The sequence below is a fragment of the Jiangella endophytica genome (assembly GCF_003427025.1).
GTDB lineage: Bacteria > Actinomycetota > Actinomycetes > Jiangellales > Jiangellaceae > Jiangella > Jiangella endophytica.
In genome coordinates, this window is sequence record NZ_QVAI01000012.1 from 57,043 (window position 1) to 172,385 (window position 115,343).

Consider the following 115,343-nt stretch of genomic DNA (forward strand, 5'->3'; position numbering starts at 1 on the left):
ACACGGCCGTCACCGTGCCGTTCGCGGCGCTGGTCATGCGCAACTTCCTCGGCGGCATCGCGCATCAGGTGTTCGAGGCGGCGGTCGTCGACGGCGCCAGCACCTGGCGGATCTTCTGGCGCATCTACCTGCCGATGTCCACCAGCGCGCTGGTGGCGGTGTTCATCCTGCAGGCCACGTTCGTCTGGAACGACCTGCTGCTGGGGCTGGCGCTGAGCCAGTCCAACGACGTCCGGCCGCTCATGACGGCAGCGGCCGCGCTGCAGGACACCTACGGCGGGCTGCAACTGACGGCGGTGCTGGCCGGCGGTCTGCTGGTGTCGCTGCCGACGGTGGTCCTCTTCCTGTCCACCCAGCGGATCTTCAGCCGGGGTCTCAACCTCGGTCAGTTCTAGGAGGCGTGCGATGAGAGTGGCCGTGGTCACCGGCGGCGGCGCGGGCATCGGCCGGGCGGTCGTGGAGCGGCTGGCCGGCGACGGCGAGCTGGTGGTGGCGCTCGACCGCGACGCCGCCGCGCTCGACCGGCTGGCCACCGACGCCGCGGTCCGCGGGTGGCAGCTGCGGACCTCGCCGCTCGACGTGGCCGACGCCGCCGCCGTCGAGGCGTGCGCCGCCGAGCTCACCGACCGGTACGGCAGCATCGACACGCTGGTCTGTGCCGCCGGCATCCAGCGCTACGGCACCGTCGAAGAGACCAGCATGGAGCTGTTCGACGAGGTCATCGACGTGAACTTGCGTGGCGTCTTCGCGGTCTGCCACTTCCTGATGCCGCTGCTGCGGGCCGACGGCGGCGGCGCCGTCGTGGTCGTCGCGTCGGTGCAGTCGTACCAGTCGCAGACTCGGGTCGCGGCATACGCGGCGTCGAAGGGCGCGCTCGTCGCGCTGGTCCGGTCGATGGCGCTCGACCACGCGCCCGACGGCGTCCGCGTCAACGCCGTCCTGCCCGGCTCGGTCGACACCCCGATGCTGCGCTGGGCCGCCGATCTGCACGCCGAGGGCCGTCCCGCCGACGACGTCGTCGCCGAGTGGGGCCGTTCGCACCCGCTGGGCCGGGTCGCGCTGCCGTCCGAGGTGGCCGACGCCGTCGCCTACCTGGCCGGGCCGCAGGCCGGCTTCGTCACCGGCACCGACCTCGTGGTCGACGGCGGCCTGCGGGCCGGCCTGCCCGTGGCGCTACCCGAGCACGTGAAGGAGAACTGAGTTCGTGAAGATCGTCGACGTGCGCGCCACCACCGTGACGGTGCCGCTGCAGGCGCCGCTGCGACACAGCAACGGGGCGCACTGGGGCCGCTTCGTCCGCACCATCGTCGAGGTCGAGGCCGACAACGGCCTGGTCGGCCTCGGCGAGATGGGCGGTGGCGGGCAGAGCGCCGAGGACGCCGTCCGCGGTCTGCGCGACTACCTCGTCGGCCACGACCCCGCCCGCACCGAGGCGCTGCGGTTCATGCTGGCCAACCCGACGGCCAGCCTCTACAACAACCGCACCCAGCTGCTCGCGGCCGTCGAGTTCGCCTGCCTCGACCTGCAGGGCAGGCAGCTGGGCGTGCCGGTGCACGAGCTGCTCGGCGGCAAGGTCCGCGACCACGTCGAGTTCGCGAGCTACCTGTTCTTCCGTTACCCGGCCGCCGACGGCAGCGGCGAGGTGCGCACGCCGGAGCAGCTGGTCGCGCACGCCCGTGAGCTGAAGGACGCGCACGGCTTCACCGTGCACAAGCTCAAGGGGGGCGTCTTCCCGCCCGACTACGAGCTGGAGTGCTACCGCGCCCTGGCCGACGCGTTCCCCGGCGATCAGCTGCGCCACGACCCCAACGGCGCGTGGTCGCCGGAGGAGTCGGTCCGGTTCGCCGCCGCCATCGACGACCTGCGCAACGACTACCTCGAGGACCCGACCTGGGGCATGAACGGCCTGCGCCGGGTCCGCGAGCGCACCGCCATCCCGATCGCCACCAACACCGTCGTGGTGAACTTCGAACAGCTGGCGGCGAACGTCCGTGACCCTGCCGTCGACGTCGTCCTGCTCGACACCACGTTCTGGGGCGGCATCCGCCCGTGCGTCAAGGCGGCCGGCGTGTGCGAGACGTTCCAGCTGGGCGTCGCGGTGCACTCGTCCGGCGAGCTGGGCATCCAGTTGGCCACCATGCTGCACCTCGGCGCCGTCCTGCCGAACCTGTCGTTCGCGGCCGACGCGCATTACCACCACCTGACCGGCGACGTCATCGCCGGCGGGCCGTTCCGGTACCGCGACGGCGGCATCGACGTGCCCGACGCGCCCGGGCTCGGCGTCGAGCTGGATCGCGACAAGGTCGCCGAGTACGCCGAGCTCTACCGCGAGCTGGGCGGGTACCCGTACGACCGCGATCCCGGCCGGCCGGGCTGGTACCCGTTGCTGCCCAACTCCGACTGGGCCGACCCGGCGATGGCCGGCCCCGTCGATCTCGGAGGACGCTGACCGATGCGGCTCATCCCCACCGTCGACGACTTCACCTCCGACCCGGTGGTGCAGCGCTACGACGACATGGTCAACCCGCCCGGCCTGACCAACTTCCTCGGCGCGGTGCAGGTCGACCACGACGTCACCGCGGTGCGCAGCGTGAACTTCGCGCCGGTCTCGCACGGCGACACCGTCACCGGTGCGCTCTGGGTCGACGGCCGGCTGTTCCGGTCCTACGGCGAGCCGGTCACGATCCAGTGGCGGCCGGACCGCGTCGTCCGGTCCGCCCGGCTGGGCGACCTCGCCGTCGAGTCGACGACGGTGACCCCGCCGGGTGTCGACGGCGTCGTCGTCGACATCGCCGTGACCAACACGTCCGACGCCGAGCGGATGGTCCGGCTGGGCCTGTCGGTCGCGTCGACGGCGACCCAGGCCGCGCCGTGGCGGGTGCCGGAGCCGCCGTCGGAGCCGAACGCGCTGGCCCCGCTGCCGGGCCGTGCCGCGCTGCTGGGCCGGGCCGAGACCACCGCCGCCGTGAGCGTGCAGGGCTTGGACGCCGACGGCGCCCGGGCCGGCGACCGCACGCTGGAGGTCGACGTCTCCCTGGCGCCCGGCGAGCGGTACCGCTTCGGCTACGTGCACGTGGTCGGCGCCGACGCCGACGGCGCCCTGGCCGCGTACGACACCGTCGTGGCCGACGTGCCCGGGCAGGTCGCCGCCGCGCGCACGCTGTGGGACGACACTCTGCGGGCCGCCTTCACACCCGGGAACGACCAGTTCAGCGGGCACGTGCCGACGCTGGAGACGTCGAACGACGCGCTGCGCCGGCTGTATTGGTGGGGCGTGCTGGGCGTCATCTGGTTCCGCCGCGACAGCCCGGCCAGCCACCTGGGCCGCGTCTACGACACGCTGATGCCGCGGTACTGGCAGACCACCACGTTCATCTGGGACTTCAGTCTCAGCTCGATGATCCACGCGCTGCTGGACCCGGTGCCGATGCGCCGCCAGATCGAGCACTGGATCGCGCTGGACATCCACCGGCACTTCGGCACCGAGTGGCAGACCGGCGGACCGGCCGGCTACTGGTACTCCGTCAACGACTACGCGATGATCCGGCTGGTCCGTGACTACGTGCGGTGGAACGGCGAGCCGGGCTTCCTGGACGTCGAGCTGGCCGCCCACGACGGGCCGGCGAAGCCGGTGGCCGGGCACGTCGCCGACTGGGCGACGGCCTGGGAGGGCCTGCGCAGGAAGCACGCGCTGGCCGACTACGGCGGCATCGACAACCTGCTCGAGTGCGTCAGCTCCTACGTGCACGAGGTGGCCAGCCTCAACGCCGCCAACGTGTGGAACCTGCGGGCCGCGGCCGACATCGCGGCGCTGCGCGGCGACGACGGCCTCGCCGGCGACCTGCGGACGAAGGCCGACGCGCTGGTCCCGCACGTCGGCGAGCTGTACGTCGAGGGCCAGGGGTTCTGGCACGCGCGCCAGCCCGACGGCCGCATGCTGCCGGTGCGGCACTGCTACGACTTCACGACCGTCGGCATGACCATCGCCGCCGATCTGCCGGAGCGGCGGCGCGAGGAGATGGTGGCGTTCTTCGTCCGCGAGCTGCGCACGCCGTCGTGGATGCGGGCGCTGTCGCCGTACGACGACGACGCCGCGTTCAGCGTCCGCCCGGACCACCAGTGGAACGGCGCCTACCCGGCCTGGCCGGCCGACGCCGCGCGGTCGCTGATCGAGCTGGGCCGGCCCGACGTCGCCGCCGACTGGCTGACCGGCCTGGCCCGGACCGCCAACCAGGGGCCGCCCGGCCAGGCGCACTTCGTCGAGGAGGCCGCCGAGCCGCTGAACGGCGGCGCGGTGAAGTCGCCGCCGCAGTTCCCGTACCTCATCGACTGGTCGTGCTCGTCGGCCGGTTCGTGGTCGGCGCTGGTGGTCGAGGGGTTCTTCGGCGTCCGCCCGGACGTCGACGGGTCGGTGACGGTGCGGTCGCGGCTGGCCGCGGTCGACCCGGACGCGCGGCTGCGCGGCCTGCGGGCCGGCGGCCGGCTGGTCGACGTCGACGCGAACGGCGTCACGGATTCACAGGGCACGCACAGCTCCGCCGTGGGCTGAGCACAGGATCGCCGCCGAAGGTCGGGAGGACGTGCACCAGCCGGTGCGCGTTCACCACCTACGGGGAGGTTCGATGTCCGACAGTACGACTGACACTCCTGACCGCCTGCGGCGCTGGCGCACGCCGATCGTGTCCGCCGCCATCGCCGGCGGGCTGCTGCTCGGCGGTTACGGGATCGCCGCGGCCGCCGACTCCGGCTCGTCCACGCCGGACACCAGCGAGAGCGAGCCGGCCGCGCCGGACACCGAGTCCGGCCGGCCCGACGCGCCGGAGTCCACTGCGCCGGACCAGGCCCGGCCCGGCCAGCCGAGTGACGGCGAGGGCCGTGGCGGTCCCGGCGGGGCCGGTTGCGACGAGGCCCCGGACGACGGCCAGGCGCCGGAGGACGGTCAGGCGCCGGACCAGGCGCCGGAGGGCGAGCAGGGCCGGACGGAGTCGTCCGCGACGACCTGATCGCCGAGGCGGAGCCGCCTCGGCGGCTCCGCCTCTCACAGGAACTTCACGGGAACCTCTCAGCGGATCCTCAACCTGCCTGGATAGACCGGAGCCATGATGGACGCGACGCTCGATCAGGCACCGCTGACCCGCCCGGACGGCACTCCGCCGCGGATCCTCGTGGTCGACGACGAACCGAACCTGGCCGAACTGCTGACCGCCGCCCTGCGCTACGAGGGCTGGGCGACGTCGACGGCGCTGACCGGCCAGGACGCGATCCGCACCGCGATCGACGAGGCGCCGGACGCCGTCGTGCTGGACGTGATGCTGCCCGACGTCGACGGCCTCGGCGTGATGCGCCGGATCCGGGCGCATCATCCGGGCGTGCCGGTGCTGTTCCTCACCGCTCGCGACGCCGTCGAGGACCGCGTGGCCGGGCTCACCGCCGGTGGCGACGACTACGTGACCAAGCCGTTCAGCCTGGAGGAACTCGTGGCCCGGCTGCGCGGGCTGCTGCGCCGGGCCGGTACGGCGCGTCCCGCGGAGGTCTCCGTCCTCGCCGTCGGCGACCTCGTCATGGACGAGGACGCGCACGAGGTCGAGCGGGCCGGACAGCCGATCCGGCTCACCGCGACCGAGTTCGAGCTGCTCCGCTTCCTGATGCGCAACCCGCGCCGGGTGCTGTCCAAGGCGCAGATCCTGGACCGCGTCTGGCAGTACGACTTCGGCGGCCAGGAGAACATCGTCGAGCTGTACGTCTCGTACCTGCGGCGCAAGATCGACAAGGGTCGCGAGCCGATGATCCACACCGTCCGCGGCGTCGGCTACCTGATCAAACCCGCCGCCGAGGCGGGGCCGTGACCAGGCACCCGCTGCGCCGGCGGCTGGTCTGGACCGTCGTCGCGCTGGTGTTCGCCGTCACCGCGGCGCTGGCCGTCGTGTCGGCGGTCGCGCTGCGTTCGACGCTCTCCGACCAGCTCGACGAGCAGGTCCGGCTGGCCTCGGAGCGGGCCGCGGCAACTCCGCAGCCGGGGCCGCCGGGATCCATCGGCTCCGGCGGGCCGCCCGGCGGCTCGCACCTCCCGCTCGGCCAGGCCGCCGGCACCGTCAGTGTCTACTACGACGACGGCGAGGTGGTGGACGCCGGGTACATCGACGACGCCGGCACGTTCCAGCCGCTGGACACCGGGCAGCTCGACGCGCTCGAGGAGCTGCCGCTGGACGGCCGTCTCCACACGGTCGAGCTGCCCGGACTGGGCAGCTACCGGGCCGTCGCGACGCAGACCCCGCGTGGCGACGCCGTCGTGACCGCGCTGAGCTCCGACGGCGTCTCCGGCACCGTCGGCTCGTACGTGACGGTCGAGGTCGCGCTGGCCGGGGCCGGCGTCGTGCTGGCCGGGGTCGCGGCGACGGCGCTGGTGCGGCGGGCGCTGCGACCGCTGGACCGGGTCGCCGTCACCGCGCGCCAGGTGTCCGAGCTGCCGCTGGACAGCGGCGCCGTCGGGCACATCCCGCGGGTACCGCCGGCGCTGGCCGAGGAGCGCGGCGAGGTGGGCGCGGTCGGCGCCGCGTTCAACCGGATGATCGCCCACGTCGAGACCGCGCTGTCGGCCAGGCACGAGTCGGAGCAGCAGGTCCGCCGGTTCGTCGCCGACGCCAGCCACGAGCTGCGCACACCGCTGGCCTCCATCCGCGGCTACGCCGAGCTGGTGCGCCGCTCGCCGGACGAGGTCCCGGCCGCGGCGACGCACGCGATCGGCCGGGTCGAGTCGGAGGCGCGCCGCATGACCGGGCTGGTCGACGATCTCCTGCTGCTCGCCCGGCTGGACGCGGGCCGGCCGCTGGAGCGGGCGCCGGTGGACCTGGCCGGGCTCGCCGTCGACGCGATCGCCGACGCGCATGCCGCCGGCCCGGACCACGTCTGGCGGCTCGACCTCGGCACCCGGCCCCGGCCGCTGCTGGTCGACGGCGACGACCCCCGGCTGCGGCAGGTGCTGGCCAACCTGCTGGGCAACGCCCGCGTGCACACGCCGCCCGGGACGACGGTGACGGTGTCCGGGCGCCGCCGCGGTCACCACGTCGTGCTCGGCGTGGCCGACGACGGCCCCGGCATCCCGGCGGACCAGCGGCCCGGACTGTTCCAGCGGTTCAGCCGCGGCGACACCGCCCGCAACCGCACCGGCGGCTCGACCGGGCTGGGCCTGGCCATCGCCGAGGCGATCGTGCACGCACACGGCGGGACGATCGCCGTCGCGAGCCGGACCGACGGCGAACCGGGCGCGTCCGGGCCCACCGGTACGACGATCACCGTGCGGTTGCCGGCACTCACAGCCGGCGCACAGGCGCAGCACAGCCCGGCCCGAGCGGAGTCGCCGACCGTGGCGGCATGACCACACTCCACACCAGCCCGGCGCCGGTCGCACCCGCGGTCCCGGCCGCCGGACCGCCGGTCCTGGACCTGGTGATCCCGGTCCACAACGAGGCGGCGACGCTCGACGAGGCGGTTCGCCGCACCCACGACCACGTCCGCCGGCGGCTGCCGTTCACCGCGCGGATCACCATCGCCGACAACGCCAGCACCGACGACACGCTCGCCGTCGCGCACCGGGTCGCGGCCGAGCTGGACGGTGTCCGGGTGCTGCACCTGGACCGCAAGGGCCGCGGCCGCGCGCTGCGCGAGGCCTGGAGCACGTCCGACGCCGCCGTGCTGGCGTACATGGACGTCGACCTGTCCACCGACCTGTCGGCGCTGCTGCCGCTGGTCGCGCCGCTGGTGTCGGGGCACTCCGAGGTCGCGGTCGGCACCCGGCTGGCGCGCGGCGCCCGGGTGGTCCGCGGCCCGAAGCGGGAGCTGATCTCGCGCGGCTACAACCTGCTGCTGCACGGCGTGCTCGCGGCCCGGTTCTCCGACGCCCAGTGCGGGTTCAAGGCGATCCGGGCCGACGCGGCCACGCAACTGCTGCCGCTGGTCGCCGACGGCGCCTGGTTCTTCGACACCGAGCTGCTGGTGCTGGCCGAGCGGGCCGGGCTGCGCATCCACGAGGTCCCGGTCGATTGGGTCGACGACCCGGACAGCCGGGTCGACATCGTCGCGACGGCCGTCGCCGACCTGCGCGGGGTGGCGCGGCTCGGCCGGGACCTGGTGACCGGCCGGGTGCCGCTGGATCGGGTGCGGGCGGCGCTACCGGCACCGCTGCTGGACCGCAACGGCGCGCTGCCGCCGTCGGCCGCCGGCGCACGGGCGCCGCTGGCCGCCCAGGTGCAGCGGTTCGCCGTCGTCGGCGTGGTGTGCACGGTGCTCTACGCCGTGCTGTTCCTCGCGGCCCGCCCGTCGCTGGGCGCGCAGGCGGCCAACCTCGCCGCGCTGCTGGTGGCCACGCTGGTGAACACCGCGCTCAACCGGCGGCTCACGTTCGGTGTGCGCGGCCGGTCCGGGCTCGCCCGCCACCACGGTCAGGGCCTGGTGGTGTTCGGGCTGTGCTGGGCGCTGACCGCCGGTGCGCTGGCGCTGCTGGAGCTCGGCGGCGCGGCCGTCTCGCACACCGCGGAGCTGGCCGCCGTCACCGTCGCGAACCTGATGGCGACCGCGCTGCGGTTCGTCCTGCTGAGGGGGTGGGTGTTCCGATGACCACGACGACCTGGACCACGTCGGCACCGGTCGCGGCCGCCACCGACGCCGTGCGGCGGGTGGGCCGGGACCGCGTCGTGCTCGGCGCGCTGCTGGCCGGAACCGCGGTGCTGTACTTCTGGGACCTGACCGCGTCGGGATACGCCAACGAGTTCTACGCGGCGGCCGCGCAGGCCGGCTCGCAGAGCTGGTCGGCGTTCCTGTGGGGCGCCTCCGACGCGGCCGGCTCGATCACCGTCGACAAGCCGCCGGCCGCGATCTGGCCGATGGCGCTGTCGGTGCGGCTGTTCGGGCTCTCGTCCTTCGCGATCCTGCTGCCGCAGGTGCTGATGGGGATCGGCTCGGTCTGGCTGGTGTTCGCCGGGGTGCGGCGCCGGCTCGGGACCGGCCCTGCCGTGCTGGCCGGCGTCGTCCTGGCGCTGACCCCCGTCGCGGCGCTGATGTTCCGGTTCGACAACCCCGACGCGCTGCTCGTGCTGCTGATGACGGCGGCCGCGTACGCGGTGCAGCGGGCGATCGAGTCGCCGTCGGACCGCCGCCGGCTGGGCTGGATGGCGCTCATGGGCGCCCTGATCGGGCTGGGCTTCCTCACCAAGCAACTGCAGGCGTTCCTCGTGCTGCCCGGCTTCGCCGCCGCCTACCTGCTGGCCGCGCCGGTCCCGATCGCGCGGCGGCTGCGCGACGGGTTCGTGGCGTTGGGTGCACTGGTGGTCGCGGCCGGTTGGTGGGTGGCGCTGGCCGAGCTGGTCCCGGCGTCGGCGCGACCGTACATCGGCGGCTCACAGACGAACTCGTTCCTGGAACTGACCTTCGGCTACAACGGCTTCGGTCGGCTCACCGGCGACGAGGCCGGCTCGGTCGGCGGCGGTGGCGGCTGGGGTCAGACCGGGCTGACCCGGCTGCTCGAGGGGCAGTTCGGCGGCCAGATCGCCTGGCTCGCCCCGGCTGCCGTGGTGCTGGGCGCCGCCGGGCTCTGGCTGCGCCGCGGCCGGCCGCGCACCGACCCCACCCGGGCGATGCTGCTGCTCTGGATCGGCTGGCTGGTCGTCACCTGGCTGACCTTCAGCCTGATGGCCGGGATCTTCCACGAGTACTACACGGTCGCGCTGGCGCCGGCGATCGCCGTCCTGGCCGGGCTGGGCGGCGGGCTGGTGTGGCGTGCCCGGGCCGAACGGACGTGGGCGCTGCCGCTGCTCGCCGGAATCGTCCTGCTGACGACGGTGTGGGCGTACGCGCTGCTCGGCCGCAGCGCCGACTGGCAGCCGTGGCTGCGGCCGGTCGTGGTCGTGGCCGGCGTGGCCGCGGCGGTGCTCCTGCTGGCCGCGCAGTGGCGCGGGGCCGCGCTCGCCCGGGCCGGGATCGCGCTCGCGGTGGTCGCCGGGCTGCTCGGACCGGCCGCCTACACCTTGCAGACCGTCGCGACCCCGCATGCCGGCTCGATCGTCACGGCCGGACCCGCGGTGACGGCGGCCGGGCCGGGCGGCATGGTGCGTGGCGGACCCGGGGGCGCTGCTGGTGGCGGCGCCGGCGGCGGACCTGGCGGCGGGCCGCCCGGGGGTGTCGCGCCCGGCGGCGGGACGCAGTTCGGCGGACCACCCGCCGGCCAGGGCGGCGGCGGCGCGGTTCCGGGCGGCGGCGCGATGGGCGGGCTGCTCGGCGGCGGCACCGCGAGCGCCGACGTCACCGCGCTGCTGCTGGAGAACGCCGACGACTACACCTGGGTCGCGGCCACGGTCGGCGCGCAGAACGCGGCGAGCTACCAGCTCGCCACCGAACACTCCGTCATGCCGATCGGCGGCTTCAACGGCAGCGACCCGTCGCCGACGCTGGAGCAGTTCCAGCAGGACGTGGCCGACGGGAAGATCCACTACTTCATCGGCGGCGGCGTGGGCGGCGGTTCGGAGATCGCCGACTGGGTGGCCGAGAACTTCACGGCCGTCACCGTCGACGGCGTCACGCTCTACGACCTCGGCGCGACCAGCGGAGGGGAGTCGATCGATGCATGACGAGGTACGCGCCAGCCGCCGCCTGATCGCGCGGCGCCGGGCGCTGGGACTGGGCGGGACGGTCGGGCTCGGAGCCGTGCTGGCGGCCTGCGGCGTGGGCGCCGCGAACGGCACCGGCAGCCCGGCGGCGACCGCGACGCCGTCGGCCACCGGGACCGATCTGGTGGCCCTGCTGGACGCGGTCGACATGGCCGGGACGTCGCCGGAGACGACCGAGGGCCCGTACTGGTTCGACGTCGACTCGATCCGCTCGGACCTCCGCGAGGACCGGCCCGGCGCGACGTTGACGCTGGCGCTGCGGGTGCAGGACGCGCAGAACACGCCGCTCCCGGACAGCGTCGTCGAGATCTGGCACTGCGACGCCGGCGGCGAGTACTCCGGGTTCGAGGTCGCCTCCGGCGGGCCGCCCGGCAGCGACGGCGGGCAGTCGACGTCGGACGGCTCGTACAGTCAGGGCGACACCGAGTCCGAGCCCACCGACGACGGCACCTACCTGCGCGGTGCCCAGGTCGCCGACGCCGACGGCATCGTCCGCTTCACCAGCATCTATCCGGGCTGGTACCGCGGCCGGACCGTGCACATCCACGTCCGTGTGCACGTCGACCAGCAGACCGTGCTGACCACCCAGCTGTTCTTCGACGACGAGCTCAGCGACCAGGTGTACGCCGCGGCGCCGTACAGCGACCACACCGGCCGCGACACCGGCAACGACGCCGACTCCATCTACGCCGACACCGGCCTGCTCACCGTCGTCGCCGACGGCGACGGCTGGCTCGGCTACACCAACCTCGGCGTGTGAGCGGGTCAGTCGTTGCAGCGGTCCAGCAGGACGTGGTCGCCGGCGCCGGTGACGGTGACCGTCCCGCCGCCGGCGCCGCTGAGCACCACCCGCCGCGTGTCGACGCCGTCGATCGTCGCGGCGACGTCGGAGTCCACGGCCGGGACCTCCGCGAACGACGCCGTGCCCAGGTGCTCGACCCACGCGCTCACGGCGTCGCCGGTGCGCTGGACGTCGCTGCCGCGGACAACGGCGACGAAGCCGCCGGTGGCGCACGTCGGCATGATCGGCGGCGCGAGCAGTTCGTAGCCGTCGAGCAGCCGGTGGTCCTCGCCGGACGGGGCGAACGGCGCGCCGATCGGGTCGCCGGGCCCCGGCCGGTCGTCGGGGAGCGGCTGCGGCATGACGGGCGAGTCACCCGCCGGTGTGGGCGCCTGCGCCTCCAGTTCCGGCAGCGGCGACGACGGGCTGTCCTGGACCTCGGTGACGCGGACGAACGACAGGTACGGGTCGGTCCGCTCGCTGACCACGAGCTTCAGGTCGAGCCGGTAGCCGTCCGGCCCGAACGCGTGAGTCTCGCACTCCAGCGCCAGCGGGTCGTCGCCGTCCGGGACGTCGTCGCTGCCCAGCGGCCAGCGTTCGCCGGTCGCATCGGGGTAGGTGACGTCGGCGACCTGGCAGGCCGCCGGTTCGGCGTCGTCGTCCGGGTGGTACGTCAGCGGCTCCAGCCCGGCGGCGCGCACCTGGTCGACGAGGTCCGCGAAGGCCGCGACCGGGTCGCCGTCGACCAGCAGCAGCGCCTCGGTGCCGGCGGGCGGGCCGTCGCTCGCGGCGGCGTACGGGAACGGCCCGCCGAGCAGCACGGTGCCCGGCGGGACGCTCAGGTCCGCGCTGATCGGGCTGCCCGGCGGCTCGCCGGTGGGTGCCGCCGAGCCGCCGTCGTCGTCGTTACCGCAGGAGACGACGAGCAGGGCACTGAGCAGGACGGCGACGTGACGCATGCCGCCGACCCTGCCACAACCGGCGGGAGAGAGAGGCACAACGCCATGCCGGCCAGGACGTGCCTGCCATCAGCCGGCGGGGGAGAGGCTCAGCGACATGCCGGCCAGGCCGCGCTGGCGGTGCGAGAGTCGCTTGGCCACTTGACGCAGCGTGGCCGACGCCGGAGCGTCCGGCTCGCTCAGCACCAGCGGCGTGCCGGCGTCGCCGCCCTCGCGCAGCCGGGTGTCGAGCGGGATCTCGCCCAGCAGCGGCACCGTGGCGCCGAGGCGCCGCGACAGGCCGTCGGAGACCCGCTGCCCGCCGCCGCTGCCGAACAGCTCGAGGCGGTGCTCCGGGCCGCAGTGCGGGCACGGCAGGAACGACATGTTCTCGATGACGCCGGCCACCTGCTGGTGCGTCTGCATGGCGATCGAGCCGGCCCGCTCGGCCACCTCGGCAGCGGCCAGCTGCGGCGTCGTGACGACCACGATCTCGGCGTTGGGCAGCAGCTGCGCCAGCGAGATGGCGACGTCGCCCGTGCCGGGCGGGAGGTCGAGCAGCAGGACGTCGAGGTCGCCCCAGTAGACGTCGGTGAGGAACTGCTGCAGCGCGCGGTGCAGCATGGGGCCGCGCCAGGCGACCGGGATGTCGCGGTCGGGCTTGAACATCTCGGTCGAGATGAGCTTCACGCCGTGCGCCGGCACCGGCATGATCATGCGCTCGACGACGGTGGGCTGCGAGCCCGCGACGCCGAACATGCGCGGCATCGAGTGCCCGTAGATGTCGGCGTCGACCAGCCCGACGTTGACGCCGTCGGCGGCCATGGCGGCGGCCAGGTTGGCCGTCACCGACGACTTGCCCACGCCGCCCTTGCCGGACGCGACCGCATAGACGCGGGTGAGCGAGCCCGCCTGGGTGAACGGGATCTCCCGCTCGGGCGCGCCGCCACGCAGCTGCTGCGACAGCTCCTTGCGCTGCTCGGCCGACATGACGTCGAGCACCACCTCGGCCGACGTGCTGCCCTGCAGCGCCATGACCGCCGCGGTGACGTCGCGGGTGATGGTGTCGCGCAGTGGACAGCCGGCGACCGTCAGGTAGACCTCGACCGTGACGCGGCCGTCAGCCGCGACGTCGACCGACTTCACCATGTTCAGCTCGGTGATCGGCCGCTTGATCTCCGGGTCCTTGACCCCGGCCAGGGCCGCGGTGACGTCGTCGACGGTGGGGAGCGCACTCATATGGTCGATGCTACGTCCGCCGCGCTTCTGCGCCGTGCCGTGGTCGGCGGCGTCTAGGATCTGGACGACATGACGGCCAGCAAGGACATCGACCAGTGGGTCACACCTGAGCAGCTCGAGGTGTGGCGGCTGTTCATCCGTGCCCAGTCCAGGGTCATGCGGCGCCTCGAGGCCGACCTGCTCGCCCACCACGACCTCCCGCTCGCCTGGTACGACGTCCTCGTCCGGCTGCTCGAGGCCGACGGCCGCCGGCTGCGGATGAGCGAGCTGGCCGACCGCGTCATGCTCTCGCCCAGCGGCCTCACCCGGCTGGTCGACCGGATGGTCGACGAGCGTCTGCTCGAACGCACCCAGGCCGAACGCGACGGGCGCGGCTTCTACGCGGTCCTGACCGACGCCGGGTTCGAGCGGCTGCGCGAGGCCAGCGGAACCCACCTGCGCAGCGTCCACGACTACGTCGTCGGCCGCTTCGACGACGCCGAACTGGCCACGCTGGCCGAGCTGCTCCGCCGCATCGAGCCCTGAGGTTCGCCGGGCCGCGGGTTGGCCCGTGGGGCGCTGGTTGGCCGTGGGGCGCTGGTTGGCCGTGGGGCGCTGGTTGGCTGAGGGGCGCTGGTTGGCCCGTGGGGCGCTGGTTGGCTGAGGGGCGCTGGTTGGCCGTGGGGCGCGGGTTTCGCCGTCCCCCTGCGGCCCATTCTCTTGGCCGCGGGCACGCGCCTCAAGTCCGCGGCCTCTGCTGGGTGCGCTGGTGCCCGGTGGGGGCCTTGGACTTGACCCGCGCACCCGCGGCCCAAGGACGGGCAGCTATCAGGGGGACGGGGGAAGAGCGGGCACGGCCGGCCTGGGCGCACCGTTGCCGGGGAGGGCGGCCGGTTGCCGTGCTGCGACGAGTGTCCTCGTCACCGTCGTCCGGGGTGGCGGCCGTTCGCCGTGGTGCGCCGGTTGCCGTGGTGCGACGAGTGTCCTCGCAACCGTCGCGGCGGGGTGGTCGCCGTCCCTGTCGCCGCTGGGTCGTGATCGGGCCGCCGTCGCCTGTGTGGTGTCCACGGGGTGAGATTTCCCGGCGATCCGGGAGCCATGCCCAGGCGTCTGTTCGCATTGCGAGGCATGCATGCCTCGCAGAGCGGGAGAACGCCTGGTGAGGTAGCGGATCGTTGATGATCACCGCTGTCCACAGGTGAGGAAACCGCAGGGGGCCGGCGAACTATTGACACCGGGCGGCGAAAGTCCCTAGCGTACGCCGGAAAGCCCTTACCACCTCATCCACCTGCCGCTCTCCGGCTAGTGGGAAGGCGCTTTCCCGGTCAAGGAGGCCCGATGTCCCGGAGCACCCGCCGCCTCACGTCGATCGTCGCCGCGCTGGCCCTGCTGCTGACCGCCCTGGTCGGCGCGGCCACCGCTGCCGCGCAGGAGGAACCGGACGCACCACGGTTCCGCGCGCTCGTGTTCTCCAAGGTCACGAATTTCTACCATCAGTCGATCCCCGCAGGTCAGGCGCTCATCGAGCAGCTCGGCGCCGACCACGACTTCGAGGTCGTCACGACCGACGACGCGGCGATCTTCAACGACGCGGACCTCGCGACGTTCGACGTCGTGATCTTCAACAACACGAACTCGACCCCGCAGAGCGGCGACCTGCTCAACGCCGGTCAGCGGGCCGCGTTCCAGCGCTACATCCAGGCCGGCGGCGGCTTCACCGGCCTGCATGCGGCGACGGCGGCCGAGCGCGACTGGGAGTGGTACGAGGGTCTGGTGGGCTCGATCTTCACCAACCATCCGCCGGGCACGAACCCGGACGGCACGATCAACGGCCGGGTGAAGGTGACCGACCGCGTGCACCCGTCGACGGCGAACCTGCCGGAGCTCTGGGAGTTCGAGGAGGAGTGGTACAACTGGAACCAGCGCGTCGTCGGTGACGTACACGTCCTGACCTGGGTCGACACCAAGGTCGGCATCGCCGGGCTCACTGAGGGCCCGAACCACCCGTTCTCGTGGTGCCAGGTCTACGACGGCGGCCGGTCCTGGTTCACCGCGGGCGGCCACAGCCCGGCGGCGTTCGAGGACGCCGAGTTCGTCGAGCACCTGCGCGGCGGCATCGAGTGGGCGGCGGGCGTCGCGGACGGCGACTGCGGCGGCACCGTCGAGGACAGTTTCGACAAGGTGCAGATCGCCTCCAACCCGGCCGACCCGATGGCGCTGGGCTTCCTGGACGAGAACGAGGTCGTGTTCGTCGAGCGCGGCGGCGCGGTGAAGATCATCGACCAGTCGACGCTCGGGGTGACGACGGCCGGCACGATCCCCGTCTACACCCCGGACTCCGACGGCCTGCTGGGCATCGCCGTCGACCCGGACTTCGCGACGAACCGGTGGATCTACCTGACCTACTCGCACGCGACCGCGGCCCGGATCCAGATCTCCCGCTTCACCCTGACGGCGCAGAACCAGCTGGACCCGGCGTCGGAGCAGGTGCTGCTGGAGATCCCGACGTACCGCGCCATGAACCGCTCCGGCGTGCACATGGGCGGCGCGATGGACTTCGACGCGGCCGGCCACCTGTACGTCGCGCTCGGCGACAACATCGACCCGTTCGAGTCCGGCGGCTACACGCCGATCGACGAGCGCGGCGGGCGGGCGCACTTCGATGCGCAGTCGACGTCGGCGAACACCAACGACCTGCGCGGCAAGCTGATCCGGATCACGCCGACCGACGACGGCGGCTACACCGTCCCGGAAGGCAACCTGTTCGCGCCGGGCACGGAGGGCGCGCGCCCGGAGATCTACGCGATGGGCTTCCGCAACCCGTTCCGGTTCCGCGTCGACGACGCCACCGGCGACGTCCTGCTCGGCGAGCACTCGCCGGACGCTCGCAGCGACAGCGCGACCCGCGGACCGCAGGCGCACGGCGAGTGGAACCTCATCACCGAGGCCGGCAACTACGGCTGGCCGTACTGCATCGGGCCGAACCGGCCGTTCCACGACTACGACTTCGCGACCGCCACCGCTGGCGCTGCGTTCGACTGCCAGGCGCCGGTGAACGACTCGCCGAACAACACCGGCCTGCGCGAGCTGCCGCCCGTCGTCGGAGCGACGATGTACGAGAACTACGGCGCCACGCCGGCCTGGGCGGAGTTCGGCACCGGCGGCGTCGCACCGCACGGCGGCCCCGTCTACGACTACGACCCGGAGCTGGACTCCGACACCAAGTTCCCGGCCTCCTACGACGGCAAGTGGTTCATCGCCGAGTGGGACCGGCGCTGGATCAAGACGGTGTCCGTCCTGTCCGAGGACCACGTGGGCGAGCGGTACCCGTCCGCGTCGGCGGGCGACGTCTACTCCGTCGACCCGTGGGGCATCGACCAGACGTGGATCCGGCCGATGGACATGGACTTCGGCCCGGACGGCTCGCTCTACGTCATCGAGTGGGGCAGCAACTTCGGCGGGGCGCTGCGCGGCGAGCCGAACGACGACTCCGGCATCTACCGCATCGACTACGTGGCCGGCGACCGTCCGCCGACGGCGCGCGCGGCGGCCACCCCGTCCGACGGCCAGGCGCCGCTGACCGTGCGGTTCTCCAGCGCCGGCAGCGGCCACCCGCAGGGCCTCGCGGTGACGTACGCGTGGGACTTCGGCGACGGCGCCGGCTCCACCGAGCCGAACCCCAGCCACGTCTACTCGGCCAACGGCACGTACCAGGCCCGGCTCACCGTCACCGACGAGGAGGGCCGCGAGGCGCTCGCCGCGGTGCAGGTGGTGGTCGGCAACACCCGGCCGGTCGTGACCGTCGAGCTGCCGCCGGACGGCGGGTTCTTCGAGTTCGGCGACCAGGTCCCGTACCGCGTGTCGGTCGAGGACGCCGAGGACGGGTCGATCGCCGACGGCGGCATCGCCTGCGAGGACGTGCTGGTGCAGACGCTGCTCGGCCACGACGAGCACGCGCATCCGCTGGACACCGTCGAGGGCTGCGAGGGTGTCGTCCCGACCATGACCGACGGCGGCCACGGCGGCGACGTCAACCTCTACTACGTGCTCGAGGGCGTGTACGTCGACCGCGGCGGCGAGGGCGTCGGCACCTTGACCGGCGCGTCCGGGGTCCAGCTGCGCACCAAGCGCACCGAGGCCGAGTACTTCGACGGCAACAACGGGGTCACGCCGCTCGCCCGGGCCGGCGCCAGCGCCGGCGTCCGGCTGGGCGAGATCCGGCCCGGCGACTGGGTGTCGTACGAGCCGGTGAGCTTCCACGGCATCGACTCGGTGACCGTCGGAGCGTCGTCGGGCGGTCAGGGCGGCGTCATCGAGTTCCGCAAGGACGCGCCCGGCGGCGAGCTGCTCGGCAGCGTCGAGGTGCTGAGCAACGGCAGCTGGGAGGTCGTCCAGGAGCTGGACGCCGACCTGGCCGACCCGGGCGGCTCGTTCGAGCTGTTCATGGTCTTCCAGGCTCGCGGCGGCTACACGCCCGGCGGCCCGGACCTGCTCTCCGTCGACTGGCTGCGGTTCAACGGCCCGGGCGTCGCCGAGCCGCCCGGCCCGCAGTGCCCGCCCGGAGACGACGAGTTCGACGGCACGGAGCTGGACACCTGCCTGTGGTCGCGGATCGTCCGCGAGACGGCCGCCGACTACCGCGTCGCCGACGGCCGGCTCTGGGTGAGGACGACCTCGGGCGGCAACTTCGGCGCCAACAACAACCCGCCGGTGCAGAACCAGTTCCTGCAGCCGATCGGCCCGGGCGAGGACTGGCTGATCCAGACCAAGGTCGACGCGCCGCTGGAGCAGCGGTTCCAGCAGGTCGGGCTGCAGTACTACGAGGACGACGGCGACTACGTGAAGCTCGACCTCGTCGCCGACAACCTTCCCGGCCAGCCGCGGACGCTGCGGGTGGAGCTGCGGTCGGAGACGAACGACGTGCCGTCGGCGACCCAGCCGAACCTGCAGCCGGCGCCGGCCAACCCCGGCGACGAGTGGTGGTTCCGGCTGCGGAAGTCCGGCACGACGTTCACGGGCTGGATCAGCGTCGACGGCGTCACGTGGATCGAGCTGCCCGGCACGGTGGAGAACGCCGGCATCACCGACGGCGGGATCGGCCCGCTGCACCAGGGGCGGACCCAGACGGCGCCGGTGGAGGTCGGCTTCGACCACTTCCGCGTCGACCCGCCGGACGAGCCGGCCGCCTGCCCGACGCCGGACGCGCGCACCACGGTGGTGGTCGGCGAGGTCGACAGCGGGGTGCCGAACCGGGCGCTGCCGGACGGCTGCACCGTCGGCGACCTCATCCTCGACGACCAGGCCTGGGCCGACCACGGCGAGTTCGTCCGCCACGTCGGCGAGGTGCTCGACCAGCCCGCCGTCGCGGCGCTGATCACGTCGCGGGAGCGAGGCGCCATCGTCCGCGCGGCCGCGCAGAGCAGGGTCGGCACCACCCCGGAATGATCACGTTGAGTATGGCTCCTCCCGCTCCACCAGGCATGCTTGCCTGGTGGAGCGGGAGCAGTCCTAGGCCCGACTGACCAAGGCGAGTACTCGCGTCACTAGGCATGGATGCCTGGTAGAGCGTGAAGACCCCTACTCAACGTGATCATTCAGGAGAGGACGGGGGACCAAGCGCCGGTCGCCAGGGCGGCGGCGACGGCGAGGGCGGTCAGCAGGGCGGACGCGGCGAGCAGGGCCGCGTCCGCCCGGCCGAACGCCGGCCGCCGGGCACACGTGCGACGCGCCGAGGCCGCGAAGCCACGGGCGTCCATCGCCACCGCGAGATGCGTCCCCCGCCGCACGGCGCCGACGAGCAGCGCGAACAGCCGGCCGCCCAGCACCGTCAACGCCCGCAGCGGGTTCCGGTCGCCGCCGAGTCCACGGGCCCGCCGGGCGCGGCCGAGCACCTCCCACTCGGCGGCCAGCAGCGGAGCCAGCCGGAACGCCGCCAGCGAGCCGTAGGCGAACCGGGCGGGGACACGCAGGTGCCGCACCAGCGAGTCGGCGAGGTCCACCGGGTCGATCGTCAGCACCGCCAGCACGCCGGGCAGCGCGATGGCCGCCACCCGCAGGCCGGCCGTCGCGCCGGTGGCCAGGCTCTCGGTCGTGATCAGCAGCGGACCGGCCTCGAGCAGGGTCGCGCCGCCCTTGCGAGCGGTGAAGACCGCGTTCCCGAGCGCCACCATGACGACGGCCAGCCCCAGCGGCCACAGCCGGCGCAGCAGCCCCGGCCAGCCCACGCCCCACGCCGGCACCGAGAGCAGCCAGGCGGTCAGGAGCAGAGCGGACGACACCGGGTCGACGCTGACCAGCAGCACCAGCGACGGGATCAGCGCGGCCGCCAGCTTCGCGACGGGGTTCCGGCGGGCCAGCGGCGCGGCCGGATCGGTGGACAGATGGGTCTGCACCAGCGTCACGACCGCACCTCCGCGTCGGCTGCGAGCACGCCGCCGGCCACCGTCACCCTCGAGTCCGCCAACGCGCCGGCGAACGCCTCGTCGTGCGTCACCGCCACGATCGCCGTCCCGCCCTCCCGCAACCCGACACACAGCTCGAGCAGCTCCGCCCACGTCCGCGCGTCCTGCCCGAACGTCGGCTCGTCCATGACCAGCAGGTCGGGCGCGGTCGCCAGCACCGCCGCCACCGACAGCCGCCGCTTCTCGCCACCGGACAGGGTGAACGGGTTCGCGCCGGCCAGCCGGGTCAGGCGCAGCCGCTCCAGCAGCTCGTCGGCCCGCCGTGCGGCCGCGTCCGCCGCGACACCTGCCCGCCGCGGCCCGACCAGCAGCTCGTCGCGGGCCGTGCGGGTGACGAACTGATGCTCCGGGTCCTGGAACACCGTCCCGACCCGCCGGCACAGGTCACGCGGCCGCCACCGGTGCAGGGGCCGCTCCGACCCGCCCAGCCGGACCGAACCCTCGTCCGGCGGCAGCAGACCGGCCAGCAGCATCGCCAGCGTCGACTTGCCACTGCCGTTCGGCCCGGTGACGGCGACCGCGGTGCCGCGCCGCACGGACAGCGACGCCGCCGACAGCGCGGGCCGGCGGGTGTGCGGGTAGGTGAGACTCAGGCCGCGCGCCGTCAGCAGGACGTCGCCGCCGGGGCCGGGGCGGAACAGGGGAGCGGCGGGCCCCCACGGCGCCGGCACCCACACCCCTGCCGCGGCCAGTGCGGCGCCGCGGCGGCCGAACACCTCGGCCGGGGGACCGTCGTCGGCCACGCCGCCGCCCGGCTCCAGCACGACGACGCGGTCGACCAGCCCCGCCGCGGCGTCGACGCGGTGCTCGACCAGCAGCAGCGTCGTCGCCGCGCCGGTCAGGGCGGACCCGACGGCGGACAGCACGGTCGTGGTCCCGGCCGGGTCGAGGTTCGCCGTCGGCTCGTCCAGCACCAGCACCGACGGCCGCCGGACCAGCGCGCCGGCCAGGGCCAGCCGTTGCTGCTCGCCGCCTGACAGCGCGGAGGTCGGCCGTTCGCGGCCGTGCCGGAACCCGACCCGCGCGAGCGCCTCGTCGACCCGCGGCCAGATCTCCTCGGCCGGCACCGCGGCGTTCTCCAGCCCGAACGCGACGTCGTCGCCGGAGCGCGACATCACCAGCGACGCCTCCGGATCCTGCAGCAACATGCCGACGCGGTCTCGCGCAGCCGCCGCGGGGACCCCGTCCACGAGGACGGAGCCCTCGTGCTCCGCCGCCGTCTCCGGGTCGAGCAGCCCGGCGACCGCGCGCAGCAGCGTCGACTTGCCCGCACCCGACGGCCCGACCAGCAGCACGCGCTCACCGGCGGCGATGTCCAGGTCGACGCCGCGGCAGGCCCACGCCTTCCGGCCGGCGTAGCGCCAGCCGAACCCGCGGACCCGGATCGCGGCGCCGCCGTCTGACACCGTCATCAGATCTCGCTCTGCACGCGACCGGCCGCGAACGGCGCCAGGGCGCCCGTCCGCGCCAGCGCCCGCACCAGCAGCCAGCCCAGCCCGCCGGCGAGGACCAGCCCGGTCGCCACCGAGGACAGCACGTAGACCAGCTTCCAGTCGGCCGCGTACGGGGAGACGTAGGCGACGATCTCGTAGAGGCCCATCGCCAGCCCGGCCCCGCCGCCGGCCAGCACCGCCGGCAGCAGGCCCCATCGCCGGTAGAGCAGCAGCGCGAACACGAGCTCCGCGCCCAGCCCCTGCCAGACGCCGGACATGAACACCGACAGCCCCCACACCGAGCCGAAGAACATCGACACGGTCGCGGCGACCACCTCGGTGTAGAGCGCGGCGCCGGCCTTGCGGATCACCAGCCCGCCCACGACGGCCGGGATCAGCCAGACGCCCGCGATCAGCGGGGCCGCCGGCGAGCCCGTCAGGGGCCCGCTGATGGCTGTGTAGACCACGTTGTTCCAGATGGCGAAGACCACCCCGAACACGACGCCGATGACGGACGCCACGACGATGTCGACGGTGCGCCAGCGGTGCCGTCGCAGTTGGACGGTTCCTGGCTCGCTCATCGGACTGCTCCTCTCGTACGGTGTACGACGAGGGGCCTCGAAGACATGACACAGCGCGCCGCCACGGGAGAGCCCGTGGGACGCGCTGCTGCGGTCGAGGTGTCGACTTCCTGCGCCGGCATTACCCGGATCAGGTTCGAGGGTCTGCGGGCCTGTCCCGCACTCTCAGCGCTGCAGCGCTCCCCTGTCGTGGGTATTCAGTTGTCTCGTGAAAGAGATTACACCCTTTGGCCACACCCGCGTTGATCAGCAGTAACGTCCGGAAACTGGTATCCGTGGGGCCCGGGCCAGGTCACGTTTCGGTGACGACGCCGCTGGAGCGTGGGTATGCTCCATCAGGCGCTCCAGCCGGAGCCGCCTCGTGCTCGACACCGAGCCGACCCTGAAGCGAAGAGGTCTGCCGCACATGCAACTGGTCGTTCGCCGACTGGCTGCAGCCGGTTCCGCCGCGCTCGTGACCATCGCCTTGACGGCGTGTTCCTCCGGGCCGGAGCACCCGGCGGTCTCGCCGTTGGCTCAGATCAGCGTCGACGAGGGCCTCACCGAGGCGCCCAACGGCATCGACGAGATGGCGCCCGCCGACGTGCTGCAGCAGTCGCTGGCGGCCATGCGGGCCACCGGCTCCTACCGCGTCACCGGCACCACGGTGAGCGGCAACACCATCGACATCGCCTTCAAGGACGGCGTCGGCTCGGTCGGCACCGTCGGCTCCGAGACCACCGTCCAGCTGGTCTCCACGCCTGGCGCGGTGTACGTCACCGGCGACGAGTCGCTGGCCGCCTCGGTCGGCGCCGACGTCGGCACCACGCTGGCCGGCAAGTGGCTGCTGATCTCGCCCGAGGCGGCAGCCAGCTTCGCCATCTTCTCCGACGGGTCGACGTTCGCGACGGCGGTGCTCGGCGCCGACGATCCCGAAGGGCTCACCGCGGTCCGCGAGGTCGACGGCCAGCCCGCGGTCGGCCTGCTGTTCCCCGAGACCGGCGGCACGCTCTGGGTGGCCGCCGCAGGCGAGCCGCTGCCGCTGCGGCTGGAGGAGACGGGCGCGTCCGCCGGTGCGGGCGTCATCACCTTCTCCGACTACGGCACCGAGGTCGCGGTCACGCCGCCCGCCGAGGACGCCGTCGTCGACATCACCAAGATCCCCGCCGCCACCCCGGCGCCCACGCCGTGACGCGACGCTGTCGCGTGCGTGACGGGCGCATGGGTTAATCTTCCCTCGTGGAGCTGGTGGGGACGGTCGCCGTTGGCCTGACCAGACTGTTCGGCAGCGTCGAGCCCGACGGCCTGTCGTCGTTGCCGCTGCGCGGGCCCGCCATCGTCGCCGTCAACCACACCACCATCGCCGACGTTCCTCCAGTGCTGGCCACGCTCTACCGCGCCGGCCTGCGGCCCAGCGTCCCGTGTCACCGCGACGGCTGCGGCGTCACCCATGGTCACGTCCGCTTCATGGCCTCGTCGCTGGTGTTCGCCAACCCTTTCATCGGCCCGCTGGCCCGCCAGGCCGGCATGATCGAGGTCGGCGGACGGCAGGCGGGCGCGGCCGCGCTGAGGGCCGCCTTCGACGCGCTCGACCGCGGCGAGGTCGTCGGCATCTACCCCGAGGGCGACGTCTCGGCCACCCCTGACGGCTCGCCACGGCGGTTCCGCTTCGGCGTCGGCCGGCTGGCCGCCGAGTCGAAGGCGCCGGTCGTGCCCGTCGCGCACCACGACGCACGGCGCATCGGGTCCGGGTCCACCGCGCGCAGCCTGGGCGGCGCGCTGACGTCCATCGTCCGGCGGCCGACCATCAAGCTGCGGGTCGGCAAGCCCATCGTGCCCGACGAGTTCACCGGCCTGCCGCTGCGCGACGTCGTCGAGCTCATCCAGGACCGCGTCACCGACGTGTGGCGCTCCGTGTCGGGCGAGTCGCTGCCGCGGCTCGACCTGGACCAGAAGGAAAAACCGTTGTGATCCCGGCGGCGTCGATGCACTGTAGAGGCGGGTCCGCGAGCGCGGACCTCGCTTGCGATTGGTCCAGATTTTGCCGTTACGTTCCCTACCGAGCGAATAGGTCACACTAGAGTCAGAGCGGCGAGCCCTGACGCGGGCTCGGGAAGGAGGCGTGTGCGCTGTGAACACACTCGTTCTGAACGCCTCCTACGAACCGCTGGCCGTCGTGTCGGTGCGCCGGGCCGTCATCCTCATCCTCACCGAGAAGGCCGTCGTCGAGCACGCCGACACCGAGAAGCTCATCCGGTCGGCCACCCGCGAGCTGCCGACCCCGCTGGTCGTCCGGCTGCTCCGGTTCGTCCGCGTGCCGTACCGCCGCAAGGTGCCCTGGTCACGCGGCGGGGTACTCGAACGCGACGGCCGGCGCTGCGCCTACTGCGCCGGCCGGGCCAACTCCATCGACCACATCGTGCCCACGTCCCGCGGCGGTGCCCAGCGCAGCTGGCTGAACACCGTCGCGGCGTGCGTGTCGTGCAACCAGCACAAGGCCGATCGCACGCCGGTCGAGGCGGGCATGACGCTGCTCATCGACCCGTTCGAGCCCAAGGCGCACCGCGCCCTGGTGCTGGCGCTCGGCATCACCGCGGCCGAGGCGCTGCCCGAGTGGCTGATCGCCTCCACCGCGTAGCTCTGCCTCGTCCCGATTCGCCCCGCTCAGCAGCGACGTTCCGGTGATGTCGCGGCCGAATGAGCCGTCCGGTGATCGTCCGCGCGAGTACTGTCGGCCTCTAGGAGGTGTGTCATGGTGAGTCCCGTTCCCGGTCTTCCGACCGGCATCGTCGTCGGCACGTACGACGACTACCCCGCGGCGCAGAAGGCAGTGGACTATCTGGCCGACCAGAAGTTCCCGGTCGAGAACCTGGCCATCGTCGGCAGCGACCTCCGTCAGGTCGAGCGGGTCACCGGGCGGCTGACCTGGGGCAAGGCGGCTCTCGGCGGCCTGGCCACCGGTGCCTGGCTGGGCCTGTTCGTCGGGCTGTTGCTCGGCCTGTTCACCGACGAGGGCTGGCTGGCGATCATCCTGCTCAGCGTGTTGTGGGGCGCCATCTTCATGATGATCTTCGGGCTGGTGGGCTACGCGCTGACCGGCGGACGCCGCGACTTCACGTCGCAGAGCGTCACCGTGGCCGGCCGCTACGAGGTCTACTGCCAGCACCAGCACGCCGACGAGGCTCGCAACCTGCTGGCCCGGCTGTCGCTGCAGACGGGCACCGGCACCCCGCAGGGTCCCTAGAGCCAGCCGCGCCGCTTGAAGTTGACGTACAGCATCCAGCACAGGCCCGCCATCAGCAGCAACACCCCCGGGTAGCCGTAGGTCCAGTGCAGTTCGGGCATGTGCCGGAAGTTCATGCCGTAGATGCCGGCGATCGCCGTCGGGACCGCGACGATCGCCGCCCACGACGTGATCTTGCGCATGTCGTTGTTCTGCGCCACCGACAGCTGTGCCAGGTTCGCCTGCAGCATCGAGCTGATGATCTCGTCGTAGCCGTTCAGCTGGGCGTGCAGCCGGTCGACGTGGTCGGCGATGCCGCGGAAGTACGTCTGCACCTTCGGCGCGATGAGGTCCGGCACGCGTTGCGTCAGGAGCCGGACCGGCAGCCCGAGCGGCGCGATGGCCTTCTGCAGCGTCAGCTGCTCCCGCTTGGCGCGGTAGATCCGGCCGGCCTGGTTGCCGCTGACGTCGTCGAACACGGCCGCCTCGATCTCGGTGAGGTCGGCCTCGAAGGCCTCCGCCGTCGCGGTGTACTCGTCGACGGTGGTGTCGGCGACCAGGTAGAGCACGGACGCCGGCCCGTGGCCCAGCAGCTTCGGCTGACCCTCCAGCCGCTCGGCGATCGCCGGGACGGGGTCCGGGTCACCCTCGCTGACCGTCACGACGACGTCCGGCCCGGCCAGCACCGTCAGCCGGCCCGCGTCGTGCACGCCGCCGTCGTAGCGCACCCGGCGCAACACCAGGTAGACCAGTCCGTCGTAGTGGCCGATCTTGGTGCCCTGCCGCTGGTCCAGCGCGTCCCGGACGGCCAGCGGGTGCAGGCCGAAGTCGGCCGCGATGCGATGCAGATCGTCCTCGCCCGGCTCGTGCAGCCGGAGCCACACGAACCCCTGCCGCTCTCGCGCCGCGGCGACGGCGTCGTCGTAGTCCTCGCCGGTCTGCCGCCGGCCGTCGCGGTAGAACGCCCAATCCGTCACCGTCACGGTTCCTCCCCACTGAGCCGATCCCCAGCGCTAGCGTTACCAGCATGGCGACGTTCCGGCAGCCGGACGGGGAGACTCTCCGTCCCGAGATCTGGCTGGTCCGTCACGGCCAGACCGAGTGGAGCCGCGACGGCAAGCACACCAGCAGCACCGACCTGCCTCTGACGCCGGAGGGCGAGCGGGCCGCCCGGTCGCTGGCCGCCCGGCTCGACGGCGCCGCGTTCGACCTGGTGCTGTCCAGTCCGCGGCGGCGCGCTCGGACGACGGCGGAACTGGCCGGCTTTCCGAGCGCGGAGATCGACGACGACCTGCGCGAATGGGACTACGGCGAGTACGAGGGCGTCACCACGGCGCAGATCCGCGAGACCGATCCGGACTGGTCGCTCTGGACCGACGGCGCGCCAGGCGGCGAGCAGCCCGCCGACGTCGAGGCGCGGGTCGACCGCCTGATCGCCCGCCTGCGGTCGGTGACCGGGGAACGGGTCCTGGTGTTCGCCCACGGGCACGTCCTGCGGGTGGTCGGCGCGCGGTGGACGGGCTGGCCGGTCGCGGCCGGGGCGCACCTGCGCCTGGACACCGCGACGGTGTCCGTCCTGGGCTGGGAGCGCGAGACGCCGGCGATCGGCCGCTGGAACGCGCCGTGACCGTTGGCCGGGGGTTGTTGCACGTTGGCCGGGGTGTGCGACAGTTGGGTGTCCCCCTGCTGCCGATTGTCTGAGCCGCGGGGGTGCGCCTCAAGTCCGCGGCCTCTGCTGGGTGCTGTTCGCTGGTGTTGGGGGCCTTGGCCTTGACCGGCGCCCTCGCGGTTTCAGTGCGGGCAGCTATCAGGGGGACGGGGGGAGTGCGGGCACGGCCCGCTTCTGGTGCGCCGTCGAACCGGGGCGACGGGCGTTTCGCCGTTGTGCGCCGTTGGTCGTGGCGTGATGGTGGCGCTTGCCGCCCGGTGACGCTCCCTTGGGGGCGTCTGGTTGGTGATCGGGATCGTCGCGGGAGCTGTGGTGTCCAGTGGGTGAGATTTCTCGGCGATTCGGGGGCCTTGCCTAGGAGTGTGTTCGCTCTGCGAGGCATGCATGCCTGGTGGAGGGGGAGAACGCCTGGTGAGGTAGGCGATCGTTGATGATCATGGCTGTCCACAAGCCACCACGGGTACCAGCAGCCCCAACGGCACCGGTGGCGTCGAGGCGACGGCCGCCGATGAGCCGGTCCACGTCCGCGAACGACCGTGATGTCGGCTGCGAAGCACGAGGCGTGCCCAGACTCGCCCCGTCCCCCTGATAGCTGCCAGTTCTGAGACCGTGCGGCCGTGGGTCAAGCGGTCTCGTCGGCGCGGAGCGCCCGTTGGTCCGCTTGAGGCGCGGGTGCGCGGCTCAGAGAATGGGCAGCAGGGGGACGGCGAACGCGGCAGGCCCAACCCACGGCCGCCCGGCCCACCGGAACCCGGCCCACCGGAACCCGGCCCACCGGAACCCGGCCCACCGGAACCCGGCCCACCGGAACCCGGCCCACCGGAACCCGGCCCACCGGAACCCGGCCCACCGGAACCCGGCCCACCGGAACCTGGCCCACCGGAACCCGGCCCACCGGAACCCGGCCCACCGGAACCCGGCCCACCGGAACCCGGCCCACCGGAACCTGGCCCACCGGAACCCCGGCGACCCGTCGCCGACGAGGCGCACGAAACGTGCCGAGCGACCTCATTTCCGGCGACGGCGGCACGCGTTGGAGCCGAGGCGCTTGACGCGACAGGAGGGGACCCGTCAGCGTCGGTGATGTGAGAGGCGAACAAACCTGTCCGCGGTGCGGCGCGCCCGCACGTCCGCCGGGCGCCTGGTCCAGCCGGTGGCTCTGCGATCTGCACGGCGAGGTGTACCCCCTGGCGCCGGTGACGACGCCGAACGCGCCGCTGGTGCACCAGCTGGCCCGCGACTCCCACGTGCCACTGTGGCTGCCGTGGCCACTGCCGCGCGGCTGGGTCGTCGGCGCCGTCATCCACGCGGGCGACGACGCCAGTGGCGTTCGGGCCAGTGGCGTCGGCATCACCGGGCCCAACCCGATGGGCGGCCCGGGCGACTTCGTGCTGGTCGCCGAGGAGCAGGGCGTCGGACTCGGCGCCGGGCTGGCCGGGCTGGAGGGTGTCGACCCGGGCAAGGCGGTCGAGGGTGAGCCGCAGGCCAAGGTGCTGGTGCAGGGCCGCACGGTGCCGCTGTGGTTCGTCGAAGGGCCCGCCGACCGCGCTGTCTACGCAGGTCACTGGGGTGGCAGCTGGCTGTGGGCGATCCTGTACCCGCAGTCGGCCGGTGTGCTGCTCCTCGAGGACGTCGAGGTGGTCGATCTGCGTGATCTCGGCCACGAGGCGGACCTGTTGCCGTACGGAACGCCTCCGCCGTGGCTGGCGCCGGGCTACGATCATTGAGGTCATCGGACGTCCAGCGATCACATCGAGGGTGCCCCGGTTGCGCATCGATCTGCACACGCACAGCAGCGTCTCCGACGGCACCGACCGCCCGGAGGACGTCGTCCGGCGGGCGAAGGAGGTCGGCCTCGACGTCGTCGCGCTGACCGACCACGACACCTTCGACGGCTGGGAGGCGGCGCTCGCGGCGGGCGCCGAGACGGGCGTCGACGTCGTGCCGGGCGCGGAGATCTCGACCGACCTGCGCGGCCACGGCGTGCACCTGCTGGCGTACCTGGTCGACCCCGGGAACGAGCCGCTCTCCGCCGAGCTGGGCCGGGTCCGGCACGACCGCCGTACCCGACTGGCGCGCATCGCCGCCGCGCTGACCGCGGCCGGCCTGGAGCTGGACGTCGCCGACATCCTGGCCCACTCGCCCGACGCCGCCACCGTCGGCCGCCCGCACGTCGCCGACGCGATGATCGCCAAGGGGTACGTGCGCGACCGCGAGGAGGCGTTCGCCTGGTGGCTCGGGCACGGCCGGCCGGGGTGGGCGGCGAAGTACGCGCCGGACGTCGAGGAGGCCATCCACCTGGTGCACGCGGCCGGCGGGGTGTGCGTCCTGGCGCATCCGTGGGGCCGCGAGGGCGCCCGCCGCGCGCTGACGCCGTCGGGCATCGAGGCGCTGCGCGACGCCGGGCTCGACGGCATCGAGGTCGACCACCAGGACCACGACGACGCCAGCCGGCGGACGCTGCGCCGCATCGCGCAGGACCTCGGCCTGGTCGTCACCGGCTCCAGCGACTACCACGGCACCGGGAAGCTCGATCACGAGCTGGGCGTCAACACCACCGCTCCGCAGGAGTGGGAGCGGCTACGATCGCTGGCCGGCGGGCACTGACCCCGTCCACCAGCGATCACCCGAGTCACCGCGGAGACACCCCAGATGAACTGGCAGCTGTTCGGCGAGGTCGTCGTGACGCTGTTCGTGATCATGGACCCGCCGGGCACGGTGCCGGTGTTCCTCGCCCTGACCGGCAACCGGCGGCCGGCCGAGCGGACCCGGGCCGCCTGGCAGGCGGTGGCCGTGGCGGGCGGCGTCATCACGATCTTCGCGCTGTTCGGACGCACGATCCTCGACTACATGCACATCAGCCTGCCCGCGCTGCAGGGTGCCGGCGGGCTGCTGTTGCTGCTGGTCGCGCTGGAGCTGCTGACCGGGAAGGCGGACCAGCCCGAGACCGCGGCCGCCGGGAACGTCGCGATGGTGCCGCTCGGGACGCCGCTGCTGGCCGGACCGGGCGCGATCGTGGCGACGATGGTGTTCGTGCAGGACTCCGACGGCGGCTGGGACTTCCTCGCGCTGGCGCTCGGCATCGTGGTGGTGCTGGTGTCGATCTGGGCCTCGATGCGGTTCAGCGTGCTGCTGCTGCGGGTGCTGAAGGAGTCCGGCATCCTCCTGGTCACCCGCATCGCGGGTCTGCTGCTGTCGGCCATCGCCGTGCAGCTGGTCGCCGATTCCGTTCGAGCCTTCGTCGAGGGCGCGGGGTGACGACGCTGTCGGTGCCAGGCGGGAGAATGACGACATGAGCCAGCCCATCCTCGACGGCATGCCGCGGCGCCTCTACAGCGCCACGCCCACGCGGCTGAACAACTGGCTCGACTGCCCCCGTCGCTACCGGTTCACCTACCTCGACCGCCCGCCGCCGCCGAAAGGGCCGCCGTGGGCGCACAACACGCTGGGCGCGGTCGTGCACAACGCGCTGGCCGGCTGGTGGCGGCTGCCTCGCGACGCTCGCACGCCGCACCGCGCCGGCGCCATGGTCGACGAGTACTGGACGTCCGAGGGCTTCCGCGACGCCGAGCAGGCCGACCTCTGGCGGGTCCGGGCACGCGACATGGTCACGGGCTACGTCGCTCGGCTCGACCCCGACGACGAACCCCGCGGGGTGGAGCGCACGGCCGGGGTCGTCCACGGCGGCACGTCGCTGACCGGCCGCATCGACCGCGTGGACCAGCGCGGCGACGAACTGGTCATCGTCGACTACAAGACCGGCCGCCACGTGCTCACCACCGACGACGCTCGCAGCTCGCTGGCGCTGGCCGTCTACGCCGCCGCGGCCGCGCGCACGCTGCGCACGCCCTGCCACCGGGTCGAGCTGCACCACCTGCCGTCCGGCACCGTCGCGGTGTGGGAGCACGACGACCGCACGCTCACCCGCCACCTCGACCGCGCCGACGGCATCGCCGCCGAGTGCGCCGAGGCCGACGCCGCCTTCAAGGCCGGCGACACCAGCGACGCCCGGTTCCCGGCGCGGCCGTCGTCGCTGTGCGGGTGGTGCGACTACCTGCAGCACTGCCCCGAGGGCCGGGCGTCGACGTCCACCCGCGCGTCGTGGGCCGGTCTGGAGCCGTCCTGACACCGGCGGCCGTGACACCGTCCTGACCACGTTTCGTCCGATCGGTCACGTTTATCCGGGCGCGCCCGAGAGCATGATCATGCCGGCGCGGACACCGTGAGGGCCCGGTGACGTACGCTGAGTGACGGTTGTCCCCGACCTGAAGGAGCGCGGATGGCAGGGCGCTACGGCGTCTCGTCCCGAACGGCCACGCGGCACTCGTCCGGTCGCCGTTCCCGCGTTCGCCGACGGTTCCGCGTCCACGGCGTGCGGGTCACCGTGCTCAGCTGTTCGCTCGCCGTCACCGCCGGTCTGTTCGCGCTGGCCGGCACCGCCACCGGCCCGGACGTCCCGGCCAGCGCCGGCGTCCTGCCGCCGCTGTCCGAACGCGACGGCGACGACGCCTCGCGCGGCGAGGCCAGGGTCCCGTCCGCGAAGGCCGCACGGCCGGTCATGGTCAAGGTCGTCGTCCAGCCGCCGGCCGACCCGAACGTCAAGCCGGTCGCCACCGCGCCGCTCCCAGCCGGCAGCGGCTCCGGTCACCGCGTGGTGTTCGACATCACCCAGCAGCAGGTCTGGCTGGTCGACGCCGCCGACGCCGTCGTGCGCACCTACTTCGTCTCCGGCAGCCGTTACGACCAACTGCCCACCGGCACCTTCGAGGTCTTCTCCAAGTCGCGCGACGCCGTCAGCTGGCACGGCACCGAGACCATGGAGTACATGGTGCGGTTCTTCCGCGGCCAGAACTCCAACATCGGCTTCCACGACCTCCCGGTCGCCACCGCCACCGGCACCGAGGTGCAGACACTCTCGCAGCTCGGCACGCCGCTCTCCGACGGCTGCATCCGCCAGGACCTCGACGACGCCGTCGCGCTCTGGGAGCACACCGAGGTCGGCACCCCCGTGGTCGTCGTCCGTAGCTGAGCCCGGTCCCACCATCACCTGACGAAGCCGCCCGTGACCGCGGGCGGCTTCGACCCGCGCCCAGAATTGAACGTCCGTTCTGAACGTTCGTTCAAATCTGGGGTACGCTGCCGCCCATGGGACATCGCGAACAGCTCATGACCGCCGCCAAGCGGTGCCTGGAGGAGCGCGGTTACGCGCGCACGACCTCGCGCGACATCGCCGCGGCGGCCGGGGCGCCGCTCGGCACCATCAACTACCACTACGGTTCCAAGGAGGCACTGCTCAACCAGGCGCTGCTCGAGTCGCTGCGCCAGTGGGGCGACCGCGCGCTGGACTCGTCGGACGAGCCGGACGCGACCACCACGCCGGGGGAGCGGATCGTCGCGATGTGGGCCCGCATGATCGACTCGCAGCTCACCGAACGGCAGCTCATGGTGGCCAGCGTCGAGGCGATGGCGCAGGCCGAGCGGTCGCCGGAGATCCGCCGCCAGCTGGCCGACGCGCTGGAGTGGTCGCGGTCGAGCCTCGCCGCCGACCTGCACGGTCTCGACGACATCGAGCCGTCCGAGGAGACCCGAGCCGTCGGCTCGGTGCACTCGGCGCTGGTCGCGGGCCTCACCCAGCAGTGGCTGGTCGACCCGGAACGGGCGCCGTCGGCCCGGGAGGTGGCCATCGGGTTGCGGGCCATCGCCCGCGATCTCGAGGGCGACGCCTGACCGGGGGCGGGAGTGCCAGAGCCGTTCACGCACCTGCACGTCCACACGCAGTACTCGCTCCTCGACGGCGCCGCCCGGGTGAAGGACCTGTTGACCGCCGCCCGTGACCACGGCATGACGCACCTCGCGATGACCGACCACGGCAACCTGCACGGCGCCTACGACTTCCACCAGCAGGCGGCCGCGGCCGGCGTCACCCCGATCATCGGCATGGAGGCCTACGTCGCGCCGGAGTCGCGGCGGCACAAGGCCCGGGTCCAGTGGGGCCAGCCGCACCAGAAGCGCGACGACGTCTCCGGCTCCGGCGCGTACACCCACCTGACGGTCTGGGCGGCCGACCGTACCGGGCTGCACCACCTGTTCCGGCTCTCGTCCGACGCCTACCAGGAGGGCTGGCTGCAGAAGTGGCCGCGGACCGACAAGGAGGCCCTGGCCGCCCACGCCGAGGGGCTGATCGGCTCGACCGGCTGCCCGTCCGGTGAGGTGCAGACGCGGCTGCGGCTCGGCCAGGACGACGACGCGCTGCGTGCGGCCGCGGACTACCGCGACATCTTCGGCGCGGACCGGTTCTTCCTGGAGCTGATGGACCACGGCGTCGAGATCGAGCGGCGGGTCCGCGACGGCCTGCTCGACATCGGCCGCCGGCTCGGCATCCCGCCGCTGGTCACCAACGACTCGCATTACACGTACGAGCACGAGGCGGCCGCGCACGATGCGCTGCTGTGCATCCAGACCGGCACCACGCTGTCCGATCCGAACCGGTTCCGCTTCGACGGCACCGGCTATCACCTGAAGTCCGCCGTGGAGATGTACGCCGTCGACTCCTCCGACGCCTGGCAGCAGGGCTGCGCGAACACCCGGCTGGTGGCCGAGCAGGTCGACCCCACGGGCTGGTTCCAGAAGCGCGACCTGATGCCCCGCTTCCCCGTCCCCGACGGCTCCACCGAGGTGACCTGGTTCCGCGAGCAGGTGGAGGCCGGGATGCGCCGGCGCTACCCGGACGGGGTCACCGACGAGTACCGGCGGCAGGCCGAGTACGAGATGGACGTCATCGTCCAGATGGGCTTCCCCGGCTACTTCCTCGTCGTCGCGGACTTCGTGATGTGGGCGAAGGAGCACGGCATCGCGGTCGGGCCGGGCCGCGGGTCCGCGGCCGGCTCGCTGGTCTCGTACGCGATGGGCATCACCGACCTCGACCCGCTGGTGCACGGGCTGATCTTCGAGCGCTTCCTCAACCCCGAACGGGTCTCGATGCCCGACGTCGACATCGACTTCGACGAGCGCCGGCGCGCCGAGGTGATCCGCTACGTGACGCGCAAGTACGGCGCGGACAAGGTCGCGCTGATCGGCACCTACGGCACCATCAAGGCGAAGAACGCCATCAAGGACTCCGCCCGGGTGCTCGGCTTCCCGTACGCGGTGGGCGACCGCATCACCAAAGCGATGCCGGCCGACGCCGGCGGCAAGGGCATCCCGCTGTCCGGCATCACCGACCCGCGGCACCCGCGCCACGCCGAGGCGGCCGAGGTGCGCGGCATGTACGAGAACGAGACCGACGTGCGCAGCGTCGTCGACGCGGCCAAGGGCGTCGAGGGCCTGGTGCGCCAGATGGGCGTGCACGCCGCGGGCGTGATCATGTCCAGCGAGCCGATCGTCGACCACGTCCCGGTCTGGGTGCGGCACTCCGACGGCGTCACCATCACGCAGTGGGACTATCCCACCTGCGAGTCGCTCGGCCTGCTCAAGATGGACTTCCTCGGGCTGCGCAACCTCACCATCCTCGACGACGCGGTCGCGCTGGTGCGGCGCGGCACCGGCGCCGGCCTGGACCTGCTGACGCTGCCGCTGGACGACCGCGCGACGTTCGAACTGCTCGGCCGTGGCGACACGCTCGGCGTCTTCCAGTTCGACGGCAGCGCGATGCGGGCCCTGCTGCGGCTGATGCGGCCGGACCAGTTCGAGGACATCACCGCGGTGACCGCGCTCTACCGTCCTGGGCCGATGGGGATGAACTCGCACGTCAACTACGCGCTGCGCAAGAACGGGCAGCAGGACATCACCCCGATCCACCCGGAGCTGGAGGCGCCGCTGAAGGAGGTGCTCGACCTCACCTACGGCCTGGTCGTCTACCAGGAGCAGGTGCAGAAGGCGGCGCAGGTGCTGGCCGGGTACACGCTCGGCCAGGCCGACCTGCTGCGCCGGGCCATGGGCAAGAAGAAGCAGGAGGTGCTGGACCAGGAGTTCGGCTCGTTCCGCGACGGCTGCCGGGAACGCGGCTACTCCGACGCGGCGATCCGCGCGGTGTGGGACGTGCTGGTGCCGTTCGCCGGCTACGCGTACAACAAGGCGCACGCCGCCGCGTACGCGCTGGTCTCGTACTGGACCGCCTACGTCAAGGCCAACCACCCGGCCGAGTACATGGCCGCGCTGCTGACGTCGGTGCGCGACGACAAGGACAAGTCGGCCGTGTACCTCAACGAGTGCCGCCGGATGGGCATCAGGGTGCTGACGCCGGACGTCAACGACTCGGTGGCCGACTTCACCCCTCGCGGCGACGACACCATCGTCTTCGGGCTCAGCGCCGTCCGCAACGTCGGCGCGTCGGTCGTCGACGCGATCGTCCGCGCGCGGGAGGAACAGGGCCGGTACGCGTCGTTCCCGGACTACCTGGCCAAGGTCGACGCGGCCGCCTGCGGCAAGCGGACGGTGGAGTCGTTGATCAGGGCCGGCGCGTTCGACGCGCTCGGCCACACCCGCAAGGGCCTGGCCGCCCGGTTCGAGCCGCTGGTCGACACCGCCGTCGCGGTGAAGCGCAAGGAGGCCGAGGGACAGTTCGACCTGTTCGGCGACCACGGCTCCGGCGGCGCCGAACAGGTGCCCGGCACCGATGCGGACTTCCCGGCCGACGAGTGGGACAAGACGTTCCTGCTCGCCCAGGAACGCGAGATGCTCGGTCTCTACGTCTCCGGCCACCCGCTGTTCGGCCTCGAGCACGTCCTCGCCGAACGGGTCGACGCGGCGATCTCGGCGCTGACCAGCGGCGATCACCCGGACGGCGCCGTCGTCACGATCGGCGGCATCATCTCCGGGCTGCAGCGCAAGGTGACCAAGCAGGGCAGCGCCTGGGCCATCGCCACCGTCGAGGACCTGGCCGGCTCGATCGACTGCATGATCTTCCCCGCGACGTACCAGCTGGTCGCCGCCGGTCTCGCCGAGGACGCGATCGTCCTGGTCAAGGGCCGTCTGGACAAGCGCGAGGACGTGCCCCGGCTGGTGGTCTCCGACCTGACGATCCCGGACCTGAGCAGTGCCGACGCGCCCGTGCGGCTCGACGCGCTGGCGGCGCACGTGACACCGGAGTGGGCGCGGCGGCTGGGGGAGGTGCTGGCGGCGCACCGCGGGCCCACCGAGGTGCACCTGTGGGTGCGCCGGCAGGCGAGGAGCACCGTCTACCGGCTGGGTCCGCGGGTCACCGTCCGGCCGGAGCTGTGGGCCGACCTCAAGGCGGCGGTGGTGCTCACGCCGCCGTCCTGACGCCGCGTCAGCGGCCGCTCAGCGCGGCCGGGAGCTCGGCGCGGCTGGTGATGCCGAGCTTGGCGTAGATGCGGGCCAGGTGGCTCTCGACCGTGCGGGTGGAGATGGTCAGCCGGCGGGCGATGTCGCGCGACGAGATGCCGGCGGCGGCCAGCGGGGCGATCTCCTGCTCGCGCCGGGTCAGCGCGATCGTCTGCTGCCGCGGCGGATTGGCCCAGATGCCGAAGCCGGCCAGCGTCGCCTCGAAGGCCGAGGCCAGCTCGGCGTCGCCGTCGGCCAGCGCGCGGGCGTAGCCGGCCATCGCGTCGGCCCGCAGGAGGCCGTCGCACTGCTTGGCGGCGGCGGCCATCCGCTCGGAGACGTCGGAGAGCGTCAGTTCGCGCGCCGTCGGCAGCCCGTCGGCGAGCCCGAGCAGCGCGACGTGCAGCGAGTCCAGCTCGGCGGGCGGCAGGTGCGCCGCCGCGGCGGCGTCGGCGGCGTCGACGGCCTGGTCGACGGCGTCGCCCTCGCTGCGGGCCAGACCCACCCACAGCAGCGTGCGCCGGCGCCGGCCGAACATCGTCGACGACTCGTGCACCGGCTGCCGCAGCGCCTCCTCGCGGAACCGGGCCGCCTCGTCGACGTCGCCGAGCCAGACCGCGGACTCCGCGGCCAGCGCCAGGACGGCGGGCAGCAGGCCGCGCGGGTCGGCGTCGCGCAGTGCGGCGATGGCCCCGCCGATGTGCCCGGACGCCTCGGACCAGCGGCCGCGGGCCATCGCGATCTGGCCCTCGACCAGCCCCGGCACGTTGCGGTGATGGTGCACGTGCCCGATGTCGAGGTCGGACTCGTCGGCGTGCATCCGCTCCGCGCCGTCGACGTCGCCGGCGAACAGCCGGATCACCACCATGGCGGCGCGCAGCGGCATGAGGAACGCCGTCGCCTCGGACAGCGACTCGCGGGCGGCGTCCAAGTACCGCTCGCCCAGGCGGAGCGCCTCGGCCACGCGGCCCGCGCGCGCCAATGAGAGCTGCACCGGCGCGGCCAGCTGGATCCTGGCCAGCAGCGGCAGCGACCCGTCGCCGAGGAAGTCGACCGCCTCGTCCAGCGCTTCGTCGGTGCGCCCGACGTTCATCAGGACGGCCAGCCGGTGCCCGCGCACGACGGCGGACGACTGCGGGCAGACAGCGACCCGCGGCAGCGCCTCGTCCAGCAGCCGGACCGCGGCCGCGGGGTCGGCCTGCCCGTGGAACAGCACGTCGGCGCCGGTGATGGCCGCGTGCGCCTCCAGCGCCGGCGTCAGCACCTCGGCGGGCAGCGCGTGCAGCTGGGCGAGGTCGGCCTGCGCGCGGTCGACGGCGCCGAGAACACGGTGCGCCCGGGCCCGCTCGGCCAGCGCGCCGGCCACCACGCCGTCGTCGGGGTCGGCCAGCAACGCGAGATCGGCGAACCGGCGCGCGTCGGCGGCCTGCTGCAGCCGGTTGGCCAGCGCGGCGGCCTCGACCAGCAGCTCCGGCTCGGGTACCGACCCGGCCTCCAGCGCCCACGACACCCACCGCAGCAGGTCCGGCAGCGACGCGTCGTGTGGGCCCGGGATGTGCCGCACCACGCGCTCGCGCAGCACCCGGCGCCGGCCGGGCGGCACCAGGCTGCGGATCGCCTCGCCGTACACCGGGTGCGACAGCCGGGCGGTCGGCGGCACGGCCGCGTTGTCGACGACCAGCATGCCGGCCTCGACCAGCGAGTCGACCGCGTCGGTGTCGGCCAGTTCGAACAGCAGCGGCAGCGGGAGCGACTCGGCCAGCGACACGATCTCCAGCACCTCGCGCTCGCCGTCCGGGCGGCGCCGCAGTTCCGCGGTGACCAGTTCGATCAGCCGGCCCGGCACGACCGGCCCGGTCCACGTCCACACGCCGTGGCTGTTCAGCAGCTCGTCGCGGCTCAGCGCGGACCGGACGAGCTCGCGCAGGTAGAGCGGGTTGCCGAGGCTCGCCTCCCACATGCGGCGATCGGTGTCGCGGCCGATCACGCCACCGAGCGCCTCGCGCAGCAGCAGCGTCGTCTCGGCCCGGTCCAGCGGCGCGACGTCGATCCAGCGCAGCCAGCCGTCCTTCCACAGCGCCACGAGGTCGTCCGGGATGCCCGGGTTCGGCCGGCTGGTCACCAGCAGCCGGGCCCGCTTGGACATCGCCAGCATGCGCAGCACGCCCGCGCTGGCGCCGTCCAGCAGATGGCCGTCCTCGACCCGCAGCACCACCGGCCGCCCGCCTGAGTCGCGCGCCAGCCGCGCCGCGGCCGCCTGGAACACCGAGATCGGGCTGGCGTCGGCATGTGCGGCGACATCGGTCAGCAGCGGGGCCAGTGCACCGAGCATGACCGGCTGCGCCCGGCTCGGAGATGTGACGGTCACCACATAGGCGCTGTCGCCGATGGCCTCCTCGAGCCTGCTCGCCAGCGTCGACTTGCCCACGCCCGACTCGCCGACCAGCAGTGCGCCATACCCTGTCGCGGAGTATTCGCCGGTCAGGACCTGCAGCGCGGCCGCGTACTCGTCATACCGGCCGACGAGGGGCCAGTGACTCAGCGCGTGAGTGGCGTGCATGCACGCCAACGGTAGAGGCAGATGAGCATGATCGCGGTGATCGGCGCGGAAGAATTTACGTAATCACTACGGATGCCGCCGACGTGTGCCTCTTCGTAGCGTTGAGCACAGCTTGTCACCCGGTGAACCGGGTGCGACAGGTTCGGGACGACGGCGGGCTGGTACCACGTCTGACTCCCGTGCTCGGCCGGAGAGCAGGGGGCGCCTGCAACGCCGGTCGTGCGGCCTTCCGATGACCGGCGGCACCCTCCACCCCGAGGTCACACCACCCCTGCGCCGGCGGTCATCGGAAGGCGTACCAGACCGAAGGGCTCCGACGACCCCCTCCCCCGTGGGGTCGCCGGAGCCCTTCGCCGTCTCCGCTGTTCGCGTGGGTCAGGACGTGGCGGTGGGGTCCGCCTCGGGCGCGTGGCCGGTGCTGCCGCCGTCGTCGACGGACTTGCCGCCGCGGGTGCGGCGGCGCGAGCGCTGCCGGCGTGGCCGCGCCTCCTCGTCGGAACGGTGCTCGGCGCGGCCCTGGGCGCCGACCGCCGCGGGCTCGCCGCCACGGGTGCGGCGTCGCCCGCCGCGGCGCGCGGGACGGCTGCGGGTCTTGCCGGTCTCGCCGAGGTCCTCGAGCTTCTCGGCCTCCAGACCGGCGCGGGTGCGCTCGGACCGGGGCAGCGTGCCCTTGGTGCCCGGGGGGATGCCGAGGTCGTGGAAGAAGTGCTCGCTGCTGGAGTACGTCTCGACCGGCTCCGGGTAGGGGAGGTCGAGCGCGTCGTTGATCAGCTTCCAGCGGGTGAGGTCGTCCCAGTCGACGAACGTGACGGCCACGCCCGACGCGCCGGCCCGGCCGGTGCGGCCGATGCGGTGCAGGTACGTCTTCTCGTCCTCGGGGCAGGTGAGGTTGACGACGTGCGTGACGCCCTCGACGTCGATGCCGCGGGCAGCGACGTCAGTGGCCACGAGGACGTCGACCTTGCCGCTGCGGAACGCCCGCAGCGCCTGCTCGCGGGCGCCCTGGCCGAGGTCGCCGTGCACGGCGGCGACGGCGAAACCACGGTCGCGCAGCTCGTCGGCGAGCCGCTGGGCCGCTCGCTTCGTCTGGCTGAAGATCATGGCGAGGCCCCGGCCCTCGGCCTGCAGCAGCCGCGCCACCATCTCGTCCTTGTCGAGCTGGTGCGCCCGGTAGACGAACTGCGCCGTCGTGGGCACGGTCTGGGTCTCGTCGGGAGACTCGGCCCGGATGTTCACCGGGTGCCGCAGGTACCGGCGGGCCAGCCCGATGACGGCTGCCGGCATGGTGGCCGAGAACAGCATGGTCTGCCGCAGCTCAGGCGTCAGCGCGATGAGCTTCTCGACATCGGGCAGGAAGCCGAGGTCGAGCATCTCGTCGGCCTCGTCGAGCACGAGGACCTTGACGTGGCCGAGGTCGAGGTGGCCCTGGGCGGCGAGGTCGAGCAGCCGTCCCGGGGTGCCGACGACGACGTCGACGCCCTTGGTGAGGGCGTTGACCTGCGGCTCGTAGGCGCGGCCGCCGTAGAGGGTGGTGACGCGGACCTTGCGCACCGTCGAGGCGGTGGCGAGGTCGCCGTTCACCTGGACGGCCAGCTCACGGGTGGGTGTGACGACCAGCGCCTGCGGCTTGCCCGGCTCGGTGGCCAGGCCGTAGTCGCGGTCGCCGGGTGCGACGATGCGCTGCAGCAGCGGAATGCCGAACGCGAACGTCTTGCCGGTGCCCGTCCGGGCCTGACCGATGAGGTCGCTGCCGGTCAGGGCCACCGGGATGGCCATCTCCTGGATGGGAAACGCCTCGGTGATGCCGACGCGCTCGAGCGCCTCGGCGATGGGTGGGAACACACCCAAGTCGGTGAAGGTTGTCAGGGCGTCTCGCCTCATTCGTCGCTGGGACCCCGAGGCCGCGAGACGGCGTGTACGCGACGCGCCACCGGGCCGCGCGCCGGCGGTCATCGCCGGCGGGCCCAGAGGCCGCGTGGTACGCGTACGGACGTCCGGTTCGTCCCCAGGGGGCGCCCGTTTCGCCCGGACGCCATCTATACCATCGCCCAGTGTAACGGCAAGTGGAATGGAGTGCTGTTCACCGTCATCCGCGCCACGCCGTTATCGTTGCCAGCGTGAGCGCCAGCGACGCCTTCGACGACCCCGCCTACCGCGCCGGAGTCGTGGATCTGCTCGGCCTTCTGGGGCTGGGCGAGCTGACCGGTTTCGAGCGCATGGCCGCCGACGCGGGCCTGGCACCGACCCTGGCCGACAAGGCCGCACTGGCCGGCATGGCGGTCACCGAGTTCCATCACTTCGAACGCATCCGCGACCGCCTCGACGAGCTGGGCGCGCCGGTCGACGAGGCGATGGCGCCGTTCCGGGTGCCGCTGGAGCAGTTCCACGCCAACACCGCGCCGGCAGACTGGCTGGAAGGCCTGGTCAAGGCCTACGTGGGCGACGGCATCGCGGCCGACTTCTACCGCGAGGTCGCTGAGACCGTCGACCCCGCGACACGGCAGCTGGTCATCGACGTGCTGGCCGACGCGGGCCACGCGGACTTCGCCGTCGGCCGGGTGCGCGACGCCGTCGACGCCGACTCCCGGCTGGCCGGACGGCTCGCGCTGTGGGCCCGGCGCCTGGTCGGCGAGGCGCTCGCCCAGGCCCAGCGGGTCGCCGTCGACCGCGACGCGCTGGCGGCGTTGCTGGTGGGCGGCGTCGACCGCCCGGGAATGGACCTCGCCGAGCTCGGCCAGCTGTTCGCGCGCATCACGAAGAAGCACACCGACCGGATGACCAAGCTCGGCCTGTCCGCCTGACCGGGCGGCTCCGCAAGGCGTTCTTCGCAGGTCGCGCAACGCGGCGGCGCCTCGTGGCCCTGCTTGGGAACGAAGAAGGTGCCGCATGGAGCTCGTACGCCGCGCTCGCCGTCGAGGTTCACGGCCCACATCACGAGGCGTTCTCCCGCTCCGCTGGGCATGAATGCCTGGTCAAGCGCGAGAACGCCTGGTGAGGTACGCGATCATTGATGATCATCGCCGTCCACAAGCGCCGATGCCACCCCGGAAACGACCACGCGGGCCGGAGCGGCCGGAGCGCCCGATTCATCCCGGCGCGTGAAACACGCCAGTTCGCCACGAACCGGCTCTGCGAGGCGCATGCGGCGCTGTGCGGAGCGAGCGCCGCTGCTGACCTGGATGCCGCCGGTCAGGGCGCCGTCGACGACGAGGTCGGTGCCGCTGATACGTGCCGACCGCCACGAAGTCCCGGAGGACTGCGGGTGGTCCGCAGGCCTCCGGGGCGACGCTCAGACGGTGCCGAAGCCGACCCGTCGCTCGACCGGCTCGCCGATCTCGACGTACGTCAGGTGCTCGGTGCGCACCAGCAGCCGCCGGCCGCGCTCGTCGGTGAGGTCGAGCAGTCCGTTGGGGTCGCTGAGCGCCGAACGGACCGTGTTCTCGAGCTCCTTCGGCGACTGGCCGCTCTCGAGTACCAGCTCCCGCGTGGCGTTGTGCACGCCGATCTTGACCTCCACGGCCACCCTCTTTCTCCCCTCGACCAGGACCTGCTTGTCGGTGTGGTGAAACCTCAGGCTAGTCGAGCCGATTCCGCCGCCGACGCCCTGTGCGCCGCGAGCGTAATCGGGCCGCCGCCGATCAGCCGTCGCGCTTGGGGAAACCGCGGATGCCGCGCCAGCCGAGCGTGGCGACGAGCTCGGCGGCGGCCTGGCGCGGGATGCTGCCGCCGGACGACAGCCAGTACCGGGCGGTGACCTGCGCGATGCCGACCAGACCGACCGCGAGCAGGTTCGACTCCTCCGGCGGCAGGCCGGTGTCGTCGGCGATGATCTGGCTGACCTCCTGAGCGCACAGCTCGGTCAGGCGGTCCAGCCGTTCGCGGACGGCCGGCTCGTTCGGCAGATCGGACTCGAACAGCAGCCGGTAGCCGCCGGAGTCGTTGTCGACGAACTCGAAGTAGGCGTTGACGGTGGCGATGACCCGCTGCTTGTTGTCGTCGGTGGAGGCCATGGCGCGGTGCAGGATCGCCAGCAGCTCGTTCTTGCTGGCGTCGAGCAACGCGATGTACAGCTCCATCTTGCCGGGGAAGTGCTGGTAGAGGACCGGCTTGCTGACCCCGGCGCGGTCGGCGATGTCGTCCATGGCCGCCGCGTGGTAGCCCTGTGCGACGAACACCTCACGGGCGGCGCCGAGCAGCTGGGTGCGGCGCTGGTCCCGGGGCATGCGGATGCCGCGGGCCGGGATGGCGGGCACGGTCGTCACGGCACTCCTCGGATTGGATATATGTCGGGATCGTATCGTTCCCGGCGCCGGACACTCAGCGGTAGTCGTCGTCGTCGAAGCCGACCGGCTGGCGTTGTTCCTGCGCATCGGCGGGGTCGACATCGTCGGGGACGGCGGCCGCGGTGTCGTCCGGGCCGTTCGGATCGTCCAGCAGGTCGCGGTGCTGTTCGCTCAGATCGCCCTCGGCGACCTCGGGATCGTCGCCGTTCCAACGCTCGGTCACAGTGCACCTCCTGGACCCCGTACCTCTCATCGACGGTACCCGCTCACCGTTCCCACAGTCCGGGGTGTGCCAACATCTCAGTGTGGAACGGATCGAGGCCTGGCCGGGGGAGCTGCGGACGCTCTCGACCGGGCGGCGCGTCAACGTCCGCCACACGACGCCGCCCGGAGCCGGCGACGACGACCGCACGCCGCTGGTGTACGTGCACGGCCTGGGCGGCTCGGCCACGAACTGGACGGCGCTCATGCGCGAGCTGCGCGACGACGCCGAGCAGTGGGCCATCGACCTCCCCGGGTTCGGTGAGTCCCCACGCGGCGACCACCACACCGTCGCCGAGTACGTCGCCGACGTCATCGCGTTCCTCGAGACGTTCGACCGGCCGGTGCACCTGGTCGCCAACTCCCTCGGTGGGATGATCTGCGTCTACGTGGCGTCGCGGCGGCCCGACCTCGTGCTGACGCTGAGCCTGGTGTCCCCGGCCATGCCGCAGTACCGGCTGCCGTGGGCGGCGCAGGCGACCGCCGTCATGGCCGTGCCGTGGCTGGGCGAGCGGATCCTGCGCACGGCGACCATGATCCCGGCGGAGAAGCAGGCCGAGCGCCTGACCGCCATGCTGTTCGCCAACGCGGCGGTGATCCCGGTGGCGGAGTTGACGTTCGCCGCGGAGCAGCGCGACCGCTGGATCGAGAAGCCCTACGCCGACGCCGTCCTGCTGGCGGCGCTGCGCTCGATCGTGCGCCACTACACGCAGGCGGGGCGGCGCTCGGCCTGGCGCGCGGCGAGCCACATCCTGCGGCCCACGCTGGTCGTCATGGGCGCCCGCGACGCGCTGGTCGGCGCATGGGGCCGTACGCGGTGGCGGCGGGCGCTGCGCTACGCCCGGCTCGTGTACATGCCGAACACCGGACACGTCGCGATGATGGAGCACCCGCGCGCCGTCGCCGAGATCATCCGCGAGTTCATCAGCGACACGTCCAGGATCCGGACACCGGCGTCCACCAGGCGAACACTCGACCGGGGAATGCGGCAGGCCGTGGCACCGTTGGCAGAGGAAAGAACACACGCCTCGAACTGACGGAGCCGATCGTGTCCCTGCCTCCTCTGGTGGAGCCCGCCCCGGAGCTCACTGTGGACGAGGTGCGCCGCTACTCCCGGCACCTCATCATCCCTGACGTCGGTATGGACGGCCAGAAGCGGCTGAAGAACGCGAAGGTGCTGGTGGTCGGCGCGGGCGGACTCGGTTCGCCGGCGCTGCTGTACCTCGCCGCCGCCGGAGTGGGCACGCTGGGCATCGTCGAGTTCGACGAGGTCGACGAGTCCAACCTGCAGCGCCAGATCATCCACGGCCAGTCCGACGTCGGCCGCTCGAAGGCGCAGTCGGCGCGCGACTCCGTCAAGGAGGTCAACCCGTACGTCGACGTCGTGCTGCACGAGACGCGCCTCGACAACGACAACGTGCTCGAGATCTTCGCCGGCTACGACCTCATCCTCGACGGCACCGACAACTTCGCCACTCGCTACCTGGTGAACGACGCCGCCGTGCTGCTCGGCAAGCCGTACGTGTGGGGCTCGATCTACCGGTTCGAGGGTCAGGTCAGCGTGTTCTGGGCCGAGCAGGGGCCGAACTACCGCGACCTCTACCCCGAGCCCCCGCCGCCCGGCATGGTGCCGTCGTGCGCCGAGGGTGGCGTGCTGGGCGTGCTGTGCGCGTCCATCGGTTCGATCATGGTCACCGAGGCGATCAAGCTGATCACCGGCATCGGCGACCCTCTGCTGGGCCGGCTGATGATCTACGACGCGCTCGAGATGAACTACACGACGCTCAAGATCCGCAAGGACCCGACCGCCGAGCCGATCACCGAGCTGATCGACTACGAGGCGTTCTGCGGCACGCTCAGCGACGAGGCGGCCGAGGCCGCCGCCGACGCCACCATCTCGGTGGTCAAGCTGAAGAGCTGGCTCGACGAGCGCGGCCGCGGCGAGCGCGACTTCCTCCTCGTCGACGTGCGCGAGCCGAACGAGTACGAGATCAACCGCATCCCCGGCGCGGTGCTCATCCCGAAGGGCGAGTTCCTCACCGGCGAGGCGCTGGGCAAGCTGCCGCAGGACAAGCAGGTCGTGCTGCACTGCAAGTCGGGCATGCGCTCGGCCGAGGCACTCGCCGTCGTCAAGGGCGCCGGCCTGGCCGACGCCGTCCACGTCGGTGGCGGGGTCGCCGCGTGGGTCAACCAGATCGACCCGTCCCAGCCCTCGTACTGATCCTCGGTTCCGTCCGGCCGGGGTGACACCCTGGCTCCATGCGACGCCTGCTGGCCGCCACGACACTCGTCGTGGCGGCCGGTTGCGGTTCTGACCCCGACGACGGCGAGCGCGAGCCGGTGGTCTACGGCATGCGGGTCGAGGTGGGGGAGCGCTACCTCGCCGTCCTGATGCTGGCACCGGCGGCTGATGGAACGGGGCCCGCGTGGCACCCCTTGGCCGCCGACGCCCTCTTCACCGTGGACGACGAAGGCGTCCCCGAGGCGACCGGCCCCGACACCCCGGCGCGCGGTGCGCTGTCCGGCGAGTCGGTGGAGGACGTCACCGCCCGGCTTGCCGCGACGGCGGCGGACCCAGTCGCCGCCCGGTTCTTCGACCTCGACCCGGTCGCCCGCTACGAGGCGGTCGTCCGGGCGACCGAGCGCTGAGCCGTCAGAGCAGGTCGCGGCGCTGCATCTGGGTCCAGAGCACCCAGCCGGGCAGGATCGGCAGCCAGAACGAGACCAGCCGGAACACCAGCACCGCCGTCACGGCCGTCGTCGCGCCGACGCCCAGGGTGCTGACGCCGGCCGTCAGCGCGGCCTCGACGGCACCGAGGCCACCAGGGGTCGGGACGGCCATGCCGAGCGTGTTGCCGACGAGCTGGACGACGGCCATGGCGGCGAGGTTCGCGGCGCCGCCGACCGCCTTCAGGCACACGTAGAAGCAGAAGATCAGGCTGGCCGACTGCAGCACGATGCCGGCCAGCGCCATCAGCAGCTTGCGCGGATTGCTGAGCACGTCGAGCAGCCGCGGCAGACCGCGCTGGGCGAAGTCGCTCCACAGCGCCCGCAGCCGCAACCGCACCGGCGGGATCAGCGCCAGCACGGCCGCGGCCGCCAGCACGATCAGCACGATGATCAGCGTGTTCAGCGACGGGTCGATGTCCGGCGCGGCCGACGACCCCGACACGACGCCGAGGATGCCGATGACCGGGAAGGTGATGGAGACGTTGGCGACCTGGTTGGCGGCGACGCTCGCCGCGGCCAGCGGGGCCGCGACGCCGGCCTTCGTCAGGACCCGGATGTTGATCGCGACGACGCCGACCGTGGCCGGCGCGAACAGCCGCAGGAAGCCCAGTGACACCTGCGCGCCGACCACCCGCCAGAACGGCACCTTCTCCGGCACGAACCCGAGCAGCGCGAACGTCGCCCCGATGTAGCTGGTGAAGATCAGCACGATCGCGAGGAACAGCCAGCGCCAGTCGGTCTGCGACCACAACTGGGTGAGCGACACGTCGGACAGCTGGGTGCCGACGAGGTAGACGGCGAACACCACGCCCACGCCGGTGAGCAGCGACAACGGCCGCAGCCGCTGCAGGCGCACCGGCTCGTCGGGTTCCTGCCCGGTGCTGCTGACCAGTCCGTCGCGCAGCTTCGTCAGCACGTCGCGGCGGCCCTTGAGGTCGAGCCGGGTCGAGCGGGCCAGCGCCACCGGCTGCAGCAGCGGGATCGCCGCGCTGACGACGTCGCGGCCGAGCACCCGGATGGCGGTGTCGATGGTGCGGTCGACGCCGACGACGAGCGCGCAGCCGACCAGCGCCTGGGCGAGGTCGGCTCGGATGGCCAGCTCCGGCGCCGCCACCTCGCCGCCGGACGGGTCGAGCAGCCAGATCTTGCCGGCCTCGGAGATGAGGATGGTGCGCCCGGAGATGCGCCGGTGCGCCACCTCGTTGCGGCGCAGCCGGCCCAGCTGCCGCCACAGGTCCTCGAGCATCGCGTCGGTGACCTGGTCGGCCGGCATGTTGGCGAGGATCGTGCCGGGCACGTGGTCGTAGACGATGGCGGCGGCGTCGGACCCGATGCGAAGGACGTTGCGCAGCTTGGGCGTGCGTGCGCCGGCCCGCGAGACGGCGAGGGCCTGCAGCGTGATCTGGTTCACGGCGTTGCGCATCGTCACCATCTGCCGCGGCAGCACCTCCTCGCGGGTGCGGATCTGGTCGGCGGCGCGGACGACGATGCCGGCGCCGTCGTCGTCGCGGTCCAGCACGAGGACGCCGAGCGCGCCCTGTGAGCTCTCGGCGATGTAACGGCGGTACTTGTCGACCGGGTCGGCACGCAGCGAGGTGACGTCGTAGCCGTTGTCGCGGAGCACGGCGGCCACCTTGTGCCCGTTCGGCGCCAGCGACGGCTGACCGCTGATCAGCCGCACGAGCAGGCCCATCGCCCGGCCGAGGGCCAGCGAGACCAGCAGCCCGCCGACGGTGACCTCGCCCTGGAACAGCCAGACGGCGAAACTGCCGGCGATGGCGAACGTCGCGACCTGCCGGATGCGGGGCAGCTGCAGCCGCGAGATGACGGTCATCATCGCCACCAGCAGCGTCGGCATGGCGGGCACTGCCGTGCCGTCGAACCCGTTCACGACCGGCACGAAGGTGTCGTGCAGGCGCTCCGGGGCCGCTCCGGCCAGCCAGTTCGACAGCAGCGCCGCGGCGACCGAGGCCACCGCGCCGGCGGCCAGCAGCTCGACCGTCGTCCGCATGCGGCCGCGGACCATCAGCAGGAACACCAGCACGGGCGGCAACAGCAGGCTGGCCAGCTCGGACGCCAGCGCGATGAAGTCGACCGGGCCGCTCGGGACGACGCGGTTGAGGGCGGCGAGGTCGGCGGTCAGGCTGGTGAGCGTCCGTTCGGCCACGACGGCCAGCGCCGCCAGCGCCGTCATGAGGACGAGGACGAAGACAAGCCGCAGACCGTCGATCGGGCGGCGGGTACGACGGGGTAGCGGCGGCTCCTCGACCACGATCTTCCCGGCCGGGACTCGCCGGGTGCGTGTCACCTCGGTCGTCTCCGTCATCGCAGACCGATCGTCGCATGCGCGCGGTTCGGTCATGGTGACGACCCGCAACTCAGAGCAGGCCGCGCCGCCGCATCTGCGTCCACAACACCCAGCCGGGCAGGATCGGCAACCAGAACGACACGATGCGGAAGACGAGCACGGCGGTGACCGCCGCCGAGGTCGTGACGCCCAGGGTGCTGACCCCGGCGGTCAGCGCCGCCTCGACCGCGCCCAGGCCGCCGGGGGTCGGCACGGCGGTGCCCAGCGTGTTGCCGACCAGCTGGACGACGGCGAGCCCGGCCAGGTTGACGGTCTCGCCGACGGCCAGCAGACAGGCGTAGAAGCAGAGGATCAGGCTGGCGGACTGGCCCAGGATGCCGCCCACCGCCATGGCCAGCTTGCGCGGGTCGCTCAGCACGTCCAGCAGCCGGGGCAGACCGCGCTCGGCGAAGTCGCTCCACAGCGTGCGCAGCCGCGACCGCACCGGCGGGGTGATCGCGACGACCGAGGCCGCCAGCAGCAGCCCGAGCACCACGATCAGGGTGCTCGACGACGGCAGCCCCGGCAGCGTGTTGTATCCGGAGACCACCGCCAGCACGGCGAGCAGCGGGAACGTGACGGCGACCTGCGCGACCTGGTTGGCCGCGACGCTGGCCGCCGCCAGCGGCGCCGCGACGCCGGACTTCGTCAGCAGCCGGATGTTCATCGCGACGTTGCCCACCGTCGTGGGCGCCATCAGCCGCAGGAACCCGATCGCCACCTGCGCGCCCACGACCCGCCAGAACGGCACCCGTTCCGGCACGAAGCCGAGCAGGCCCAGCGCCATGGTGAGGTAGTTGGCGAACATCAGGCCGACCGCCAGGATGAGCCACCGCCAGTCGGTGCGGTCCCACAACTCGGTGAACGACACATCGGACAGCTGGGTGCCGACGAGGTACACCGCCACGACCGTGCCGACGCCGGTGAGCAGCGACAGCGGCCGGATCCGCTGCAGCCGCAGCGGCTCGGCCGGCGCGCCGAGGCGGTCGACCAGCCGGTCGCGCAGCCGGATGAGCACCTCGCGGTGGCCCTTGACCTGTTGCCGAGTGCCCGGCGTCAGCGCGATCGGCTGCAGCAGCGGGATGGCCGAGCGCACGACGTCGGGGCCGAGCACCTCCAGCGCGGTGTCGACGACGCGGTCCGCGCCGGCCACGATGCTGGTGGCGGTGAGCGCCTGGGCGAGGTCGGTGCGCATCGCGACGTCGGTGGCGGCCAGCTCGCCGCCGGACGGGCTGAGCAGCCAGATGCGGCCGTCGTCGTCGGCCAGGATGGTGCGGCCGGACAGCCGGCGGTGCGCGACGTGGCCGCGGCGCAGGTCGCCGAGCTGCTGCCAGAGATCGACCAGCATGTCGTCGGTGACCTGGTCGGCGGTGAGGTCGCTGAGCGCGGTGCCGTGGACGTAGTCGTACACGAGCGCGGCGGAGTCGCCGTCGATGCGCAGGATGGTGCGCAGCCCCGGGGTGCGCGCGCCGGCGCGGGCGACCGCGAACGACTGCAGCGCGATGCGGTCGATCGCGTCGCGCAGCGTCACCGTCTGGCGCGGCAGCACCTCCTCGCGGGTGCGCAGCCGGTCGACCGCCCGGGCGATGGTGCCGGCGCCCTCGTGGTTGCGGTCCAGCACCAGCACGCTGTACCGCGCGTCGGGAGTCTCGGCGGTGAGCCGGCGGTACTCGCCGGACGGGTCCGCGCGCAGCGCCTTCAACTGGTAGCCGGCCGCCTCGAGCGTCGCGGCGATCTTCTGCCCGCTCGGTGCCAGCGACGGCTGCCCGCCGACGATGCGCACCAGCAGCCCGGCCGCGATGCCGATGCTGGTGGCGATCAGCAGGCCGCCGACGGTCGCGTCGCCCTGCAGCAGCTCGACGGCGTACGTGCCCGCGATGGCGAACAGCGCGACCTGCCGCAGCCGCTTGACGTCCAGCTGCGACACGACGGTGACGACGGCGACCAGCAGCGCCGAGTAGGCGGGCACCGGCGTGCCCTCGACGCCGTCGACGAAGGGGACCAGGCTGTCGTGCAGCCGCTGCGGCGCCGGCCCGGTCAGCCACTCCGACACCAGCGCCGCGGCGACGGACGCGGCGACACCGGCGATCAGCAGCTCGACGGTGGTCCGTACCCGGCCGCGGATCATCAGCACCGCGACCAGCACGATCGGGATGACGACGCCGGCCAGGTTCGCGGCGAAGTCGACGATGCCGACGATGCTGCCCGGCACCCGGGTGTTGAGATCGGCGAGATCCTCCGTGATCGCCGTCATGGTCCGTTCGGCGATGATGGACATCGCGACCAGGCCCGTCAGCACGCCGCTCACGATGAGCAGCGACAACATGTCGGCCGGTCGCCGCGTGCGCGGAGGCAGCGGCGGCTCGTCGACCACGATCTCGTCGGCCGACGTGTTGGCTGCATCCTGGGGTTCTGTCATCGAAGGAGCATCGTCGCACGCCGGGCCGCTCGTGATGGTCAGGCACCATGGGCCGATGGACGACGAGTACGCCGAGGCGGTGCTGAACGTGGTCGAGCGGATCCCCCCGGGCCGGGCCATGTCCTACGGCGCGATCGCCGACGTGGTCGGGTCGTCGCTCGGGCGCGGCGGACCTCGGCAGGTCGGGACGGTGATGTCGACGATCGGCGGGACGGTGCCGTGGTGGCGGGTGGTGACGGCCGCCGGCCGGCCGCCGCGCGGGCACGAGGTGCGGGCGCTGACCGAGTTCGCCGCCGAGGGCACCCCGCTGACGCGCGACGGTGAGCGGGTCGATCTGCGGCGGGCGGCTTGGTATCCGGAGTGAGCCTGCCGGGTTCGCCGGTTCGCCGGTTGGCCGGGGTTCGCCGGTTGGCCGGGGTTCGCGGGTTCGCCGGGGTTGGTTCCGTTGGCGGGGTGACCCCGTCCCCCTGCTGTTCATTGTTTGGGCCGCGGGTGCGTGCCTCAAGTCCGCGGCCTCTGCTGGGTGCTGTGTGTGGTGGTGGGGGGCCTTGGACGTGACCCGCGTACCCGCGGCCCGAGTGCTGGCAGCTGTCCGGGGGGACGGGGGAGTCTGGCGACGGGTGGGGCGTCGGGGTGGACGCTTTGGGTGTGTTGGTCGGGGCGTCGGGCGTGCCGGTGGGGCGTCGGCGGTGCGTTCGTGAGTCGTTGATGGGGCGTCTGCCGGGTTGGTGGGATCGGTGGGGTTGCCGGCCGGGCGGGGTTGGTGGGGCCTGTGAGGCTGGCAGGGTCTGTGAGGTTAGTGGGTTCAGTGGGGTGGTGTGGGTGTCCACGGGGTGAGATTTTCCGGCGATCTGGGGGCCATGCCCAGGCGTGTGTTCGCTCTGCGAGGCGTGCATGCCTCGCAGAGCGGGATGACGCCTGGTGAGGTAGCGGATCGTTGATGATCATCGTCGCCCACCCTCCGGCACACGGGGCACAACGGGAGCGAGGTGGGTGTGGCGGGGAGTGAAGCGTGCCCAGATCCTCCCCGTCCCCCTGATAACTGCCCGTTCTTGGCCGCGGGCGTGCGGGTCAAGCGGTCGTCGTCGGCGCGAAGCGCCCGTCAGTCCGCTTGAGGCGCACGGTCGCGGCAAGAGAATGGGCGGCAGGGGGACGGGGAGCCCCAGCCAACTCAGCGCATCCGGGCCAACCCGCGACCCGGTGCACCCCAGCCCCGCTCCAGCCAACTCGGCGAGCCCGGCCACTCGGCGGCCCCGGCGTCCCGGCGGCACCGGAGACCCGGCGACCCGGCGGCCCCGGCGACCCGGCGACCCGGCGGCCCCGGCGACCCGGCGACCCGGCGACCCGGCGCACTCCAGCCGACTCGGCGAACTCGGCGGACCCCGGCGTGCCGCGGGGACCCGGCGCACCCCAGCCAACCGGAGCGACCCGGCGCACTCCAGCCGACTCGGCGAACTCGGCGGACCCCGGCGTGCCGCGGGGACCCGGCGTGCCGCGGGGACCCGGCGCACTCCAGCCAACCGGAGCGACCCGGCGCACTCCAGCCAACCGGAGCGACCCGGCGCGGGAGAACGACCCTGTCGGACCCGCGTGGTGGGATGGGACCAGTCGTCGGGAGCAGAGGAAAGGAGCGGCACTCGGTGAGGCGTCCCGCAGCCGTGCGTCTGGTGCGCACCGTCCGGTCCGCGCCGCCGCCGGTCCTTCTCGACGATGCCCAGCGAGCGGCCGTCGAGCACCGGGGCGGACCGTTATTGCTGCTCGCCGGTCCGGGCACCGGCAAGACCACCACGTTGGTCGAGGCGGTCGCGCACCGGGTCGAGCAGGACGGCCTCGACCCCGGCCGGGTGCTGGTGCTGACGTTCAGCCGGCGGGCCGCCGGTGAGCTGCGCGAACGCATCGCCCGCCGGCTGGGTCGCACCATCCGCGAGCCGCTGGCACGCACCTTTCATTCCTACGCGTTCGGCTTGTTGCGGCGCGAGGCGGTCGCCCAGGGCGAGCCGTCGCCGCGGCTGCTGGGCGGGGCCGAGCAGGACGTCCTCATCCGCGAGTTGCTGCGCGGCGACGTCGAGCAGCTGGGGGCCGGCTACTGGCCCGACCACCTGCGGCCGGCCCTGCTGACCCGCGGGTTCGCCGCCGAACTGCGCGACTTCCTCATGCGCGCGGTCGAGCGCGGCATCGGGCCCGACGAGCTGGCCGGTCTGGCCCGCATGCACCGCCGCGACGACTGGCTGGCCGCGGCCCGTTTCGCCCAGCAGTACGCCGGCGTCACGGCGTTCCGCTACCCACCCACCTTCGACCAGGCCGAGCTGGTGCGGGCCGCCACCGGGCTGCTGCGCGACGATCCGGCGCTGCTGGCCCGCGAGCGCCAGGCGCGCGCCTTCGTCGTCGTCGACGAGTACCAGGACAGCGACCCGGCGCAGGAGGATCTGCTGCGGCTGCTGGCCGGCGGCGGCAGCGAGCTGCTGGTCGTCGGCGACCCCGACCAGTCCATCTACGGCTTCCGCGGCGCCGAGCCCGAGGCGATCCGTCGCTTCGACGACCGCTTCCCGGCCGCCGACGGCTCGCCCGGCACGGTCCTGGCGCTCACGGCATCACGCCGCTGCGGGCCGCGGCTGCTGGCTGCGTCGCGACGGGTCGCGTTGCGGCTGGGCGGGCTGAGCCGGCACCGCGAACTGCGCGCCGCCGGCTCGGCGTACGACCACGGCGCCGATCGCGCGTCCGTCCACCTGCTCGCCAGCGCCAGCCAGGAGGCCGCGTTCGTCGCCGGGCGGCTGCGGTCGGCGCACCTGCTCGACGACGTGCCGTGGGACCGCATGGCGGTGCTGGTGCGCAGCGCGTCCGCCATCCCGGTGCTGCGGCGCGCGCTGGCCGGCGCCGGGGTGCCGGTCACCGTGCGCATCGAGGACGTCCCGCTGGTCGACCAGCCGCCGGTCCGGGCGCTGCTGACGGTGCTCGAACTCGCCACCGGGCTGCGCGAGCTCGACGTCGAGACCGCGCTCGACCTCATCACCGGCCCGCTGGGCGGCGCCGACGCGCTGGCGGTGCGGCGGCTGCGCCAGGAACTGCGTGCGCACGAGCTGACCGCGGGCGGCGGCCGCGCCTCCGGCGAGCTGCTGGTCGAGGCGCTGACCAGCCCCGACGAGCTGAGGTTCCTCGACGACCACGCGGTCGCGCCGGCCACCCGCGTCGCGGGGCTGATCACCGCCGCGCGAGAGGCGGCCGAGGCCGACGGCGCCACCGCCGAAGAGGTGCTCTGGGCGGTGTGGACGAGGTCCGGGCTGGAGGCCCGCTGGACCCGCGCCGCCCTCTCCCGGGGACGGGCCGCGCCGGCCGCCGACGCTGACCTCGACGCCGTCGTCGCGCTGTTCGACACGGTCGCGAGGTTCGTCGACCGCATGCCCGGTGCCCGGCCCGAGGGGTTCGCCGAGCACCTGCGCGACCAGCAACTGCCCGCCGACACCTACCGCCCCGGCGGCCCGGCCACCGCCAGCGCGAGCATCCTCACCGCCCACGCCGCCAAGGGTCTGGAATGGGACGTCGTCGTGGTCGCCGGCGTGCAGGAGGGCGTCTGGCCCGACGTTCGCGAGCGCGGCAGCCTGCTGGGCACCGAGTCGCTGGTCGACCTCGTCGCTCAGCGCGACGACTCCGCCGTCACGCGGGCCAGCGCCCGGCTGGCCGAGGAGCGCCGGCTGTTCTACGTCGCCGTCACCCGGGCCCGCCAGTGCCTCTACGTCACCGCGGTGTCCAACGAGGAGTCGCAGCCGTCGCGGTTCCTCGACGACATCGACCCGCTGCCCGCCGACGGCGCCGTCGAGCGGCTCGTGCAGCCGCCGGGGCGTGGGCTGGACCTCCCCGCCGTCGTCGCCGAGCTGCGCGGCGTCGTCTGCGACCCCGCCGAGCCCGAGCAGCGGCGGCACGGCGCCGCGCACCAGTTGGCCCGGCTGGCCGCCGCCGGCGTGCCGCAGGCCGACCCCGACGAGTGGTACGGCCTGCGCCCGGTCTCCGTCACCGACCCGCTCGGCCACCCCGACCGGCCGGTGCGCGTGTCGCCGTCGAAGGTCGAGGAGTTCAACCGCTGCGAGCTGCGCTGGCTGCTCAAGGCCTGCGGCGCCACCGACTCCGACCTGCGCCGGGCCGGCATCGGCTCGCTGCTGCACGACCTCGCCGAGCGGGCCGCGGTCGAGAGCTGGTCCGACGACAAGCTGCTCACCGAGCTCGACAACGCCTGGCCGGGCATCGACGCCGGTGAAGGCTGGGTGGCCGCGCGCGAGTACGGCCGGGTCCGCGACATGGTGCAGCGCCTGGGCCGCTGGCTGCGCGACAACCCGCGCACCATGGTCGGCGCCGAGCTCGACTTCGACGTCCGCGTGGGCGACGCCCGGCTGGTCGGCCGGGTCGACCGCCTCGACGCCGACTCCGGCGGCCGGCTGGTGGTCGTCGACTACAAGACCGGCGTCTCGGCGCCCACCACCGCCGAAGTGGCCGAGCACGCCCAGCTCGCGGCCTACCAGCTGGCCATCCTGCACGGCGGCTTCGACGTCCACACCGACGGCGAGCGGCGCAGCGGGGGAGCGAGCCTGGTCCAGCTCGGCAAGGACGCCAAGGGCCAGGCGAAGGAGCAGCTGCAGGGTGCGCTGCCCGACGAAGGCGAGCCGACCTGGGCGCACGAGCTGATGGAACGCACCGCCGAGGGCATGCGGCAGCCGGCGTTCCGCGCCGAGAAGGGCGGATGGTGCGGGTTCTGCCCGGCCCGGCCGTCCTGCCCGGTCTGGCCCGAGGGCGAGCAGGTGACGCCGTGACACAAGCCATCAGCGGGACGCTCATCTCGCCGGCCGACCTGGCCCGCCGTCTCGGTCAGCCCGACCCCACCCCGGAGCAGGCGGCGGCCATCGCCGCGCCGCTCGCGCCGGGTGTCGTCGTCGCGGGCGCCGGGTCCGGCAAGACCGAGACCATGGCCGCCCGGGTGGTCTGGCTGGTCGCGTCCGGCCTGGTCCGGCCCGAGGACGTGCTCGGCCTGACGTTCACCCGCAAGGCCGCGCGCGAGCTGGCCGCCCGCATCCGCCGTCGGCTGTCCCAGCTGGCCGCCCGTGGGCTGGTGCCGCCCGACCTCCTCGACGGCGAGCCGACCGTCCTCACTTACGACGCCTATGCCGGGCGCATCGTCGCCGAGCACGCGCTGCGGCTGGGCCGCGAACCCGGCGCCAGGCTCATCACCGAGGCGGTCGCCTGGCAGTACTCCCAGCGCGTCGTCGGGTCCTACGACGGCGACATGGAGGCCGTCGGCTACGCCCCCTCCACCGTCGTGCAGAAGGTGCTCGACCTCCACAGCGAGCTGGCCGGGCATCTGGTCACGCCCGAACAGGTCCAGGACTACGCGGCCGAGCTGCGCGGACGCATCGAGGCGCTGCCGAAGGCGAAGGGCCAGCGCACCAAGGACCTCCTCTACGCCGACGTCGCGAAGGGCCTGGCCGTCCAGGACGCCCGGGTGGCGCTGCTGCCCGTCGTCGCGGAGTTCCGGGCCCGCAAGCAGGCCGACGAGGTGCTCGACTTCGCCGACCAGGCCGAGCTGGCCGCCACGCTGGCGGCCCGATTCCCGGAGGTCGGCGAGGCCGAGCGCGCGACGTACGGCGTCGTGCTGCTCGACGAGTACCAGGACACCAGCCACGCCCAGCTGGTGCTGCTGCGGTCGCTGTTCGGCGGCGGCCACCCGGTCACCGCGGTCGGCGATCCCTGCCAGTCCATCTACGGGTGGCGCGGCGCCAGCGCGGGCACGCTGACGTCGTTCCGCCGCGAGTTCCAGCCGGCTGGCGACGACGGCGCGCTGGCCCGGCTCGACTCCCTGACCACCAGCTTCCGCAACGGCGCCGAGATCCTGCAGGTCGCGAACCGGCTGTCGCAGCCGCTGCGGGCGCAGGGCCTCGACGTCCCGGAGCTGACGGCGTTCCCCGGGCTGGCGCCGTCCACCGTCGTCGCGTCGCTGCACCTCACGGCCGACGACGAAGCCGCCGACGTCGCCCGCCGGGCACGTGCGTTCTGGGACGCCTCCGACGAAGGCCGCACGGTTGCCGTGCTGGTCCGCAACCGCAGCCAGATCCCGCGGCTGGAGTCCGCGCTGCGCGCGGTCGACCTCCCGGTCGAGGTCGTCGGCGTCGGCGGGCTGCTGGCCACGGCCGAGGTCGGTGACGTGGTGGCCACGCTGCGGGTGGTCAACGACCCGTCCCGCGGCGACGCGCTGATGCGGCTGCTCACCGGGTCGCGGTGGCGCATCGGGCCGCGCGACCTCGACGCGCTGGCCCGCTGGGCACGCCGGCTGGGCCGGCCCGACGACGACGCCGGCGGCGCGCGCCTGCCGACCATGCGCGAGGCCGCCGCCGAGGGCATCGCGCTCGACGAGGTCGACGAGCTGAGCATCGTCGACGCGCTCGATGCGCTGCCGAAGGCCGGCGACTGGTTCTCCGCCGAGGGCGACCGCCGGTTGCGGGCGCTCTCGGCCGAACTGCGCGAGCTGCGCACCCGCACCGGTCAGTCGCTCACCGAACTGGTGCACGACGTCCAGCGCACCCTCGGCCTCGACATCGAGCTGGCCGCCCGGCGCGGACCCGGCGGCCGGGCCAACCTCGACCGCTTCCTCGACGTCGCGGCCGAGTTCGAGAACACCGACCACGCTGCCAGCCTCTCCGGGTTCCTGGCCTACCTCGACGCCGCCGAGACCGCCGAGCGAGGCCTGGCGCCCGGCGAGGTCGAGGTCTCCGGCGACCGCGTCCAGGTGCTGACGGTGCACGGCGCGAAGGGCCTCGAGTGGGACGCCGTCTTCGTTACCGGCCTGGTCGACAAGGTGTTCCCGTCCGGTGGCGAGCGGCAGCGGGCCTGGCTGGGCGACCCCGGCGAGCTGCCGTACGCGCTGCGCGGCGACTCCGGATCACTGCCGCCGCTGGAGCTCGCCGGCGTGGCCGACCAGGTCGGTGTGCGCGATGCTGTCGACGCGTTCTACGGCGACGCCGCGGCGGCGGCCCGGCTGGAGGAACGCCGGCTGGCCTACGTCGCGGTCACCCGGGCTCGGGGGCTGCTGGTCTGTTCCGGCTACTGCTGGGACGACGCCGTCCGGCCACGCGAGCTGTCCATGTTCCTGCACGAGATCAAGGTGGCCTGCGACGATGGCGCCGGCGAGATCGGCGTCTGGGTGCAGGCTCCCGAGGGCGACGACACCAACCCGCTGGCGCTGGAGGTCCGCGAGCTGCGCTGGCCGTACGACCCTCTCGGCCAGCGGCGCGCCCTGCTCGAGGACGGCGCCGCGCTGGTGCGGGCCACGCAGGGCGCCGTCGACGGCGTGCTCTTCGACCTCGCACAGCCGGTGACCGAGTGGGACGCCGAGGTCGAGCGGCTGCTGGCCGAGCGCGAACGCAACTCCTCCCTGCGGCCCATCGACGTCGCGTTGCCCGAGCACCTGTCGGTGTCTCAGCTGGTGGCGCTGCGCGAGAGTCCTGAGGGCCTCGCCCGGGCGCTGCGCCGGCCGGTGCCGCGGCCGCCGGCGCCGCTGGCCCGCCGGGGCACGCTCTTCCATGCCTGGCTGGAGTCGCGGTGGGGCGCGCCGCGGCTGCTCGACGTCGACGAGCTGCCCGGCTTCGCCGACGACGGCGCCGCTCCCGACCGCGAGCTCGCCTCGCTGCAGGAGGCGTTCCTGCGCAGCGAGTGGGCCGGGCGCACACCGGTCGAGGTCGAGGCGCCGTTCGAGCTGCTGGTCGCCGGCGTACTGCTGCGCGGCCGCGTCGACGCGGTCTTCACCACCGGCGACGGCGGCATCGACGTCGTCGACTGGAAGACCGGTCGGCCGCCGGCCACCGACGAGGAGGCCGCGACCCGCACCGTGCAGCTGGCCGCGTACCGGCTGGCCTTCTCCCGGCTCTACGACCTGCCGCTCGACCACGTCGGCGCCGCGTTCCACCACGTGCGCCAAGACGTCACCGTCCGGCCGGCCGACCTGATGGACGAGGCGGAGCTGACGGCGCTGGTGACGGCTGTGCCGGAGGCGGAGGGCTGAATCCCACGATGGCCGCCGGACCGCGCTGCCCTGCAAGGCGTCGGTCCGGCAACCATCGCACTCTCGCTGCTCGGTCCCCGTCGAGCTGCTGCGAGAGGCGCGTCCCCGGCCGCGGCGCGAGAGACGCGGCCACAGGACCTATGGCCACCACTGTGGTCAATTCGGGGGTAATCATCCAGGTCACGCGGCGAAGTGTGACGATCGGCGAGATTCTGTGACGACTCGGCCGCCGGAGGCCGCGGAACGCCCGATCGTCGCACGTCGGCGGGGCGCGTCGAGTGAGAAGGGCCGGCCGGGCCGCAAAGGCGCCCGGTGAGCGTCGAAGTGCGCATCATACCTGTTCGCGAGCCGTTTGGCAGTAGAAATGACTCATTGTCTCGGTCTCGGAGACAGCCCTTGATCGGTATGGCTCGCCGGGTGAGACTCCTGTCTCGTGACCCCCGCGCTGAAACCGCTGCGCCGCATCGCCGCGTACGCCGTCTGCCTCGACGCGTCCAAGCGCGTGCTGCTGATCCGCGAGTCCGTGCGGTCGGGTACGCCGGGTGTGTGGACCCTGCCGGGCGGCAGCGTGCTGCACGGCGAGCACCCGCGCGACGCCGTCGTCCGTGAGGCGGCCGCGGAGTCCGGGCTGCTGCTGCGCGCCGTCGCCCCCATCGACGTGCTCGCCGACACCCGCGCGCGGCCGCACCGCGAGGTCACGCTGCACACCGACCGCATCCTGTTCGAGGCCGAGGTGATCAGCGGCGAGCCGGAACCGCTGTCGCCGATGGTCGACGAGGTCCGCTGGGTCAGCCTCGACGAGGCCGCCACCCTGCAGCTGCGCCCGTTCGTCGCGCAGGTCCTCAAGCTGCCGCTGTCGACGGTCGACCTGCCGCCCGAGCGGATGCCCGAGCTGCCCGGGTTCCACATCCAGCAGGCGCCCGACGGCCGGCACACCGTGCAGCGGTTCGCCGCGTACGGCCTGGTCCGCGACCCGCGGGGACGCGTCCTGCTCACGCAGGTGGCCGACGGCTACCCCGACGCCGGGTGCTGGCACCTGCCCGGCGGCGGCACCGACTTCGGTGAGCAGCCCGGCCAGGCGCTGCTGCGTGAGCTGCACGAGGAGACCGGCCAGGTCGGCCGACTGCGCCGGCTGCTCGGTGTCGCCAGTCACCGTGAGCCCGAGCAGGTCGGCCCCGAAGGCTTCGCCATCGACTGGCACGGCGTGCGGCCCTACTACGACGTGGTGGTCGACGAGCCGGCCGAGCTCGTGCTGGCCGACGTCGGCGGCTCGACCGTCGGCGCCCGCTGGTTCGACCCCGCCGACGTCGCCACCCTGGCGCTCACCGCCGTCACGGCCGAGGCGCTGCGCGCGGTCGCCTGACGCGCTTTCGGGGTCCATGCCAGGCGCCCTGACGCGTCGCCAGGCATGCACGTCTGGTGAAGCGGGAGAAGACCTGGTGAGGTAGCGGATCGTTGATGATCTCTGCCCGCCGGGCCAGGGCGACGGTGCGCGCTGGACGGCGTGTGACGGATCGGCGAGGACTCGGCTGCGGTCCGGGCCGTCGTGGCAGGTGCGGGTGTCCAGGGGGCGAGATTTTCCGGCGATCTGGAGGCCTTACCTAGGCGTTTGTTCGCTCTGCGAGGCATGCATGCCTGGTGGAGGGGGAGAAGGCCTGGTGAGGTAGCGGATCGTTGATGATCATCGCCGTTCACAGGTCCACGTCGCCGGTGCCCGAGGCGACGGCCGCCGGAGGCTCGGTCAACAGGCCAACGGTCGCCGACGGGAGGGCGACGCCGGGCGGGGACATTCAGGTGTGCCCAGACCCGCCCCGTCCCCCTGATAGCTGCCAGTTCTTAGACCGCGGAATCGCGGGTCAAGCGGTCCTCGTCGGCGCGAAGCGCCCCAGCAGGTCCGCTTGAGGCGCGGTTGCGCGGCTAAGAGAATGGGCAGCAGGGGGACGGCGAGCGGCACGAACCCGGCGCACGGTCCGCCGGCCACGGCCACACCGGTCCACGGTCGCGCCGAGCCGGCCAGGATCACACCGGTCCACGGTCGCGCCGAGCCGGCCAGGATCACACCGGTCCACGGTCGCGCCGAGCCGGCCAGGATCACGCCAGTCCACGGTCGCGCCGAGCCGGCCAGGATCACGCCAGTCCACGGTCGCGCCGAGCCGGCCAGGATCACGCCAGTCCACGGTCACGCCGAGCCGGCCAGGATCACGCCAGTCCACGGTCACGCCGAGCCAGCCAGGATCACGCCAGTCCACGGTCACGCCGAGCCGGCCAGGATCACGCCAGTCCACGGTCACGCCGGGCCGCCCCACCCTGCGGAACGGGTCGAAGCCCCGCCTCCGGAACGTGCCGGGTCAGGACGACGAGGCGCGGTTCTCGCCGTTGCCGGGAGTCATGGCGTCGTCGAGCCAGCGCCGCAACTGCGCCTCGGTGAGCTGCGGCGCGCGGGCCAGCGCGACCGCCTCGACGGCGGCGCGGGTGGCCGGGCCGAGCCGGCGCGTGCGCTGGGCGATGAGCCGGGCCTTGGGCAGCGTGATGCGGCCTTCGTCGAGTGCGGTGAGTGTGGCGGAGAGGCCGGTGACGAGGTCGACGGCCAGGGAGACCAGTTCGGTGGCGGCGTCGAGTTCGAGGTGCAGCGCCTCGGCAACGGTGACGGCGGTGGCCGGGCCGCCGGGCGGGTCGGTGCGGCCGGCCAGCTCGGCGATGACGCGAGCCTGCATGGCGTCGAGGTGGGCGCCCTGGCGCTGGTAGGCGGCCGCGACGCGGGGGAGGTCGCGGCGCGACAGCGCGGGCGGCTCGAACGTCTCGAGCACGGCGTTGAGCACGGTGCCGGGGACGAGGCTCGCCCAGGCCGCGCTGGGGTGATCTCCGGGGCGCATCATGCCCGCACCCTATCGCACAGGTGTTCGAAGCGGCGACCAGAAGTCTGCTATCCGGCCGGGCGCAGCACCGCCAGTACCGGCCGGTGGTCACTGCCGCCGGCCGCGTCGAGCACGCTGAACGACACGACGTCCCAGGCGCGGGCGTCAGCCAGGACGTGGTCGATCGGGGCGCCGGCCCAGGACGGCCAGCCGGCCGGCCAGGTGCCGGAGGCGGCCGCGTCGCGCACCGCCGCGGCGTCGGCGCACGGGGCGAGCGAGCGCAGCGCCGGGTGGTCGAGCGTCGCGTTGAAGTCGCCCGCGACGATCGCGCCCTCCATGCCCTTGCATCGGCGCACCGCCCAGACGGTGTCGTCGCGCCAGCGCGCCATCGCCCCGCCGGTCGGCGGCCAGGCGTGCACGGCGGTGATCGGCGGGCCGTCCGACGCCGCCACCGGCCGGACGGTGAACGAGCCGAGTCCGCCCGACGGGTCCGGCTCCGGCTCGCCGTACGTCCCCAGTGACGACGCCACCAGCAGCCCCGTCGCCGACGTGATGCCGGCGTTGACCTGGTGATGGAAGATCTGGAAGCCACCGCCGGCCAGGTCGGCGGCCTGCCGGGTCGTCGCGGCGGACGTCTCCGGCAGGACGACGACGTCGGCCCCGGTTGCCGTCACCAGGTCCGCGACCACGTGGGGGCCGGCGCCGTCGTAGAGGGTGTTGAACGCCAGCACCCGCACCTCACCGGGGGTGTGCGCCGCCGGCACGGCGTCGGGCGACAGTCCGCGCGAGACCACCAGACCGGCCGAGAACACCGTCGCGGCCGCGATCACCACGGCGACGGCCGCCAGTGGCCGCCGCGCCCGGCGGATCGCCAGGGCCAGCGCCGCGGCCACCACCGCCGCGACGGCGCCGCCGGCCACCGTCAGGCCGCGCAGCGCCACCACCTGGGCCGGGCCGTAGACGCCGGACAGGCCGAACGCCTGCGGCCACACGACCACCACCGCCAGCAGGGCGGCCGGCGCCGCGGAGGCCGCCGGCCACGCCCAGCGGCGCGGGCTCACGCCGAGACGGCGTCCAGCGCCAGCTCGACCATCTCCGCGAACGTCCGCTCGCGCTCGTCGGCCGACGTCTCCTCGCCGGTGACGAGGTTGTCGCTCACCGTGCAGACCGCCACAGCCCGCGCGCCGAACTTGGCCGCGAGCGTGTACAGGGCGGCGGCCTCCATCTCGACCGCCAGGACGCCGTACTGCGTCAGGCGGTCCCGCAGCTCCGGGCGGTCGTGGTAGAAGGAGTCGGTGCTGAAGATCTGCCCGACGTGGTACCGCGCGCCGGCCGCCTCGGCCTTCTCGACGTAGGCCCGCACCAGCGAGAAGTCTGCCGTCGGGGCGTAGTGGAAGCCCTCGAAGCGCAGCGCGTTCATCGACGACTCGGTGGCCGCGGAGATGCCGATGACGAGGTCGCGGATGGCGACGTCGGCCAGCAGCCCGCCGCACGACCCGACCCGCACCAGAGTCTTGGCGCCGTACTCGGCCAGCAGCTCGTGCACGTAGATGGAGATGGACGGCTGGCCCATGCCGGTGCCCTGGACCGAGATGCGCTCGCCGCGGTACGTGCCGGTGAAGCCGAGCATGTTGCGCACCTGCGAGTAGCAGGTGACGTCCTCGAGATAGGTCTTGGCGATCCACTCGGCGCGGAGCGGGTCGCCCGGCAGCAGGACGGTCTCGGCGATCTCGCCCGGCGCGGCGGCAATGTGGGTGCTCACGAGTGCACACGGTATCCGGCGTAAGGTCGTGGGTCGTGCACGAGGCCTACGTCTTGCCCGGACCCCTCGCCCTCTCGCGCTCCACCGTCGACCGCGCCGCCGACCGTCGCGCCGACGCCGCGTGGCTCGATGCGCTGTGGGCCGACGGCGCCACCCGCGTGCTGCTGGTCGGCGACGGCACGGTGGCCGCCGACGGCGACGCGCTGCGGTTCGTCGCGCCGTCCGACGCGCCCGACGGCGAGCGCTTCCTGCTCGGCCTCGACGACGGCGTCGCCTACGTCGCCGTCCACGTCGGGGAGAAGCCGGCCGGCGGCGCGACACTGCGCGAGGTCGGCGCCGCACTCGACGACCGCGACGCCGGTCTGGCCGTGCACGCCATCGCGCTGGCCAACTGGCACGCCACCCACCGCTTCTGCCCGCGCTGCGGCGCCCGCACCCGGCCGGAGCAGGGCGGGCACGTCCGGGTCTGCGAGGCCGAGGGGTCGCAGCACTTCCCCCGCACCGATCCCGCCGTCATCGTGCTGGTCGTCGACGAGCGCGACCGCTGCCTGCTCGGCCGGTCGGCGGCCTGGCCGGGGAACCGGTTCTCGACGCTGGCCGGCTTCGTCGAGCCGGGGGAGACGCCGGAGCACGCCGTCGTCCGCGAGCTGTACGAGGAGGTGCGCGTGCGCGTGACGTCGTGCCGCTACGCGGGCGCGCAGCCGTGGCCGTTCCCGTCCAGCCTCATGCTCGGCTACTACGCGACGGCGGACGGCGAGGACCCGACGCCCGACCGCGAGGAGATCGCCGAGGCACGCTGGTTCAGCCGCGACGAGCTGACCGCGGCGATGGCGGCCGGCGACGTGCTGCCGCCCAGCGGCATCTCGATCGCCCGGAAGCTGGTCGAGGGCTGGTACGGCCGGCCGCTGCCGGTCGACGTCAGCTGGCGATAGCGGCCAGCCGCTCCTTGACCTGCGCCGGGCTCGGGTTGGTCAGGGCGCTGCCGTCGGAGAACACCAGTGTGGGCACCACGGCATTGCCGTTGTTGAGGCTCATGACGAGGTCGGCGGACGTCGGGTCGACCTCGATGTCGACCTCGTCGAACACGATCCCCTCGCGGTTCAGGGTGGACTTGAGCCGACGGCAGTAGCCGCACCAGGTGGTGCTGTACATGGTGAACTGCGACATCGGCGCTCCGCTCCTGTGACTTCGTTGCCGTGACAGCCATTCCAACACGATCACTCGCCCGGATTGTTCCGTGGCGCCTCGCATGCTGTCGGTGCCGGCTGCGAGGATGGGGCGATGAGCGCACCCGACGTCCTCGCCGGCCTCGATCCCGAGCAGCGAGCGGTCGCCGGCGCGCTCAGCGGGCCGGTCTGCGTCATCGCCGGCGCCGGCACCGGCAAGACCCGCGCCATCACTCACCGCATCGCCCACGGCGTGCACACCGGCGCCTTCGACCCGCGCCGCACACTCGCCGTCACGTTCACCACGCGTGCGGCGGGCGAGATGCGCGGCCGGCTGCGCACGCTCGGCGCCGAGGGGGTCCAGGCCCGCACGTTCCACTCCGCGGCGCTGCGCCAGGCCCGCTACTTCTGGCCGCAGATCACCGGGTCCGACCTCCCCGAGATCAACCAGAGCAAGCTGCCCATCGTCGGCTCGGCCGCGTCGCGCTGCCGGGTGCCCACCGACCGCACGGTGCTGCGCGACCTCGCGTCCGAGATCGAGTGGGCCAAGGTCAGCAACGTGCTGCCCGAGTCCTACGTCACGGCGGCCGAGGCCGCGCACCGCGAGGTCGGCGGCGTCGACCCCGAGTCCGTTGCCAAGGTCTACGCCGCGTACGAGGACCTCAAGACCGACCGCAACGTCCTCGACATGGAAGACATCCTGCTGGCCGCGGTCGGGTTGCTGTCCGGGCACCCGGGCGTCGCCCAGCAGGTCCGGTCGCAGTACCACCACTTCGTCGTCGACGAGTACCAGGACGTCTCGCCGATCCAGCAGAAGCTGCTCGACCTCTGGATGGGCGATCGCACCGACGTCTGCGTGGTCGGCGACCCCGCCCAGACCATCTACTCCTTCGCCGGCGCCCAGCCCGACTACCTCGTCCGGTTCCCGCAGCGCTTCCCCGGCGCCACCGTCGTGCGGCTGTTCCGCGACTACCGCTCCACGCCCGAGGTGGTCGGCGTCGCCAACGGCGTGCTGCGCGCGGCCCGCGACGGCCACCAGGGCGTGGTCCTCGAGGCGCAGCGCCCGCCCGGCCCGAAGCCGCAGTTCGTCGAGCACTCCGACGAACTGGCCGAGGCCGCGTGGGTCGCCGGCCAGATCGCCAAGCTGGTCGCCAACGGCACGCCGCAGCGCGAGATCGCGGTGCTGTTCCGGGTCAACGCGCAGTCCGAGGCGTACGAGCAGGCGCTGGCCGACGCCGGCGTCGCCTACGTCGTCCGCGGCGCCGAGCGGTTCTTCGACCGCGGTGAGGTGCGCCAGGCGGCCATGCTGCTGCGCGCCGCGGTCCGCACGACCGACGGTGCCCCTGACGCTCCCGACGCCGCCGCGGCCACGTCGGCCATCCTCACCACGGCCGGCTGGTCGCCCACGCCGCCGGCCGGTGGCGGCGCCGCCCGCGAGCGCTGGGAGTCGCTGGCGGCGCTGGTGTCGCTGGCCGAAGAGGTCGTCGCGGCCAAGCCCGGCGCTGGGCTGGCCGACGTCGTCGACGAGCTCGAGGCGCGGGCCGCCGCCCAGCACGCCCCGGTCGCCGACGGCGTCACCCTCTCCTCGCTGCACTCCGCCAAGGGCCTCGAGTGGGACGCCGTCTTCGTCGTCGGCTGCCACGAGGGCACGCTGCCGCTGAGCTACGCCGAGACACCCGCGCAGATCGAGGAGGAGCGCCGGCTGCTCTACGTCGGCGTCACCCGCGCCCGCGAGCACCTGTCCGTGTCGTGGTCGCTGGCCCGCCAGCCGGGCGGCCGCGGCAACCGGCGGCCCAGCCGGTTCCTCGACGGCGTCCGGCCTGGCGGCGCCGCCCGCAGCGACCAGCGTCCCGAGCGGGGTGCCGGGGGCAAGGGCCGCCGGTCCGGCGCGCCGGCCCGCTGCCGGGTCTGCGGCGCGCCGCTGGTCGACGCCGTCGACCGCAAGCTCGGGCGATGCGGCAGCTGCCCGTCGTCCATGGACGACGCGTTGTTCGAGAAGCTGCGTGCCTGGCGGCTCGAGCGGTCGCAGGAGCAGAAGGTGCCGGCCTACGTCGTGTTCACCGACGCCACGCTGATCGCCATCGCCGAGTCCACGCCGGTCAACGAGACGCAGCTCGCGGCCATCCCGGGGGTGGGTCGCACGAAGCTGGAACGCTACGGCGACGACGTCCTGGAGCTGTGTCGTGAAGTCGTCGAAGAATGAGCGTAAAAATAGGTTGCCCCTTACACATAAGCCGGAATAGCATGTCCGAGCGCGTTGCGATGCGACGCGACCACGAGTCGGAAGGCCCGGCTCGGGATGACGTCGAAAGGAGGGACGCCTGATGAAGATCACGACTCTGAACCCGTCTGAGCTCGGTGTCGGCTTCGCCTATGCGCCTGCCCTCCGTGGCGTCTCCCTGAGCACGTGGGAGTGCATGATCGCGCCCGTCACCGCCCCGCAGACAGGTGAAGTGCGTCCGCAGGCAGGTAACACCGGCGCGCTGACGCACCTCGTCGATGGGGTCAAGCAGGGCGTGCGTGTCCGCACTTGGGGTCCACCGGTCTAGCCATGACAAGACCGGCGCCTCCGAGGCCGCGGACCCCACACCCGGGATCCGCGGCCTTTTTGTTTGCCCAAACGGAACTGGGTTTGCCCGAACCGAACAGGGTTTGCCCAAACCGACTCACGAGGAAGGGAGGTGACCGAACTCATGATGCTGACCAGCGTTCTCGACCGGGCCGTAGTGGCCGACGAGTCCATTCCGTGCCGGAAGGACCCGGAGCTGTGGTTCGCCGAGTCGCCGGCTGACGTCGAACACGCCAAGCTGCTGTGCCGCGAGTGCCCCGTCAGGGAGCAGTGCCTCGCCGGTGCGATGGACCGGGCCGAGCCCTGGGGCGTGTGGGGCGGAGAGCTCTTCGTCTCCGGAGCCATCGTGGCGCGCAAGCGTCCGCGTGGCCGGCCCCGCAAGAACGAGATCGCCGCGTAGGTGAGACCAGCACCGCACGGCACCCGATCTCGGCACGACCAACGGCAGCTGCCGACGACCGATGACCCCGATGGACGGACCACGACATGACCACGACGCTCCGGCCCGATGCGGCCACACCCGACCACCCGCAGATCACCACCACCACCAGCGTGAACCGAGACTTCAGGAGCACCGAGATGCATCTCATGAACGAAGCCCTCGCGCGGGCGCACTGTATGGAGCAGCGCGAACGGGCAATGCAGGAGCAACGAGTACGACGCGTGCTGGCCGCCCGCAGGCTCGACCGGCGGGCCGCCCGGGCGGCGCAGCGAGCCAGGAACCTGGCCGCCGCGGCCATCGCCCTGCGCAGCCGCACGTACTGACCGGGTTGAGGCCGGGTCTGTCTGATGACAGGCTGAGGCCTCGTGAGCGCCGGTCGTGAACGCGCCGTCCAAGCAGTTGCCGACACTCTGAGCGACCCCGCGCTGTCCGGGATCGTCGACCTCGTGGCCTGGCCCGAGAACGACGACGGACGGCGCGGGGTCGTCGTCATGAACGCCACCGGAGCCGCGCGGCTGCACCCGGGCGAGCCGGACGAGGTGCTGTCCGGCCGCAACCCGGTCGCGAACCAGGACCCGATGGCGTTCCTGCCGACGGCGGCCGAGGCGGCCGACCCGTCACCACCGAACGAGCGCAACGCCTACCCGTACGCGGCCGAGCGGCTGCTGTCGCTGTTCGCCGACCCCGAGCGCTCGCCCGACCTCGTCGTGCTGCACACGCCCCGGCACTACTTTCCGGAGCACGGCGGCCACCGCGGCGAGCACGGCAGCCTCGACGTCATCCAGTCGCGGGCTCCACTGCTGCTCAGCGGGCCAGGCGTGACGATCGACGGGCTGGTGGCCGAGCACGCCCGGCTCCGCGACGTCGGGCCGACGCTGGCCTGGCTGGCCGGCGTCGATCCGTCGCCGGTCCACGGGCGGTTGTCCGACGCCCACGGCGCGCCCCTCGACGGCGTCGTCCTCGACCGGTTCGTCGGCCGTGGCGCCCGCTGGGTGGTCGGCATCCTGTGGGACGGCGCGCACTGCGGCGACCTGCTCGAGCAGACCGCGGCGGGCCGGCTGCCGAACGTCGCCCGGCTGCTGGAGCGTGGCGGGGCGCTGACCGGCGGCGCCGTCGCGGAGTTCCCCAGCCTGACGCTGACGAACCACACGTCGATCCTCACCGGCGCCGCGGTCGGGCGGCACGGTGTGCTCAGCAACCTGTTCCTCGACCGCTCCACCGGCGAGCGCATCGACGCCAACGACGCCACCACCTGGCACCGCTGGCCCGAGTGGGCCCGCCCCGACGTCCCGACGATCTTCGAGCAGGTCGCGTGGGCCCGGCCCGATGCCGTCACCGCGTGCGTGAATGAGCCGGCCGACCGCGGCGCCACGCACTCGACGATGCAGCTGATCCGGCAGAGCGGCATGAACGACGGCTCGGCCGCGCTGGCGCACCTGATGCCCGACGCCGCCGCGTCGCCGTACCTCGGCAACCGCGCGCACCTGGCCGACGACTACTACACCTGGGCCACCCGTGCCGACGACGTCGGGCTCATGCAGGTGCTGGGGCTGTGGGAGTCCGCGGCGTCGGCGCCCGCGCTGACGTGGTGGGCCAGCGCCGTCACGGACGCCGGGCACCACGCGGGCGGCCCGCGCTCGCCGATCGCCCGCGACTCCTTCGCCGACTCCGACCGCCGCCTCGGCGCGTTCCTCGACCGCCTCGACGCGCTCGGCGTCACCGACGACGTCGTCGTGCTGCTCACCGCCGATCACGGCTTCGAGGGCGCCGACCCCGCGCGCACAGGTGGTTGGGACCAGTCATTGCGATCGACCGGCGTCGCGCTCGACGATGTCGGGCCGGGGTTCGTGTACCTCGGCTGAATGGGTGGGTGGATCCGATGACGACGACCATGGGGGAGAGCCGCGTGTCCGAAGCGGTGACGTGTGCACGCTGTGGAACGACCGCGGACGAGCTGCCGCTGACCTGGGTCAGCAGCGTCGAGCGGGGCCGCACCCTCTACTACTGCGACCGATGTGCCCGCGACAACCTGCGCTCCATCGAAGCCCGGCTCGACGACGTCTGGTGGTGACGCCACCGCCGCGGCTCAGTGGGCGGAGTGGCCGCTCAGCTCTGCGCACAGGGCCCAGACGGCACGCTGGTTCACGGGGTCGAGCGTGGTCACGGGCCAGGCGGCCGGGCGCGCCCGGCCGCTGAAATAGGTGGCCGTGACGCCGTGCAGCCGCGGGTTCGAGGCGAGCTCGATGCTGGATCTCGCGGCCCGGACGGAGCTGGCCGAGGTGGCCATGGGCCTGCTCGAGCGGCAGGGGTTCGACGAGACCACCGTCGACGACCTCCGCCCGGCCTGCCGACGAGGACCCGTGGACGTCGCTGCACGTCGTCCTGCGGGCCTGGCAGGACCAGATCCACGCGACCGAGCGGTCGTTGGCCGGCCTGCGCCTCATCGAGGCGCACTGGCGGCGGGTCAGCGAGGCGCTGCGCCGTCCCGGCGTCGATCTCGACCCGTTCGCGGCCGACCTGCTCACCAGCGCCGCCACCGCCGTCCTCGACGCCGTGACGAGCGAGTGGTCCCGCTCGGGCGGCGACACCGACCGCGCGGCGCTGCTGGACCGCGGCTTCGCGGTGGTGCGGCCGGGAGTCAGCCGCTGAAGCCGGGCAGCCAGCGCTCCAGCTCGGTGCGGAACGGGGCCTCGCAGTCCAGCTGCGAGAGCACGCCGATGCCGCCGATCCAGACCCGGTGGATGAGCAGGTACGACGGCGGCAGGTTCAGCTTGAGCCCGATGGAGTAGCCGGGCCGGCGGGGGTCGTTGATGCGGGCGAACTGCTCGCGCATCCACGGCCGGTTGAAGTGGAACCACTCGACCCGGGCCGGTTCGAGGAACGGCGCGAGGTAGTCGTAGAGGTCCTCGGGGTCGAGGTCGATGTGCGACTTGACGAAGCCCTCCTCGCGCAGGCCGTCGAGCATCTCGTCGGCCTCGCCGGCCAGCGCGCGGCGCATGAGCTGGCCGATGGACGGCGGCAGACCCTCGGGCAGCCGGGCGACGGCGCCGTAGTCGAGCACGCCGAGCCGGCCGTCGGCCGTGACGCGGTAGTTGCCCGGATGCGGGTCGGCGTGCAGCAGACCGGCCCGGGCCGGTCCGGAGAACAGGAACCGGACGTAGAGCAGCCCGGCGTGGTCGCGCTCTTCCTTGGTGCCGTCGGCGATGACCTTCGACAGCGGCACGCCGTCGAGCCACTCGGACACCAGCACGTGCTCGGCGCCCTCGACCAGCCGGGGGACGGCGAACTCGGGGTCGTCGGCGTAGGCGAGCGCGAAGCCGTCCTGCGCGTCGGCCTCCATGCGGTAGTCGAGCTCCTCGACCATGCGGTCGTGCAGCTCCTCGACCAGCGCCTTCGCGTCCATGCCGGGCACCAGCGCGCCGATGGAGCGGCCCAGCCGGGCGACCTGGCGCAGGTCGGAGCGCAGCGCGTCGCCGGCACCCGGGTACTGGATCTTGACCGCGACCGTGCGGCCGTCGTGCCAGACCGCCTTGTGCACCTGGCCGATGGAGGCCGACGCGGCGGGTGTGTCGTCGAAGGACCGGAACCGGTCGCGCCAGTCGGCTCCGAGGTCGGCGGCGAGCACACCGTGCACGGTGGCGGCCTTCATCGGCGGCGCGGACTCCTGCAGCTTCGTGAGCGTGGCGCGGTAGGGCGCGGCCAGCTCCTCGGGGATGCCGGCCTCGAGCACGGACAGGGTCTGCCCGAACTTCATCGCCCCGCCCTTGAGCTCGCCGAGGACCTTGAAGACATGCTCGGCGGTGCGCTGCTGCACGTCGGCGCTGACCGACTCGGCCGACGCGCCGCTCAGCCGCTTGCCCAGGCCCAGAGTCGCCCGCCCGGCCAGGCCCAGCGGCAGCGACGCGAGCTTGAAGGCGCGGTTCACAGCGTTGCGTGGCAGATCGCTCACATCTCCCATTGTGCCGCCTCGTCGTCGTGAGCCGCCCAACCGCATCCACAGCGCGGATGACGTGTCCAACTGCGCCGCCGCGGCAACCCGGACGGCAGCGTCACCTCCATGGTGCCGTCGACCGTGGCCGGAGTGAAGCCGTCCAGGTGAGCCAGCACCTGCGTGGCGGCCAGCCCTGCGACGACGGCGGACAGCGCGGTGTCGCAGGCCGGCTCCGGTGGCGGCCGGCGCAATGCTTGGTCGAGCACCAGTGGCCAGTGCGGGTCGCGGCCGGTGCGGTGGAGGTCCTGACAGCGCAGGCACGACGACCGGCCCGGTAGCACCAGCGGCCCGACCACGCCGGTGACCTCGACGACCTGCGCGAACAGATGCGGAATGCCCTGCCTGACCAGCTCGGCGGCTTCTTCGCGCCCGGTGCCGCCGGTCGGCGCGAGGACGGCCAGGCCCGGCCCGGACGGCCGGCGGCCCGCGGTGGCGACGTGACCGGCGTCGGCCTGGAGGAGCGGGCCGAGCGAGCGCCGCCGGGGTGCGCCGACGGCGTCGGGCGGGTGGCCGCCGGGGCTGACGTCGGCGGGCCGGACAGGGCCGGCGTCGAGCACCGCGACCGTGCCGACGCCGGCCGCGGCCAGCAGCCGGGCGATCTGCGCGCCCACCCGCCCGGCGCCGTGCACATCGACCCGCGACCCGGCGCGGGTGGCCAGGGCGGCGTCGCCGCCGTCGGGAGCGCGAGTGAGCAGCGCCGCGCTGGAGCGGTCGGGCTGCCGCCGCGGGTGGGCCGGGCCGAGGCGGTCGCCGTCGACGACGGCGCCGGCCGAAAGCAGCAGGTCGGTGAGGCAGTCGGCGGCGGACCGGTCGAGGCCGACCTCGGCGGCCAGCTCGCGCAGCGCCGCCAGGTCGGCCGCGCCGGTCATGGCCTCGACGACGGCTCGCTCGGGCCGGCTCAGCCCACCGACCACCAGCCCCAGCCCTGGCGTGGCGCCCACCTGAAGGGTGGACTCGTCACGCCAGGAGCGGCTCAGAGCGGGATGAAGGATGGGACGCACAGCGGCATACTGCCGCGTTCGGCGCCGCCGTGCGTTCCACTATCCACAGGCCCGCGGGAACGGGCGGATCGGCGTCAGACGCGGCCGAGGATGCGGTTCAGGTTGGTGGAGCAGACCGGGCAGGTGGCCTTCGCCATGCGGGTGCCCTTGTCGTTGACGACGATGTCGCCGGTGGCCTCTCGCTTTTCCTTGCACTTCACGCAGTAGAACTCCCCCGTGTACGTCTCAGCCATTCGTGGCCTTCCTTTCCTCGTTGCAGGATGTGGAAGCAGCAGGTCAGCCGCGTCCCCCGTGTGGTTGAGCCGACACATTACGCCAGCCGGCGGATCCTTCGAGGCAGAAATGACGAGCGATATGCGCTCGGCGGGATCTCAGTTCCGCTGACGGTCGCGCGCCTTCCCCGGACGCGCGGAGATGTCATCGTTTTCCGAGATCCCGCCGAGCGGGGGTCGGGCGGCTCGTGCGGAGTGTGGTGTGCAAGGGATTCGAGCCGCCGGACATGTCAGTGAACGTACGGCGATCCCCGGGTGGCGGCAACGGGAACGGCGGGGGACCGTCCCAAGGCTGTGGATAACTCTGTGGACGACTTGTGCAGGACTGCCGGGGTACTTGTGGACCACCGGTGCGCAGCATGTTGACAACCCGGTGGCTACGCATCGTCAGTGGCGCTGACCTGTGCAAACGCAATCCACCACATGTGTACGAAGAAAGTAGGGCCCGTGGCGCGCTCAGGAAGCCGATCGAGGCGGGCATTAGTCTCGTAGACCGCATTCTCGACCAGTTATCCACATTGCATCCACGCAATCCCCGGCTGATGGGTCTACGGTGCAACCATGGAGGCACCGGACGTCGAGATACGGCGCTCGCTGCGCCGCCGGCGCACCGTCACGGCGTTCCGCGAGAACGGCCGCATCGTGGTGTGCCTCCCGTCGCGTCTCAGCAAGGCCGAGGAGCGCCGCTGGGTGCAGGTCATGCTCGACCGCCTGGCGGCACAGGAGAAACGCCGCCGGCCCAGCGACGAAGGGCTGCTGGCGCGGGCCGGTGGGCTGTCGCGCAAGTACCTCGGCGGCCGGGCGACACCCACCAGCGTGCGGTGGAGCTCCACCCAGCGAGCCCGATGGGGCTCGTGCACTCCCAGCGACGGCTCGATCCGGCTGTCCAGCCGGCTGCAGGGACTGCCCACCTGGGTCATCGACTACGTGCTGGTACACGAACTGGCGCACCTGCTGGTCAACGACCACGGCCCGGAGTTCTGGGCGCTGGTCGGCACGTACCCGCGAGCCGAGCGGGCGCGCGGTTTCCTCGACGGCTACAGCCACGCGGCCGGCGCGGCCCCCTCCGGCGACGCCGACGAGACCGGCGACGGCGACGAGGACGACGTCGCCGAGGTGGCCGCGACCTGACTCCGCGCCCGATTCGGGTGGATTCGTGGCGGATCCTGGGTACCGTCCGGCAGTGACCTTGACGCAGGCGTTCGTGGGCATCCCGGCCGGCACCATCACCTGGGACGGGTTGCTGACCGGTGCGCTCGCCGTTCCGGGCGCGTTCCTCGCCGCGCTGCTGGCGTTCTGGCTGCAGTCGCGCCACACCGCACGGCAGGGGCTGGTCGAGGCCGTCGAGTCGCTGCGCGAGCTGGTCATGAGAGTGGCGTCGACGCCGGCCCCGGCCGACGGCCCTTGGGTGCCGGGTGGCGCGCGCCGGCTCACGGAGGCCGAGGCGCGGCTGTTCGTCGACCTCGGCGAGCGGATCGCCCGGGTGCGCTCGCGGTGCGGCCGTCGCGACCGCGCACTGGCCGCGGGCCTGCGCGACGCGCACGTGAGCGTCATCTCGGCCGTCGTCGCCGGCGAGACCGCCGAGGCGGCCGCCGTCTGGCGGTTCCTCGACGCCTGGCTGGACTCCCGCGGCGGTGTGCGGCGCGGCCGGATCACCGTCGAGGCGCTGCGGCCCAGCCGCCGGACGGCGGAGGAGCGGGTGCCGGCCCGGTCGTGACCGGGACACACCCGCTCGGGGTCAGAGCGCGGCGCGGGCGGCCGCGATCAACTCCACCACACCGCCGCCGAGCGGCGCCGGCAGGTCGTCGTAGCCGAACCAGCCGAGGTCGTGCGACTCGTCGCTGACCGCGGCGACCGCACCGGACGGCGCCAGCGCGAGGTACTGCACGTCGAGGTGCCACTCGGCGACGCCAGGCCGGCACGGCGCCGGATGGCGGTCGAGCTTGATCGGCCGCCCGCCCGCGGCGAGCGTCAGCCCGTCGATCCCGCTCTCCTCGGTGGCCTCGCGCAGCGCCGTGGCCGCGAGCGAGTCGTCGCCGTCCTCGCAGTGACCGCCCGCCTGCAGCCAGAGGTTCGCCCGGCCGTGCAGGAGCAGCAGCACCCGCTCGGCGGCGGGGTCGACGATCAGCGCGCTGCCGGTGAGATGCGCCGGGACGCAGTCGCGACGCATCGCCCGCGGGTGGGCGCTCAGCAGATCGAGGTAGTCGTGCCGCAACCGGTCCTGCTCCGGCGACGGCGCGGCCCACCCCGTCAGCACGGCGACGGCGTCGGCGTGCAGCGGGTCGGCCGGCATCAGGACGGGCTGCCGCCGTTCTCGTCCTCCGGCGGCGCCGGGGTGTCGTCGAGCCCTGACATGTCCCACTGGTCGACGACGAGGAACGCCGCGGGGTCGGCGAGGTCGTCGGCCGACGGCATGAGGTCGGGGTGCGCCCACACGGCGTCGCGGCCGTCGGCCCCGCGCGCTTCGCGGACCGCGGCCCAGAACCCGGCCGCCTCACGCAGCTTGCGCGGGCGCAGCTGCAGCCCGACCAGCGTGGCGAAGGTCTGCTCGGCCGGCCCGCCGGACGCGCGGCGGCGGCGGACGGTCTCGCGCAGCGCCGCCGCGGACGGCAGGCGGTCGGTCGTGGCCTGCGTGACGACGTCGTCGACCCAGCCCTCGACCAGCGCCAGCGCCAGCTCGAGGCGGTCGAGCGCGGCCTGCTGCTCCGGCGTGGTGGGCACGTCGAACAGCCCGCCCTCGAGCGCCTCCTGCAGCGCCTCGGGCCGCTGGGGGTCGATCTCGCGCATCTTCTCCTCGATGGCGCTGGTGTCGACGGAGACGTTGCGGGCGTACTCCTCGACCAGCGCGACGATGTGTGCGCGCAGCCACGGCGCGTGGCCGTACAGCCGGACGTACGCGGCCTCGCGCAGCGCGAGGTAGAGCGTGACGTCGCGTGCCTCGACGCCGAGGCCCTCGCCGAAGGCGCGGACGTTGGCCGGCAGCAGCGCCGGGTGACCGGCGGCCAGCGGCACGCCGATGTCGGCCGAGCCGACCACCTCGCCGGCCAGCTTGCCGATGCTCTGGCCCACCTGGGCGCCCCACATGGAGACGCCGACCTGCTGCATCATGCCGACCAGCGGGCCGGCGGCCTGCGCGACCTCGGGCGGCAGCGACTTGCTCATGGCCTCGGAGACTCGCGCGGCGAGCGGCTCGACGAGGTCCTTCCACGCGGCCTGGGTGCCCTCGACCCACTCGGCCCGGCTCCAGGTGCGCGGCGAGCCGCCGGTGGACGGGAACGAGGTGGCGTCGTCGAGCCAGGTGTCGGCCAGCCGGAACGCGTCGTCGACCTCGCGGCGGTCGGTGCCGCTGACCGAGCGGTCGCCGGCGGCCGCGACGACCTCGCGAGCCGCCTGGTTGGCGAGGTCCCAGTTCACCGGCCCGCCGGACCAGGAGAACATCTGGCCCAGCTGCTGGAAGAGCGCGCCGAGGTCGGGGTTGCCCCCGGGGCCGCCCGGACCGCCGGCGCCGAACATGCCGAACAGCCCGCCGAACGGGTCGCCGGGACCGGACCCACCTGGGCCGCCGGAGCCGGAACCGGGCTTCTCGGGCCGGTTCTCGTCCGGGTCGTCCTCGGAACGGAAACCGAAGGGGACATCATTCATGGCAGCGCCTCGGGCAGGATGGGAAGCGTTCGGGAGCGCCTCATGCGTTCCACGGTAGTCGTTGAAGGGGAATTCGTGGGCAGACAGTCGGGCCGGGTTCGCGCTGGGCGCAACGTCGGCAACGGCCTGGTGATCGCGGTCACCGGCGCCGCCTCCGGCGTCGGTCGTCTGCTGGCCGCACGGCTGGCCGCCAGCGACGACGTCGCCCAGGTGGTGGGCCTCGACGACTCCCGGGGCGACGTCGACGGCGTCACGTGGCGCGTGATGGATCTCACCGATCCCGCCATCGTCACCCGGCTGGCCGGCGTCGACGCCGTCGTCCATGCGGCCGTCGACACCGGCATCACCGACGACACCGCCGTCCGCTCGCACCGCAACGTGCGCGGCACCCAGACCATCCTCACGGCGTCCGCCGCGGCCGGCGTCAGGCACGTCGCGGTCCTCACCAGCGCGATGGTCTACGGAGCCCAGGCCGAGAACCCGGTCCCGCTCGACGAGGACGCCCCGCTGCGCGCGGAGCCCGACGGCTCGGTCATCAGCGACCTCCTGGAGATCGAGGACCTCAGCGCGCGGGCGCCGCGGTCGCACCCGGGCATGTCGGTGACGGTCGTCCGCCCGGCCGCGGTGGTCGGCCCGGGCGTCGACACCGTGCTGACCCGGCACTTCGAGGCGCCGCGACTGCTGGTCGTGCGCGGCAGCGAGCCGGCCTGGCAGTTCTGCCACGTCGACGACCTCGCGTCCGCGCTGGAGTACGTGGTCCTGCACGACGTCGCCGGACCGGTCGCGGTGGGCAGCGAGGGGCATCTCGACCAGGCGACCGTCGAGGAGCTGTCCGGGCGCAGCCGCATCGAGCTGCCCGCGTCGTTCGCGTTCGGCACGGCGCAGCGGCTGCACCGGCTCGGCGTCACACCGGCGCCGGCCAGCGAGCTGCACTACGTCACGCGGCCCTGGGTCGTCGCCGCCGAGCGGCTGCGCAAGGCCGGCTGGCATCCCGCGTACGACAACGCCGGCGCGCTGGCGTCCCTGATGGACGAGGTCGGCGGCCGGCACGCGCTGGCGTCGCGGCGCATCGGCAAGCGCGACGCCGCCACGGCGGCCACCATCGGCGCCGCCGGCGCCACCGTCGCGATCCTCGGGACGGCGGTCGTCGTCCGCAAGGCGCGTCGCCGGAAGAGGACCTGAGATGGATGTCATCCGCCTGCTCGACGTACGGCCCGACCCGCTCTCGGTCGACGAGGTGCTCGCCGCGGTGTCCGACCGCGGCGCCGGCGGCACGGTCGTGTTCGTGGGGACCGTCCGCGAGGCCGACGGCGGGCGCGGCGTCACCAGCCTCGGCTACGAGGCACACCCGACGGTGTCCGAGGTGCTGCGGACGGTCGCCGAGAAGGTCGCCGCCGACCACCCGCTGCGCGCACTGGCCGCCGTCCACCGCGTCGGTCAGCTCGACATCGGCGACGTCGCCGTCGTGGTCGCGGCCGCCGCCGACCACCGTCAGGAGGCGTTCGCCGCCTGCCGCCAGCTGATCGACGACCTCAAGCGCGAGGTCCCGATCTGGAAGCACCAGCGCTTCGACGACGGCAGCGAGGAGTGGGTCGGCTCTCCCTGACGCCGGGTGAAACGTCCCGGCCTCCCCATAGCGTCTCTCAGGTTGAGGACGACGAACGGAGGCGGGCATTGGCCGGCGACGCGGAAGGCTTCATGGACTTCGCCTCGGCGTGCGGAGGACGGCTGTTCCGCACGGCCTGGCTGCTGACCGGCGACTGGCACCTGGCCGAGGACCTCGTGCAGGAGACCCTCGGCAAGGTGTACCGCGCCTGGACGAAGCGCAGCCGGCCCGACGACCCGGCCGCCTACGCCCGCACGACGCTGGTGCGCACGTTCATCACCCACCGACGTCGGCGCGGGTCGGGCGAGCGGCCCACGGACTCGGTGCCGGAGCTGCCGGGCCGCGAGCCGGACGTCGCGCTGCGGGTCACGCTCCTCGACGCGCTGGCCCAACTGGACGCGAAGGACCGGGCGGTCCTGGTGCTGCGCTACTGGGAGGACCGCACCGTCGAGGAGACCGCCGCCGCGCTGGGCCTGTCGGCCGGCGCGGTGCGCTCGCGCTGCTTCCGTGCGCTCCACCGGCTGCGTGCCGTCCTCGGAACCGACGCTGACGACCCGACCAGGAGTGGAGTGGCATGATGACGATCGAAGAGGACCTCGAGCTGGCGCTGCGGGCCGAGGCGGGCCGGGTCGACCCGCCGGTCGCCGACCTCGTCAGCGGCGGCGTCGAGCGCGGGCGTGAGCTGCGGCGGCGGCAGCGGGCCCGGCTCGCGGTCGGCGCCTCGGCGGTGGTCGTCGCGGGCACCGTCGGCGCCCTCGTCGCCGTCCCCTTCGTCGGCGGCGACGACCCGGTCACGGCCGGCAGCGACGACCCGGTCACCGCCGAGGCGCCGGTCGCCGACGACGACGTCAGCGGTGTCGCCGCACCGGGGCAGGGCGAGCTGGACCCCGACGCCGTCCTCGACGCCGTCGTCGCACTGCTGCCGCCCGGCGAGATCACCGACGCCGAGAGCGGCACACCCGAGCCGGGGTCGGCCTGGTATCAGTTCAGCTACGACGACGGCGACGGCGCCAGTTGGATGATGGGCTCGGCCGCCGTCGTCGCGAACCCGGAGACCCCGGTGTGCCCAGTGATCGTCAACGGTGGGTCGTGCGAGGTGCGCACGCTCGACGACGGCACGGTGCTCATGCTCACGGCCGGGCCGTACTACCCGCAGCCCGACCGCGAACCCGACCGGCTGCACTGGAGCGCTCACGCCGTGGCGCCGGGCGGCCTCATGGTCGCCCTCGGCGAGATGAACACGCCCACCGAGAAGGAATCCGAGCCCACCCGCGACGAGCCGCCGCTGTCGCTGAACCAGCTCGCCGCCGTCGTCACCGACGACGTCTGGGCCGAGCTCACCGCGGGGCTGCCGGCCGAGTCGGCCGAGCAGCGCGCGGCGGAGGACGCCGCGGAGGAGGCCGCCGCCGCGGCGCTTGCCGGGGTGGAGGCCTCCGCCGCGGCGCACGCGCTGGCCGAGTCGCTCGGTCCGGATTGGGTGCCGACGCCGGACGGGTTCGCCGAGCCCGGCCCGAGTGTGCTGGAAGGGTTGCCCTCCGGCTACACGGCAGGACCGGCGATCGTCGACGACCTCAGCTTCGGGCTGGGCCTGGCGGAGCTCTGCGTGGCCGGCGAGGAGAAGGGCGCCGTCAACGAGGGCTGCGTCGCCGGCACTGCGCCGGGCGGCGAGCCGGTGCACGTCCAGTGGGGAGGCACGGTGCCGGACGGCCCCTACGCCCAGGGGTCGATCGAGGACAGGGTCGGAGTCATCGTCGCCGACGACGCGGGAATGCTGCTGCGCGCGAGCATCTGGGTCGCCGAGCCCGCCGAGGCCTCGACCCCGCAACGTCGGGCCGAGGCGCGCGCCTGGCTGCAGGAGCGGGTCGACGACCTCGCCCGCGCGGTGACCGCCGCTGCCGCCGGAGAGCGGCGCTGACCACGTACGCTTAGGGTGTCCGTTCCCGTTCACCGTGAGGACCGCCCACACCGATGACCCGCCGATCCGCGACGCTGGCCGTCGCCGGTGCCCTGATCGTCGCGCTCGTCGCGGTCGCGTCCATGCTCAACCTGCCCTACGTCGTCTACTCGCCCGGGCCGGTCGAGGACACGCTGGGGGAGTGGAACGGCCAGCAGGTCATCCAGATCGACGGCGCCGACACGTTCCCGACCGACGGCGTGCTGGACCTCACGACGGTCGGGGTGACGTCCGCCGACGCCGACCTCGACCTGCTGACGGCGCTGCGGGCGTGGCTCGACCCCGACCGCGCCGTCGTCCCGCGTGAGCTGGTCTATCCCGAGGGCACGACGGCCGAGCAGTCACGGCAGCAGAACGCCGCGATGCTCGCCAACTCGCAGCAGAACGCCGAGGTCGCCGCGTTGCGCAAGCTGGGCTACGACGTGCCCGAGAAGGTGGTCGTCGACGCCGTCGTGGCCGACGCGCCGGCCGACGGCATCCTCGAGCCGGGCGACATCGTGGTCTCGGTCGACGGCACCGCGGTCGCCACGCCCGAGGACGTCGTCGACGCCGTCACCGCCCACGAGCCGGGCGAGACCGTCACGTTCGTCGTCGACCGCGACGGCCAGCAGCTCACCGAGGACATCCAGACCATCGCCGCCGAGGACGACGGCCGGGCGCTCGTCGGGTTCAGCCCGACGCTCGGGTTCGACCTTCCGGTCGACATCACCATCGGCATCGACGAGCGCATCGGCGGCCCCAGCGCCGGCATGATCTTCGCCGTCGCCATCTACGACTCCCTGACGCCGGGCGCGCTCCTCGACGGCACGCACATCGCCGGCACCGGCGAGATCAGTCCCGACGGCGAGGTCGGCGCCATCGGCGGCATCCAGCAGAAGATCGCCGCCGCCAACCACGACGGCGCGGAGTTGTTCCTCGCCCCCGCCAGCAACTGCGACGAGGCGGTCGGCGGCAACAACGGCGACATGCGGGTCGTCCCGATCGAGACCCTCGACGACGCCGTCAGCTCCATCGAGGCGTTCGTCGCCGGCGACACCGGCGACCTCGCCACCTGCCCCGCCTCCTGACGCGGTTCGCCGATTCGGCCCTGGCTCGGGGCTACACGGCGGGCCGTCCACGCTTGCGGGCGCACGTCGTCAGCCGTGTGCGCGTGCCTTGAGCGGACCAGCGGGCGCCACGCGGCCGTTATGGCCGTTCGATCCGCGTACTTCGCTAGGCGTCCTCACGCTTCACCAGGCACGCATGCCTGGTGAAGCGGTGGGACGCCTGGGGAGGCCACGGGATCGTCGATGATCTTCACGGTCGGCGAACGAACTCACGACCACGCCGTGAATGCACCGAGTGGACCGGGCAGACGCGAGTAAGCGGGAGCCACGGGACTCGCCGGGCTCACGCGGAGTGGGCCGGGCCGACGCGCGTACGCCGTTCGGACCGGCGGTGGGGCAGTGGTGTCAGCGCCCGCCCATAGGGTGGGCAGCCCACCCAGCCGGGAGGGGACCGTACCCCGGGCGGCGGGTGCGTCCCCGGCGCAGAGCGGTGGGCCGGCGGTGTCGGCGCCCGCCCGTAGGGTGGGCAGCCCACCCAGCCGGGAGGGGACCGCACCCCGAGCGGCACGTGCCGTACCACGCAGGGCGGCGGACCGTACCCATGCAGGTGCCGCACCCCGAACAGCAGGTCGCGCCCCGAACAGCAGGTCCCGCATCGCGCGGGGCGGCGGACCATGCCCCCAGCGGCCGGAACCGCCGGCTCAGTCGAACGTCTCGGCCAGCGCGTTGCCGAGCTCGGGCGACAACTCCGCGCCGCGGACCAGCTCGTCGTCGGCCTCGTGGCCGCGGATGCGCAGCACCGAGGCGCGGCTGCCGTCGCGCAGGACGCCGACCACGACGCGGACGTCGGAGCGGTCCGGGTGCTGCTGGGCCCACTGTGCGGCGTTGCCGTCGTCGTCGGGCATCTGCTCCTCGGCGCCGGGCGGCAGCACGATGCGCTCGAGCACCAGCGCGCAGCCGGTGACGGTGTCGGGCCAGGTGATCTCGACGAGGAGGTCCTCGATGGGCCGCCCGGCGACGTCCTGTTCGATCGGGGTGAGGGAGTCGGCGGGCGCCTCGGGGTCGATGCCGATGTTCGCGGCCAGCGCGGGCTCGCGCGACAGCAGGTCGGCGGTCGGGGCCAGGGCGTAGAGCCGGGCCGGCTGGTCCCACCCGTCGCCGCGGACGTGCGCTTCGATCTCCGCGATCGCGCGCGCCAGGGCGGTCGGCTGCTCGTCCGTCGTGCTCATGACCGCATCGTCGCACGGGCGGCGACGGCTCGCGACACCGGTCACGGCCCGACGACGAAGAGGTCACGGTTCGCCCCGGATGCGTCCGCCGACAGCGATGTTCCTACCGCGGTTCGGAACCGCAGGGGCCGGTGAGATAGTTTTCCAGGGGTGAGCCAGGACATGCCCCGACCCGCCGGACCGTTCCGCGGCGCGCCCCAAAGACGGTCACGCGCGCTACTGCCCACGCTGATCGTGCTCGGCGTGCTCATCGCCGCGTACGTGCTCATCGTGTCCTTCTGGACCGACAGGCTGTGGTACCAGTCAGTCGACTTCACCCAGGTGTTCACGACGCAGCTGATCACGCGAATCGCGTTGTTCCTGGTCTTCGGCCTGCTCATGGCCGCGTCGGTGGTCGTCAACGGCTTGGTCGCCTACCGGGTCCGGCCGCGGTACCGGCCGATGAGCGTCGAGCAGCAGAGCCTCGACCGCTACCGCGACGCCATCGACCCGGTCCGCACCTGGGTGCTGACGGCGGCGGCGATCCTGCTCGCGATCATGGCCGGCGCCAGCGCGGCCGGGCAGTGGCAGACGTTCCTGCTGTGGCGCAACGGTGGCGAGTTCGGCCAGACCGACGCCCAGTTCGGCGTCGACCTCGGCTTCTTCGCGTTCGACTACCCGTGGTGGCGCTACGTCGTCAGCTACGGGTTCGCGGTGGTGGTGCTGGGCCTCGTGGTCGCCGCCATCACCCACTACGTCTACGGCGGCATCCGGCTGCAGACCGCCGGGCAGAAGGTCAGCCCGGCCACGACGGCCCACCTGTCCGTCCTGATCGGGCTGTTCGTCCTGCTCAAGGCCGTGGCCTACTGGCTCGACCGGTACGCGCTGGTCATGCAGGACAACGACCGCTTCACGGGCGCGTCGTACACCGACGTCAACGCGGTGCTGCCGGCCAAGACGATCCTGATCTTCGTCGCGACCATCTGCGCGATCCTGTTCTTCGTCAACGTGTGGCAGCGCAACTGGACGCTACCGGGCATCGGGCTGGGCCTGCTGGTGCTGTCGGCGGTCCTGCTCGGCGGGCTGTGGCCGTTCCTCGTCCAGCAGTTCCAGGTGCGCCCGAGCGAGGCGAGCCGCGAGCAGCCGTACATCCAGCGCAACATCGAGGCCACCCGCGACGCCTACGGCATCCAGGACGTCCAGACCGACGAGTACCGCGCCACCACGGATGTCGCGCCCGGCCAGCTCGCCGCGGACTCCGCGACCATCCCCGGCATCCGGCTGATGGACCCGAGCGTCATCCCGCCGGCCTTCCAGCAGCTGCAGCAGGTCCGTGGCTTCTACACGTTCAGCGACCCGCTCGACGTCGACCGCTACACGGTCGAGGGCACCGACGGCGTCGTGGCCGAGCAGGACATGGTCGTCGCCGTCCGCGAGGTCGACTCCGACGGCATTCCGGCCGAGCAGCGCAACTGGATCAACGAGCACACCGTCTACACCCACGGGTTCGGCGTCGTCGCGGCGTACGGCAACACCCGAGAGTCCGACGGGTCGCCCAACTTCGCCGAGGAGGACATCCCCACGCAGGGCGTCCTCGGCGAGTACGAGCCGCGCGTCTACTTCGGTGAGAACTCGCCCAGCTACTCCATCGTCGGTGCTCCCGAGGGCACCGACCCGGTCGAGTACGACATCCCCGAAGACCCCGACACCGGCAGCGAGCGCCGCAACACCTACGACGGCGACGGCGGCGTACCGATCGGCTCGTTCTGGCACCGGCTGCTCTACGCCACCCGGTTCCAGGAGGCCAACTTCCTGCTGTCCGACCGCCTCAACTCCGAGTCGCGGCTGCTCTACGACCGCAACCCGCGCCAGCGGGTCGAGAAGGTCGCGCCCTGGCTGACGGTCGACGCCAACCCGTTCCCCGCGGTGGTCGACGGCCGCGTGGTCTGGATCCTCGACGGCTACACGACGCTCAACTCGCTGCCCTACAGCCAGCGGGTGTCGCTGAGCGAGGCCACCAGCGACTCGCGCACCGCCCGCCCGGCGCTGGCCGCGCAGCCCGACGACTTCATCAACTACGTCCGCAACTCGGTGAAGGCGACGGTCGACGCCTACGACGGCACCGTCACCCTGTACGCCTGGGAGGACGACGACCCGGTCCTGCAGGCGTGGATGAACGCGTTCCCCGACAGCGTGAAGCCGCGCTCGGAGATCCCGGCGCCGCTCATGGACCACCTGCGCTACCCCGAAGACCTGTTCAAGCTGCAGCGCAACATGCTCGAGCAGTACCACGTCACCGACGCCTCGACGTTCTACGGCGGCCAGGACCGCTGGGTGGTGCCGGCCGACCCGTCCTCGAACGTCGACGTCAAGCAGCCGCCGTACTACCAGTCCATCCAGCTGCCCGACGCCGACGCGCCGATGTACTCGCTCACCACGACGTACACGCCGCGTGGCCGGCCGAACCTGGCCGCGTTCATGGCGGTCAACGCCGACGCCCGCAGCGAGGAGTACGGGCAGCTGCAGATCCTGCGACTACCCAGCAACACGCAGATCGACGGTCCCGGTCAGGTCGCCAACGACTTCGAGTCCAACGCCGACGTCGCTCAACAGCTGACGCTGCTGCGGTCCGGCGACGCCGAGACCCAGCTGGGCAACCTGCTGACGCTGCCGGTGGGCGGCGGCCTGCTGTACGTGCAGCCGGTCTACGTCGCGCGGGCCACCGGCGAGGCGGCCTACCCGCTGCTGCGCCGCGTCCTGGTGCAGTTCGGCGACAACATCGGCTTCGACGACACCCTGCAGGGCGCACTCGACCAGATCTTCCAGGGCGAGTCCGGTGCCGAGACCGAGGAGGACGGCGAGATCGTCGAGACGCCGCCTCCGGGTGGTGAGGAGACCCCGCCGACGGAGGAGACGCCGCCGTCGACGGAGACGCCGACCACGCCGCCCGAGCAGCCGGCCGACCTCACCGCCGCGCTCGAGGCCATCCGGGTCGCCTGGCAGGAGGCCCGCGACGCGCAGGCCGCCGGCAACTGGGCGGAGTACGGCGCGGCGCTCGAGCGGCTCGACCAGGCGATCGACGCCGCCGAGGCGATCACCGGTGGCGAAGGCGCCGGCGGCGCCACCAGCGGGGCCACGCCCGGCCAGTAACGGCAGACACACGCGGAGCCGTCACCCTTCTCGGGGTGGCGGCTCCGTCGCGTTTGCGGCCCAGGCGCTCGTCAGACGGCGCGCTGGTAGGCGAGCAGCAGGAAGCCGGGCAGCGGCTCGTGGTCGCGTTCCGGGATCCGGACGAAGCCGAACCGCTCGTACAGCCGGTGCGCGGTGCGCATGCGCGGCAGCGACGACAGCACCAGGGTCTCGTCGCCGTGCTCGCGGGCGAGGTCGAGGCAGGCCTGCACGAGGGCCGCGCCCACGCCGCGGCCGCGCGCCGCAGGGTCGACCGCGAGCATGCGGAACTCCGACTCACCCTGCCGGGCCACCTCGACGTACGGGCTCGGCGGACGGCAGAACGTCACCGCGCCCAGCACCGTGCCGTCGGCGTCGGCGGCCACCAGCAGCGTCGCCTGCTCCGAGCGGTGCTCGATGTCGGACAGCTCGTCGGCGTACTCCTCGTCGCCGTCGAGGAACCCGTCGGCGTCGTACGCCGCCACCGTGATGGCCGCGACGGCGGCGTGATCGTCGGGGCGGGCGGGGCGTACATCGAAGTCCGTCATAGGGCACATTCTGGCGGCGTGCACCGACACCGGACCCGGCCGCCGGCGCGATTTGGCGCACCGGAACTGATCGCGTAGACTCATCTCAGCGACGCGGGGTGGAGCAGCTCGGTAGCTCGCTGGGCTCATAACCCAGAGGCCGCAGGTTCAAATCCTGCCCCCGCTACCAGATGAAGGCCCGGACCACATGGTCCGGGCCTTCTGCATGTCGGGTGGTGCGCCGTCGGGGACGACAGCCGGGCGGGCGCGGTCAGCGGCGCCAGACGGTGCCGCGGCGATCATGGCCGATGCGGCCCTCGATCTCGACCGCCACGTGGGGTGCGCCCAGCCGTTCGGCGACCAGGTACAGCCCCAGATCGAGCCCGGCCAGCCAGCCGCTGCCCGACGTCACGAGGTCGCCGTCGTCGACGATGCGGGCGTCGACCACGTCGGCCCACTTCGACAGGTACTCCATGTCAGGGCGGAAGGTCGTCGCCGGACGGCCGTTCAGCAGGCCGGCCGCGCCGAAGATCAGCGCCCCCGAGTCGATCCCGCCCAGCAGCAGTCGCTCGCCGGCCTGCTCCTTGTACGCCCGGACCTGCCCGGGCAGTTCGCTGGCCTCGATGACGTCGAGGTCCCACCCGCCGGCGACGAGCAGCGCGCCGGCGCTGGCCGGGTCCCAGCCGCGCAGCCCGGCGAACCCGGTGCCGTAGCAGCCGGTCACCTCCGTCCGGCCGTCGACGGTGACCAACGCGGGAGCCACGTCCACGCCCATCACCCGGGCGCGCGCCAGCACGTCGAACGTCAGCAGTGCGTCCATCTCGGCGATGCCGTCGTACATCAACACGTCGATCCGCATCCGGTCAGTCTTCGCGGCGCCGCCCAGGCGCCGCCATGGCGCGAATGCCAATCTTCGATAGATTCACGCCATGCACAGTGTGGTCGTGCTCGCGTTGCCGGGCGTGGTGGCGCTCGAGCTGGCCATCCCCTTCCAGGTGTTCGCGACGGCGCGGGCGGCCGGCCACCGCACCCCGCGGCTGACCGCGGACGGCCGGCTGTACGACGTCCGCATCGGGGCGCCGCAGCCGTCCCTGGGCGCGACGGCGTCGGGCGGCGCCGCGTTCGCCCTCACCGGGCTGGAACCGCTCGACGTCGTCGACGGCGCCGACACCGTGATCGTGCCGGCGTCGGAGTCGGCCGCGCCGCCGCCCGTGCGGGTGCTCACGGCCCTGCGGGCGGCGCACGCCCGGGGCGCCCGCATCGCCTCGATCTGCACCGGCGCCTACGTGCTCGCGGCGGCCGGCCTGCTGGACGGCCGGCGCGCGACGACGCACTGGGCACACGCCGACGAGCTGGCGGCGCGCCACCCGGCCGTGCGGGTCGACCCGAGCGTGTTGTTCGTCGACGACGGCGACCTCCTCACCGCGGCAGGCGTCGCGGCCGGGCTGGATCTGTGCCTGCACCTCGTTCGCCGCGACCACGGCGCCGCCGCGGCCGCCTACGTCGCCCGGCGCACCGTGATGCCGCCGCACCGCGAGGGCGGCCAGGCGCAGTACCTCCCGGCCGCCGATCCGGCCGACGACGGCGGCCGGCTCGCGCCGACACTGACCTGGATGCGGGCCGGCCTCGCCGACGACCTCCAGCTCGCCGACATCGCGCGGCACGCGGCCATGAGCACCCGCACCCTGGTCCGGCGGTTCCGTGAGGAGTGCGGCACGACGCCACTGCAGTGGCTGATCCGCCAGCGGGTCGAGCACGCCCGCGAGCTGCTGGAGACGACCACGCTCCCGGTCGAGGAGGTCGCCAGGCGCGCCGGCTTCCGCACGTCGGCCTCGCTGCGCCAGCACTTCGCCCGCCGGCTCGGCACCAGCCCGCTGCGCTACCGGCAGACGTTCCACTGGGCACCGACTCAGGTCCCGGGGCGGAATAGCATCGGCGCGTGGACGACCTGACCCTCATCCAGAGTGTGTTCGACCTCGGACCCCAGGTGCGCTACGTGGCCGTCGGCCATGGCCAGGACGTGACCATCCGCGAGCGCGGCGGTCTCGCCGACGCCTCGTCCGGCGAGTCCGACCGGTACGAGGAGTTGTTGGTCAACCCCACTCTGCTGACGCTGGCTCGGCAGCGGGGCGAGATCGACTGCGGCGGCCTGCGCTATCTGGTCGTCCGTTACGGGAACTTCCATCAGGTGGTCGTTCCGCTGGCCGGCGGCGGGCACGTGTCCGTCGCGGTCGAGCCCGACGCCGACCCGGTGGCGACGGCGGAGCGGGTCCTGGCGTTGCCGGCATGAGCGGTCCCACCACGGTCGGCGTGCCGCGGGTGTCGCGCGACCACCTGAGCCGGCCGCGGCTGCTGACCACGCTCGGCGACGGCGAGCTGCCGCTGCGGGTGGTCCGGGCGCCGGCCGGGTACGGGAAGACGGCGCTGCTCGCGGAGTGGGCGCACGGCCGCCCGGCCGGCTCGGCGACCGTCTGGATCACGGTCGACGACGAGTGCGCGACGAGGCGGGGCTTCTGGTCGCGGGCGGTAGCGCTGCTGGGCATGGTGCACCCCGGGCTGGCCGGGGTGGAGGTCGGCCCCGACACCGTCGGGCACCTGCCGACGCTGCTGCCGCCGCTCCTCGACGCCGCGGACCGGCCGCTCACGCTCGTCGTCGATGCCGCCGAGCGGCTCGCCGACCCGCAGGTCGAGAGCGACCTGCTGCGGCTGGTCCGGCACACCACGCGGCTGGAGCTGGCGGTCGGCACCCGGCGCGCCGGCGAGCTCACCGACCCGGCGACGGCGCTGAGCGTCGACGCCGTCACCGTCGGCCCGCGCATGCTGGCGTTCACCGCCGATGAGTCCGCCCGGCTCGCCGCCGAGCTGGACAGCTCGCTGACGACCGAACAGGTGGACGCGCTGCACGAGACGAGCGCGGGCTGGCCCCTGGCGGTGCGCGCCGGGGCACGGCTGCGGCGCGAGTACCCGTGGCCGGCCGCCGACGAGAACGACACGCTCTCCCAGCTGCAGCGGATGCTCGTCGGCGACCTGGAGGAGCTGCCCGGGTTCGACGACCTCGTGCAGCTGTCCGTGGTCGACGGCGTCAGCGTGCGGCAGGCGGAGCTGCTCGGGGTCGACCTCGACGGTCACCCGATCCTGGCCGCCGTCGAGGTGCGCGGGCTGGGCGGCTGGGAGGACGGCCTCGGCGAGCCGCGGTTCCGGCTGCAGCCGCTGGTGCGCGACGCCTTGCGCCGCCGCGTCGACGACGATCGCCTGCGGGCCGCGCACCGGCGGCTGGTCGACTGGTACGAGGACCGTGGCGAGCGGGCCGCCGCGTTCGAGTCCGCCGTCATCGCGCAGGAATGGCAGCGCGCCCGCACCCACCTCGGGCAGGCGTTCCGCGAGGTCGCCGGCGGGCTGGACCGGCAGTGGGTCCGCAACGCCCACGTGCCCAAGCCGGTCCTGAGGGCGCAGCCGCTGCTGGCGCTGTTCGTCGGCGTGGGCCACTACGCGGTCGGCGACGTCGCGAAGGCGGTCCGGCTGCTCACCGCCGGCGTCGCGACGGCGGAGTGGCAACGGCTGTCGGGGCACGGGCGGGTCAGCGTCGACCACGTCTGGATCCAGGGCATGCTCACGCTCGGCCTGCGCTTCGCCGGCCGCGACGAGTTGGTGCAGCCGGCGCTGCGGCGGCTGCACGCCATGCTGCCGCGCGCCGCCGACCCGACCGGCGAGCTCGAGTACCTGCATCCGCTCATCGCCACGCAGACCGCCTCGACGTACCTGCTGCTGGACCGCCTCGACGACGCGGTCCGCGCGTTGGCCGAGCGGCCGTCCGGACCGGCCCGCGGGAGCGGCGCGCTGCACCCGGAGTCGCTGACGGTGCTCGCGCACGCCGCGGCCGGGCGCGTCACGCAGGCGCGGGCGGCGCTGGCCGAGCTGGTCGACTCCCGGCTGCCGCGGTTCTTCAACGCCGGCTTCTACGCGATCCCCAAGCACGTCGGCGCGGCCAACGTGCACCTGGAGGACCACCGGCCGGACGCCGCAGACGCCGAGCTCACCCAGGTGCTGCCGCACTGGCCGACGATGGAGTGGTGGCCGCTGGTACTGCACGCCCGGACGGTGCAGCGCTGGCACGCCGCAGGGCCGGCCGAGGCTCTTCGGCTGCTGGAGAGCGGCCTGGCGGAGAAGAGCCGCAAACCGCTCGGCGCGGCGATGCGGGCCATGCTCACCGCACTGCGGGCCGAACTGCTGCTGGCCGCCGGACGCCCGGCCGACGCCCGCCGGCTGGTGCCGTCACGGCGCATCCGGCCGTACCCGCGGCTGGCCGTCGCCAAGGCGCGCGGCCTCCTGCTCGACGGCGACCACGCCCGCGCGCTGGCGCTCGCCGCGGCGCCGGAACACGAGCACCGCGGCACGCCGCGCGACCGGCTGCACTTCGAGCTGATCGCCGCCTCGGCGCGGCTGCGTTCCGGCGACCCCGCCGCCGCCGCGCGCGCCTTCGCCGACGCCGTCGCGCTGTCCGCCGACATCGGACTGCGCAGCCCGTTCGCCGCCATGCCACGCTCGGACCTGCGCACCCTGGCGGCGGCTGTCCCGGGCGGCGCCGAGCTGCTCGCCGACGTCGAGCGGTTCCCGGTGCTGTTCCCGGAGCCCGACGCGCTGGTGTCGCTGACCCGGCGTGAGTCCGCGGTCCTGGCCGAGCTGGCCACACCCGACACGCTGCCGGTCATCGCCGACCGCCTCGGCGTGGCAGCGGGCACGGTGAAGAGCCAGTGCCGCGCCGTCTACCGCAAGCTCGGGGTGTCCGGCCGCGACGAGGCCGTGGCCGAGGCCCGCCGCCGCGGCCTGCTCTGACCGTCGCGCGAGGGGGTAAGAACCGGGGGGATATCCGCGAGACCGCATCCGGCCGCACCCGCGCTCTCTGCTGCTCTGGAACCCGCACGACGGGAGCGGGGAACGCGAGGGACGGGTGGAACGACGCACGGACGGCCGCGTGCCGCGCACTCGGCTGCTCGGCCGCCTGGACCGGCCGGCAGCGCTCACGGCGATCGTCGGCCTGCCGGGGACCGGCAAGACCGCGCTGGTGGCCGACTGGGTACGGCGCCGCGCGGCCGCCGGCGCCCAGGTGACCTGGATCGACGACGTCGACGGTGTGCGCGCCGCCCTGGTCGCGGCCGGCGCTGGCGTGCCGGGCGAGACCGTCCTCGTCGTCGACCACGGCGACGACCTGGGCGAGCCCGGCGCCGTCGCCGCCGCGCTCGCCCGCGTGCCGCACGTGCGTCTGGTGGTGTGCGGCCGCCGCCCGCTGCCGTTGGTCGCCGCCGCATACCGGGCCGGGCTGGAGGTCACGCAGCTCACCGGTCCGGAACTGCTCGCCACTCCGGAGGAGTTCGCCGCCGCGTGGGGCGAGCGCGGCCTGGCCGCGGTCCACGAGCACACCCGGGGCTGGTTGCTCCCGGCCCGCCTGATGATCGACGCGCCGACGGCCGAGGACGGGCGGCGCGCGGCCGCGGACTACGTGCGGGCGGTCGTGCTCGACGGGCTGGACGACGCGGTCCGCGCGGCCGCGCTGCTGCTGGCGCTGCCCGACGCGATCACCCCCGTTCACCAGCGTGCCGCCGGAGTGGACGACGACCTGGTGGGGGAGCTGCGGGCGGTAGCGGCCGGCGGGTGTCGGTACCCGCCCGTAGGGTTGGGCCCCACCCAGTCGGGCGGGCCACGACGTCGGGCGGTTGCGGCTGAGGCGGCCGCTGCGGGGGCGGCAGACACGGCGGCGGGCGCGGCTGCCGATGACGACGGTGCGTGGTCGATGCCGCCGGTGCTGCGCGACGCGCTGCGGGCCGAGCTGGCCGCCGTCGCGCCGGACCGACCGGCCGCATGGCACCGCCGGTACGCCCGGGCGCTGCTCGACGGCGACGCGCCGGGTCCGGCGGTCCGGCACGCCCGTGCGGCCGCGGACTGGGCGCTGCTGGCGCAGGCGTGGAACGCGGCCGGGCTCTGCCTGCTCACCGAGTGGGCCGACGATCTGGTCGCCGGGTACGCCGACCTGCCCTCGCGGGTGCTGCGCGACGACCCGGGGCTGCGACTGCCGGCGGCAGCCGCCCGCATCCTGACGTCGCATCCACCCGGTGTCCGGACGCTGCAGGCGCTGGTCAGCGCGTTCCGAACCGAGGGCGAGCAGGTGCTGCGGACGGAGGAGGCGACCCCGGGCCGGCCCAGCGACCTGCAGCTGCAGCTGCGGTCGCTGGCGATCGTCGCCGACCGCATGGACGGCCGGTACGAGCGGGCCGTCGCCGGCGCCGCCCGGCTGGACCGTGAACTGACCGGCCGCGACGGTGACGGCTGGCCCATGCACCGCGCGTGGGCGCTGCACCAGGCCGCCCAGGCGCTGCTGCTCAGCGGCAACGGGCCGCGCGCGCTCGCCTTCGGGACGCAGGCCTACGCCGCGGCGCACGAGCGGGTGGCGCACCCCGTCACCGCGCACATCGCCGCCGACCTCGCGCTGCTGCACGCCGCCGAGGGCGCGACCGTCGACGCCCGGTACTGGCTGGACGTGGACGAGCTGCAGTCCGCGCCGGCCCGCTGGCTGGAGTATCTGGTCCGGCTGCCCGCGCACCTCGCCGCCGCCTTCGTCGCCGTCGACCGGCTGGACGGCGGTGTGGCCCGGGCCCACCTGGACCGGGCCGAGGACGACACCGGGCAGGCCGAGCTGTGGCCGTTCGTCATGGCCGCGCAGACCCAGTACGCGCTGAGCTTCGGCGACCCGCTGCTGGCGCTGGCCGCCGCCGATCGATACGCCGCCGGCCACGTCTCCGGGACCGACGTCGGACTCCGCGGCCGGCCGCCCGCGTCCGCGCTGCCGGCCGACAGCCTCGCGGCCCGGCTGGTCGACCGGTGCCGGGCCGAGCTGCTGCTCGCGCTGGGCGAGCTGAACCGCGTCGACACGCTGCTGCGGGCGGCCGGTCCCGACGCGGCCTGGCTGCGGGTGCCGCGCGCCCGGTTCCAGCTCCTGCGCGGCCGGCCGGGTCAGGCGGCGCTCGTGGCCGACACGGCGGCGTGGGAGCCGGGCACCGCACCGCGCGACAGGATCGAGCTGCTGCTCATCGAGGCCGCGGCGGCCGAGGCACTCGGCGCGTCCGGGAACGCGGACCGCTCGTTCGGCCGGGCCGCCGAACTGGCCGCCCGTGCCGGCGTCCTGCGCCCGTACACGCTGCTGCCCGCCGACGTCCGCGACGCGCTGGCGAAGCGGTCCGGAATCGCGCTGGACCCCGTCGTGACGGCCGCGCGGCCGGCCTACCCGGCGTCCGCGGAGCTGGTGGTCCTGACCGAGCGCCAGCAGGCCGTGCTGCGCGCGCTCGTGCGGCACGAGGACGCGGCGGCGATCTCGTACGCGCTGGTCATGGCGCCCAGTCTGGTCGAGGAGCAGCTCCGGTCGCTGTACGCGCGGCTCGGTGTCGCCGGCCGGGACGCCGCCCTGCTGCGCGCGCGCCGGCTCGGCCTCCTCCATGATGATCGGTGATCACGGAGGTGCCGCTCGTTCGGGTTGCGGGGGTGGCCGGGTCCGTCCATGATCGTCCGGACCCCATCGCCCCCGACGAGACGAGCCGACGTGGTCGCGCCCGACACCCTCGTCCGCCCGCTGGTCAGCAGGCGGGTGCTGCCGTCGCTGGCGCTGGTCATGTTCGCCGTGGTCGCGAACTACGCCGCGCTGCTGTCGGTGCTGCTGCCGAACCACGTCGAGGCGATCGATCCTGACCGCAAGGTCGCCAACCTGGCCATCGTCACGTCGGTCTCGTTCGCGTTCACGATCCTCGCCCAGCCGCTGGTCGGCGCGCTGAGCGACCGCACGCACAGCCGGTTGGGCCGCAGGGCGCCGTGGCTGCTGGCCGGAGCCGTCGTGGCCGCCGGGTTCCTGCTGGGTCTCGGCGGGCTCGGCTCGGTCGCGTGGATCTGCGTGTTCTGGGTGGTCGTCCAGTTCGCGCTCAACGGCACCGACGTCGCCGTCGCGGCCACGGTGGCCGACCGCATCGCGCCGGCCCGCCGCGGCCGTGCGTCGGCGGTGCTGGCCGGCGGAGGGATGGCCGGCGCGGCGGCGGGGACGGCCTTCGCCGGTCCGCTGGCCACCGAGCACCGGCCGGTCGCGTACACCGTGCTCGGGCTGGCGGTGGTCGCCGCGGCCACGGTGTTCGTACTGGTCAACCGCGCGACGCTGCGCGACGATGCCCCGGCGCCGACGCGCGACGGGCCGCGGCGAGAGCTGCTGCGCGGGTTCTGGCGACGGCCGCGCGAGCATGCCGACTTCCTGCGCGTGTTCGGGTCGCGGCTGCTGTTCGTGCTCGGCTACCAGCTCATCCTGACCTACCAGCTGTACATCCTCACGGACTATGTGGGTCTCGGCCGCGACGACGCCAACCGGCTGATCGGGCTGCTCACAGTGCTCGGCTTCGCGACGACGGTCGTGGGCGTGGTCGTGGGTGGCTGGTGGAGCGACCGGACCGGCCGGCGCACGGTGTTCCTGGTGGCGGCGGCCGCGATCCTCGGCGTGGCGCTCGCGGTGCCGCTGGCGTCCGCGACGACGGCGGCGGTGGCGGTGTTCGCGGCGGTCCAGGGTCTGGCCGGCGGGCTGTACCTGGCCTGCGGCAACGCACTGGCCATCGACGTGCTGCCGGATCGGGCGGGTGGGGCGGGGAAGGACCTGGGACTGTTCAACGTCGCGGTCAACGTGCCGCAGACGATCGCCCCGCCGGTGGCCGCGCTGGTCATCACCGTCTTCGACGGCTACCGCCCGCTGTTCGCCGTCGCGCTGGTCAGTGTCGCGGCCTCGGCCGTCCTCGTCGCCCGGGTACGACAGACTGGGGACGGAGGCGGTGAGGCCAGATGACCCCGACACACGACGAGCTGCAGCGGTCCGCGGCGGACCACCTGCTGCTCCACTTCTCCAAGCAGCGGCTCGACGACCTGCTGGTGCTCGAGCGGGCCGAGGGCCCGTACGTGTTCGACAGCCGTGGGCGGCGCTACGTCGACGCGCTGTCGAGCCTGTTCTGCGCCCAGCTCGGCTACTCCTACGGGGCCGAGATGGGCGCCGCGGTCACCGAGCAGCTCACCCGGCTGCCGTTCAACACCAACTGGGCGACGGCGCACCCGCCGGCCATCGAGCTGGCCGAGCGGCTCACCGGCCTCGCACCGGCCGGGCTGACCCGCGCGTTCTTCACCAACGGCGGCTCCGAGGCGGTCGAGGCCGCGTGGAAGCTCGTCCGCGAGCACTACCTGGCCATCGGCCAGCCGCGGCGCACGAAGGCGATCGCCCGCGACGTCGCCTACCACGGTGTGACGCTGGGGGCGCTGGCGTTCACCGGCGTCGCGCGGTTCAAGGACGACTTCGGCCCGCCGCCCATCGACGTCACCCACGTGTCGAACACCAACGCGTTCCGGGCGCCCGACGGCGCCGACCCCGCGGCCTTCCGCGCCCGGCTGCTGGCCGAGGTCGAGGCCGCGGTCGTCGCGGCGGGGCCCGACGAGGTGGCGCTGATCATCGCCGAGCCGGTGCAGAACGCCGGCGGCTGCCTGACCCCGCCGCCGGGCTACTGGCGCGGGCTGCGCGAGATCGCCGATCGTTACGGCATCCTGCTGATGGCCGACGAGGTCATCACCGGCTGCGGGCGGCTGGGCGAGTGGTTCGGCGTCGCGCGCGAGGGCGTCACGCCCGACCTCGTCAGCCTGGCGAAGGGCCTCACCGCGGCGTACGCGCCGATGGGCGCTGTGCTCACGACCGACCGCGTGGTCCAGCCGCTGGTCGACGGCGGCCGGGTGCTCCGGCACGGCATCACGTTCGGCGGCCATCCGGCCAGCGCCGCGGTAGCCCTGCGCACCATCGACATCGTCGCCCGCGACGGCGTCCTCGAGAACGTCCGCGCGCTGGAGCCGTACCTGCGCGACCGCCTGGGCGAGCTGCTCGGGCTGCCGATCGTCGGCGACGTCCGCGGCGCCGGCTTCTTCTGGGCGGTCGAGCTGGTGCAGGATGCCGCGAACGGCAGGTTCGACCAAGCCGAGCGCGACGCCCTGCTGCGTGGCTACCTGCCCGGCCGGTTGCTGGAGGCCGGCCTGATCGCCCGCGCCGACGACCGCGGCGATGCCGTCCTGCAGATCGCGCCGCCGCTGATCAGCGACCGCGCGGTCCTCGACGAGATCGTCGACGGGCTGCGCGACGTGCTCACGGACGCGGGGAAGCGGTTCGCGGCCGCTTGACCCCGAACACCGTCACGAACAGATAGCTCTTGCCGGCCGCGTGCGGCGAGAAGAGCTCGACCACCTCGTCGTCGGCCGACGTGGAGCCGACGGCGCCCAGGCCCAGCGCGTGCGTGCCGAGGTGCAGCTTGCCGGCCCGCAACGCGCTGGTCAGCTGAGCCGCACGGTAGCCGCGGTTGCCGTACGTCCTCAGCAGCGGCCCCAGGTCGGCCAGCCAGTAGGCGTTGACGTGCGCGTCGGCGCAGTACTCCTGGCCGACGGCGATGCGCGCGGCGTCGGCGCGGAAGTCGCCCGCACGCAGCAGCTCGACCGCGCCGCGATCCGGGTGGTGCAGGTAGCTGCCGGGGGTCAGCCCCTCGACGGCGTTGACGATCAGATAGCAGTCCAGCGGCGGCCCGACGTCGGCGGCGAAGGCCCGTGACGAGCGGTCCAGCAGCGTGGAGAAGTCGCGGAACCCGAGTTCGGCGGTGGTGTCGTAGGTGCGGGTCGAGCGGCGCCGCAGGATCACGTCCTCGACCGGCGACGGCGGGAGCGCGTCGTCGGGCAGCGGGTCCAGCGGGGTGAGTGGCCCGGCCGGCTCCGGCGCCGCGGCGGACAGTGTCCCGGACCGCCAGGCCGCCGCGTCGGCGCCGGTGTCCAGCGACGACGCCAGGTGCATCGCGCCGATCGCGGGGAAGTCGACCTCGCGCGGAGAGACCGGGCGCACCGGCAGGTCCACCGGCGGCAGTGCCGCCGCGTCGGGCGCCGGCGCCGCACCGCGGCCGAGCGCGCAGAGCGCGACGGCGGCCTCACGCGTGCCGTCGACGCCGAGGACGGCGTTGACCTCACGGTCGGAGAAGCCGAGCACCAGCTCCGCCGGGACGCCGGCCGACGCCGCGACCGCCAGCGCCTGCGACAGCGACGTGCCCGCGTCCCAGAACGCGTGCCGGTAGGCGCGCGCCTTGTAGCGCCAGGCGTTGCGCCAGAACGTGCTGGTCACCGCCAGGACGACGGGTGCTGCCGCCACCGCGGGCTCGGCGCCGGTGGCCCCTACGAGCGCCGCGCGGACGTCGCCGGAGCGCACCCGGCGCAGGCTGTGGTCGTGCGCCGCGTACTGGTAGAGGCCCGCGGTGAGACCGGGCAGGTCGGCACAGGCGAAGTACAGCTCCAGGTGGTAACGGGCGCCGGTGCCGCCCGCCGTCCGGTAGGTGAGCGTGCTGCCGCGGACGCTCACGGTGCGGTCCAGCAGGCCGTTGCTCAGCCGCGCGATGCGCGCCAGCAGCTCGACGTCGGGCGCCGCCGTGCCGTCCAGGCCGGAAGCCGACACCGCCGCCAGCGCCGGGACGGCCGACGGCGCGAACTCGCGCGGGATCGCGATCGGCTCCAGCGTCTCGTACACCTTGAACGGGTACGGCTCGAGCGAGCGGTCCTCCTCCCAGATCGCGTTCTCGAGGTGCGGCGGCGTGCCCATGACGATGCCGCCGTCGTCTCCGCGCCGGTACTTCGTGGCCGCGTGGAACTCGAGAGCGGCCCTGACGTCGGCGTTGGGCTGGGTCATCCTGCGAGGGTAGACGCCTGTGCCAGCGGGTCGGGGGAGCCGAAGCGGTGCGCGGTGATGCTGACCGCCTGCTCGTGCAGGAACGGCAGCAGCTCGACGCGGCCGGCCTCGGTCACCGGCTGGGCGTAGACGGCGAGGTCGGGACGGCCGCCGGCGGCCTCGTACAGCGCCGCGGGGTCGCCGCCGACCAGCCGCACCCGGCCGGTCAGCGTCGCCGCCCGGCGCTGCCAGTCAGCGGCGGGCTCGACCGACACGGCGACGCCGAGCGCCGTCAGCGCCGACGTCACGGCCGCGGGCAGCTCGCCGGCCGCCGACACCGTCACCCGAGCGCCCGCGAGCAGGCCGGCCGCGACCACCCGCAGCAGGTCGGCGACCGGCGCGCCGGACTCGTGCCGGACGGTGACCGGATACGGCAGGTACCGGAACACGTTGCGTTCGGCGATCAGCCCGGACACGTCGCGGGCGACGCCGAACTCGTCGCGCCAGGCGGCGGCGTCGCTGCGCAGCGCCCGCTCCAGCGCGTCGGTGCCGGCCAGCCCGGCGGAGTGCCCGGCGGCCAGCAGCGCGGCCGGTCCGGCGGCCAGCGGCGTCGCCGCGGCCGTGGACGGCGCGGCCGACCAGTCGGTGAGGCCGACGAGGTAGTTCGGCCCGCCCGCCTTCGTCCCGGCGCCGACGGCGGAACGCTTCCAGCCGCCGAACGGCTGCCGCCGGACGATCGCGCCGGTGGTGCCGCGGTTGACGTAGAGGTTGCCGGCCTCGACGCGGTCGAGCCAGGCCGCGAGGTCGCCGGCGTCGCGGGTGTGCAGGCCCGCGGTGAGGCCGTAGGCGACCCGGTTCTGCAGCGCGATCGCCTCGTCCAGCGTGGCCGCGGTCATGATGCCGAGCACCGGGCCGAAGTACTCCGTCAGGTGGTACTCCGAGCCGTCGGTGACGCCCACCTTGACGCCCGGCGACCAACTGCGGCCCTCGTCGTCCAGCTGCCGCGGCCGGACCACCCACGACTCGCCCGGGCCGAGCGTCGTCAGCGCCCGCAGCAGCTTGCCCTCGGCCGGACCGATGAGCGGGCCGACCTGCGACGTCGGGTCGGTCGGCAGGCCCACCTTCAACGATGCGACGGCGTCGACCAGCTGGTCGCGGAACCGGCGCGACCGCGCCACCGAGCCGACGAGGATGACCAGCGACGCGGCCGAGCACTTCTGGCCGGCGTGGCCGAACGCGGAGTACACGACGTCGCGGACGGCGAGGTCGATGTCGGCGCTCGGCGTGACGACGATCGCGTTCTTGCCGCTGGTCTCGGCCAGCAGCGGGAGGTCCGTGCGGAACGACCGGAACAGCTCGGCGGTCTCGTAGGCGCCGGTGAGGATGACCCGGCCGACGCGCGGGTCGGACACCAGCCGGCGGCCCAGCGCGGACTCGCCGACCCGCAGCAGCCGCAGCACGTCGCGCGGGACCCCGGCCGCCCACAGCGCCTCGGCCAGCACCGCGCCACAGCGCACGGCCTGCGACGCCGGCTTGAGCACGACGGCGGACCCGGCGGCCAGGGCGGCCAGCGTCGACCCGGCCGGGATCGCGACCGGGAAGTTCCACGGCGGCGTGACGACGGTGAGCGGCACCGGCCGGCGGACCGCGCCGTCGACGTCGTCGAGCCGTTCGGCCAGGCCCGCGTAGTAGTCGGCGAAGTCGATCGCCTCGGACACCTCGGGATCGCCCTGGTCCAGGGTCTTGCCGGCCTCGGCCGCCATGACCTCCAGCAGCTCGGCCCGGTGCCGTTCCAGCTCGACCGCCGCGCGGCGCAGCACCGCCGCCCGCTCGGCGCCGGTCAGCGCACCCCAGCCGCGGCCCGCCTCGGCGGCGTCGCCCAGCAGCTCGTCGAGCGCGCCCTCCGACGTGACGACGGCGGCCTCGGCGGTGGCCGCACCGGCCGAGCTGGTGGCCGCGCGGGCGAGGATGTCGCGGCTCCATGCCACGTTGCCCGGCAGCGAGGGATCGGTGTCGGGCACGTTCTGGAACTCGGCCTGGACGGTGCCCGCGACCGGCTCGCGGCGGTCCTGCGCGCGGTGTGGCCGAGGAACGGCGCGGTCGAGCGCGGCCAGCGAGGCGAGGAACCGGTCGCGCTCGCGGACGAACAGCTCCTCGTGGTCGTGCAGCCCGGCGAGAGCGGACAGGAAGTTCTCCTCGCTCGCGCCCTCCTCCAGCCGGCGGACCAGATAGGCGATGGCGACGTCGAACTCACGCGGGTGCACGACCGGGGTGTAGAGGCGGACCTTGCCGACCTCGCGGCGGACCACCTCGGCCTGACCCTGGGCCATGCCCAGCAGCATCTCGACCTCGACGCCGTCGCGGACCCCGCGCCGCCCGGCCAGCAGCCAGGCGAAGGCGAGGTCGAACAGGTTGTGCCCGGCGACGCCGATGTGCACGTTGTCGATGTGCCCGGGCCGCAGCGCGTAGTCGAGCAGCCGCTTGTAGTTGGTGTCGGTCTCCTGCTTGCTGTGCCAGGTGGCCAGCGGCCAGCCGCGCAGCGACGCCTCGACCCGCTCCATCGGCAGGTTCGCGCCCTTGACCACACGCACCTTGACCGGCGCGCCGCCGCGGGCCCGGCGTGCGGCCGCCCATTCCTGCAGCCGGATCATCGTGCCCAGCGTGTCCGGCAGGTAGGCCTGCAGGACGATGCCGGCCTCCAGGCCCTGGAACTCCGGCCGGTCCAGCAGCGTGGTGAAGACCGCGGTCGTGAGCTCGAGGTCGCGGTACTCCTCCATGTCGAGGTTGACGAACGTCGACGCGGCCGCGGCCCGCCGGTACAGCGGCGTGAGCGCCTCGACGACGTGGGCCACGGTGTCGTCGAACGCCCACGCCGAGTGCGGCGCCACCGTCGACGACACCTTGACCGACACGTAGTCGACGTCGGGGCGGTCCAGCAGCTTCAGCGTGCCGTCGAGCCGGCGGCGGGCCTCGCGCTCGCCCAGCACCGCCTCGCCCAGCAGGTTGACGTTGAGCCGGGAGCCGCCGCGGCGGATACGCGTGATCGCCCGGCCCAGCTGCGCCGGCCGGGCGTCGACGACCAGGTGGCCGACCATCGCGCGCAGCGCCCGCCGGGCGATCGGCACGACCACTCCGGGAGCGGCCCGTCCGGCCAGCCCGCCGGCCCGGACCGCGAGCCGCAGGTGCGCGGGCAGGAACGCCGGCACGTCCGCGGCGAGGTCGCGCAGCGCCCGGGCGGCGACCTTCGGGTCCTCGGGCCGGACCACGCCGTCGACGAAGCCGACCGCGAACGGCAGCCCGCTGGGGTCGGCGAGCACCTGCGAGAGCCGCTGGGCGGCGGCGCTCGCGGGATGCTGCGCGGCCTCGTCCAGCCAGCGGCGGACGGTCGCGACGACCTCGTCGGAGAGCGCCAGCAGATCGTTCAACCCGTCCGCCCGAGCGGCGGTGTCGTCCAGGTCACGGCCATGTCCACAGTCTGGTCACCCACTGGCATAAGGTAAAGCGATGTTTTCTGACGAGTACTCGTCAGATCCACTTATGGTTTCCTGGAGGCAACCGTGCTCGACGTCCGCCGGCTGCGGCTGCTGCGCGAACTGGCCGTCCGCGGCACCATCGCCGACGTCGCCGCGGCCCTGCACCAGAGTCCCTCCTCGGTGTCGCAGCAGCTCACGCTGCTGGAGAAGGAGGCCGGCGTGCCGCTGCTGCGCAAGGTCGGCCGGCGGCTGCAGCTCACCCCGCAGGCGGAGATCCTGGTCGAGCACACCGCCGTCGTCCTGCAGCGGCTCGAGGAGGCGGAGTCCGACCTGCGGGCGTCCCTGCAGGAGGCCACCGGAACCGTCCGCATCGCGGTCTTCCAGTCCGCCGCGCTCGCGCTGATGCCCGACCTGCTGCACACCCTGGCCGAGCGGCATCCGCGGCTGCGCGTCACGATGACGCAGCGCGAGCCGGAGACCGCGCTGATGGAGACGTTCGCCCGCGACTTCGACCTGGTCGTCGCCGAGCAGTACCCGAGCCACGCGGCGCCCTGGCACCCCGAGCTCGATCGCGTCGGCCTCACCCGCGACGCCATCCGGCTGGCCGTCCCACCCGGGCCGGAGTGGGCGCACATCACCGGGCTGGCCGACACCGCCGGGCTGCCGTGGGTGGTCGAGCCGCACGGCGCGGCGTCGCGGCACTTCGCCGAGCAGGCCTGCCGGCAGGCCGGGTTCGAGCCGGACGTGCGGTTCGAGACGGCCGACCTGACGGCGCAGATCGAGCTGATCGAGACGGGCAACGCGGTGGCGCTGATCCCCGACCTCATGTGGGCGCGGCGCCCGCCTGCGGTGCGGCTGATCGACCTCGACGGTGTGCCGCACCGGACGGTGTTCACCGCGGCCCGGCACTCCATGGCCCAGCGGCCGTCCATCCTCGCCTGCCGCGAGGCGCTCGCCGCCGCCGTCGAGCACGGGCCGGGCAGCGGCGCGGGCTCTGTCGGTGCCCGCCCGTAGGGTGGGCACCCTCCCTGTCGGGGCGGGTCATACCTACCCGAGCGGTGCGGGCCGGCCGAGGTTCGCATCGCCGGATGAGACGAGGCGGGCGCGGCCGTGCAACTCGCCCGGCGCCGGTGACCGCGGCGCCGGTGACCGCGGCGCCGGTCAGGCCGTGAGCCGCCGCTCGCGCCGTGCCGGCAGCAGCGCCGGCACCAGCAGTGCTGCGGCCAGGACGAAGACGACGGGGTAGCCCGCACCGGCGGCGACCATGCCGGCACCGGCCGCGCCGACCGCCATGCCGACGTCGTAGGCGGCGTTCCAGATCGCGCTGACGGTGCCGTAACCGGCCGGCCGCACCCGGCTGTACATGAGCGCGAGCGTCGCGTTCTGCAGCACCCCGAAGCCGGCACCGAACACGGCGGCTCCGGCGACGACGGCGGCCGGCGTCCCCGTCGCGCTGACCCCGAGCAGGCCGGCCGCGGCCAGCAGCAGTCCGGGGACCAGTAGCCGGGCCTGACCGTGCCGGTCGCCGAACCTGCCGGCCACCCAGCGCGCGGCCGTCGCCGTCGCCGGCTGCACCAGCAGCGCGGCCGCGGCGACCGAAGCCGACGCGGTGGCCAGCGGCAGGAACGTCACCAGGACGCCGATCGCGACCGTCGACGCCGCGAAGACGGCGGCCGGCCGAACCAGCCCGGCGTCGCGCAGCCCCGCCAGCACGCCGTGCGTGCCGCCGGCCGCGTCCGTCCGCCGGGGGAGGCCCGGCACGGCGGCGAGGCTCAGCAGGGTGGCGACCGCCGTGATCGCGAACACCGTCCCGGCGCCCCACCGCTCGGCCGCCCAGACGCCGAACGGCAGCGCGACCAGCGCGGGCACCCCGCCGACGACCCCGACCAGCGCGAGCCCTTCGCCGCGGCGGTGCTCGGGCAGCAGAGCGGCCGTCAACGCGCCGCCCGCGACGATCGTGACGCCGAAACCGAGGCCGCGCACCAGGTTCACCGCGACCACCACCGCCAGGTCCGGCGCGGCCAGCAGCACCAGGGTGGGCGCACCGAGCAGCACGAGCCCGGCGGTCAGCGCCAGCCGGTAGCCGAACCGGGCGACCAGCCGCGGCGTCGCGACCTCACCGGCGACCGAGGCGGTCAGCAGCGCGCCGGTGGCCAGACCCGCGGCACCGGCGGACCCGGCCGCCTCGGCGACCAGCGGCACGACCGACAGCGGCAGGTAGAAGCCGAGCGACGAGCCGACGATGGTGACGAACCGGAGCAGCAGCGCCCGGGTGACCAGCGGCGCATGGGAAGCGGCGGGAGCGGCGGCGACGGCGAGCGTGACGGTGGTCATGCCACGACGCTAAGGACGAATCGGTCCGCTCGTGAGTGCCAATCGCGCCGTGGAACTACGGACCGATTTGGCTACGCGCCGGCCGGTCGACCCTTCGTCCGGCCGTGAACGGCGTCGATGAGGCGGTCGTCGACCTGGTCGTAGATGACGGTGCCGACCCACACGATGAGCGTGACGAAGATCCAGGTGCCGACGCCCTCGAGGTCGAAGTTCTTGCGCTCGGTGAACAGATCGGTCAGCAGCAGCCCGACCCACGTCAGCGCGATGCCGCCCACGAACGTGGCGCTGGAGGCGTACTTGCGCGCCAGCGACGCCATGACCCCACGCAGCAGCATGGTGAAGACGGTGAACAGGACGGTGCCGATCAGCCAGCCGGTGAAGGAGAGGCTGAACTTGTCGAACAACACGGCGGCGATCATGAACAGCACGCCGTTCGCCGCGGCGGCGAGCACCAGACGGATTCCCCACTTCATAGTTCGTACTGTGGCCCAATTGCTGTCGCGGCGCCACTGACCTGCGGATTTCACAAGTGGATAATTCCGGCGAAGCCTGCCGATACGGGCGGGTTCGGCGGGCGCGGGTTGCGTAGAGTTCTGCGCCATGGGCGACGAACCTGGGCGGCGCGAGGACCTGGCCGCCTCGCAGGCGCTGCAACGGGTCTCCGACGCCGACCGCGAGCGGGCCGCGGAACTCGTCCGGGCGGCGTATGGCGACGGACGGATCGGCGTCGACGAGATCGACGAACGGCTCGGCGCGGTCATGGCGGCACGCACCCGTGGCGATCTCGAGGCGGCCTTGGTCCACCTTCCCGGCGCGGACGACGTGCTGGCCGCGACGCACCCCGTTCTCGCGGTGAGTCGTGCCGGCGAGCCCACGACGATCAACGGGACGCACGCCAGGATCGAGCGTACGGGCCGGTGGGAGGTGCCCGCCCATCTCGTCGTCACCCTGGTCCACTCGTCAGTGGTGCTCGACCTGATGGAGGCGGTCCTGCCCGGGCCGGAGATTCGCGTGGACGTCGACCTCACGCACAGCCGGCTTCGCGTGATCGTCCCGGACGACGTCCGCGTCGACGTCTCGAATCTCGAGCAGCACGGGTCGAAGGTGCGGGTCGACCCGAGGGGCGACGCCGCGGCGCCTCGTGCCGTCGTCCGGCTGACCGGCCGGCTGGGCTGGAGCCGAGTCGCCGCGGCGGCGCCGGGCCGGCGCCGCCGCCGAGAGCTGCGCAAGGCCGCACGCCCGTCGCCCTGATCGCCGCCTCGACGTCCACCCCGGGTGAACCGCTCGCGTCGACGCCGACGCGGCGCCACGGTCCTGCGAGGTTCGTGGCGCCGCGTCGTGGTGCTCGTGGCCGTGCGTCCTGATCCGCCTAGTCGGCGGACCTGGCCAGTTCGCCCTCGCTCGGCGGGGCCGGCTCGTCGCGCCGGTCGCCGTGGCCGGGCCACCAGGCGGCGTGCCCGATGAGCGCGGTCAGTGCCGGCGTGAAGAACATCGCCATGACGAACGCCGCGACGAAGATGCCGAACGAGATGGCGAAGCCCATCGACGTCAGCAGCGCGTTGCCGCCCAGCATCAGCGAGGCGAACGTGCCGGCCAGGATGACGCCGGCCGCGGCCACCGTCGGCCCGGCGTGCCGGACCGCCATGGCCGCGGCGTCGCGCGGCTCCAGGCCGTTGCGGGACTCCTCGCGCAGCCGGGCCACCATGAGGATGTTGTAGTCGGTGCCGAGCGCCACGACGAACAGGTAGATGTAGATGGGCAGCATGAAGATCAGCCCGTCGTCGCCCTGGATCGTCTGGAACACCAGCACCGTCGCGCCCAGTGTCGCGCCGAAGCCCAGGCCGACCGACGCCATGAGGTACCAGGGCGCCACCAGACTGCGCAGCAACACGGCCAGGATCACCATGATGATCAGTGCGGCTACCGGGAACACGACCGAGTAGTCGCGGTTCATGGCGTCCTGCAGGTCGACGAAGACCGACGTCGTGCCGCCGACCAGCGCCTCGGTGCCGTCCGGCGCCGCGTCGTGCGCGGTGTCGCGGATGGGACCGGCGACGTTGTCCATCGACGCGTCCGAGGTCGGATCGGAGTCGAGGACGACGCTGTAGACGACGACGCTGCCGTCGGCGGAGGGCACGGGCGGCGCGACCTGCGCCACGCCCGGCGCCTCGCCGAGGGTGGTGCCGAACGCCGCCTGGTCCGCCTCGTCGATCGGGCTGCCGTCGGCGCTGCGCAGGAACACCGTCGTCGGGTCGGTCGCGCCGGGCGGCAGGCCCTTCTGCAGCGTCTCGAGCGCCACCGACGACTCCGCGGACGACGGCACGCCGGTGTCCGACAGGTCGAACGTCGGCCGGAACCCGAACGCGAACACCGCCAGCGCCGCCAGCACCAGGCCGGACACGACGGCGAACCGGACCGGGTGCCGGCCCAGCGAGGTGCCGACGGCACCGAATCGGGCCGCCTTCGGCTCGTTCTTCCACGCCTTCGACGGCCAGAACACCCTCGTTCCCAGCAGCGACACGATGGCCGGGACGAGCGTCAGCGCGGCCAGCACCGTGACGGCGACCGCGATGGCCAGCGCCGGGCCGATCGAGCGGAAGATGCCCAGCGTCGACAGGATCAGCGCCATGAACGCGACGATGACCGCGCCGCCGGCCGACGCGATGGCCTCACCGGCCCGCTCGGTGGCGTGCGTCACCGCGGTCTTGCTGTCCAGGCCGCGCCGCAGCGCCTCGCGGTAGCGGAACAGGAAGAACAGGATGTAGTCGGTGCCGATGCCGTAGAGCACCACGATCAGGATGACCGTGATCGACGAGTCGGCCTGCAGGTCGAACGCCTCGTTGGCGAACGCGATCAGGCCGGTCGCCACCTGCGAGATCACGGCGACGACGATGATCGGCATGAACGCGATGATCGGGCTGCGGAAGATGATGAAGAGCAGGCCGAGGATCAGCAGGATCGTCGCGATGCCGACGATCGCCTCGGCGTTCGACGCCGCCTCCTGTGAGTCCAGTCCCTGTGCGGCCGACCCGGTGACACCCATGCGCAGTCCGGTGCCGTCGAGCAGCGGTTCAGCGTCCTCGCGCAGGTCGCGGACGCTGTCCATCAGCTCCTCGCCGAACGGATCGGCGTCCTGCGCGAGACTGATGACGGCCGTCTGCACCAGCCGGTTCTCCGACGGCGGGCTCGGCGTGATCGGGCCGAACTCGGGCAGGTCCAGGCCGGCCAGCTCGCCCGAGATCCGCTCGACGGTGGCGGAGTCGTCGTCGGTCAGAGGTGCGCCGTCCTCACGGTCGAACACCATGATCGCGGCCATCTCGGTGCGGTCGGGGAAGGCGTCGGCCTGCAGTTCGGCGGCCTGGATGGACTCGTAGTGCTCGGGCAGGAACTCGGACTCGTCGGTGGTGGACGTGAGAGCGGGGGCGGTGGCGACCACCGCGACCGCCACCACGATCCACGCGACGATGACCTGCCACGGGTGTCGGGCGACGTAACGACCCAGCGCAGCGAACATGAATCAGACGGTAGCCAACTGACGCGGTGTGGGAAGGACGACTGGAAAACTGCGGTGGTAACTCTCTGGTGACGGTGACGTTGACGGCGCTCCCGCCGGGTGCGCGGAATGCGGCGGGAGCCGGAGTTCGAAGGGGTGTGATGTGGTGCCCGTCACGTTCGTCGCAACTTCACGAAATGCGTGACTGCGCCCATTTCTGGGCGTCGTGCGAGCGGTGAATCCGGACGGGCCGAGTCCGCCCGAGGGGTGGGTGGCCGGCCGCCGTCAGCGGCGCGACCAGCCCCGCTCCGCCTCGGTCAGCCCGCCCCAGATGCCGTACCGCTCCGGAAGGGCCGAGGCGGCCTCCCGGCACTGCTGCGCGACCGGGCAGGACGTGCAGATGTTCTTGGCGATCTGCTCCCTGGCCCGCAGCGTGCTGCCACGGCCCTCGGGGTAGAAGAGGTCGGTGTCCATGCCCCGGCAGGCGGCATACGCCCGCCATGCGTCCCGCAGCTCGAACCAGTCCTCTGCGTACGTGTTCATGTGATCGGCCAATGCGGTCATGCGGCCAGTTCCCCCTTCGCCGTCGTGTCGAGTGGATCAGGGCCTTTGATCGACAAGACAGAGATCGGGCCCCGCTATGACGCGGCTGACGAAGAATTTCTCGAGGAATTTCTGGGCCCCGGACGAACCGGATGAAAGGCCTTACTCGGCACCCGTTCGAAGTGTCGGGAACGGGCGGCGAAACGAACCGGCCCGGTGAGCCGAGAAGGGCTCACCGGGCCGGTGTGGAGGCGCTCTGCGCGCCTACGGCTGCAGGTAGCGGAACTGCTGGTTGACGCCGCTGTGGATCGGGAAGAGGAGTGCCCGGCCGTCGGGCGCCACCTGCTCGATGTCGAGGGTGAAGCCGTGGTACTTCACGCTCCTGACCAGCTGCGGGTCGGACGTCTCGGGGTCGAGGTTCCACTGCTGGCTGTTGCTGCCGTCGCACTCGGTCAGGACGACCGCGTCGATGGGGTGGACGCCGTCGAGGCACAGGCCGGTGGCGCGCCAGACGATGGTGCCGTCGCCCGGCACCTCCCAGCCGCGGCTGGGCGCCTCGGCGCAGTCGCCGGCTCGCGGCACGCCGTTGGCGTCGACGACCAGGCAGCGCGTACCGGCCTCGCCGAGGTCGACCTGGAACCGCCCGGCCCGCACCACCTCGAGCGTGGCGGCGTCGGTGGTCGCCGAGCCCAGCTCGTTGGTGAAGACGGCGCGGTAGCGGGTGTGGTCGTCGTCGAGCGTGACTCCCGGGCGGGTGAGGGTGGCGTCGGGGCCGGTGCCGGTGGCGTCGGGGACCGGGGTCCACGGGCCGTCGGCCGACGGCGCGCTCTCCCAGGCCCAGGTCGCCTCCGGGTTGGCCGAGGCGCTGGCGGTGAACTCGACGTCGTCGCCGGGTGCGGCCTCGACCGGCTCGGGCTGCGCGGTGATCTTCGGCTGCCAGCGCACGGTGAGCGTGGCCGGCTCGGACGCCGCCTCGCCGACATCGTTGGTGAACACCGCACGGTACTGGTAGCCGTCGCGCTCGCCGCTGACGTTGGTGAGCTCGAGCGTCGACCGGACGCCCTCCTGACGGGCGGAGGCGACGGACGGGTCGGGTGCGCCCCACTCGCCGCCCGGCGCGCGCACCTGCCAGGTGATGGACATGGCGGTCGGGTTGGCCACGGCGGTCGCCTCGAACACGGCGGTGTCGCCCTCGACGACCGTGACGCTCTGCGGCTGGTCCTCGATGGCCGGTGGGTACTGCACGGTGATGACGGCCGGCTCGGTGGTGATGGTGCCGAGCGGGTTCGTCGCCTTGACGCGGTAGAGGCGGCCGTCGAGCGCGCGGTCCGGCGCCTCGATGACCAGCGTGTCGGTGGTGGCACCCGCGACGTCGACCCAGTCGTCCTCGGCCGGCGTGCCGGGGCCGTCGGGCGTCTCGCCAGGCGTCTCGCCGGCCCGCTCCTCGGCGGAGCTGATGTACGGCGTGCCCGACGTGGTCGGCGCGAACACGAACCTCGGGGCGGCCTTCTCGGTGCTAGCCGTCGTGGCCGTGGCCGGCTGGTCGCCGCCGGAGCCCGCGGGCGGCTCGGCGTACTGCCACTGCAGGTCCGGCGGCGGGTTGCCGGTGACCGTCACCGTGAGCGTGACGTCCTCGCCGGCCACGACGACCGGGTTCGACGGCGGCTGCTGCTCGATGGCGGGCGGCGCCTCGGCCGGCGGCTGGGTGGGGTCGGGAGTGGGCTCGTCGGTCGGCTCTTCCGAGGGCTCGCTGCTCGGCGTCTCGGACGGCTGCGACGGGTCGACGTCGGGCTGCTCGGCCGGCGGCTCCTCCTCGACCGGCTCGTCGGGCTCCTGCTGCGGCGGGGCGTCGGCGACCGGCTGGTCGGCCGGCGGCTCGTCCGCGGGCGTCTCGGGCTGCGGTTCTTCCTGCTCGGGCGGCGCCGGCGGCTCGTCGGCCGGCGGCTCGTCCTGCGGCTCGTCGGCCGGCGGCTCGGGCTCGGCGCTGACGGACGGCGCGGCGGCCGGCGGGTCGGTCGGGTCGTCGCCGCTGGTCAGGGCCCACGCCGCGACGGCGATGGCAGCGGCGGCGGCCGCCGCGCCACCGGCGGCGGCGAACTGCCGGGCCTGCTTGCCCCAGTTGGCCGGCGACAGGAACGCGAGCACGCCGCCACCCGCGGCGCCGGCGCCGGCCGCCACCGCACCGGCGGCGACCCCGGAGACCGGGAGCAGCAGGGCGGGCCAAAGGATGCCCCGCATGTCGGAGACGAGCAGCAGCAGTTCGTCGCGCCGTTCGCGGCAGTGCGTACAGGTGGCGAGGTGGGCGCTCATCTCGCGGGTGTCGTGCGCCGACAGCGTGCCGCGGACGTACGACGCGATCTTCGGCGCGTACGGACGGCACTCGGGCTGGACCTCGGCGGACAGGTTCACGGCGAGGTAGGCCTGCCGCAGGCCCTCGCGGGCGCGGTAGGCCAGGGCGGCGACGGCGTTGGCGGAGCTGCCCAGGGCGGGCGCCAGGGAGGCCGGCGAGCGGCCCTCGATCTCGGTGTGCCACAGCACCTGCTGCCAGCGTTCGGGGAGCGTCTCGAACGCGTGCCGGACCAGCTGGCGGTCGGTGGAGCGGGCCATGGCGTCGTCGGTGTGCGGGAGGACGTCGAGGATCGACGGGTCGGTCTGCGAGCCGTCGCGCTGCGAGCTGCGGTGGCGGTCGATGGCCAGCCGCCGCACGACCGTCTTCAGGTAGGGGGCGAACTCGAGGTCCGGGCCGCCGCCCTCGCGCAGCCGCGTGAGAACCCGGGTGAACGCCTCGGCGACGACGTCCTGCGCCTCGTCGCTGTTGTTCGTGACGATACGGGCGACCTTGGAGGCGTCGTCGACATGGCGACGGTACAGCTCGTCGTAGGCGCCCATGTCGCCTTCGCGCGTGCGCGCGATGAGCTGTTCGTCGCTGGCGGCGTCTGCTGGAATCGTCACCTGTTCTCGCTATCCCGGTTGCACCCAGGCAGCTCAGTCCAGGGATCCACTCCCTGAATGACGAAACCTGGGCGGCCTGATCTCATGATCGACATTAGCCCCCCCGAGCAGCCCAGTCACGAGTTCAGGCAATCGTGCCCTGGAGTCCGGGACAGCGAACACGTCGACCCGCACATTTGCTGTGCTCAGTTCACCGGTTTCGACCGCCTTCGTCAAGGAGATCCGCTCGACCCGTGCCTGCGCATCGTCGGGTACCAGGGCCAGCGCCATCGCGGTGCCGACCTGGCTCAGCGTGGCGTCCGGCCGGACGCGTGAACGCAGCGCCGACGCGGCCTGGAGGACCCGGGCGATGCGCCGCCACGGGCCGTCCGCCGGGTCCCATCGCATGACGAGCAGAACCAGCGCCATCGGCTCGATGCCGGACAGCCGGTCGAGCTCGTTCACGCGCCCGTAGAGGTAGCCGGCGGTGTGCAGTCCGGACAGCGGATCGATGCCCGGCGAACCCCGCTCGGCGGCGACCGCGTCGACCCACGCGTCGACCAGCCGGTGCCGCGCCGTCACGCGGGGGAGCGGCGCGCCCACCGACGCCTCGAGCACGTCCCACAGCTCGTCCAGTTCGTCCAGCAGACAGGTGAGGTCGCGCGTGCTGGCGGCGCGCTCCCACGCGAACACCGTCAGCCCGTGCGCGACGTCCTCCGGATCGGGCACGTCGGCGGTCAACGCGTCGACCACGGCCTCGACGCCGGGCGGAGGCAACTCCCCGGTGGTCGCCTCCGCCCGGCTCGTCTCCGGTGCGGGGTCGTCGTCGCGCGCACTCGCCGGCACCGGCCGCTCCAACCAGGCTGCCAGCAACGATGTCACCGGAATGTCGTCGTGGTTGAACATCGTCATCCTCGGAACTCCCCGTTCTCGCGCACGCTTCGTCCGACCCTTGCACCCACCACGACGGTGGCCGCACCGGATCATGACGCGAGATCGGCAAAGAATTTCGCGGCGGTCCTCCGACCACACCGCCGGAGCGGCCGGGGCCGTGTGTCAGGCTGGCCCTTGTGCCGGACCGCATGGTGCGACTGAGTCGCTGGTTGACCGACGTCCGCCAGCGGCTCGCGCAGGCCGCGGCGGCCGGTCAGGACCCGACGCCCGACGGCGCCCCCGTGGCGGCGGCCGACCCCGCGACGGACGGCGTGTCTCGTTCGCTCGACGAGGCGACGACCACCGGCACGGCCCCCGGTCCGGTGCCGCCGCCGCCCGCGTCCATGCCCGTTCCGCGCGCCCCCGACACCCACCCGGTGCCGAAGGTGGTCCGCGACGCCGCCGACTGGAGCTGGCGGCTGATCATCATCGCGGCCGCGGTGGCCGGGGTGGGCTGGCTGGCGTGGGAGTTGCGGGTCGTCATCTTCCCGCTGGTAGCCGGGCTGCTGCTCGCCGCCGGTCTGCAGCCGTTGGTGCGCCGGCTGCGGACGGCCGGCTGGGGGCGCGGCCCCGCGGCCGCCGCCGTGTTCATCGGCTTCCTGCTCGTCGTGGTCGGGTCGCTGACGCTGGTCGGCAACGCCGTCGGCGGCCAGTTCCAGGACGTCGTCGACCAGGCCGAGGAGGGTCTGCAGGAGGTTCGCGACTGGCTGGCCGGTCCGCCGTTCAGCATCGACGAGGCGCAGCTGGACCGCTACATCGACCGCGCCGTCGCCCTCTTCCAGGACGACAGCTCCGTCACCGAGCAGGCGGCCACGGCGGCCACCGTCGCCATCGAGATCCTGGTCGGGCTGGCCCTGGCGCTGTTCGCGCTGATCTTCTTCCTCTACGACGGCGAGCGCATCTGGACCTGGCTGGTGCGGCTGTTCCCGGCCCGGGCGCGGGCCCGTGCGGCCGCGGCCGGCGACGTCGCCTGGCTGACGCTGGGGCAGTACATCCGCGGAACGGTGCTGGTGGCGCTGTTCGACGCGGTCGCCATCACGATCCTGCTGTTCATCCTGCAGGTGCCGCTGGCGCTGCCGCTGGGCGTGCTGGTGTTCTTCGGCGCGTTCGTGCCGCTGATCGGCGCGTTCGTCACCGGGACGGTGGCCGTGCTGGTGGCGTTGGTGACGCAGGGCCTGCTGATCGCGATCGTGGTGCTGGTCGGGCTGATCGTGGTGCAGCAGATCGAGAGCAACATCTTCCAGCCGTTCATCCTCGGCCGCATGGTGAGCGTCCACCCGTTGGCGGTCGCGGTCGCCGTCGCCATCGGCACGCTGGCCGGCTCGATCATCGGCGCGATCATCGCGGTGCCGATCGTCGCGCTGGTCAACACCGTCGGCAGCTACCTCGCGTCGACCCGGGAGCGGCCGCCGCCGATCGCGTCGGGCTGAGCCAGAGCGCGGAGCGCGGACGCGAGGTCGGCCGCCGACGGCGCCGCGTCCGGGTCGATCAGCCACTGCAGCACCATGCCGTTGATCAGGCACAGCGCCGTCGAGCCGATGGTGCGCGCCGTCGCGTCGTCGATCTCCGCGGGGTCGCGTCCGAGCACCAGCCCCGCGAGGTCGCGCCGGGCCGCCTCATAGGTGCGGGCGAGGTCGTCGCGCAGTTGCGGGACGTATTCGAACTGGCCGAACGCCTGCAGGCTGGCCACCATGATCGAGCGGTTCTCCTTCTGCCCGTCCTGCAGCCCGGTGAGGAACGCCTCCAGCCGATCCATCGCGGTGTCGCCGGACCGCCCGTGCATGGCCGCCTCGATGTGGTTGCCCCAGTCGTCGAACGAGTCGATGATCGCGGCGTTGAGCAGGGCCTCCTTCGAGCCGAAGTGGTACCCGATGGAGGCCAGGTTGGTCCCTGACTCGGCCACCAGGTCGCGGGCGGTGATGTGGGCGAATCCCCGCTCCGCCAGCAGCCGCTTCGCGGCGGCGAGCAACTCCTCACGGTGTCCCATGGCGTCAGTGTAGACCCCGATTCATACGCTCGTCATAGACATATGTTTAAGACGTTTGTATAGTTCCGGCCATGACAGAGATCGTCGAGCGAGCCGGCCGCCGGGAATGGGTCGGACTCGTCGTCCTCACCATCCCGGCGCTGCTGGCGTCCATGGACCTGTCCGTGCTGTTCATGGCGGCGCCCTGGCTGAGCGCTGACCTGGAACCCAGTGGCACCCAGCTGTTGTGGATCATGGACGTCTACGGCTTCCTCATGGCCGGGCTGCTGATCACCATGGGGTCGCTGGGCGACCGGATCGGCCGCCGCCGGCTGCTCCTGGCGGGCGCGGTGGCATTCGGCGCCGCGTCGGTGCTGGCCGCCTACGCCACCAGCCCGGAGATGCTGATCGCCGCCCGGGCCCTGCTCGGCATCGGCGGCGCGACACTGGCGCCGTCGACCCTGTCGCTGATCCGCGGCATGTTCCACGACGCGAACCAGCGACGGGCCGCCATCGGGGTGTGGACCGCGGCCTTCACCGGCGGGGTGGCCGTCGGGCCGATCATCGGCGGGCTGCTGCTCGAGCACTTCTGGTGGGGGTCGGTGTTCCTGATCAACCTGCCGGTCATGGTGCTCCTGCTGATCGTGGGGCCGTTGCTGCTGCCGGAGTCGCGCAACCCGGCCCACGGCGGCGTCGACGTCGTCAGCGCCGTGCTGTCACTGGCCGCGGTGCTCCCGGTGATCTACGGCATCAAGGAGATCGCCGCTCACGCTGCCGTCTCCGCGCCCGACGTGGCCGCGATCGCCGCCGGGCTGCTCCTCGGCGTGCTCTTCGTCCGGCGCCAGCGGTCCCTGGACGACCCGATGATCGACGTGCGGCTGTTCCGCAGCCCGGCCTTCAGCGCCGCCGTGGGGACCAACGCGGCCGTGACCTTCGCCACCGCGGGCATGGGGGCGATCGCCGTCCAGTACGTGCAGTCGGTGCTGGGCATCCGGCCGTTCACCGCGGCGCTGTGGATGCTGCCCACCGTCGGCGGCACCGTCGTGGGCATCGTTGTCGCGAACCTGCTGGTGCGCCGCATCTCGCCGGGCATCGTCGTCGGTTCCGGAGCCGCCGTGGCCGCGCTCGGCTTCGCGCTGGTGGCTCTGACCGTGGAGGTCGACTCCGGCGTGGGCGTCGTCATCGCCTGCTATACGGTCCTCGTCGCCGGTGTCGGGATGGCGGCCAGCCTGGTCATCGACCTGATCGTCGGGTCGGCGCCGCCCGAGCGCTCCGGCTCGGCCGCGGCCACCTCGGAGACCGCGGGCGAGCTCGGCGCGGCCACCGGTATCGCGGTCCTGGGCAGCGTCGCGGTGGCGGTGTACGGCGACTCGCTGCGCCAGTCCGTCGCCGGTGTGACGGAGGCGGCGACCGGGTCGCTGGGCGGGGCGTTCGCGGTGGCCGACTCGTTGCCCGCGGTCGAGGCCGAGGCGTTGCTGGTGGCCGCCCGGGTGGCGTTCACCGAGGGATTCACCGTCACGGCCACCGTCGGGGCGGTCGTGCTGGGCGTCGTCGCGGTGGCCGCGACCGTCGCGCTGCGGCGCCGTCCGGTCGCCGTCCCGGTGTCGGAGTGAGCTCAGCCCTCTGCGCCGAGGTGGGCGAGCACCTCGGCGTGGAGCGGGCCGTTGGTGGCGACCGCGTCGCTGCCCTGCGGCCCGGCGACGCCGTCGAGGCTGGTGAAGCGGCCCCCGGCCTCCTCGACCACGATCGAGGGGGCCGCCATGTCGTGCAGGGCCAGTTCTGGCTCCGCCGCGATGTCCACCGCGCCGTCGGCCAGCAGCATGTACGACCAGAAGTCGCCGTAGGCGCGGGTACGCCAGC

The 115,343-nt window shown here is 73.4% G+C and carries 95 protein-coding genes, 1 tRNA gene and 1 riboswitch (2 of these 97 only partly in view); of the genes, 59 read left to right on the plus strand and 37 right to left on the minus strand.

Translation table 11 applies throughout. The annotated features are described in order from the left end of the window. From DZA62_RS22505 to DZA62_RS22550, 10 genes are all read left to right on the plus strand, one after another. Window positions 1–395, plus strand: the 3' end of a protein-coding gene (locus DZA62_RS22505; protein ID WP_116951189.1) for a carbohydrate ABC transporter permease. 424 nt of this gene lie to the left of the window's left edge; the window shows 395 of its 819 coding nt (coding positions 425–819); its start codon lies off the left edge, out of view; its stop codon occupies window positions 393–395. Window positions 396–405: 10 nt separating this feature from the next. Beyond that, a complete protein-coding gene (locus DZA62_RS22510) occupies window positions 406–1,200 on the plus strand; it encodes an SDR family oxidoreductase (protein ID WP_116951190.1) in 795 nt (264 codons plus the stop codon). Window positions 1,201–1,204: 4 nt separating this feature from the next. Next, window positions 1,205–2,449, plus strand: a complete 1,245-nt coding sequence (locus tag DZA62_RS22515) for an enolase C-terminal domain-like protein (RefSeq protein ID WP_116951191.1) — start codon at window positions 1,205–1,207, stop codon at window positions 2,447–2,449. A 3-nt stretch (window positions 2,450–2,452) separates the two neighbouring features. After that, on the plus strand, window positions 2,453–4,549 hold the full coding sequence (locus DZA62_RS22520) for an MGH1-like glycoside hydrolase domain-containing protein (protein WP_116951192.1): 2,097 nt from the start codon (window positions 2,453–2,455) through the stop codon (window positions 4,547–4,549). 73 nt (window positions 4,550–4,622) lie between these two features. Further along, window positions 4,623–5,003, plus strand: coding sequence for a hypothetical protein (locus DZA62_RS22525; protein ID WP_116951193.1), 381 nt, complete (start codon window positions 4,623–4,625; stop codon window positions 5,001–5,003). 96 nt (window positions 5,004–5,099) lie between these two features. Continuing rightward, complete coding sequence (locus tag DZA62_RS22530; protein ID WP_116951194.1) at window positions 5,100–5,846, plus strand: response regulator transcription factor; 747 nt, start codon at window positions 5,100–5,102, stop codon at window positions 5,844–5,846. Then, entirely contained in the window at window positions 5,843–7,375 is a 1,533-nt protein-coding gene (locus tag DZA62_RS22535) for a sensor histidine kinase (protein WP_116951195.1), read from the plus strand. The genes DZA62_RS22530 and DZA62_RS22535 overlap by 4 nt, the downstream gene beginning before the upstream one ends. Continuing rightward, complete coding sequence (locus DZA62_RS22540) at window positions 7,372–8,613, plus strand: glycosyltransferase (protein ID WP_116951196.1); 1,242 nt, start codon at window positions 7,372–7,374, stop codon at window positions 8,611–8,613. The genes DZA62_RS22535 and DZA62_RS22540 overlap by 4 nt, the downstream gene beginning before the upstream one ends. Further along, entirely contained in the window at window positions 8,610–10,619 is a 2,010-nt protein-coding gene (locus tag DZA62_RS22545) for a mannosyltransferase YkcB-related protein (RefSeq protein ID WP_116951197.1), read from the plus strand. Before DZA62_RS22540 ends, DZA62_RS22545 begins: the two co-directional genes overlap by 4 nt. Next, complete coding sequence (locus DZA62_RS22550; protein ID WP_116951198.1) at window positions 10,612–11,418, plus strand: intradiol ring-cleavage dioxygenase; 807 nt, start codon at window positions 10,612–10,614, stop codon at window positions 11,416–11,418. The genes DZA62_RS22545 and DZA62_RS22550 overlap by 8 nt, the downstream gene beginning before the upstream one ends. Window positions 11,419–11,423: 5 nt before the next feature. On the opposite strand, the gene DZA62_RS22555 is transcribed toward DZA62_RS22550, so the two are convergent. Beyond that, window positions 11,424–12,398, minus strand: coding sequence for a hypothetical protein (locus DZA62_RS22555; RefSeq protein ID WP_116951199.1), 975 nt, complete (start codon window positions 12,396–12,398; stop codon window positions 11,424–11,426). 69 nt (window positions 12,399–12,467) lie between these two features. Beyond that, window positions 12,468–13,616 (minus strand): Mrp/NBP35 family ATP-binding protein, encoded by a 1,149-nt coding sequence (locus DZA62_RS22560; protein WP_116951200.1) that lies wholly within the window; start codon window positions 13,614–13,616, stop codon window positions 12,468–12,470. Window positions 13,617–13,685: 69 nt separating this feature from the next. Between DZA62_RS22560 and DZA62_RS22565 the strand changes: the two genes are divergently transcribed. After that, the gene (locus DZA62_RS22565; protein WP_116951201.1) at window positions 13,686–14,141 is read left to right on the plus strand and encodes a MarR family winged helix-turn-helix transcriptional regulator; all 456 of its coding nucleotides are present in this window, start codon (window positions 13,686–13,688) and stop codon (window positions 14,139–14,141) included. Between the two features lie 792 nt (window positions 14,142–14,933). Then, complete coding sequence (locus DZA62_RS37300) at window positions 14,934–19,040, plus strand: ThuA domain-containing protein (RefSeq protein WP_116951202.1); 4,107 nt, start codon at window positions 14,934–14,936, stop codon at window positions 19,038–19,040. 149 nt (window positions 19,041–19,189) lie between these two features. Here DZA62_RS37300 and DZA62_RS22575 read toward each other — a convergent pair whose 3' ends face one another. Genes DZA62_RS22575 through DZA62_RS22585 form a run of 3 tightly spaced genes read right to left on the minus strand, consistent with a single transcriptional unit; the run spans window position 19,190 to window position 22,070 of the window. Continuing rightward, window positions 19,190–19,990 carry an energy-coupling factor transporter transmembrane component T family protein gene (locus DZA62_RS22575; protein WP_408619436.1) on the minus strand — a complete coding sequence of 267 codons (801 nt, stop codon included), beginning with the start codon at window positions 19,988–19,990 and terminating at the stop codon, window positions 19,190–19,192. Window positions 19,991–19,992: 2 nt separating this feature from the next. Further along, on the minus strand, window positions 19,993–21,468 hold the full coding sequence (locus tag DZA62_RS22580) for an ABC transporter ATP-binding protein (RefSeq protein ID WP_116951203.1): 1,476 nt from the start codon (window positions 21,466–21,468) through the stop codon (window positions 19,993–19,995). Next, window positions 21,468–22,070: an ECF transporter S component gene (locus tag DZA62_RS22585; RefSeq protein ID WP_116951204.1), complete on the minus strand. Its 603-nt coding sequence runs from the start codon at window positions 22,068–22,070 to the stop codon at window positions 21,468–21,470. Before DZA62_RS22585 ends, DZA62_RS22580 begins: the two co-directional genes overlap by 1 nt. A gap of 90 nt (window positions 22,071–22,160) precedes the next feature. Then, a riboswitch (TPP riboswitch) is annotated at window positions 22,161–22,266 on the minus strand. Between the two features lie 258 nt (window positions 22,267–22,524). On the opposite strand from DZA62_RS22585, the gene DZA62_RS22590 reads away from it, so the two are divergent. The 4 genes from DZA62_RS22590 (at window position 22,525) to DZA62_RS22605 (ending at window position 25,293) form a co-directional block, all read left to right on the plus strand. Further along, the gene (locus DZA62_RS22590; RefSeq protein WP_116951205.1) at window positions 22,525–23,241 is read left to right on the plus strand and encodes a hypothetical protein; all 717 of its coding nucleotides are present in this window, start codon (window positions 22,525–22,527) and stop codon (window positions 23,239–23,241) included. Window positions 23,242–23,288: 47 nt separating this feature from the next. Then, window positions 23,289–24,020 carry a lysophospholipid acyltransferase family protein gene (locus DZA62_RS22595; protein ID WP_116951206.1) on the plus strand — a complete coding sequence of 244 codons (732 nt, stop codon included), beginning with the start codon at window positions 23,289–23,291 and terminating at the stop codon, window positions 24,018–24,020. A gap of 160 nt (window positions 24,021–24,180) precedes the next feature. Beyond that, window positions 24,181–24,687, plus strand: coding sequence for an HNH endonuclease (locus DZA62_RS22600; RefSeq protein WP_116951207.1), 507 nt, complete (start codon window positions 24,181–24,183; stop codon window positions 24,685–24,687). A gap of 114 nt (window positions 24,688–24,801) precedes the next feature. Then, complete coding sequence (locus DZA62_RS22605; RefSeq protein ID WP_116951208.1) at window positions 24,802–25,293, plus strand: general stress protein; 492 nt, start codon at window positions 24,802–24,804, stop codon at window positions 25,291–25,293. On the opposite strand, the gene DZA62_RS22610 is transcribed toward DZA62_RS22605, so the two are convergent. Continuing rightward, on the minus strand, window positions 25,290–26,255 hold the full coding sequence (locus DZA62_RS22610) for a magnesium and cobalt transport protein CorA (RefSeq protein WP_116951209.1): 966 nt from the start codon (window positions 26,253–26,255) through the stop codon (window positions 25,290–25,292). The two genes, DZA62_RS22605 and DZA62_RS22610, sit on opposite strands and share 4 nt — an antisense overlap. A 44-nt stretch (window positions 26,256–26,299) precedes the next feature. Between DZA62_RS22610 and DZA62_RS22615 the strand changes: the two genes are divergently transcribed. After that, complete coding sequence (locus DZA62_RS22615; RefSeq protein ID WP_116951210.1) at window positions 26,300–26,899, plus strand: histidine phosphatase family protein; 600 nt, start codon at window positions 26,300–26,302, stop codon at window positions 26,897–26,899. Window positions 26,900–27,622: 723 nt separating this feature from the next. Here the strand turns inward: DZA62_RS22615 and DZA62_RS22620 are convergent. Continuing rightward, window positions 27,623–27,931: a pentapeptide repeat-containing protein gene (locus DZA62_RS22620; RefSeq protein WP_157987838.1), complete on the minus strand. Its 309-nt coding sequence runs from the start codon at window positions 27,929–27,931 to the stop codon at window positions 27,623–27,625. Window positions 27,932–28,026: 95 nt separating this feature from the next. Here DZA62_RS22620 and DZA62_RS22625 point away from each other — a divergent pair, with 95 nt between their 5' ends. The 7 genes from DZA62_RS22625 (at window position 28,027) to dnaE (ending at window position 36,202) form a co-directional block, all read left to right on the plus strand. Next, complete coding sequence (locus DZA62_RS22625; RefSeq protein WP_116951211.1) at window positions 28,027–28,668, plus strand: DUF6758 family protein; 642 nt, start codon at window positions 28,027–28,029, stop codon at window positions 28,666–28,668. Window positions 28,669–28,708: 40 nt separating this feature from the next. Beyond that, window positions 28,709–29,548, plus strand: a complete 840-nt coding sequence (locus tag DZA62_RS22630) for a PHP domain-containing protein (protein WP_116951212.1) — start codon at window positions 28,709–28,711, stop codon at window positions 29,546–29,548. Between the two features lie 45 nt (window positions 29,549–29,593). Then, a complete protein-coding gene (locus DZA62_RS22635; RefSeq protein ID WP_116951213.1) occupies window positions 29,594–30,199 on the plus strand; it encodes a MarC family protein in 606 nt (201 codons plus the stop codon). A 34-nt stretch (window positions 30,200–30,233) separates the two neighbouring features. Further along, window positions 30,234–31,067, plus strand: a complete 834-nt coding sequence (locus tag DZA62_RS22640) for a RecB family exonuclease (RefSeq protein ID WP_116951214.1) — start codon at window positions 30,234–30,236, stop codon at window positions 31,065–31,067. Between the two features lie 153 nt (window positions 31,068–31,220). Further along, window positions 31,221–31,970, plus strand: coding sequence for a L,D-transpeptidase (locus DZA62_RS22645; RefSeq protein WP_116951215.1), 750 nt, complete (start codon window positions 31,221–31,223; stop codon window positions 31,968–31,970). A gap of 116 nt (window positions 31,971–32,086) precedes the next feature. After that, window positions 32,087–32,668, plus strand: a complete 582-nt coding sequence (locus DZA62_RS22650; protein WP_198664073.1) for a TetR/AcrR family transcriptional regulator — start codon at window positions 32,087–32,089, stop codon at window positions 32,666–32,668. A gap of 12 nt (window positions 32,669–32,680) precedes the next feature. Then, the gene (gene dnaE / locus DZA62_RS22655) at window positions 32,681–36,202 is read left to right on the plus strand and encodes a DNA polymerase III subunit alpha (protein ID WP_116951216.1); all 3,522 of its coding nucleotides are present in this window, start codon (window positions 32,681–32,683) and stop codon (window positions 36,200–36,202) included. Window positions 36,203–36,209: 7 nt separating this feature from the next. Here dnaE and DZA62_RS22660 read toward each other — a convergent pair whose 3' ends face one another. Further along, entirely contained in the window at window positions 36,210–38,783 is a 2,574-nt protein-coding gene (locus DZA62_RS22660) for a LuxR C-terminal-related transcriptional regulator (protein ID WP_116951217.1), read from the minus strand. Between the two features lie 375 nt (window positions 38,784–39,158). Then, window positions 39,159–40,625 (minus strand): DEAD/DEAH box helicase, encoded by a 1,467-nt coding sequence (locus DZA62_RS22665; protein ID WP_232827572.1) that lies wholly within the window; start codon window positions 40,623–40,625, stop codon window positions 39,159–39,161. A 263-nt stretch (window positions 40,626–40,888) separates the two neighbouring features. Here DZA62_RS22665 and DZA62_RS22670 point away from each other — a divergent pair, with 263 nt between their 5' ends. After that, window positions 40,889–41,584, plus strand: coding sequence for a ferritin-like fold-containing protein (locus tag DZA62_RS22670; RefSeq protein ID WP_116951332.1), 696 nt, complete (start codon window positions 40,889–40,891; stop codon window positions 41,582–41,584). A 488-nt stretch (window positions 41,585–42,072) separates the two neighbouring features. Here DZA62_RS22670 and DZA62_RS22675 read toward each other — a convergent pair whose 3' ends face one another. The 3 genes from DZA62_RS22675 to DZA62_RS35865 form a co-directional block, all read right to left on the minus strand. Next, window positions 42,073–42,300, minus strand: coding sequence for a DUF3107 domain-containing protein (locus DZA62_RS22675; protein WP_116951333.1), 228 nt, complete (start codon window positions 42,298–42,300; stop codon window positions 42,073–42,075). A 121-nt stretch (window positions 42,301–42,421) separates the two neighbouring features. After that, a complete protein-coding gene (locus DZA62_RS22680; protein WP_408619439.1) occupies window positions 42,422–43,006 on the minus strand; it encodes a TetR/AcrR family transcriptional regulator in 585 nt (194 codons plus the stop codon). 94 nt (window positions 43,007–43,100) lie between these two features. Continuing rightward, window positions 43,101–43,289, minus strand: coding sequence for a hypothetical protein (locus DZA62_RS35865; RefSeq protein WP_157987839.1), 189 nt, complete (start codon window positions 43,287–43,289; stop codon window positions 43,101–43,103). A gap of 82 nt (window positions 43,290–43,371) precedes the next feature. On the opposite strand from DZA62_RS35865, the gene DZA62_RS22685 reads away from it, so the two are divergent. The 3 genes from DZA62_RS22685 to DZA62_RS22695 are packed head-to-tail and all read left to right on the plus strand — an operon-like array spanning window position 43,372 to window position 45,976. Then, window positions 43,372–44,364, plus strand: coding sequence for an alpha/beta fold hydrolase (locus tag DZA62_RS22685; protein ID WP_157987840.1), 993 nt, complete (start codon window positions 43,372–43,374; stop codon window positions 44,362–44,364). Between the two features lie 11 nt (window positions 44,365–44,375). After that, the gene (gene moeZ / locus DZA62_RS22690; protein WP_116951220.1) at window positions 44,376–45,548 is read left to right on the plus strand and encodes an adenylyltransferase/sulfurtransferase MoeZ; all 1,173 of its coding nucleotides are present in this window, start codon (window positions 44,376–44,378) and stop codon (window positions 45,546–45,548) included. Window positions 45,549–45,586: 38 nt separating this feature from the next. After that, window positions 45,587–45,976, plus strand: a complete 390-nt coding sequence (locus tag DZA62_RS22695; RefSeq protein ID WP_116951221.1) for a hypothetical protein — start codon at window positions 45,587–45,589, stop codon at window positions 45,974–45,976. Window positions 45,977–45,980: 4 nt separating this feature from the next. Here DZA62_RS22695 and DZA62_RS22700 read toward each other — a convergent pair whose 3' ends face one another. Then, window positions 45,981–48,383 (minus strand): lysylphosphatidylglycerol synthase transmembrane domain-containing protein, encoded by a 2,403-nt coding sequence (locus DZA62_RS22700; RefSeq protein ID WP_116951222.1) that lies wholly within the window; start codon window positions 48,381–48,383, stop codon window positions 45,981–45,983. Window positions 48,384–48,435: 52 nt separating this feature from the next. Further along, window positions 48,436–50,823, minus strand: a complete 2,388-nt coding sequence (locus DZA62_RS22705; protein WP_116951223.1) for a lysylphosphatidylglycerol synthase transmembrane domain-containing protein — start codon at window positions 50,821–50,823, stop codon at window positions 48,436–48,438. Between the two features lie 55 nt (window positions 50,824–50,878). Between DZA62_RS22705 and DZA62_RS22710 the strand changes: the two genes are divergently transcribed. The 4 genes from DZA62_RS22710 to DZA62_RS22725 all read left to right on the plus strand — a co-directional run bounded on the left by DZA62_RS22710 (window position 50,879) and on the right by DZA62_RS22725 (window position 60,224). Further along, window positions 50,879–51,187, plus strand: coding sequence for an MGMT family protein (locus DZA62_RS22710; protein WP_116951224.1), 309 nt, complete (start codon window positions 50,879–50,881; stop codon window positions 51,185–51,187). A gap of 1,276 nt (window positions 51,188–52,463) precedes the next feature. Next, a complete protein-coding gene (locus tag DZA62_RS22715) occupies window positions 52,464–55,622 on the plus strand; it encodes an ATP-dependent helicase (RefSeq protein ID WP_198664075.1) in 3,159 nt (1,052 codons plus the stop codon). Continuing rightward, window positions 55,553–58,861, plus strand: coding sequence for an ATP-dependent helicase (locus DZA62_RS22720; protein WP_116951226.1), 3,309 nt, complete (start codon window positions 55,553–55,555; stop codon window positions 58,859–58,861). The genes DZA62_RS22715 and DZA62_RS22720 overlap by 70 nt, the downstream gene beginning before the upstream one ends. Before the next feature lie 433 nt (window positions 58,862–59,294). Further along, window positions 59,295–60,224: an NUDIX hydrolase gene (locus DZA62_RS22725; RefSeq protein ID WP_116951227.1), complete on the plus strand. Its 930-nt coding sequence runs from the start codon at window positions 59,295–59,297 to the stop codon at window positions 60,222–60,224. A 985-nt stretch (window positions 60,225–61,209) separates the two neighbouring features. On the opposite strand, the gene DZA62_RS22730 is transcribed toward DZA62_RS22725, so the two are convergent. The 3 genes from DZA62_RS22730 to deoD are packed head-to-tail and all read right to left on the minus strand — an operon-like array spanning window position 61,210 to window position 63,478. Then, window positions 61,210–61,737: a DUF222 domain-containing protein gene (locus tag DZA62_RS22730; protein WP_116951228.1), complete on the minus strand. Its 528-nt coding sequence runs from the start codon at window positions 61,735–61,737 to the stop codon at window positions 61,210–61,212. 47 nt (window positions 61,738–61,784) lie between these two features. Then, on the minus strand, window positions 61,785–62,777 hold the full coding sequence (locus DZA62_RS22735) for an endonuclease/exonuclease/phosphatase family protein (protein ID WP_116951229.1): 993 nt from the start codon (window positions 62,775–62,777) through the stop codon (window positions 61,785–61,787). Then, a complete protein-coding gene (gene deoD / locus DZA62_RS22740) occupies window positions 62,774–63,478 on the minus strand; it encodes a purine-nucleoside phosphorylase (protein ID WP_116951230.1) in 705 nt (234 codons plus the stop codon). The genes DZA62_RS22735 and deoD overlap by 4 nt, the downstream gene beginning before the upstream one ends. A 35-nt stretch (window positions 63,479–63,513) precedes the next feature. Here deoD and nudC point away from each other — a divergent pair, with 35 nt between their 5' ends. Beyond that, window positions 63,514–64,410: an NAD(+) diphosphatase gene (gene nudC, locus DZA62_RS22745; protein ID WP_198664077.1), complete on the plus strand. Its 897-nt coding sequence runs from the start codon at window positions 63,514–63,516 to the stop codon at window positions 64,408–64,410. Here the strand turns inward: nudC and DZA62_RS22750 are convergent. After that, window positions 64,397–64,645 carry a mycoredoxin gene (locus DZA62_RS22750; protein ID WP_116951231.1) on the minus strand — a complete coding sequence of 83 codons (249 nt, stop codon included), beginning with the start codon at window positions 64,643–64,645 and terminating at the stop codon, window positions 64,397–64,399. The genes nudC and DZA62_RS22750 overlap by 14 nt on opposite strands. Window positions 64,646–64,759: 114 nt before the next feature. Between DZA62_RS22750 and DZA62_RS22755 the strand changes: the two genes are divergently transcribed. The 6 genes from DZA62_RS22755 (at window position 64,760) to DZA62_RS22780 (ending at window position 69,726) form a co-directional block, all read left to right on the plus strand. Continuing rightward, window positions 64,760–66,847 carry an ATP-dependent DNA helicase UvrD2 gene (locus DZA62_RS22755; RefSeq protein WP_116951232.1) on the plus strand — a complete coding sequence of 696 codons (2,088 nt, stop codon included), beginning with the start codon at window positions 64,760–64,762 and terminating at the stop codon, window positions 66,845–66,847. Between the two features lie 121 nt (window positions 66,848–66,968). After that, window positions 66,969–67,193 carry a hypothetical protein gene (locus DZA62_RS22760; RefSeq protein ID WP_116951233.1) on the plus strand — a complete coding sequence of 75 codons (225 nt, stop codon included), beginning with the start codon at window positions 66,969–66,971 and terminating at the stop codon, window positions 67,191–67,193. Window positions 67,194–67,337: 144 nt separating this feature from the next. Continuing rightward, window positions 67,338–67,613, plus strand: a complete 276-nt coding sequence (locus DZA62_RS22765) for a WhiB family transcriptional regulator (protein ID WP_198664095.1) — start codon at window positions 67,338–67,340, stop codon at window positions 67,611–67,613. An 86-nt stretch (window positions 67,614–67,699) separates the two neighbouring features. Continuing rightward, on the plus strand, window positions 67,700–67,978 hold the full coding sequence (locus DZA62_RS22770; RefSeq protein WP_116951234.1) for a hypothetical protein: 279 nt from the start codon (window positions 67,700–67,702) through the stop codon (window positions 67,976–67,978). A 42-nt stretch (window positions 67,979–68,020) separates the two neighbouring features. Next, window positions 68,021–69,517 carry an alkaline phosphatase family protein gene (locus DZA62_RS22775; protein ID WP_116951235.1) on the plus strand — a complete coding sequence of 499 codons (1,497 nt, stop codon included), beginning with the start codon at window positions 68,021–68,023 and terminating at the stop codon, window positions 69,515–69,517. A gap of 17 nt (window positions 69,518–69,534) precedes the next feature. Beyond that, the gene (locus tag DZA62_RS22780) at window positions 69,535–69,726 is read left to right on the plus strand and encodes a hypothetical protein (RefSeq protein ID WP_198664078.1); all 192 of its coding nucleotides are present in this window, start codon (window positions 69,535–69,537) and stop codon (window positions 69,724–69,726) included. Between the two features lie 15 nt (window positions 69,727–69,741). On the opposite strand, the gene DZA62_RS36460 is transcribed toward DZA62_RS22780, so the two are convergent. Further along, on the minus strand, window positions 69,742–69,942 hold the full coding sequence (locus tag DZA62_RS36460) for a hypothetical protein (protein WP_116951236.1): 201 nt from the start codon (window positions 69,940–69,942) through the stop codon (window positions 69,742–69,744). 137 nt (window positions 69,943–70,079) lie between these two features. On the opposite strand from DZA62_RS36460, the gene DZA62_RS36465 reads away from it, so the two are divergent. Continuing rightward, window positions 70,080–70,304 carry a hypothetical protein gene (locus DZA62_RS36465; RefSeq protein WP_198664079.1) on the plus strand — a complete coding sequence of 75 codons (225 nt, stop codon included), beginning with the start codon at window positions 70,080–70,082 and terminating at the stop codon, window positions 70,302–70,304. Here the strand turns inward: DZA62_RS36465 and DZA62_RS22795 are convergent. The 3 genes from DZA62_RS22795 to DZA62_RS36470 all read right to left on the minus strand — a co-directional run bounded on the left by DZA62_RS22795 (window position 70,294) and on the right by DZA62_RS36470 (window position 72,880). Further along, window positions 70,294–71,604: an ABC1 kinase family protein gene (locus tag DZA62_RS22795; RefSeq protein ID WP_116951237.1), complete on the minus strand. Its 1,311-nt coding sequence runs from the start codon at window positions 71,602–71,604 to the stop codon at window positions 70,294–70,296. The genes DZA62_RS36465 and DZA62_RS22795 overlap by 11 nt on opposite strands. Further along, complete coding sequence (locus DZA62_RS22800) at window positions 71,601–72,647, minus strand: thiamine biosynthesis protein ThiF (protein ID WP_157987841.1); 1,047 nt, start codon at window positions 72,645–72,647, stop codon at window positions 71,601–71,603. Before DZA62_RS22800 ends, DZA62_RS22795 begins: the two co-directional genes overlap by 4 nt. 74 nt (window positions 72,648–72,721) lie before the next feature. Further along, window positions 72,722–72,880 (minus strand): DUF5679 domain-containing protein, encoded by a 159-nt coding sequence (locus tag DZA62_RS36470; protein ID WP_092623275.1) that lies wholly within the window; start codon window positions 72,878–72,880, stop codon window positions 72,722–72,724. 600 nt (window positions 72,881–73,480) lie between these two features. Here DZA62_RS36470 and DZA62_RS22805 point away from each other — a divergent pair. Both DZA62_RS22805 and DZA62_RS22810 read left to right on the plus strand, forming a co-directional pair. Then, complete coding sequence (locus DZA62_RS22805) at window positions 73,481–74,050, plus strand: M48 metallopeptidase family protein (protein ID WP_198664080.1); 570 nt, start codon at window positions 73,481–73,483, stop codon at window positions 74,048–74,050. Window positions 74,051–74,102: 52 nt separating this feature from the next. Then, window positions 74,103–74,636 carry a hypothetical protein gene (locus tag DZA62_RS22810; RefSeq protein ID WP_116951239.1) on the plus strand — a complete coding sequence of 178 codons (534 nt, stop codon included), beginning with the start codon at window positions 74,103–74,105 and terminating at the stop codon, window positions 74,634–74,636. Window positions 74,637–74,657: 21 nt separating this feature from the next. Here the strand turns inward: DZA62_RS22810 and DZA62_RS22815 are convergent, their stop codons facing one another. Together DZA62_RS22815 and DZA62_RS22820 are read right to left on the minus strand one after the other, a co-directional pair. Further along, on the minus strand, window positions 74,658–75,212 hold the full coding sequence (locus tag DZA62_RS22815; protein ID WP_116951240.1) for an NUDIX hydrolase: 555 nt from the start codon (window positions 75,210–75,212) through the stop codon (window positions 74,658–74,660). Beyond that, the gene (locus tag DZA62_RS22820; protein ID WP_116951241.1) at window positions 75,212–76,561 is read right to left on the minus strand and encodes a zinc-dependent metalloprotease; all 1,350 of its coding nucleotides are present in this window, start codon (window positions 76,559–76,561) and stop codon (window positions 75,212–75,214) included. Before DZA62_RS22820 ends, DZA62_RS22815 begins: the two co-directional genes overlap by 1 nt. A 75-nt stretch (window positions 76,562–76,636) precedes the next feature. On the opposite strand from DZA62_RS22820, the gene DZA62_RS22825 reads away from it, so the two are divergent. The 5 genes from DZA62_RS22825 (at window position 76,637) to DZA62_RS22845 (ending at window position 81,188) form a co-directional block, all read left to right on the plus strand. Beyond that, window positions 76,637–77,743: an NAD-dependent epimerase/dehydratase family protein gene (locus DZA62_RS22825; RefSeq protein WP_198664081.1), complete on the plus strand. Its 1,107-nt coding sequence runs from the start codon at window positions 76,637–76,639 to the stop codon at window positions 77,741–77,743. 1 nt (window position 77,744) lies between these two features. Further along, window positions 77,745–78,167: a molybdenum cofactor biosynthesis protein MoaE gene (locus tag DZA62_RS22830; RefSeq protein ID WP_116951243.1), complete on the plus strand. Its 423-nt coding sequence runs from the start codon at window positions 77,745–77,747 to the stop codon at window positions 78,165–78,167. A gap of 68 nt (window positions 78,168–78,235) precedes the next feature. Continuing rightward, complete coding sequence (locus DZA62_RS22835; RefSeq protein WP_408619402.1) at window positions 78,236–78,745, plus strand: SigE family RNA polymerase sigma factor; 510 nt, start codon at window positions 78,236–78,238, stop codon at window positions 78,743–78,745. Further along, window positions 78,742–80,082 carry a hypothetical protein gene (locus DZA62_RS22840; protein ID WP_157987842.1) on the plus strand — a complete coding sequence of 447 codons (1,341 nt, stop codon included), beginning with the start codon at window positions 78,742–78,744 and terminating at the stop codon, window positions 80,080–80,082. Before DZA62_RS22835 ends, DZA62_RS22840 begins: the two co-directional genes overlap by 4 nt. A 53-nt stretch (window positions 80,083–80,135) precedes the next feature. Next, window positions 80,136–81,188 carry a YlbL family protein gene (locus tag DZA62_RS22845; protein ID WP_116951245.1) on the plus strand — a complete coding sequence of 351 codons (1,053 nt, stop codon included), beginning with the start codon at window positions 80,136–80,138 and terminating at the stop codon, window positions 81,186–81,188. Window positions 81,189–81,868: 680 nt separating this feature from the next. Here the strand turns inward: DZA62_RS22845 and DZA62_RS22850 are convergent. Next, window positions 81,869–82,396: a PPA1309 family protein gene (locus tag DZA62_RS22850; protein ID WP_116951246.1), complete on the minus strand. Its 528-nt coding sequence runs from the start codon at window positions 82,394–82,396 to the stop codon at window positions 81,869–81,871. Between the two features lie 162 nt (window positions 82,397–82,558). Here DZA62_RS22850 and DZA62_RS22855 point away from each other — a divergent pair, with 162 nt between their 5' ends. Next, window positions 82,559–85,525, plus strand: a complete 2,967-nt coding sequence (locus DZA62_RS22855; protein WP_116951247.1) for a UPF0182 family membrane protein — start codon at window positions 82,559–82,561, stop codon at window positions 85,523–85,525. 71 nt (window positions 85,526–85,596) lie between these two features. Here the strand turns inward: DZA62_RS22855 and DZA62_RS22860 are convergent, their stop codons facing one another. Beyond that, window positions 85,597–86,091, minus strand: a complete 495-nt coding sequence (locus DZA62_RS22860) for a GNAT family N-acetyltransferase (RefSeq protein WP_116951248.1) — start codon at window positions 86,089–86,091, stop codon at window positions 85,597–85,599. A gap of 92 nt (window positions 86,092–86,183) precedes the next feature. Here DZA62_RS22860 and DZA62_RS22865 point away from each other — a divergent pair. Next, a tRNA-Met gene (locus DZA62_RS22865) sits at window positions 86,184–86,260 on the plus strand. Between the two features lie 81 nt (window positions 86,261–86,341). Here DZA62_RS22865 and DZA62_RS22870 read toward each other — a convergent pair. Beyond that, complete coding sequence (locus tag DZA62_RS22870; protein WP_116951249.1) at window positions 86,342–86,929, minus strand: DJ-1/PfpI family protein; 588 nt, start codon at window positions 86,927–86,929, stop codon at window positions 86,342–86,344. A gap of 70 nt (window positions 86,930–86,999) precedes the next feature. Here DZA62_RS22870 and DZA62_RS22875 point away from each other — a divergent pair, with 70 nt between their 5' ends. From DZA62_RS22875 to DZA62_RS22900, 6 genes are all read left to right on the plus strand, one after another. Further along, window positions 87,000–88,022 carry a GlxA family transcriptional regulator gene (locus tag DZA62_RS22875; RefSeq protein ID WP_116951250.1) on the plus strand — a complete coding sequence of 341 codons (1,023 nt, stop codon included), beginning with the start codon at window positions 87,000–87,002 and terminating at the stop codon, window positions 88,020–88,022. Further along, on the plus strand, window positions 88,010–88,360 hold the full coding sequence (locus DZA62_RS22880; RefSeq protein ID WP_116951251.1) for a hypothetical protein: 351 nt from the start codon (window positions 88,010–88,012) through the stop codon (window positions 88,358–88,360). Before DZA62_RS22875 ends, DZA62_RS22880 begins: the two co-directional genes overlap by 13 nt. After that, a complete protein-coding gene (locus DZA62_RS22885; RefSeq protein ID WP_116951252.1) occupies window positions 88,357–90,903 on the plus strand; it encodes a LuxR C-terminal-related transcriptional regulator in 2,547 nt (848 codons plus the stop codon). The genes DZA62_RS22880 and DZA62_RS22885 overlap by 4 nt, the downstream gene beginning before the upstream one ends. Window positions 90,904–91,042: 139 nt before the next feature. Next, window positions 91,043–93,568: a hypothetical protein gene (locus DZA62_RS35870; protein WP_157987843.1), complete on the plus strand. Its 2,526-nt coding sequence runs from the start codon at window positions 91,043–91,045 to the stop codon at window positions 93,566–93,568. 90 nt (window positions 93,569–93,658) lie between these two features. Continuing rightward, on the plus strand, window positions 93,659–94,930 hold the full coding sequence (locus DZA62_RS22895) for an MFS transporter (RefSeq protein ID WP_157987844.1): 1,272 nt from the start codon (window positions 93,659–93,661) through the stop codon (window positions 94,928–94,930). Further along, the gene (locus DZA62_RS22900; protein ID WP_116951254.1) at window positions 94,927–96,294 is read left to right on the plus strand and encodes an aspartate aminotransferase family protein; all 1,368 of its coding nucleotides are present in this window, start codon (window positions 94,927–94,929) and stop codon (window positions 96,292–96,294) included. The genes DZA62_RS22895 and DZA62_RS22900 overlap by 4 nt, the downstream gene beginning before the upstream one ends. On the opposite strand, the gene DZA62_RS22905 is transcribed toward DZA62_RS22900, so the two are convergent. Both DZA62_RS22905 and DZA62_RS22910 read right to left on the minus strand, forming a co-directional pair. Beyond that, window positions 96,260–97,831: a SagB/ThcOx family dehydrogenase gene (locus DZA62_RS22905; RefSeq protein ID WP_116951255.1), complete on the minus strand. Its 1,572-nt coding sequence runs from the start codon at window positions 97,829–97,831 to the stop codon at window positions 96,260–96,262. The genes DZA62_RS22900 and DZA62_RS22905 overlap by 35 nt on opposite strands. Continuing rightward, entirely contained in the window at window positions 97,828–101,235 is a 3,408-nt protein-coding gene (locus DZA62_RS22910; RefSeq protein WP_116951256.1) for a proline dehydrogenase family protein, read from the minus strand. Before DZA62_RS22910 ends, DZA62_RS22905 begins: the two co-directional genes overlap by 4 nt. A gap of 132 nt (window positions 101,236–101,367) precedes the next feature. Between DZA62_RS22910 and DZA62_RS22915 the strand changes: the two genes are divergently transcribed. Further along, a complete protein-coding gene (locus tag DZA62_RS22915; RefSeq protein ID WP_116951257.1) occupies window positions 101,368–102,297 on the plus strand; it encodes a LysR substrate-binding domain-containing protein in 930 nt (309 codons plus the stop codon). A gap of 147 nt (window positions 102,298–102,444) precedes the next feature. On the opposite strand, the gene DZA62_RS22920 is transcribed toward DZA62_RS22915, so the two are convergent. Both DZA62_RS22920 and DZA62_RS22925 read right to left on the minus strand, forming a co-directional pair. Then, entirely contained in the window at window positions 102,445–103,617 is a 1,173-nt protein-coding gene (locus DZA62_RS22920) for an MFS transporter (protein ID WP_116951258.1), read from the minus strand. 71 nt (window positions 103,618–103,688) lie between these two features. After that, on the minus strand, window positions 103,689–104,090 hold the full coding sequence (locus DZA62_RS22925) for a hypothetical protein (protein ID WP_157987845.1): 402 nt from the start codon (window positions 104,088–104,090) through the stop codon (window positions 103,689–103,691). A 127-nt stretch (window positions 104,091–104,217) separates the two neighbouring features. Here DZA62_RS22925 and DZA62_RS22930 point away from each other — a divergent pair, with 127 nt between their 5' ends. Further along, window positions 104,218–104,868, plus strand: a complete 651-nt coding sequence (locus tag DZA62_RS22930; protein ID WP_116951260.1) for a DUF1707 SHOCT-like domain-containing protein — start codon at window positions 104,218–104,220, stop codon at window positions 104,866–104,868. A 118-nt stretch (window positions 104,869–104,986) separates the two neighbouring features. Here DZA62_RS22930 and DZA62_RS22935 read toward each other — a convergent pair whose 3' ends face one another. The 4 genes from DZA62_RS22935 to DZA62_RS22950 form a co-directional block, all read right to left on the minus strand. Next, window positions 104,987–107,131: an MMPL family transporter gene (locus DZA62_RS22935; RefSeq protein ID WP_116951261.1), complete on the minus strand. Its 2,145-nt coding sequence runs from the start codon at window positions 107,129–107,131 to the stop codon at window positions 104,987–104,989. Between the two features lie 264 nt (window positions 107,132–107,395). Beyond that, the gene (locus DZA62_RS22940) at window positions 107,396–107,653 is read right to left on the minus strand and encodes a WhiB family transcriptional regulator (RefSeq protein WP_111256804.1); all 258 of its coding nucleotides are present in this window, start codon (window positions 107,651–107,653) and stop codon (window positions 107,396–107,398) included. A 264-nt stretch (window positions 107,654–107,917) separates the two neighbouring features. Beyond that, window positions 107,918–110,605, minus strand: coding sequence for a sigma-70 family RNA polymerase sigma factor (locus tag DZA62_RS22945; RefSeq protein WP_116951262.1), 2,688 nt, complete (start codon window positions 110,603–110,605; stop codon window positions 107,918–107,920). 33 nt (window positions 110,606–110,638) lie between these two features. Continuing rightward, entirely contained in the window at window positions 110,639–111,496 is an 858-nt protein-coding gene (locus DZA62_RS22950; RefSeq protein ID WP_116951263.1) for a hypothetical protein, read from the minus strand. Between the two features lie 191 nt (window positions 111,497–111,687). Between DZA62_RS22950 and DZA62_RS22955 the strand changes: the two genes are divergently transcribed. Then, window positions 111,688–112,947 carry an AI-2E family transporter gene (locus tag DZA62_RS22955; RefSeq protein ID WP_157987846.1) on the plus strand — a complete coding sequence of 420 codons (1,260 nt, stop codon included), beginning with the start codon at window positions 111,688–111,690 and terminating at the stop codon, window positions 112,945–112,947. Here the strand turns inward: DZA62_RS22955 and DZA62_RS22960 are convergent. After that, the gene (locus DZA62_RS22960) at window positions 112,899–113,504 is read right to left on the minus strand and encodes a TetR/AcrR family transcriptional regulator (RefSeq protein WP_116951265.1); all 606 of its coding nucleotides are present in this window, start codon (window positions 113,502–113,504) and stop codon (window positions 112,899–112,901) included. The genes DZA62_RS22955 and DZA62_RS22960 overlap by 49 nt on opposite strands. 71 nt (window positions 113,505–113,575) lie before the next feature. Here DZA62_RS22960 and DZA62_RS22965 point away from each other — a divergent pair, with 71 nt between their 5' ends. Next, entirely contained in the window at window positions 113,576–115,096 is a 1,521-nt protein-coding gene (locus DZA62_RS22965; RefSeq protein ID WP_116951266.1) for an MFS transporter, read from the plus strand. A 2-nt stretch (window positions 115,097–115,098) separates the two neighbouring features. Here the strand turns inward: DZA62_RS22965 and hisN are convergent, their stop codons facing one another. Beyond that, window positions 115,099–115,343, minus strand: the end of a protein-coding gene (gene hisN, locus DZA62_RS22970; RefSeq protein WP_116951267.1) for a histidinol-phosphatase. The gene runs 544 nt beyond the window's last position; 245 of the gene's 789 nt are visible here — the last part of the coding sequence; its start codon lies off the right edge, out of view; the stop codon is at window positions 115,099–115,101.

Excerpts from the sequence above, each read along its gene's own strand:
- DZA62_RS22510 (WP_116951190.1), top strand. The coding sequence starts at position 406 with ATGAGAGTGGCCGTGGTCACCGGCGGCGGCGCGGGCATCGGCCGGGCG.
- DZA62_RS22520 (WP_116951192.1), top strand. The coding sequence starts at position 2,453 with ATGCGGCTCATCCCCACCGTCGACGACTTCACCTCCGACCCGGTGGTG.
- DZA62_RS22525 (WP_116951193.1), top strand. The coding sequence starts at position 4,623 with ATGTCCGACAGTACGACTGACACTCCTGACCGCCTGCGGCGCTGGCGC.
- DZA62_RS22530 (WP_116951194.1), top strand. The coding sequence starts at position 5,100 with ATGATGGACGCGACGCTCGATCAGGCACCGCTGACCCGCCCGGACGGC.
- DZA62_RS22540 (WP_116951196.1), top strand. The coding sequence starts at position 7,372 with ATGACCACACTCCACACCAGCCCGGCGCCGGTCGCACCCGCGGTCCCG.
- DZA62_RS22545 (WP_116951197.1), top strand. The coding sequence starts at position 8,610 with ATGACCACGACGACCTGGACCACGTCGGCACCGGTCGCGGCCGCCACC.
- DZA62_RS22550 (WP_116951198.1), top strand. The coding sequence starts at position 10,612 with ATGCATGACGAGGTACGCGCCAGCCGCCGCCTGATCGCGCGGCGCCGG.
- DZA62_RS22555 (WP_116951199.1), bottom strand. The coding sequence starts at position 12,398 with ATGCGTCACGTCGCCGTCCTGCTCAGTGCCCTGCTCGTCGTCTCCTGC.
- DZA62_RS22560 (WP_116951200.1), bottom strand. The coding sequence starts at position 13,616 with ATGAGTGCGCTCCCCACCGTCGACGACGTCACCGCGGCCCTGGCCGGG.
- DZA62_RS22565 (WP_116951201.1), top strand. The coding sequence starts at position 13,686 with ATGACGGCCAGCAAGGACATCGACCAGTGGGTCACACCTGAGCAGCTC.
- DZA62_RS37300 (WP_116951202.1), top strand. The coding sequence starts at position 14,934 with ATGTCCCGGAGCACCCGCCGCCTCACGTCGATCGTCGCCGCGCTGGCC.
- DZA62_RS22580 (WP_116951203.1), bottom strand. The coding sequence starts at position 21,468 with ATGACGGTGTCAGACGGCGGCGCCGCGATCCGGGTCCGCGGGTTCGGC.
- DZA62_RS22585 (WP_116951204.1), bottom strand. The coding sequence starts at position 22,070 with ATGAGCGAGCCAGGAACCGTCCAACTGCGACGGCACCGCTGGCGCACC.
- DZA62_RS22605 (WP_116951208.1), top strand. The coding sequence starts at position 24,802 with ATGGTGAGTCCCGTTCCCGGTCTTCCGACCGGCATCGTCGTCGGCACG.
- DZA62_RS22615 (WP_116951210.1), top strand. The coding sequence starts at position 26,300 with ATGGCGACGTTCCGGCAGCCGGACGGGGAGACTCTCCGTCCCGAGATC.
- DZA62_RS22635 (WP_116951213.1), top strand. The coding sequence starts at position 29,594 with ATGAACTGGCAGCTGTTCGGCGAGGTCGTCGTGACGCTGTTCGTGATC.
- DZA62_RS22640 (WP_116951214.1), top strand. The coding sequence starts at position 30,234 with ATGAGCCAGCCCATCCTCGACGGCATGCCGCGGCGCCTCTACAGCGCC.
- DZA62_RS22645 (WP_116951215.1), top strand. The coding sequence starts at position 31,221 with ATGGCAGGGCGCTACGGCGTCTCGTCCCGAACGGCCACGCGGCACTCG.
- DZA62_RS22650 (WP_198664073.1), top strand. The coding sequence starts at position 32,087 with ATGGGACATCGCGAACAGCTCATGACCGCCGCCAAGCGGTGCCTGGAG.
- DZA62_RS22660 (WP_116951217.1), bottom strand. The coding sequence starts at position 38,783 with ATGCACGCCACTCACGCGCTGAGTCACTGGCCCCTCGTCGGCCGGTAT.
- DZA62_RS22680 (WP_408619439.1), bottom strand. The coding sequence starts at position 43,006 with ATGCCCCGGGACCAGCGCCGCACCCAGCTGCTCGGCGCCGCCCGTGAG.
- DZA62_RS22695 (WP_116951221.1), top strand. The coding sequence starts at position 45,587 with ATGCGACGCCTGCTGGCCGCCACGACACTCGTCGTGGCGGCCGGTTGC.
- DZA62_RS22700 (WP_116951222.1), bottom strand. The coding sequence starts at position 48,383 with ATGACGGAGACGACCGAGGTGACACGCACCCGGCGAGTCCCGGCCGGG.
- DZA62_RS22705 (WP_116951223.1), bottom strand. The coding sequence starts at position 50,823 with ATGACAGAACCCCAGGATGCAGCCAACACGTCGGCCGACGAGATCGTG.
- DZA62_RS22710 (WP_116951224.1), top strand. The coding sequence starts at position 50,879 with ATGGACGACGAGTACGCCGAGGCGGTGCTGAACGTGGTCGAGCGGATC.
- DZA62_RS22720 (WP_116951226.1), top strand. The coding sequence starts at position 55,553 with ATGGTGCGGGTTCTGCCCGGCCCGGCCGTCCTGCCCGGTCTGGCCCGA.
- DZA62_RS22730 (WP_116951228.1), bottom strand. The coding sequence starts at position 61,737 with ATGATGCGCCCCGGAGATCACCCCAGCGCGGCCTGGGCGAGCCTCGTC.
- DZA62_RS22750 (WP_116951231.1), bottom strand. The coding sequence starts at position 64,645 with ATGTCGCAGTTCACCATGTACAGCACCACCTGGTGCGGCTACTGCCGT.
- DZA62_RS22755 (WP_116951232.1), top strand. The coding sequence starts at position 64,760 with ATGAGCGCACCCGACGTCCTCGCCGGCCTCGATCCCGAGCAGCGAGCG.
- DZA62_RS22760 (WP_116951233.1), top strand. The coding sequence starts at position 66,969 with ATGAAGATCACGACTCTGAACCCGTCTGAGCTCGGTGTCGGCTTCGCC.
- DZA62_RS22765 (WP_198664095.1), top strand. The coding sequence starts at position 67,338 with ATGATGCTGACCAGCGTTCTCGACCGGGCCGTAGTGGCCGACGAGTCC.
- DZA62_RS22770 (WP_116951234.1), top strand. The coding sequence starts at position 67,700 with ATGACCACGACGCTCCGGCCCGATGCGGCCACACCCGACCACCCGCAG.
- DZA62_RS22780 (WP_198664078.1), top strand. The coding sequence starts at position 69,535 with ATGACGACGACCATGGGGGAGAGCCGCGTGTCCGAAGCGGTGACGTGT.
- DZA62_RS36460 (WP_116951236.1), bottom strand. The coding sequence starts at position 69,942 with ATGGCCACCTCGGCCAGCTCCGTCCGGGCCGCGAGATCCAGCATCGAG.
- DZA62_RS36470 (WP_092623275.1), bottom strand. The coding sequence starts at position 72,880 with ATGGCTGAGACGTACACGGGGGAGTTCTACTGCGTGAAGTGCAAGGAA.
- DZA62_RS22805 (WP_198664080.1), top strand. The coding sequence starts at position 73,481 with ATGGAGGCACCGGACGTCGAGATACGGCGCTCGCTGCGCCGCCGGCGC.
- DZA62_RS22815 (WP_116951240.1), bottom strand. The coding sequence starts at position 75,212 with ATGCCGGCCGACCCGCTGCACGCCGACGCCGTCGCCGTGCTGACGGGG.
- DZA62_RS22820 (WP_116951241.1), bottom strand. The coding sequence starts at position 76,561 with ATGAATGATGTCCCCTTCGGTTTCCGTTCCGAGGACGACCCGGACGAG.
- DZA62_RS22830 (WP_116951243.1), top strand. The coding sequence starts at position 77,745 with ATGGATGTCATCCGCCTGCTCGACGTACGGCCCGACCCGCTCTCGGTC.
- DZA62_RS22840 (WP_157987842.1), top strand. The coding sequence starts at position 78,742 with ATGATGACGATCGAAGAGGACCTCGAGCTGGCGCTGCGGGCCGAGGCG.
- DZA62_RS22845 (WP_116951245.1), top strand. The coding sequence starts at position 80,136 with ATGACCCGCCGATCCGCGACGCTGGCCGTCGCCGGTGCCCTGATCGTC.
- DZA62_RS22850 (WP_116951246.1), bottom strand. The coding sequence starts at position 82,396 with ATGAGCACGACGGACGAGCAGCCGACCGCCCTGGCGCGCGCGATCGCG.
- DZA62_RS22855 (WP_116951247.1), top strand. The coding sequence starts at position 82,559 with ATGCCCCGACCCGCCGGACCGTTCCGCGGCGCGCCCCAAAGACGGTCA.
- DZA62_RS22860 (WP_116951248.1), bottom strand. The coding sequence starts at position 86,091 with ATGACGGACTTCGATGTACGCCCCGCCCGCCCCGACGATCACGCCGCC.
- DZA62_RS22870 (WP_116951249.1), bottom strand. The coding sequence starts at position 86,929 with ATGCGGATCGACGTGTTGATGTACGACGGCATCGCCGAGATGGACGCA.
- DZA62_RS22875 (WP_116951250.1), top strand. The coding sequence starts at position 87,000 with ATGCACAGTGTGGTCGTGCTCGCGTTGCCGGGCGTGGTGGCGCTCGAG.
- DZA62_RS22885 (WP_116951252.1), top strand. The coding sequence starts at position 88,357 with ATGAGCGGTCCCACCACGGTCGGCGTGCCGCGGGTGTCGCGCGACCAC.
- DZA62_RS22900 (WP_116951254.1), top strand. The coding sequence starts at position 94,927 with ATGACCCCGACACACGACGAGCTGCAGCGGTCCGCGGCGGACCACCTG.
- DZA62_RS22905 (WP_116951255.1), bottom strand. The coding sequence starts at position 97,831 with ATGACCCAGCCCAACGCCGACGTCAGGGCCGCTCTCGAGTTCCACGCG.
- DZA62_RS22920 (WP_116951258.1), bottom strand. The coding sequence starts at position 103,617 with ATGACCACCGTCACGCTCGCCGTCGCCGCCGCTCCCGCCGCTTCCCAT.
- DZA62_RS22925 (WP_157987845.1), bottom strand. The coding sequence starts at position 104,090 with ATGAAGTGGGGAATCCGTCTGGTGCTCGCCGCCGCGGCGAACGGCGTG.
- DZA62_RS22930 (WP_116951260.1), top strand. The coding sequence starts at position 104,218 with ATGGGCGACGAACCTGGGCGGCGCGAGGACCTGGCCGCCTCGCAGGCG.
- DZA62_RS22935 (WP_116951261.1), bottom strand. The coding sequence starts at position 107,131 with ATGTTCGCTGCGCTGGGTCGTTACGTCGCCCGACACCCGTGGCAGGTC.
- DZA62_RS22940 (WP_111256804.1), bottom strand. The coding sequence starts at position 107,653 with ATGAACACGTACGCAGAGGACTGGTTCGAGCTGCGGGACGCATGGCGG.
- DZA62_RS22950 (WP_116951263.1), bottom strand. The coding sequence starts at position 111,496 with ATGACGATGTTCAACCACGACGACATTCCGGTGACATCGTTGCTGGCA.
- DZA62_RS22960 (WP_116951265.1), bottom strand. The coding sequence starts at position 113,504 with ATGGGACACCGTGAGGAGTTGCTCGCCGCCGCGAAGCGGCTGCTGGCG.
- DZA62_RS22965 (WP_116951266.1), top strand. The coding sequence starts at position 113,576 with ATGACAGAGATCGTCGAGCGAGCCGGCCGCCGGGAATGGGTCGGACTC.